General features: G+C 71.6%; 96 protein-coding genes, 1 tRNA gene, 1 other RNA gene and 2 pseudogenes (1 of these 100 cut by a window edge). 49 read left to right on the forward strand and 51 right to left on the reverse strand.

The window, feature by feature from the left end:
- Positions 1-395 precede the first annotated feature (395 nt).
- The 6 genes from CSC62_RS08925 (at position 396) to CSC62_RS08950 (ending at position 6,706) form a co-directional block, all read left to right on the forward strand.
- Entirely contained in the window at positions 396-1,571 is a 1,176-nt protein-coding gene (locus CSC62_RS08925) for a thiolase family protein (protein WP_162405840.1), read from the forward strand.
- A 122-nt stretch (positions 1,572-1,693) separates the two neighbouring features.
- Entirely contained in the window at positions 1,694-2,035 is a 342-nt protein-coding gene (locus tag CSC62_RS08930; RefSeq protein ID WP_162405841.1) for a hypothetical protein, read from the forward strand.
- Positions 2,036-2,235: 200 nt separating this feature from the next.
- Positions 2,236-2,643 (forward strand): hypothetical protein, encoded by a 408-nt coding sequence (locus CSC62_RS18175; RefSeq protein WP_162405842.1) that lies wholly within the window; start codon positions 2,236-2,238, stop codon positions 2,641-2,643.
- A 198-nt stretch (positions 2,644-2,841) separates the two neighbouring features.
- Positions 2,842-4,449, forward strand: a complete 1,608-nt coding sequence (locus tag CSC62_RS08940) for a carboxyl transferase domain-containing protein (protein ID WP_162405843.1) — start codon at positions 2,842-2,844, stop codon at positions 4,447-4,449.
- Between the two features lie 64 nt (positions 4,450-4,513).
- The gene (locus CSC62_RS08945; protein ID WP_162405844.1) at positions 4,514-5,290 is read left to right on the forward strand and encodes an SDR family NAD(P)-dependent oxidoreductase; all 777 of its coding nucleotides are present in this window, start codon (positions 4,514-4,516) and stop codon (positions 5,288-5,290) included.
- A gap of 93 nt (positions 5,291-5,383) precedes the next feature.
- Positions 5,384-6,706, forward strand: coding sequence for a family 8 glycosyl hydrolase (locus CSC62_RS08950; protein ID WP_162405845.1), 1,323 nt, complete (start codon positions 5,384-5,386; stop codon positions 6,704-6,706).
- Between the two features lie 2 nt (positions 6,707-6,708).
- Here CSC62_RS08950 and CSC62_RS08955 read toward each other — a convergent pair whose 3' ends face one another.
- Genes CSC62_RS08955 through CSC62_RS08965 form a run of 3 tightly spaced genes read right to left on the reverse strand, consistent with a single transcriptional unit; the run spans position 6,709 to position 9,090 of the window.
- Complete coding sequence (locus tag CSC62_RS08955) at positions 6,709-6,957, reverse strand: DUF6587 family protein (RefSeq protein ID WP_162405846.1); 249 nt, start codon at positions 6,955-6,957, stop codon at positions 6,709-6,711.
- A gap of 22 nt (positions 6,958-6,979) precedes the next feature.
- Entirely contained in the window at positions 6,980-8,839 is a 1,860-nt protein-coding gene (gene feoB, locus CSC62_RS08960) for a ferrous iron transporter B (RefSeq protein ID WP_162405847.1), read from the reverse strand.
- Positions 8,836-9,090 carry a FeoA family protein gene (locus tag CSC62_RS08965; RefSeq protein ID WP_211368964.1) on the reverse strand — a complete coding sequence of 85 codons (255 nt, stop codon included), beginning with the start codon at positions 9,088-9,090 and terminating at the stop codon, positions 8,836-8,838. The genes feoB and CSC62_RS08965 overlap by 4 nt, the downstream gene beginning before the upstream one ends.
- 163 nt (positions 9,091-9,253) lie before the next feature.
- Between CSC62_RS08965 and CSC62_RS08970 the strand changes: the two genes are divergently transcribed.
- The 4 genes from CSC62_RS08970 to CSC62_RS08985 are packed head-to-tail and all read left to right on the forward strand — an operon-like array spanning position 9,254 to position 15,554.
- Positions 9,254-10,051, forward strand: coding sequence for an enoyl-CoA hydratase-related protein (locus CSC62_RS08970; RefSeq protein ID WP_162405849.1), 798 nt, complete (start codon positions 9,254-9,256; stop codon positions 10,049-10,051).
- Positions 10,052-10,070: 19 nt separating this feature from the next.
- Positions 10,071-12,086 (forward strand): acetyl/propionyl/methylcrotonyl-CoA carboxylase subunit alpha, encoded by a 2,016-nt coding sequence (locus CSC62_RS08975; protein WP_162405933.1) that lies wholly within the window; start codon positions 10,071-10,073, stop codon positions 12,084-12,086.
- Positions 12,079-12,972, forward strand: coding sequence for a hydroxymethylglutaryl-CoA lyase (locus CSC62_RS08980; RefSeq protein ID WP_162405850.1), 894 nt, complete (start codon positions 12,079-12,081; stop codon positions 12,970-12,972). Before CSC62_RS08975 ends, CSC62_RS08980 begins: the two co-directional genes overlap by 8 nt.
- A complete protein-coding gene (locus tag CSC62_RS08985) occupies positions 12,969-15,554 on the forward strand; it encodes a sensor domain-containing protein (protein ID WP_162405851.1) in 2,586 nt (861 codons plus the stop codon). The genes CSC62_RS08980 and CSC62_RS08985 overlap by 4 nt, the downstream gene beginning before the upstream one ends.
- Before the next feature lie 97 nt (positions 15,555-15,651).
- On the opposite strand, the gene CSC62_RS08990 is transcribed toward CSC62_RS08985, so the two are convergent.
- Positions 15,652-16,347, reverse strand: coding sequence for an MOSC domain-containing protein (locus tag CSC62_RS08990; protein WP_162405852.1), 696 nt, complete (start codon positions 16,345-16,347; stop codon positions 15,652-15,654).
- 73 nt (positions 16,348-16,420) lie between these two features.
- A complete protein-coding gene (locus CSC62_RS08995) occupies positions 16,421-17,620 on the reverse strand; it encodes an aminotransferase-like domain-containing protein (RefSeq protein ID WP_162405853.1) in 1,200 nt (399 codons plus the stop codon).
- A 126-nt stretch (positions 17,621-17,746) separates the two neighbouring features.
- Here CSC62_RS08995 and CSC62_RS09000 point away from each other — a divergent pair, with 126 nt between their 5' ends.
- Entirely contained in the window at positions 17,747-17,947 is a 201-nt protein-coding gene (locus CSC62_RS09000) for a hypothetical protein (RefSeq protein ID WP_162405854.1), read from the forward strand.
- Between the two features lie 42 nt (positions 17,948-17,989).
- Here CSC62_RS09000 and CSC62_RS09005 read toward each other — a convergent pair whose 3' ends face one another.
- From CSC62_RS09005 to hrcA, 6 genes and pseudogenes are all read right to left on the reverse strand, one after another.
- A complete protein-coding gene (locus tag CSC62_RS09005) occupies positions 17,990-19,120 on the reverse strand; it encodes a prephenate dehydrogenase (protein WP_211368965.1) in 1,131 nt (376 codons plus the stop codon).
- A gap of 5 nt (positions 19,121-19,125) precedes the next feature.
- Positions 19,126-20,034, reverse strand: a complete 909-nt coding sequence (gene pdxY / locus CSC62_RS09010; protein WP_162405855.1) for a pyridoxal kinase — start codon at positions 20,032-20,034, stop codon at positions 19,126-19,128.
- A 210-nt stretch (positions 20,035-20,244) separates the two neighbouring features.
- Positions 20,245-21,372 (reverse strand): molecular chaperone DnaJ, encoded by a 1,128-nt coding sequence (dnaJ, locus tag CSC62_RS09015; protein ID WP_162405856.1) that lies wholly within the window; start codon positions 21,370-21,372, stop codon positions 20,245-20,247.
- Between the two features lie 138 nt (positions 21,373-21,510).
- A pseudogene (gene dnaK / locus CSC62_RS09020) lies at positions 21,511-23,439 on the reverse strand (molecular chaperone DnaK); the annotation flags it as partial.
- A gap of 106 nt (positions 23,440-23,545) precedes the next feature.
- Entirely contained in the window at positions 23,546-24,061 is a 516-nt protein-coding gene (grpE, locus tag CSC62_RS09025; protein WP_162405858.1) for a nucleotide exchange factor GrpE, read from the reverse strand.
- A 112-nt stretch (positions 24,062-24,173) separates the two neighbouring features.
- On the reverse strand, positions 24,174-25,244 hold the full coding sequence (gene hrcA, locus CSC62_RS09030) for a heat-inducible transcriptional repressor HrcA (protein WP_162405859.1): 1,071 nt from the start codon (positions 25,242-25,244) through the stop codon (positions 24,174-24,176).
- Between the two features lie 122 nt (positions 25,245-25,366).
- Here hrcA and recN point away from each other — a divergent pair, with 122 nt between their 5' ends.
- A complete protein-coding gene (gene recN / locus CSC62_RS09035; protein WP_162405860.1) occupies positions 25,367-27,097 on the forward strand; it encodes a DNA repair protein RecN in 1,731 nt (576 codons plus the stop codon).
- A 16-nt stretch (positions 27,098-27,113) separates the two neighbouring features.
- Here the strand turns inward: recN and fur are convergent, their stop codons facing one another.
- Positions 27,114-27,524 (reverse strand): ferric iron uptake transcriptional regulator, encoded by a 411-nt coding sequence (fur, locus tag CSC62_RS09040; RefSeq protein WP_162405861.1) that lies wholly within the window; start codon positions 27,522-27,524, stop codon positions 27,114-27,116.
- Between the two features lie 104 nt (positions 27,525-27,628).
- Between fur and CSC62_RS09045 the strand changes: the two genes are divergently transcribed.
- Positions 27,629-28,030, forward strand: a complete 402-nt coding sequence (locus tag CSC62_RS09045; RefSeq protein ID WP_162405862.1) for an outer membrane protein assembly factor BamE — start codon at positions 27,629-27,631, stop codon at positions 28,028-28,030.
- A 3-nt stretch (positions 28,031-28,033) separates the two neighbouring features.
- On the opposite strand, the gene CSC62_RS09050 is transcribed toward CSC62_RS09045, so the two are convergent.
- Both CSC62_RS09050 and CSC62_RS09055 read right to left on the reverse strand, forming a co-directional pair.
- Positions 28,034-28,309 (reverse strand): RnfH family protein, encoded by a 276-nt coding sequence (locus CSC62_RS09050; protein WP_162405863.1) that lies wholly within the window; start codon positions 28,307-28,309, stop codon positions 28,034-28,036.
- Positions 28,306-28,734, reverse strand: a complete 429-nt coding sequence (locus CSC62_RS09055) for a type II toxin-antitoxin system RatA family toxin (RefSeq protein ID WP_162405864.1) — start codon at positions 28,732-28,734, stop codon at positions 28,306-28,308. The genes CSC62_RS09050 and CSC62_RS09055 overlap by 4 nt, the downstream gene beginning before the upstream one ends.
- Before the next feature lie 49 nt (positions 28,735-28,783).
- On the opposite strand from CSC62_RS09055, the gene smpB reads away from it, so the two are divergent.
- Entirely contained in the window at positions 28,784-29,299 is a 516-nt protein-coding gene (smpB, locus tag CSC62_RS09060) for an SsrA-binding protein SmpB (protein ID WP_162405865.1), read from the forward strand.
- A 52-nt stretch (positions 29,300-29,351) separates the two neighbouring features.
- Here smpB and ssrA read toward each other — a convergent pair.
- Positions 29,352-29,706: a transfer-messenger RNA gene (gene ssrA, locus CSC62_RS09065) on the reverse strand.
- Between the two features lie 181 nt (positions 29,707-29,887).
- Here ssrA and CSC62_RS17780 point away from each other — a divergent pair.
- The 6 genes from CSC62_RS17780 (at position 29,888) to CSC62_RS09090 (ending at position 36,445) form a co-directional block, all read left to right on the forward strand.
- The gene (locus tag CSC62_RS17780) at positions 29,888-30,061 is read left to right on the forward strand and encodes a hypothetical protein (RefSeq protein ID WP_170298362.1); all 174 of its coding nucleotides are present in this window, start codon (positions 29,888-29,890) and stop codon (positions 30,059-30,061) included.
- Positions 30,062-30,153: 92 nt separating this feature from the next.
- Positions 30,154-30,558 (forward strand): hypothetical protein, encoded by a 405-nt coding sequence (locus CSC62_RS09070; RefSeq protein ID WP_162405866.1) that lies wholly within the window; start codon positions 30,154-30,156, stop codon positions 30,556-30,558.
- A gap of 51 nt (positions 30,559-30,609) precedes the next feature.
- Positions 30,610-31,887 (forward strand): TolC family protein, encoded by a 1,278-nt coding sequence (locus CSC62_RS09075; protein ID WP_162405867.1) that lies wholly within the window; start codon positions 30,610-30,612, stop codon positions 31,885-31,887.
- Positions 31,884-32,915, forward strand: a complete 1,032-nt coding sequence (locus CSC62_RS09080; protein ID WP_162405868.1) for an efflux RND transporter periplasmic adaptor subunit — start codon at positions 31,884-31,886, stop codon at positions 32,913-32,915. Before CSC62_RS09075 ends, CSC62_RS09080 begins: the two co-directional genes overlap by 4 nt.
- Positions 32,905-36,129 (forward strand): efflux RND transporter permease subunit, encoded by a 3,225-nt coding sequence (locus tag CSC62_RS09085; protein ID WP_162405869.1) that lies wholly within the window; start codon positions 32,905-32,907, stop codon positions 36,127-36,129. The genes CSC62_RS09080 and CSC62_RS09085 overlap by 11 nt, the downstream gene beginning before the upstream one ends.
- A gap of 79 nt (positions 36,130-36,208) precedes the next feature.
- A complete protein-coding gene (locus tag CSC62_RS09090; RefSeq protein WP_162405870.1) occupies positions 36,209-36,445 on the forward strand; it encodes a hypothetical protein in 237 nt (78 codons plus the stop codon).
- Between the two features lie 12 nt (positions 36,446-36,457).
- Here CSC62_RS09090 and CSC62_RS09095 read toward each other — a convergent pair whose 3' ends face one another.
- The 6 genes from CSC62_RS09095 to CSC62_RS09120 all read right to left on the reverse strand — a co-directional run bounded on the left by CSC62_RS09095 (position 36,458) and on the right by CSC62_RS09120 (position 44,724).
- A complete protein-coding gene (locus CSC62_RS09095) occupies positions 36,458-36,928 on the reverse strand; it encodes an MgtC/SapB family protein (RefSeq protein ID WP_162405871.1) in 471 nt (156 codons plus the stop codon).
- Between the two features lie 87 nt (positions 36,929-37,015).
- Positions 37,016-38,437 carry an efflux transporter outer membrane subunit gene (locus tag CSC62_RS09100; protein ID WP_162405872.1) on the reverse strand — a complete coding sequence of 474 codons (1,422 nt, stop codon included), beginning with the start codon at positions 38,435-38,437 and terminating at the stop codon, positions 37,016-37,018.
- Positions 38,431-39,180 (reverse strand): SDR family oxidoreductase, encoded by a 750-nt coding sequence (locus CSC62_RS09105; RefSeq protein WP_162405873.1) that lies wholly within the window; start codon positions 39,178-39,180, stop codon positions 38,431-38,433. The genes CSC62_RS09100 and CSC62_RS09105 overlap by 7 nt, the downstream gene beginning before the upstream one ends.
- 37 nt (positions 39,181-39,217) lie before the next feature.
- Complete coding sequence (locus tag CSC62_RS09110; protein ID WP_162405874.1) at positions 39,218-42,388, reverse strand: efflux RND transporter permease subunit; 3,171 nt, start codon at positions 42,386-42,388, stop codon at positions 39,218-39,220.
- A gap of 142 nt (positions 42,389-42,530) precedes the next feature.
- On the reverse strand, positions 42,531-43,751 hold the full coding sequence (locus tag CSC62_RS09115) for an efflux RND transporter periplasmic adaptor subunit (protein WP_162405935.1): 1,221 nt from the start codon (positions 43,749-43,751) through the stop codon (positions 42,531-42,533).
- A 160-nt stretch (positions 43,752-43,911) separates the two neighbouring features.
- On the reverse strand, positions 43,912-44,724 hold the full coding sequence (locus tag CSC62_RS09120; RefSeq protein ID WP_162405875.1) for an SDR family NAD(P)-dependent oxidoreductase: 813 nt from the start codon (positions 44,722-44,724) through the stop codon (positions 43,912-43,914).
- A gap of 360 nt (positions 44,725-45,084) precedes the next feature.
- Between CSC62_RS09120 and CSC62_RS09125 the strand changes: the two genes are divergently transcribed.
- The gene (locus CSC62_RS09125) at positions 45,085-46,128 is read left to right on the forward strand and encodes a LysR family transcriptional regulator (RefSeq protein ID WP_162405876.1); all 1,044 of its coding nucleotides are present in this window, start codon (positions 45,085-45,087) and stop codon (positions 46,126-46,128) included.
- A gap of 81 nt (positions 46,129-46,209) precedes the next feature.
- On the opposite strand, the gene CSC62_RS09130 is transcribed toward CSC62_RS09125, so the two are convergent.
- The 7 genes from CSC62_RS09130 to CSC62_RS09160 form a co-directional block, all read right to left on the reverse strand.
- On the reverse strand, positions 46,210-46,890 hold the full coding sequence (locus CSC62_RS09130; RefSeq protein ID WP_162405877.1) for a YiaD family glycine zipper/OmpA-like lipoprotein: 681 nt from the start codon (positions 46,888-46,890) through the stop codon (positions 46,210-46,212).
- A 136-nt stretch (positions 46,891-47,026) separates the two neighbouring features.
- A complete protein-coding gene (locus CSC62_RS09135; RefSeq protein WP_162405878.1) occupies positions 47,027-48,442 on the reverse strand; it encodes a replicative DNA helicase in 1,416 nt (471 codons plus the stop codon).
- A 216-nt stretch (positions 48,443-48,658) separates the two neighbouring features.
- The gene (rplI, locus tag CSC62_RS09140) at positions 48,659-49,108 is read right to left on the reverse strand and encodes a 50S ribosomal protein L9 (RefSeq protein ID WP_162405879.1); all 450 of its coding nucleotides are present in this window, start codon (positions 49,106-49,108) and stop codon (positions 48,659-48,661) included.
- A gap of 69 nt (positions 49,109-49,177) precedes the next feature.
- Positions 49,178-49,408, reverse strand: coding sequence for a 30S ribosomal protein S18 (rpsR, locus tag CSC62_RS09145; protein ID WP_052633502.1), 231 nt, complete (start codon positions 49,406-49,408; stop codon positions 49,178-49,180).
- Positions 49,409-49,431: 23 nt separating this feature from the next.
- Positions 49,432-49,860 carry a 30S ribosomal protein S6 gene (gene rpsF / locus CSC62_RS09150; protein ID WP_162405880.1) on the reverse strand — a complete coding sequence of 143 codons (429 nt, stop codon included), beginning with the start codon at positions 49,858-49,860 and terminating at the stop codon, positions 49,432-49,434.
- Between the two features lie 153 nt (positions 49,861-50,013).
- Positions 50,014-51,807 carry a DUF885 domain-containing protein gene (locus CSC62_RS09155; protein WP_162405881.1) on the reverse strand — a complete coding sequence of 598 codons (1,794 nt, stop codon included), beginning with the start codon at positions 51,805-51,807 and terminating at the stop codon, positions 50,014-50,016.
- 78 nt (positions 51,808-51,885) lie between these two features.
- Entirely contained in the window at positions 51,886-52,218 is a 333-nt protein-coding gene (locus CSC62_RS09160; protein ID WP_162405882.1) for a HesB/IscA family protein, read from the reverse strand.
- Positions 52,219-52,393: 175 nt separating this feature from the next.
- Between CSC62_RS09160 and asnS the strand changes: the two genes are divergently transcribed.
- The 12 genes from asnS (at position 52,394) to CSC62_RS09220 (ending at position 64,711) form a co-directional block, all read left to right on the forward strand.
- Positions 52,394-53,794, forward strand: a complete 1,401-nt coding sequence (gene asnS / locus CSC62_RS09165) for an asparagine--tRNA ligase (protein WP_162405883.1) — start codon at positions 52,394-52,396, stop codon at positions 53,792-53,794.
- 51 nt (positions 53,795-53,845) lie between these two features.
- Positions 53,846-54,151, forward strand: a complete 306-nt coding sequence (locus CSC62_RS09170; RefSeq protein ID WP_162405884.1) for a hypothetical protein — start codon at positions 53,846-53,848, stop codon at positions 54,149-54,151.
- On the forward strand, positions 54,148-54,474 hold the full coding sequence (locus tag CSC62_RS09175; RefSeq protein WP_162405885.1) for a hypothetical protein: 327 nt from the start codon (positions 54,148-54,150) through the stop codon (positions 54,472-54,474). The genes CSC62_RS09170 and CSC62_RS09175 overlap by 4 nt, the downstream gene beginning before the upstream one ends.
- Positions 54,475-54,488: 14 nt before the next feature.
- Complete coding sequence (locus CSC62_RS09180; protein WP_162405886.1) at positions 54,489-55,121, forward strand: FMN-binding negative transcriptional regulator; 633 nt, start codon at positions 54,489-54,491, stop codon at positions 55,119-55,121.
- 64 nt (positions 55,122-55,185) lie between these two features.
- Positions 55,186-55,851 (forward strand): carbonate dehydratase, encoded by a 666-nt coding sequence (gene can, locus CSC62_RS09185; protein WP_162405887.1) that lies wholly within the window; start codon positions 55,186-55,188, stop codon positions 55,849-55,851.
- 39 nt (positions 55,852-55,890) lie between these two features.
- Positions 55,891-56,454 carry a 3-hydroxyanthranilate 3,4-dioxygenase gene (locus tag CSC62_RS09190; protein ID WP_162405888.1) on the forward strand — a complete coding sequence of 188 codons (564 nt, stop codon included), beginning with the start codon at positions 55,891-55,893 and terminating at the stop codon, positions 56,452-56,454.
- Positions 56,455-56,485: 31 nt separating this feature from the next.
- A complete protein-coding gene (kynU, locus tag CSC62_RS09195; protein ID WP_162405889.1) occupies positions 56,486-57,754 on the forward strand; it encodes a kynureninase in 1,269 nt (422 codons plus the stop codon).
- Between the two features lie 7 nt (positions 57,755-57,761).
- Positions 57,762-59,135, forward strand: a complete 1,374-nt coding sequence (locus CSC62_RS09200; protein WP_162405890.1) for an FAD-dependent oxidoreductase — start codon at positions 57,762-57,764, stop codon at positions 59,133-59,135.
- Between the two features lie 7 nt (positions 59,136-59,142).
- A complete protein-coding gene (gene sbcB / locus CSC62_RS09205) occupies positions 59,143-60,582 on the forward strand; it encodes an exodeoxyribonuclease I (protein ID WP_162405891.1) in 1,440 nt (479 codons plus the stop codon).
- Positions 60,583-60,592: 10 nt separating this feature from the next.
- Positions 60,593-61,279, forward strand: coding sequence for a DUF2461 domain-containing protein (locus CSC62_RS09210; protein ID WP_162405892.1), 687 nt, complete (start codon positions 60,593-60,595; stop codon positions 61,277-61,279).
- A gap of 1 nt (position 61,280) precedes the next feature.
- Positions 61,281-61,877: a DUF2939 domain-containing protein gene (locus CSC62_RS09215; protein WP_162405893.1), complete on the forward strand. Its 597-nt coding sequence runs from the start codon at positions 61,281-61,283 to the stop codon at positions 61,875-61,877.
- A 188-nt stretch (positions 61,878-62,065) separates the two neighbouring features.
- Positions 62,066-64,711, forward strand: a complete 2,646-nt coding sequence (locus tag CSC62_RS09220) for an N-acetylmuramidase domain-containing protein (RefSeq protein ID WP_162405894.1) — start codon at positions 62,066-62,068, stop codon at positions 64,709-64,711.
- A gap of 82 nt (positions 64,712-64,793) precedes the next feature.
- On the opposite strand, the gene CSC62_RS09225 is transcribed toward CSC62_RS09220, so the two are convergent.
- The 5 genes from CSC62_RS09225 to CSC62_RS09245 form a co-directional block, all read right to left on the reverse strand.
- The gene (locus CSC62_RS09225) at positions 64,794-65,507 is read right to left on the reverse strand and encodes a hypothetical protein (protein ID WP_162405895.1); all 714 of its coding nucleotides are present in this window, start codon (positions 65,505-65,507) and stop codon (positions 64,794-64,796) included.
- 117 nt (positions 65,508-65,624) lie between these two features.
- Positions 65,625-65,894: a hypothetical protein gene (locus tag CSC62_RS09230; protein WP_162405896.1), complete on the reverse strand. Its 270-nt coding sequence runs from the start codon at positions 65,892-65,894 to the stop codon at positions 65,625-65,627.
- Positions 65,895-66,081: 187 nt separating this feature from the next.
- Positions 66,082-68,673: a bifunctional aconitate hydratase 2/2-methylisocitrate dehydratase gene (acnB, locus tag CSC62_RS09235; protein WP_162405897.1), complete on the reverse strand. Its 2,592-nt coding sequence runs from the start codon at positions 68,671-68,673 to the stop codon at positions 66,082-66,084.
- Positions 68,674-68,740: 67 nt separating this feature from the next.
- Positions 68,741-69,148 (reverse strand): type II toxin-antitoxin system VapC family toxin, encoded by a 408-nt coding sequence (locus CSC62_RS09240; RefSeq protein ID WP_162405898.1) that lies wholly within the window; start codon positions 69,146-69,148, stop codon positions 68,741-68,743.
- Entirely contained in the window at positions 69,145-69,441 is a 297-nt protein-coding gene (locus tag CSC62_RS09245) for an AbrB/MazE/SpoVT family DNA-binding domain-containing protein (RefSeq protein WP_162405899.1), read from the reverse strand. The genes CSC62_RS09240 and CSC62_RS09245 overlap by 4 nt, the downstream gene beginning before the upstream one ends.
- 239 nt (positions 69,442-69,680) lie before the next feature.
- Here CSC62_RS09245 and acnA point away from each other — a divergent pair, with 239 nt between their 5' ends.
- Entirely contained in the window at positions 69,681-72,434 is a 2,754-nt protein-coding gene (gene acnA, locus CSC62_RS09250; protein ID WP_162405900.1) for an aconitate hydratase AcnA, read from the forward strand.
- 474 nt (positions 72,435-72,908) lie between these two features.
- Here the strand turns inward: acnA and CSC62_RS09255 are convergent, their stop codons facing one another.
- Positions 72,909-73,313 (reverse strand): nuclear transport factor 2 family protein, encoded by a 405-nt coding sequence (locus CSC62_RS09255; RefSeq protein WP_246194314.1) that lies wholly within the window; start codon positions 73,311-73,313, stop codon positions 72,909-72,911.
- Positions 73,314-73,478: 165 nt separating this feature from the next.
- On the opposite strand from CSC62_RS09255, the gene CSC62_RS09260 reads away from it, so the two are divergent.
- Together CSC62_RS09260 and CSC62_RS09265 are read left to right on the forward strand one after the other, a co-directional pair.
- Positions 73,479-75,179, forward strand: a complete 1,701-nt coding sequence (locus CSC62_RS09260; RefSeq protein ID WP_162405902.1) for a long-chain fatty acid--CoA ligase — start codon at positions 73,479-73,481, stop codon at positions 75,177-75,179.
- 185 nt (positions 75,180-75,364) lie between these two features.
- Entirely contained in the window at positions 75,365-76,234 is an 870-nt protein-coding gene (locus CSC62_RS09265) for a crotonase/enoyl-CoA hydratase family protein (RefSeq protein WP_162405903.1), read from the forward strand.
- Positions 76,235-76,346: 112 nt separating this feature from the next.
- On the opposite strand, the gene CSC62_RS09270 is transcribed toward CSC62_RS09265, so the two are convergent.
- The 6 genes and pseudogenes from CSC62_RS09270 to CSC62_RS09295 form a co-directional block, all read right to left on the reverse strand.
- Positions 76,347-78,545 carry an ATP-binding protein gene (locus tag CSC62_RS09270; protein ID WP_162405904.1) on the reverse strand — a complete coding sequence of 733 codons (2,199 nt, stop codon included), beginning with the start codon at positions 78,543-78,545 and terminating at the stop codon, positions 76,347-76,349.
- Positions 78,538-79,608, reverse strand: a pseudogene (locus tag CSC62_RS09275) (HD-GYP domain-containing protein); the annotation flags it as partial. The gene CSC62_RS09270 and the pseudogene CSC62_RS09275, both read right to left, overlap by 8 nt.
- 212 nt (positions 79,609-79,820) lie before the next feature.
- A complete protein-coding gene (lysS, locus tag CSC62_RS09280) occupies positions 79,821-81,347 on the reverse strand; it encodes a lysine--tRNA ligase (RefSeq protein WP_162405906.1) in 1,527 nt (508 codons plus the stop codon).
- A 133-nt stretch (positions 81,348-81,480) separates the two neighbouring features.
- A protein-coding gene (gene prfB / locus CSC62_RS09285) for a peptide chain release factor 2 (protein WP_162405907.1) occupies positions 81,481-82,609 on the reverse strand; the annotation gives its coding sequence in 2 pieces (ribosomal slippage) (positions 81,481-82,533 and positions 82,535-82,609; 1,128 coding nt in all).
- Positions 82,610-82,668: 59 nt separating this feature from the next.
- A complete protein-coding gene (locus CSC62_RS09290; protein WP_246194318.1) occupies positions 82,669-84,450 on the reverse strand; it encodes a hypothetical protein in 1,782 nt (593 codons plus the stop codon).
- A 51-nt stretch (positions 84,451-84,501) separates the two neighbouring features.
- Positions 84,502-85,098: an NfuA family Fe-S biogenesis protein gene (locus tag CSC62_RS09295; protein WP_162405909.1), complete on the reverse strand. Its 597-nt coding sequence runs from the start codon at positions 85,096-85,098 to the stop codon at positions 84,502-84,504.
- 113 nt (positions 85,099-85,211) lie between these two features.
- Between CSC62_RS09295 and CSC62_RS09300 the strand changes: the two genes are divergently transcribed.
- From CSC62_RS09300 to zupT, 3 genes are read left to right on the forward strand one after another with little or no spacing between them, the layout of a single operon-like run.
- Positions 85,212-85,562, forward strand: a complete 351-nt coding sequence (locus CSC62_RS09300; RefSeq protein WP_162405910.1) for a 4a-hydroxytetrahydrobiopterin dehydratase — start codon at positions 85,212-85,214, stop codon at positions 85,560-85,562.
- Positions 85,559-85,981 (forward strand): energy transducer TonB, encoded by a 423-nt coding sequence (locus CSC62_RS09305; RefSeq protein WP_162405911.1) that lies wholly within the window; start codon positions 85,559-85,561, stop codon positions 85,979-85,981. The genes CSC62_RS09300 and CSC62_RS09305 overlap by 4 nt, the downstream gene beginning before the upstream one ends.
- A 51-nt stretch (positions 85,982-86,032) precedes the next feature.
- Positions 86,033-86,842, forward strand: a complete 810-nt coding sequence (gene zupT, locus CSC62_RS09310; RefSeq protein ID WP_162405912.1) for a zinc transporter ZupT — start codon at positions 86,033-86,035, stop codon at positions 86,840-86,842.
- Positions 86,843-86,860: 18 nt separating this feature from the next.
- On the opposite strand, the gene CSC62_RS09315 is transcribed toward zupT, so the two are convergent.
- Positions 86,861-87,823, reverse strand: coding sequence for an RluA family pseudouridine synthase (locus CSC62_RS09315; protein ID WP_162405913.1), 963 nt, complete (start codon positions 87,821-87,823; stop codon positions 86,861-86,863).
- A 422-nt stretch (positions 87,824-88,245) separates the two neighbouring features.
- Between CSC62_RS09315 and CSC62_RS09320 the strand changes: the two genes are divergently transcribed.
- Positions 88,246-91,386: an Rne/Rng family ribonuclease gene (locus tag CSC62_RS09320; protein ID WP_162405914.1), complete on the forward strand. Its 3,141-nt coding sequence runs from the start codon at positions 88,246-88,248 to the stop codon at positions 91,384-91,386.
- Between the two features lie 68 nt (positions 91,387-91,454).
- Here CSC62_RS09320 and CSC62_RS09325 read toward each other — a convergent pair whose 3' ends face one another.
- Entirely contained in the window at positions 91,455-92,102 is a 648-nt protein-coding gene (locus tag CSC62_RS09325) for a response regulator (RefSeq protein ID WP_162405915.1), read from the reverse strand.
- A 102-nt stretch (positions 92,103-92,204) separates the two neighbouring features.
- On the opposite strand from CSC62_RS09325, the gene CSC62_RS09330 reads away from it, so the two are divergent.
- On the forward strand, positions 92,205-93,113 hold the full coding sequence (locus CSC62_RS09330) for a M28 family metallopeptidase (protein ID WP_162405916.1): 909 nt from the start codon (positions 92,205-92,207) through the stop codon (positions 93,111-93,113).
- 45 nt (positions 93,114-93,158) lie between these two features.
- The gene (gene crcB / locus CSC62_RS09335; protein ID WP_162405917.1) at positions 93,159-93,539 is read left to right on the forward strand and encodes a fluoride efflux transporter CrcB; all 381 of its coding nucleotides are present in this window, start codon (positions 93,159-93,161) and stop codon (positions 93,537-93,539) included.
- A 2-nt stretch (positions 93,540-93,541) separates the two neighbouring features.
- Here crcB and CSC62_RS09340 read toward each other — a convergent pair.
- Together CSC62_RS09340 and CSC62_RS09345 are read right to left on the reverse strand one after the other, a co-directional pair.
- Positions 93,542-93,631, reverse strand: a tRNA-Ser gene (locus CSC62_RS09340).
- Between the two features lie 85 nt (positions 93,632-93,716).
- Positions 93,717-94,691, reverse strand: a complete 975-nt coding sequence (locus tag CSC62_RS09345) for a LysR family transcriptional regulator (protein ID WP_162405918.1) — start codon at positions 94,689-94,691, stop codon at positions 93,717-93,719.
- A 116-nt stretch (positions 94,692-94,807) separates the two neighbouring features.
- Here CSC62_RS09345 and CSC62_RS09350 point away from each other — a divergent pair, with 116 nt between their 5' ends.
- The gene (locus CSC62_RS09350) at positions 94,808-95,395 is read left to right on the forward strand and encodes an FMN-dependent NADH-azoreductase (RefSeq protein ID WP_162405919.1); all 588 of its coding nucleotides are present in this window, start codon (positions 94,808-94,810) and stop codon (positions 95,393-95,395) included.
- A 37-nt stretch (positions 95,396-95,432) separates the two neighbouring features.
- On the opposite strand, the gene CSC62_RS09355 is transcribed toward CSC62_RS09350, so the two are convergent.
- Both CSC62_RS09355 and CSC62_RS09360 read right to left on the reverse strand, forming a co-directional pair.
- On the reverse strand, positions 95,433-97,082 hold the full coding sequence (locus CSC62_RS09355; protein WP_162405920.1) for an acyl-CoA dehydrogenase family protein: 1,650 nt from the start codon (positions 97,080-97,082) through the stop codon (positions 95,433-95,435).
- 41 nt (positions 97,083-97,123) lie between these two features.
- Positions 97,124-99,190: a GGDEF/EAL domain-containing response regulator gene (locus CSC62_RS09360; RefSeq protein ID WP_162405921.1), complete on the reverse strand. Its 2,067-nt coding sequence runs from the start codon at positions 99,188-99,190 to the stop codon at positions 97,124-97,126.
- A gap of 184 nt (positions 99,191-99,374) precedes the next feature.
- On the opposite strand from CSC62_RS09360, the gene CSC62_RS09365 reads away from it, so the two are divergent.
- From CSC62_RS09365 to cspE, 6 genes are all read left to right on the forward strand, one after another.
- Entirely contained in the window at positions 99,375-99,887 is a 513-nt protein-coding gene (locus CSC62_RS09365) for a CYTH domain-containing protein (RefSeq protein WP_162405922.1), read from the forward strand.
- A gap of 45 nt (positions 99,888-99,932) precedes the next feature.
- On the forward strand, positions 99,933-100,631 hold the full coding sequence (locus CSC62_RS09370) for a DsbA family oxidoreductase (protein ID WP_162405923.1): 699 nt from the start codon (positions 99,933-99,935) through the stop codon (positions 100,629-100,631).
- A gap of 65 nt (positions 100,632-100,696) precedes the next feature.
- A complete protein-coding gene (gene nagZ / locus CSC62_RS09375) occupies positions 100,697-101,710 on the forward strand; it encodes a beta-N-acetylhexosaminidase (RefSeq protein ID WP_162405924.1) in 1,014 nt (337 codons plus the stop codon).
- Positions 101,711-101,766: 56 nt separating this feature from the next.
- Positions 101,767-102,351 carry a hypoxanthine-guanine phosphoribosyltransferase gene (locus tag CSC62_RS09380; RefSeq protein WP_162405925.1) on the forward strand — a complete coding sequence of 195 codons (585 nt, stop codon included), beginning with the start codon at positions 101,767-101,769 and terminating at the stop codon, positions 102,349-102,351.
- Positions 102,348-103,097, forward strand: a complete 750-nt coding sequence (locus CSC62_RS09385; RefSeq protein WP_211368966.1) for an S-methyl-5'-thioinosine phosphorylase — start codon at positions 102,348-102,350, stop codon at positions 103,095-103,097. Before CSC62_RS09380 ends, CSC62_RS09385 begins: the two co-directional genes overlap by 4 nt.
- Before the next feature lie 142 nt (positions 103,098-103,239).
- Positions 103,240-103,446: a transcription antiterminator/RNA stability regulator CspE gene (gene cspE / locus CSC62_RS09390; protein ID WP_162309646.1), complete on the forward strand. Its 207-nt coding sequence runs from the start codon at positions 103,240-103,242 to the stop codon at positions 103,444-103,446.
- A gap of 103 nt (positions 103,447-103,549) precedes the next feature.
- Here the strand turns inward: cspE and CSC62_RS09395 are convergent, their stop codons facing one another.
- The 5 genes from CSC62_RS09395 to CSC62_RS09415 form a co-directional block, all read right to left on the reverse strand.
- On the reverse strand, positions 103,550-108,502 hold the full coding sequence (locus CSC62_RS09395) for an alpha-2-macroglobulin family protein (protein WP_162405927.1): 4,953 nt from the start codon (positions 108,500-108,502) through the stop codon (positions 103,550-103,552).
- Between the two features lie 79 nt (positions 108,503-108,581).
- Positions 108,582-110,096, reverse strand: coding sequence for a sensor histidine kinase (locus CSC62_RS09400; RefSeq protein WP_162405928.1), 1,515 nt, complete (start codon positions 110,094-110,096; stop codon positions 108,582-108,584).
- A 4-nt stretch (positions 110,097-110,100) separates the two neighbouring features.
- On the reverse strand, positions 110,101-110,544 hold the full coding sequence (locus CSC62_RS09405) for a response regulator (protein ID WP_162405929.1): 444 nt from the start codon (positions 110,542-110,544) through the stop codon (positions 110,101-110,103).
- Complete coding sequence (locus tag CSC62_RS09410) at positions 110,541-112,370, reverse strand: sensor histidine kinase (RefSeq protein ID WP_425502004.1); 1,830 nt, start codon at positions 112,368-112,370, stop codon at positions 110,541-110,543. Before CSC62_RS09410 ends, CSC62_RS09405 begins: the two co-directional genes overlap by 4 nt.
- A gap of 427 nt (positions 112,371-112,797) precedes the next feature.
- On the reverse strand, positions 112,798-113,035 hold the 3' portion of the coding sequence (locus CSC62_RS09415; RefSeq protein WP_162405931.1) for a cyclic-phosphate processing receiver domain-containing protein. 68 nt of this gene lie beyond the right edge of the window; only the last 238 of its 306 coding nucleotides appear in the window; the start codon falls outside the window, past its right edge; its stop codon occupies positions 112,798-112,800.

Here is a 113,035-nt window from a genome sequence, read left to right on the forward strand (position 1 = left end):
TTCAGATGTGGTGATATCTGGATGTCCTGTGCCGGCACTCTGTGCTACTATGTCCTGGTTTTTTTTTTTTTAACGAAAAGGCCGGGTTACGGAGGGGGTCCCGGCGTCGTGGCCCGGAAGATTGTTAAAAGGGAAAGGGGGGGCCCGGCCCGCGGGCCGGGGTGGCCGCGACCGCGACCGCCAGCAAAGAGCGCACCAGGCGCCCGCCATGCCCTGCCCCATCGCCGAACACGTGCATCACTCCTCCCGTCTCCCATGCCTGCCGGCGCATGCCGGCATCGTCCCTGCCCGGTTTCTATACCGGATTCGCCTGCAACTGTCGCCTGTCCCTTGGGCGGTGGCGGGGTCCGCCGCCTGCCGGGATAATCGGGACTCTTTCCGCAGAGGTCGCCCCCATGTCCGACATCGTGATCGCCGCCGCCAAGCGCACCGCCATCGGTTCCTTCCTCGGCCAGTTCAACGGCGTGCCCACCCCGACCCTGGGCGCGGCCGCGATCTCCGCCGCGCTGGAGCAGTCGGGCATTCCCGCCGCCGACGTCTCCGAAGTGATCATGGGCTGCGTGCTGCCGGCCAACCTCGGCCAGGCCCCCGCCCGCCAGGCCGCCCTGGCCGCCGGGCTGCCGGCCGCCACCGGCGCCACCACCATCAACAAGGTCTGCGGCTCGGGCATGAAGGCGATCATGCTCGGCCATGACCTGATCAAGGCCGGCTCGGCCACCGTGGTCGTCGCCGGCGGCATGGAGTCGATGAGCAATGCCCCGCACCTGATCCCGAACTCGCGCACCGGCAACCGCTACGGCAGCTTCCAGGCGGTCGACCACATGGCCTGGGACGGCCTGACCAACCCCTACGACGGCCAGGCCATGGGCGTGTTCGCCGAGGCCACCGTGGCCAAGTACGGCTTCAGCCGCGAGGACCAGGACGCCTTCGCGATCGAGTCGGTCAAGCGCGCCCAGGCGGCGCAGGCCGACGGCGCCTTCGACGGCGAGATCGTCCCGGTCAAGGTCGCCACCCGCAAGGGCGAGGTCGAGTTCGCCAGCGACGAGCAGCCGGGCAAGTCCGACGTGTCCAAGATCCCGACCCTGAAGCCGGCGTTCAAGAAGGACGGCAGCGTCACCGCCGCCAGTTCCTCCTCGATCTCCGACGGCGCCGCCGCCACCGTGCTGCTGTCGGCCGACGAGGCCGCCCGCCGCGGGCTGCAGCCGCTGGCCCGGATCGTCGGCCACCAGACCTTCTCGCACCAGCCGGAATGGTTCACCACCGCGCCGGTCGGCGCGATCTCCACCCTGCTCGACAAGGTCGGCTGGAAGGCGGAGGACGTGGACCTGTTCGAGATCAACGAGGCCTTCGCCGTGGTGGCGATGGCGCCGATCAAGGAACTGGGCATCCCGCACGCCAAGGTCAACGTCAACGGCGGCGCCTGCGCCCTCGGCCACCCGATCGGCGCCTCGGGTGCGCGCCTGGTGGTGACCCTGGTCAACGCCCTGCGCAAGCGTGGCTTGAAGAAGGGCGTAGCCGCGCTGTGCATCGGCGGCGGCGAGGCTACCGCGATCGCGCTGGAAGTGCTGTAATCGTTTTTCACGGCCTTTCCACGAAAATGACCCGAGCCCGCTTGACAGTGGAAACGGGCTTGTCATCATGTTGCCGGCGCGCAACCGCGCGTTGCCCAAACTAACGACGAGGAATATCCAACATGAGCATCAACAAGCTGCTGATCGCCCTGGCCCTGGGTCTGGCCCTGGCCGCGTGCTCGAAGCAGGAGCAGGCCGCCGACGCCGCCGCTGCCGCTGACACCGCCGCCGCCGAGGCCCAGGCCGCCGCCGACTCGGCCGCTGCCGCTGGCGCCGCCACCGCCGACGCTGCCCAGGTCGCCGCCGACTCGGCCGCCGCTGCCGCCGACCCCGCCGCCGACGCCCCGGCCGCCCCCGCCGGCGCCGCCACCGACGCTGCTGCCGCCGCCGCCGCCGACACCGCCAAGGCTGCCGAGGACGTCGCCGAGCAGGCCAAGGACGCTGCCGAAGAAGCCAAGAAGTAATCTGGCTTGCGTTTCCGCGGTTTTCCGCGGGAACCGGAAAGGCCGTCGGGAAACCGGCGGCCTTTTTCTTTGGCGGGTTTCCCGGGGCAAGCGGGAACAGGGTTTTACCGGCATACGGGATTCACGGCGCGCTGAACCCCGTGCGGCCATGCTGCCGGCGTCCTTCCCCGGCATCCGCCGCCCGTCACCGGAGTCCCGCGATGAACCGCATCCTGCCCCTCCTGGCCACCGCCCTCGCCCTTGGCCTGACTGCCTGCAACCAGCCCGACCGCGACCAGGCGCGCGAAGAAACCGCGCGCGCCGCCGACCATGCCGCGGCCGCGGCCGATCACGCCGCCGCCGCCACCGAAACCGCCGCCGCCTCGGCGGTGGAGGCCGCGCGCGAGGCCGGCGCCGATGCCGAGGTCAAGGCCCAGGCCGCCGCCGCACGCAGCGAGCAGGCACTGGACGAAGCCGCCGTCGCCACCCGCGACGCGGCCGGCCGCGCCGCCGACGCGACCCGCGATGCCCCCGCCCGTGCAGCCGACGCCACCGCCGATGCTGCCGAGAAGGCCGCGATCCGCGCGCGCGCGGCGGCGAACGAGGCCGAGCGCAAGGCCCAGAACTGACACTCGGCCGCCTGTAGGAGCCGGTCTTGCCGGCGACCGCCATGGCTGGCGGATCGCTGGCAGGCGGTTCATGCATGGCGGTCGCCGGCAAGACCAGCTCCTACACAGTCACAGCGCATGCCGGTGCGTGCTGCGCTGCCAGAAGGCACCCGCGGTGGCCTGCCGTATGCTGGCCGCAACCGGTCACCTGTGCATCCGATGCCTGCCCTCAGCAGCCAGCTCGACACCCGCCCCCCCGATTTCGCCACCGCCGCCCAGCACCATCGCCAGCTCGCCGACGAACTGCCCCGCCGCCTGCAGCGCGCCGCGGCCGGCGGCGGCGACAAGGCCCGCCAGCGACACACCGAGCGCGGCAAGCTGCTGGCCCGCGACCGGATCGACGCCCTGCTCGATCCGGGCTCGCCGTTCCTGGAGATCGCACCGCTCGCCGCCGAGGATATGTACGAGGGCGCCGCGCCGGCGGCCGGGATCGTCTGCGGCATCGGCAGGGTCTGCGGCCAGGAGGTGGTGGTCGTGGCCAACGACGCCACGGTCAAGGGCGGCACCTACTTCCCGATGACGATCAAGAAGCACCTGCGCGCGCAGGAGATCGCCCGCGAGAACCGCCTGCCCTGCCTCTACCTGGTTGATTCCGGCGGCGCGTTCCTGCCGATGCAGGACGAGGTGTTCCCGGACCGCGAGCACTTCGGCCGGATCTTCTACAACCAGGCGCGGATGAGCGCGGAGAACATCCCCCAGATCGCGGTGGTGATGGGCAGCTGCACCGCCGGCGGCGCCTACGTGCCGGCGATGTGCGACGAGAGCGTGATCGTGCGCGGCCAGGGCACGATCTTCCTCGGCGGCCCGCCGCTGGTGAAGGCGGCCACCGGCGAGGTGGTCGATGCCGAGGCCCTGGGCGGCGCCGACGTGCACACCGCCGTCTCCGGGGTGGCCGACCACCTGGCCGAGGACGACGCCCATGCGCTGCAGATCGCGCGCGGCATCGTCGGCCACCTCAACCGCCGCAAGCCCATGCCGGTGGCGGTGCGCGCGCCGGTCGAGCCGCTGTACCCGGCCGAGGAGCTGTACGGGATCGTCCCACCCGACACCCGCCGCCCGTTCGACGTGCGCGAGGTGATCGCGCGGCTGGTGGACGGCAGCGAACTGGACGAGTTCAAGGCCCGCTACGGCAAGACCCTGGTCACCGGCTTCGCCCACCTGCACGGCTACCCGGTCGGGATCGTCGCCAACAACGGCATCCTGTTCTCCGAGAGCGCACTCAAGGGCGCCCACTTCATCGAGCTGTGCAACCAGCGCGGGATCCCGCTGGTGTTCCTGCAGAACATCACCGGCTTCATGGTCGGCCGCAAGTACGAGAACGCCGGCATCGCCAAGGACGGGGCCAAGATGGTCACCGCGGTGGCGTGCTCGAGCGTGCCCAAGTTCACCGTGGTCATCGGCGGCAGCTTCGGCGCCGGCAACTACGCCATGTGCGGCCGCGCCTACGGTGCCCGCTTCCTGTGGATGTGGCCGAACGCGCGGATCAGCGTGATGGGCGGCGAGCAGGCCGCAAGCGTGCTGGCCACCGTGCGCCGCGACGCGGTCGAGGCCGGCGGCGGCCAGTGGAGCGCGGAGGAGGAAGAGGCGTTCAAGGCGCCGGTGCGCGCGCAGTACGAGCACCAGGGCAGCCCGTGGTACGCGACGGCGCGGCTGTGGGACGACGGCATCATCGACCCGGCCGACACCCGCCGGGTGCTCGGCCTGGCGCTCTCGGCCTCGCTCAATGCCCCGGTCGAGCCGGCGCGCTTCGGCGTGTTCCGGATGTAGTACGGCGCGCAGGCGTCGTGATGGTAGTGGCGGTGGAATCGGCCTGCATCCGGAGGGGGGACGCATGGACCTGGAACTGGAAGGCAAGCGTTGCGTGGTCCTGGGCGGCAGCCGCGGCATCGGCCGGGCGATCGCGCTGGGACTGGCGGCCGAGGGCGCCGACGTGGCGGTCTGCGCCCGCGGCGCGGACGTGCGCGGCCGCAACGCTTTGCATGAGGTCGAGGGCGCCCTGCAGGCGCACGGGCGGCGGGTGCACGTGCGACCCTGCGACCTGGGCGACGCCGCGTCCATGGCCGCGTTCCTGGACGGCGTGCGCCAGGCCTTCGGCGGGGTCGACGTGCTGGTTCACAACGCCTCGGCGCTGGCGCTGGGGCCATCGCTGGCCGATTTCGAGGCCAGCCTGCAGCTGGACGTGCTGGCGGCCGCGCGCGCCTGCAGCCAGGTGATCCCGTGGATGAAGGCCGCCGGTGGCGGCAGCATCGTGCTGGTGGCCTCGATCTCCGGCCTGGAGGCTAGCCCGGGGCCCGACTTCGGCTACGCCTCGGCCAAGGCCGCGCTGATCGCCTACGCCAAGAAGCTGTCGATCTACCACGGCCCGGACCGGATCCGCGCCAACGCCATCGCCCCCGGTTCGGTCGAGTTCGAGGGCGGGCTGTGGGACCGGGTGCGGCGCCAGGACCCGCCGCGCTACGAGGCGGTGCGCGGCACCATCCCATGGGGCCGGATGGGCACGCTGCAGGAGATCGCCGACGTGGCCGTGTTCCTGGCTTCGCCGCGCAGCGGCTGGGTCACCGGCGCCTGCGTGCCGGTGGACGGCGGCCAGCACAAGGGCATGCGCTAGCGCCGGCCGCGGCCGGCGCGTTCCGTGCCGGTGCGCACGGCGGCGCGCGTCTGCTAGCGTGCCGGTCCTCGTTCCGCACGCTCCAGGATCCGCATGACCGCCCGCCGCCCGCTCCGCCACCTCGCCGCCCTGCTCTTGTTCGCGGTAGCCACCGCCTGCGCCCGCACGCCCGCGGAGCCGCCGCAGGCCGTGGATGCGCCGCGGGCCGCCACGGCGTCCGATGCCGGCGCGGTCGCCAGCGGCCGCTACCCCGACCTGTTCGCCGAGGCCGGCTACGCCGAGGCCGAGATCGACGCACGGGTCCAGGCCGCGTTCCAGCAGCTGTTCCGCGGCGACCCGGACGACCAGGCGGTCTACTACGAGGCCGGCAAGAACGAACACGGTCCGCTGGCCTACGTCCACGACGTCAACAGCGGCGACGTGCGCTCGGAGGGCATGTCCTACGGGATGATGATCGCGGTGCAGCTGGACCGGAAGCGCGAGTTCGACGCGATCTGGAACTGGTCCATGACCCACATGTACCAGGACGACCCGGCGCACCCGGCCTACGGCTACTTCGCCTGGTCGATGAAGACCGACGGCACCCCGAACGACGAGATGCCCGCGCCGGACGGCGAGGAATACTTCATCACCGCGCTGTACTTCGCCGCCGCGCGCTGGGGCGAGGGCGAAGGCATCTACGCCTACCGCGCCCAGGCCGACCGCCTGCTTGCCACCGTCCTGCACCGCGGACAGATCACCGGCGCCACCGTGACCAGCCCGAAGGCCACCGCCACCAACCTGTTCGACCTGGAGGCGAAGATGGTCCGCTTCACCCCGGACCTGCCCAACGCCGCGCACACCGACGCCTCCTACCACCTGCCGGCGTTCTACGAGGTCTGGGCCCGGGTCGGACCGCAGGCCGACCGCCGGTTCTGGAGCGAGGCCGCGCAGGTCAGCCGCGACTACTTCGCCGCCGCCGCGCATCCGCGGACCGCGCTGACGCCCGACTACGGCAACTTCGACGCCACGCCCTGGGCCGCGCCCTGGCGCCCGGAAGCGGTCGACTTCCGCTACGACGCCTGGCGCAGCGCGATGAACTGGTCGGTGGACTGGTCGTGGTGGCGCGCCGACCCGCGCCAGGTGGAACTGTCCAACCGGCTGCAGGCGTTCTTCCAAAGCCAGGGCATGGACGGATACGCCAGCCTCTACACCCTGGACGGCAAGCCGCTGGGCGGCGGCCAGACAACCGGGCTGGTGGCGATGAACGCGGTCGCTTCGCTGGCGGCCGACGATCCGCGGCGGCTGGAATTCGTGCGCGCCCTGTGGGCGCGGCCGGTGCCCGAGGGTCAGCACCGCTACTACGACGGCATGCTGTACCTGATGGCCCTGCTCCACTGCAGCGGCCGCTTCCGGGCGTGGCTGCCGGCCGGCTGAGCCTAGCGCTTCGGCTCCGGGCCGCAGTTGTCGCAGCCGCCGCAGGCGCCGGCGCTGCCCGCCGCCGGTGGGGCGATCCGGCGCGCCAGTCCGCGCATCCAGGCCGGGCGCCCCTCGCGCACCAGCGGCGCGGCGAGCGCCAGCCGCGCGCGCCGCAGGGTGCCTGGCAACTGCTTCTTCAGGAAGATCCACAGCGCGGCGGCGACCACCAGGCCGACCACCAGGTACTGCAGCCACAAAGGCAGGTCCATGGCGCCCGTCTCCATCCCGGCCTCAGCCCGCCCCCAGCCGCACCGCGACCTGGTAGGTCAGCAGCGACGCCAGGTAGGCCAGCGCGAACAGGTAGCCCGCGGCGACCGCCATGGTCCTCCACGAACCGGTCTCGCGCTTGATCGCCGCCCAGGTGGCGATGCACTGCGGCGCGTAGATGAACCACACCAGCAGGGACAGCCCGGTGGCCAGCGACCAGCCGTCCTGCAACAGGGGCGTCAGCGCCTGCGCCGCCGCGTCGTCGTCGGCCGCCGACAGCGCGTACACCGTGGCCAGCGAGGACACCGCCACTTCGCGCGCGGCCAGGCCCGGGATCAGGGCGATGCAGATCTGCCAGTTGAAGCCCAGCGGCGCGAACACCACCGCCAGCGCGTGGCCGATCCGCCCGGCCAGGCTGTAGTCGATCGCCGGCATCGTCGCGTCGGCAGGCGCGGCCGGGAACGACAGCAGGACCCACAGCAGCACGGTCAGGGCGAAGATGATCCCGCCCACGCGCTTGAGGAAGATCAGCGCCCGCTCCCACAGCCCGATCAGCAGGTCGCGCGGGTTGGGCAGGCGGTAGGACGGCAGCTCCAGCAGCAGCGGGTGCTCGCCCTTGTCGCGGCGCCACTTCTTCATCACCCACGACACCGCCAGCGCGCTGAGGATGCCGGCCATGTACAGCCCGAACAGGACCAGGCCCTGCAGGTTGAAGCCGCCCCAGACCTGGCGCGAGGGGATGAACGCGCCGATCAGCAGGGCGTACACCGGCAGCCGCGCCGAGCAGGTCATCAGCGGCGCGACCAGGATCGTGGCCAGGCGGTCGCGCGGGTCCTGGATGCTGCGGGTGGCCATGATCCCGGGGATCGCGCAGGCGAAGCTGGACAGCAAAGGGATGAACGAGCGCCCGGACAGGCCGGCGCCGGCCATCATCCGGTCCAGCAGGAACGCCGCGCGCGGCAGGTAGCCCGATTCCTCCAGCGCCAGGATGAAGGCGAACAGGACCAGGATCTGCGGCAGGAACACGATCACCCCGCCGAGGCCGGCGATGATCCCGTCCACCATCAGGCTGGCCAGCGGCCCCTCGGCCATGCGCGCGCCGACCCACTCGCCCAGAGCGCCGGTGCCGGCCTCGATCAGGTCCATCACCGGCGTGGCCCAGGCGTACACCGCCTGGAAGATCAGGAACATCACCACCGCCAGGGTCAGCAGCCCGAACACCGGGTGCAGCAGCCAGCGGTCCAGGGTGTCGTCGATCCGGGCGGTGCGGCTGGGCATGCGCACCGTCGCGGCCAGCAGGCGCCGGGTTTCGGCGTGCAGATCGGCGCCCGCCTCCAGCTGCACCGCCGGCAGGTGCAGGTGCGCGGCCAGCTGGTCGATGCGCTCGACCAGCGCGCGCGCGCCGTGGTGGCGCACCGCCACCGTTTCCACCACCGGCACGCCCAGTTCGCGCTCCAGCGCCTCGCGGTCGATGGCGATGCCGCGGCGGGCGGCGGCGTCGCTCATGTTCAGCGCCACCACCATCGGCTTGCCCATCTGCCGCACTTCCAGCACGAAGCGCAGGTGCAGACGCAGGTTGGTGGCGTCGACCACGCACACCAGTACGTCCGGCGCCGCCTCGCCCGGATAGAAGCCGCGGCACAGGTCGCGGGTGATCGCCTCGTCCAGGCTGGCCGGGTTGAGGCTGTAGGCGCCGGGCAGGTCCAGCACCGCGTAGCTGCGGCCGGAAGGCGACTGCAGCCGGCCTTCCTTGCGCTCGACGGTCACGCCGGCGTAGTTGGCGACCTTCTGCCGGCTGCCGGTGAGCTGATTGAACAGCGCGGTCTTGCCGCAGTTCGGGTTGCCCAGCAGGGCCAGGCGCAGCGGTTCGGCCTGGGCGTTCATGCCGCGGCCTCCGCGGCGACCGCCACCACCCGCACCCGCGCGGCCTCGGCCCGGCGCAGGGCGAAGCGGGTGTAGCCGACCTGGACCAGCAAAGGTTCGGCGCCGAACGGACCCCGGGCCACGACCTCCACCCGCTCGCCGGCGACGAAGCCCAGTTCGCGCAGGCGCCGGGCGATGGGGTCGTTGGGCTGGCTGTCGTCGACGGACTCGACGATAACGGGGGTGCGCGGCGGCAGCTCGGACAGCGTCACAGGAATACCGGTCATTCGAGAATTGTTCTCGATTCTATCACCGGCCCTACCCTCCACCGCCGCCGCGGCTACCCGTCGCCGGGGCCGGCGACGCCGCGCCGCGTCATGGCCGCCGTGCCCGGCGCCGCTATCATCGGGGCCTGCATCCACCCGGGAAGTACCGATGGCGGGACCGTTGTCGATCGAACGCGCAGGCGCGGTAGTGCGGCTGCGCATGGACCGTCCGCAGCTGCACAACGCCTTCGACCCGGGCCTGATCGCCGCCCTGACCGACGCCCTGCTGGCCGCTGGCGCCGACCCGCAGGTGCGGGTGGTGGTGCTGGAAGGCGAAGGCGCATCCTTCTCCGCCGGCGCCGACCTGCAGTGGATGCGCGGCATGGCCGCCGCCAGCGAGGCGGAGAACCGCGATGACGCGCTGTCCCTGGCGCGGCTGATGCGCACCCTGGACGAACTGCCCAGGCCGACCATCGCCCGGGTGCACGGCCCGGCCTTCGGCGGCGGCGTCGGCCTGGTGGCCTGCTGCGACATCGCCATCGGCACCCCGGCCGCGCGCTTCGGCCTGACCGAGAGCCGCCTGGGCCTGTTGCCGGCGGTGATCTCGCCCTACGTGATCGCGGCGATCGGCCCGCGCCAGTCGCGGCGCTGGTTCGCCAGCGGCGAGCACTTCGACGCGGCCACCGCCGAGCGCATCGGCCTGCTACACGCGGTGGTTCCGGCCGAGGGGCTGGACGTGGCGGTGCAGCGCCAGGTCGAGCTGCTGCTCGCGGCCGCGCCGCTGGCCGCCGCCTCGGCCAAGGCGCTGGTGCGGCGGGTGGCGGCCGGCGGCGACGGCGCCGTACTGGATGCCGACAACGCCGCCCTGATCGCCGCCCTGCGGGTCTCGCCCGAGGGCCAGGAAGGCCTGGCGGCCTTCCTCGGCAAGCGCGCGCCGGCCTGGGCCGCGCCCCGCCAGCCGGAGTAAGCCAGTGTCCACCAGCCCGATGTTCGACAAGATCCTGATCGCCAACCGCGGCGAGATCGCCTGCCGCGTCATCCGCACCTGTCGGCGGCTGGGCATCGCCACCGTGGCGGTGTATTCGGAGGCCGACGCCGGCGCCCTGCACGTGCGCCTGGCCGACGAGGCCCACTGCATCGGCGGCCCGGCCCCGGCCGACAGCTACCTGCGCGGCGAGGCGGTGATCGCCGCGGCCCTGCGCAGCGGCGCCCGGGCCATCCATCCCGGCTACGGCTTCCTGTCCGAGAACGCCGACTTCGCCGAGGCGGTGGCCGCCGCCGGGCTGGTATTCATCGGCCCGAGCGCCGAATCGATGCGGAAGATGGGCAGCAAGGCCGGGGCCAAGCAGCTGATGGCGGCCGCCGGGGTGCCGGTGGTGCCCGGCTACAACGGCGAGGACCAGTCGCCGCAGACCCTCGCCCGCGAGGCCGCGCGCACCGGTTTCCCGCTGATGATCAAGGCCGCCCACGGCGGCGGCGGCAAGGGCATGCGCGTGGTCCACCGCCTGGAGGACTTCGGCCCGGCGCTGGAGAGCTGCCAGCGCGAGGCGCGCAACGCCTTCGGCCGCGACCGGGTCCTGCTGGAGCGCTACGTCGCTTCGCCGCGGCACATCGAGATCCAGGTGTTCGGCGACGCCCACGGCGGCGCGATCCACCTCAACGAGCGCGAATGCTCGGCCCAGCGCCGCTACCAGAAGGTGCTGGAGGAATCGCCCTCGCCCTTCCTCACCCCGGCGCTGCGCGCGGCCATGGGCCAGGCCGCGGTCGCCGCCGCGCGCGCGATCGGCTACGTCAACGCCGGCACGGTCGAGTTCATCGTCGACCCGGACGGCGGCTTCTACTTCATGGAGATCAACACCCGGCTGCAGGTCGAGCATCCGGTGACCGAGATGGTCACCGGCCTGGACCTGGTCGAATGGCAGCTGCGGGTCGCCGCCGGGCAGCCGTTGCCGCTGGCCCAGGACGCGATCCCGCAGGACGGCCACGCGATCGAGGTGCGGCTGTACGCCGAGGATCCGGACAGCGGCTTCCTGCCCGCCTCCGGCACCCTGCGCGCGCTCGAGCTTCCGCCGCCCTCGGACCGGGTGCGGATCGACGCCGGCGTGGAGGCCGGCGACGCGGTCACCGTGTTCTACGACCCGATGATCGCCAAGCTCATCGTCCACGACGCCGACCGCGCCTCCGCGCTGGCGCGCCTGCGCCAGGCCCTGGCGCAGTGCCACGTCGCCGGGCCGAAGACCAACCTGGCCTTCCTCGAGGCCCTGGCCCGGCATCCGGCAGTGGTCGAGGGCCGGATCGACACCGGCTACCTGGACCGGCACCTGGAGCAGTTCCTGGCCGGCGTCGCGGACGTGCCGGGCGAGCACCTGGCCGCGGCAGCGGTGGCGCTTCTGCTGCGCGGGCAGGAGGCCGAACGCGCGGCCGCGGCCACCGGCACCGACCCGCACTCGCCCTGGGCGCGTGGCGACGGCTGGCGTCTGCACGGCCGCGCCCCGCGCCGGCTGCGGCTGCAGGCCGGCGGCCAGGACCACGAGGTGCTGGCCAGCGGCCACGGCGGCGACTGGCAGCTGGCGGTCGGCGACCGCGTCCATGCGGTTTCGGCCGCGCGGCTGGCCGGAGATGCGCTCGAACTGCGTATCGACGGTCAGGGCCGGCGGATGACGGCCTTCTTCGACGAGGATCGGCTGGAGCTGCACGATGGCCACCGGCGCCTGCCCCTGCGCCTGTTGCCGCCGGCGAGCCGGGCCGGCGCGGCGGCCGGCGGCGGCGATGGCCGGGTCCGGGCGCCGATGCCGGGACGGATCGTGCTGGTCCGGGTCGCGGCCGGCGACGTGGTGACGGCGGGAACGGAGCTGCTGGTGATGGAGGCGATGAAGATGGAACTGGCGGTCAAGGCCTCGTGCGACGGCGTGGTGGCCGAGCTGCGCGCGGTCGCCGGCGAGTTCGTCGAGGCCGACGCGGTGCTGGCGCGGGTCGCCGCGGAGGCGCGCACCGATGGCTGACTTCGTCCGCATCGTCGAGGTCGGCCCGCGCGACGGCCTGCAGAACGAGAAGGCTATGGTCGCCACCGCCGACAAGATCGAGCTGGTGGACCTGCTCTCGGCCACCGGCCTGCGCACGGTCGAGGCGACCAGCTTCGTCAGCCCGAAATGGGTGCCGCAGCTGGCCGACGCGGCCGAGCTGATGGCCGGCATCTCCCGGCGTCCCGGGGTGGCCTATCCGGTGCTGGTGCCCAACGAGCAGGGTTATGCGCGCGCCCGCGACGCCGGCGCCGACGAGGTCGCGGTGTTCACCGCCGCCTCCGAGGCCTTCACCCGCAAGAACATCAACGCGTCCATCGACGAGTCGATCGAGCGCTTCGCCCCGGTCCTGGCCCGCGCCCGCGCCGACGGCGTGCGCGTGCGCGGCTACGTCTCCACCGTGCTCGGCTGCCCCTACCAGGGGCAGGTGCCGCTGGCCGACGTGGTCCGGGTGGCGCGGCGGCTGCACGCGATGGGCTGCTACGAGGTCTCGCTGGGCGACACCATCGGCGTCGGCACCCCGCGCAAGGCGCGGGAGATGCTGCTGGCGGTGGCCGCCGAGGTGCCGATGACGGCGCTGGCCGTGCACTTCCACGACACCTTCGGCCAGGCCCTGGCCAACGTCGCCGCCTGCATCGAGGCCGGGGTGCGGGTCGCCGACTCGGCCGTGGCCGGCACCGGCGGCTGCCCGTACGCCAAGGGCGCCAGCGGCAACGTCGCCAGCGAGGACCTGGCGTATATGCTGCAGGGCATGGGCATCGACACCGGCATCGACCTGGAGGCGCTGGCCGCGACCGGCCGCTGGCTGGCGCAGCGCCTGGGGCGGGCGACCGGCAGCAAGGTCGGACAGGCGCTGGCGGCCGCATGAACGCCGCCGGCCACGCCGCCCTGGACGCCACGCACGACGTGGACCCGGAGGCGGTGCTGGCCGCACTGGAGGCCGCGCTCGCCATCGAGGCGGCGCATCCGCCACACCCGCTCCCGGCCCGCGCCCGCGAGCTGCTGCGCCAGGCCCGCGACGCCCTGCACCAGGCCCTGGCCGAGGGCGAATCGGCGCGGCTGCGCTACCACGCCCTGTTCGACGCGGTGCCCGACCCGGTCAGCATCCTCAGCGAGAGCGGGATCGTCCTGGACCTCAACCGGGCCGGGATCCGCGCCTACGGCCGCGCCCGCGGCGACATCGTCGGCCAGCCGATCGAGACCCTCAACCCGGACCTGCCGCCGGACCACCTCAAGCCGGTATGGGAGACCCTCAACCGCGGCGAGACCTACGTCATCGAGGTCACCAACATGCGCGGCGACGGCAGCCGCTTCCCGGTGGAGGTGCACTCGGCCGGCTTCGTGCACGCCGGCCGGCCCTGCATCGTGGCCGTGGCCCGCGACCTGAGCGGGCGCTGGCAGGCCGAGTCGCGCTACCGGCTCTTGCTGGAATCGATCGACAAGGGCGTGGTCCTGCTCGACCGCGATCTGGCCCTGGTCACCGCCAACCCGGCCGCGCACCGGATCCTGGGCTTCGACCAGGACCTGGCCGAGCGCGCCGGCCTGGAGCACTGGGTCATCGTCGACGAGCACGGCCGTCCGCTGCCGCCGGACCAGTGGCCGGCGGCGCACTCGCTGCGCAGCGGCCAGATCGTGCCCAGTACCACGATCGGCATGCACCACCTGCCCAGCGACCGCATGCTGTGGCTGTCGGCCACCACCGTGCCGGTGTTCTCCTCCGGGCGCGACCAGGCCGACCACGTGTTCGTGCTGTTCAGCGACATCACCGAACTCAAGCGCGACAGCGCCCTGTTCGACCGCGCCCAGTCGCTGGCCCACATCGGCGGCTGGGAATGGGATCGCGGCCGCCGCCAGCTGTACCTGACCGAGGAGACCCGGCGGATCGTCGACCTGGGCGCGGAGGCGCCGGACATGGATGCCCTGCTGGCGCACCTGCGCGGCGAGGACCGGCGGCGGCTGGAGGCGGCGCTGGAACAGGCGCTGGAGCGCCACGCCAGCTTCGACCTGGAGCTGCAGGGCCAGCGCGGCGACGGCCGGGTGTTCTGGATCCGGATCATCGGCGAGGTCGAGCCGGGCAACCACGCCTCCACCCGGGTCGCCGGCACCCTGCAGGACATCACCGAGCGCAAGCAGGCAGAGGAGACGTTGCGGGTGCAGGCGCGCACCGACCCGCTGACCACGATCATGAACCGCGACGCCATCCTCGGCGAGCTGGAAGCACGCCTGGAGGAACCTGCGCACGCGCAGGTGGCGGTGCTGTACATCGACCTGGACCGGTTCAAGACCGTCAACGACGTGCTCGGCCACGGCGCCGGCGACGAGCTGCTGGTGCGCACCGCGCAGAGGATCGCGCTGGCGATCGGCACCGAGGGCCTGCTGGCGCGCTTCGGCGGCGACGAGTTCCTGGTGGTGTGCGACGCCGGCTCCGATCCCGGCCAGGCGCCGAAGCTGGCCGAGGCGATCCTGGCGGCGCTGGCGCGGCCGTTCCGCTTCGGCGAGGAGGAGTTCTCGATCAGCGCCAGCATCGGCATTGCCTATGCGCCCGGCGACGGCCAGCGGCCGCAGCAGCTGATCCAGAACGCCGACATCGCCATGTACGACTGCAAGCGCCGCAGCCGCAACGCCTGGCAAGTGTTCAGCCCCGACATGGCGCAGAAGCAGCAGGACCGGCTGCTGATCGAGACCCAGCTGCGGCGCGCCCTGGACAACGGCGAGTTCCGCCTGGCCTACCAGCCGCAGGTCGACCTGCGCCACGGCACCGTGGTCGCGGCCGAGGCGCTGATCCGCTGGCAGAGCCACCAGCTGGGCGAGCTGCGCCCGGACCTGTTCATCGGCCATGCCGAGACCACCGGCGACATCGTCCGGATCGGCGACTGGGTGTTGCGCGAGGCCTGCCGCCAGGCGCGCGAGTGGCAACAGCAGGGCCTGGGCGTGGTCCGGGTGGCGATCAACGTCTCCTACCGCCAGTTCGTGGCCGAGGACCTGGCCGAGAAGGTGCGCGAGACCCTGGCCGAGTTCGGCCTGCCCGGCTCGGCGCTGGAGCTGGAGTTCACCGAGCGGGTGCTGATCGAGGACGCGCCGGCGACCCTGCGCACCTTCGCCGAGCTGCGGCAGATGGGCGTGGTCCTGACCATCGACGACTTCGGCGAGGGCTACAGCGCGCTGAACTACCTGCGCCGGCTGCCGATCCACGGGCTGAAGCTGAGCCAGCTGTTCGTCGAGGGCGTGCCGGGCAACCGCTCGGACGTGGCGGTGTGCGAGGCGGTCAGCGGGATCGCCCGCAGCCTCGGCCTGGGCCTGGTCGCCGAAGGCGTGGAATCGGAGGCGCAGAGGCGCTTCCTGCTGGAGCTGGGGGTGCCGGTGGGCCAGGGCTTTTTGTTCGCGCCCGGACTGCCGCCGGACGAGTTCGCGCGCAGGCTGGGCGCGGCGGTGCGGCGCGCGCCCTTGTAGGAGCCGGTCTTGCCGGCGACCACCATGGCGGATGCGTCTGCGTGAAACCGGTCGCCAGCGATCCGTCCGCCTCCACGGTCGCCGGCAAGACCGGCTCCTACAGGGGCCCGCCCAGCCGCGACGCCCAGCTCTCGGTGCCGCCCTGCTCCAGCCGCCGCTCGAACACCGCGCGCCAGGACGGCACCAGCGGCAGCTCCAGGGCCGCGGCCAGTTCGCCGCGGTCGAGCGTGCGCCGGTACAGCAGTTCGGCCAGCCGCGGCAGGGGCCAGTGCGGGTGCGGGCGCTCCAGCAGTTCCAGCGTGTCGCCGGCCTGCACCGCACCCGGCGCGAGCACCCGGTAGTACCAGCCGCTGCGGCCGCTGTCCTGGACCCGGCGGGCCATGTCGGCGATGCCGAAGCGGTCCGACAGCTTCCAGCACGGCTGCCGCCCCTGCGAGACCTCCACCAGGGCAGTGCCCAGGCGCAGGCGGTCGCCCAGGCACAGGTCGGCCTCGCTCACCCCGGTGGTGCTGAGGTTCTCGCCGAACGCGCCGGGCATGGCGAACAGAGGGTGTGCACCGATCTCCTCCGCCCAGGTGGCGTAGTGCTCGCGCGGATAGTGATGGATCGCCTTGTCCGGCCCGCCGTGGACCCGGCGGTCGCCCTGCTCGTCGCCGGCCAGGCCTTCGACGCCGACCTCCACCGCGCCGGCGACCGCGACCTTGGCGATCGCGCTGCGGCTGCCGGGACGGGTGTAGTCGACCGCCCGGCCGGTGAGCACCGCCTCGATCCGGGCCAGCACGCGCGGGCTCACCGATGAACCCGCGAATGCAAGGCGGCCGCCCGGTCCAGTGACGCGAGCGGCCGCATCGTCGTCACGCCCGGACTCAGGCCGACGCCGGCAACGCGGCGATCTCGGCCTTGAGCAGCTCGCCCAGGATCTTCACCCCGGCGTCGATCTTCTCGCCCGGCACGGTGACGAAGGACAGGCGCAGGGTGTTCGTCCTCGGCTCGGTGGCGTAGAACGGCGCGCCCGGCACGAAGGCCACGTTGCGCTCCACCGCCTTGGCCAGCAGGGCGCCGCTGTCGATGCCCTCCGGCAGCTCGACCCAGATGAACATGCCGCCCTCGGGGCGGTTCCACTTCACCTGCGCCGGGAACTCGCGCTCCAGCGCCGCCAGCATGTGCTCGCACTGCTGGCCGTAGAGCGTGCGGATCGTGGGGATGTGGCGGTCGATGAAGCCGTCCTGGACGGTCTCGTACACGATCCTCTGCGAGAACGAGGGCGTGTGCAGGTCGGCGGCCTGCTTGGCCTGGACCATCTTGCCCAGCACCTCCTCCGGCGCCACCACATAGCCCAGGCGCAGGCCCGGGGCCAGTACCTTGGAGAACGAGCCCATGTAGATGACCCCGTCCGGGTTCATCGACAGAAGGCTGGGCAGCGCCTCGCCGCCGTAGGACAGCTCGCCGTAGGGATCGTCCTCGACCAGCGGCACGCCGGCCTGCGCGGCCAGGGCGACCAGGGCCTTGCGCCGCTCCAGGCTCATGCGCCGGCCGGTGGGGTTCTGGAAGTTGGGCAGGCAGTACAGGAAGCGCGCGCCGGCCAGCTGCTCGGGGGTGAGCGCGTCGGTGACGATGCCGTGCCCGTCGCTGGGCAGCGAGGCGAACTGCGGCTCGAACAGCGAGAACGCCTGCAGCGCGCCGAGGTAGCTCGGGGTCTCGACCAGGACCTTGCTGCCCTCGTCGATCAGGACCTTGCCCAGCAGGTCCAGGCCCTGCTGCGAACCGGTGGTGACCAGCACCCGCGAGGCCGGGATGGTGACCCCGTCGCGGCTCAGGCGTGCGGCGATCCATTCGCGCAGGGGCGTCAGGCCCTCGGTCGGGCCGTATTGCAGGGCCGCCTGCGGCGCCTCGCGCAGGACCCTGTCGGTGGCCTCGCGCATGCGCTCGACCGGGAAGGTGGCCGGCGACGGCAGGCCGCCGGCGAAGGAGATGACCTCGGGACGCTCGGTGACCTTGAGGATTTCGCGGATGGCCGAACTGGTGAGTCCCCGGGCGCGCCGGGACAGGGTGTATTGGGTGCTCATGGCCCGCATTGTAGCGGCCCGGCCACGCCGCCGTATGGAACGTTCACGGACCGGCGACGCGGACTTAAGCAACCGGGCGAATAATCGGCGCTACCGCGCCCCGGCGCATCGGACCAGGAGGCCGCCATGTCCTTCCGCCAGTTCCCCGCCACCGGCAACGACGGCAATCCCTACATCATCATCGAATTCCGCGACGGCCAGGCCGCGACCACGGACGACACCGGCGAACCCTCCCTGCGCTACGAACTGGCCGACGGCCAGCGCCTGCAGCGCCGCGAGAACCGCTTCGCCAACGCCGATGGCACCTTGGTGCTGACCGCGGACTGAGGTCCCGCGCAGCGGCCTGCGCTCGGCCCACGGCCCGGTCGCTCAGGGCTGCTCCAGCACCCGGCCCACGCCGCTGCGGTCGATCGCCGCGGCGGCGGCGCGCAGCGCGGCCACGTCCACGCCCGGGTCGAAGCCGATCCGGAAGTGGATCTCGCCGGCCGGGGTGCGCGAGGAGTGGATCGAGGACAGGCTGACGCCGTGCTCCTCGAACACGTGCAGCAGGGCGCGCAGGGAGCCGGCCCGGTCCTCGGGCAGGTGCACGCTCAGGCGCCGGGTCTCGGTCAGGTCGGCCAGCAGGTAGCCGACCCGCTCGAAGGTGTAGCTGCCGTCGGCCACCGCGGTCTCGCCCCAGGCCTGGCGGTTGGCGGACAGGTAGTGCTCGCGGAACTCGGCGCGGGCCGCGTCGTCGCCCCGCTCCACCAGCGCCTGCAGGCGGCCGATCTCGGCGCCCAGGCGCGCCAGCACCTCGGCGGTGTGCGGGTTGCCGAACTGGATGTCCTCGTAGATCTCCGGGTTCAGCGACAGGATCCGGGCGATCACCGCGGTGTCCATCTCGAAGCCGATCGAGCGGTACGGCATCAGCGCCGGCGGCTGGCCCAGTTCGGCGGCGAAGCTGCGCAAAACCCCCGCCTGGCCCAGGTGGGCGGCATGCACCATCGCCTGGACCAGGGCCATCACCCGGTCGTGGTGGTCGGGCGTGGTCCGCACGTATTCGCCCTGCAGGGCGTCCAGTAGGGTCTGCAGCCAGGGCCGCCACGCGTCCAGGCGCTGCTCGCAGACCACCACCACCCGGCCCTTGAGGGTCGGGGTCTTCAGCGGCGCGGTCATCGGGTGCAGGCCCACGACCTCGGCCTGCGAGGCCAGCATCGCGTCCACCGGCGCCTGCTTGAGCGAGGTGATGTCCAGCCACAGCCGGCCGCGCTCGCGCCCGCCGGAACGGGCCACGTATTCGGCGATCAGGTCCGAGGTCTGCCGGATCGGGGTGGCGAACACCAGCACCCGGGCCTGCTCGAGCAGGCGTTCGGGCGGGTCGCTGGCCGGGTCGGCCGGATCGTGGCCGAGCACCTCCAGGCCCATGCGCTGCTCGAAGAAGCGCCGCAGCCAGCGGCCGTAGGCCCCGTCGCTGCCGACCAGGCCAACCACCGGCCGGGCGTCGTCGGCCACCGCGCGCAAAGCGTTCACCAGGCCACCGCCGGGAAGCGCGCCGCGCCTTCGGCCAGGGCCGCGGCGGGCGCGGCCTGCACGTCCAGTTCCTCCCAGCCGTTGGCCAGGGTCGATTCCAGCGCGGCGTGGACGCCGGCCAGGGCGCGCTCGGCGGCGCGCGCCGGCGTCTGCCCGCGCAGCAGGAAGGTCGCCAGCAGGGCGGTCAGCACGTCGCCGGTGCCGGCCACGTCGACGTCCAGGCGCGGCGACTGCAGCCGCCAGGCGCCCTCGTGGCCGACCAGCAGGGTGACCAGGCCGTCGCCCTCGCCCACCACGCTGTGCGCCAGTACCCATTGCGGGCCGCGCGCCAGCAGGGCGCGCGCGGCGGCCAGGGCGTCGGCCTCGAGCAGCGCGGGCTGGCCGCTCAGGCGTTCCAGTTCGAAGGCGTTGGGCGTGACCATCCACGCCAGCGGCAACAGGCGCTGCGCGAACACCGCTTCCAGCCCCGGCTCGACGTAGGCGCCGGTGTGGGTGTCGCCGATCACCGGATCGAGCAGGTAGCGCGGCGCGGTGCCGGCGGCGTGGTTGCGTTCCAGCCAGGCGGCGAAGGCCTCGCCATTGGCAACGCTGCCGAAGTAGCCGGACACCAGGAGCGGCGCGCGCGCGGTGACGCCGCGCTCGTCCAGGCCCTGCAGCAGTTCGGCCAGCCAGTCCGAGGGCAGCACCCGGCCGCGCAAGGTCGGATAGAAGGGCGTGTTGCTGAGCAGGGTGGTCGGCACCTCGGCCACGCGCACGCCGAGCATGCGCAAAACCGGCACCGCGGCGCTGTTGCCGGCGTAGCCGTAGGCCAGTTGCGACTGCACCGACACCAGGTCCACCGGCGAGGGTCCGTCGGGCCGGTTGCGGCGTTCGTGGACCAGGTGGCTTTCCAGCGTGTCGCTCATCGAATCGTTCGTGGTGCGGGGCCACGCATGCTAGCGCGTCGCTTCATGCGCGGCGCGCAGCGTTTCAGCTGCAACGGAAATAGGCTGATTCCCCCGCGATATTTGCGGGTCGCGGCATGACTGGCATATACGCGACGATGGATGCGCGCGAAACGATGGGCGCGTGGATCGCGGCGTGGAGCCGTCGTCGCGGAAAAGTGGCCTGATGCCTCAGGACGAGGTCATCCGGTCCCAGAACGACTTGACCCCGTCGAGGAAGGTGGCCGAACGCGGCGAATGCCGGCGGCCCTCTTCGCCGGTGAAGGTGGCCTCGAACTTCTCCAGCAGCTCGCGCTGCTCGGCAGTGAGGTTGACCGGAGTCTCCACCACCACCCGGCAGTACAGGTCGCCCGGGGTGCGGCTGCGCACCGACTTGACGCCCTTGCCGCGCAGGCGGAACACCTTGCCGCCCTGGGTCTCGGCCGGGATGCGGATCTCGGCCTCGCCGTCGAGCGTGGGCACGCTGACCGAGTCGCCGAGCGCGGCCTGGGAGATGCGGATCGGCACGTCGCAGTGCAGGTCGTCGCCGTCGCGGCGGAAGATCGCGTGCTCGCGCACCCGCACTTCCACGTACAGGTCGCCCGGCGGGGTACCCGGCGGACCGGCCTCGCCCTCGCCGGTCAGGCGGATGCGGTCGCCGCTGTCCACCCCGGCGGGGATCTTCACCGACAGGACCTTCTCGTCCTCGATCCGGCCGGCGCCGTGGCACTCCTTGCAGGGATTGCGGATCGCCTGGCCGCGGCCGCCGCATTCCGGGCAGGCCTGCTGCATGGTGAAGATGCCGCGCTGGAAACGCACCTGGCCGCGGCCGTGGCAAGTGCCGCAGGTCTCGACCTTGCCGTCCTCCGAGCCGCTGCCCTTGCAGTGGCCGCACTCGGACAGGGTCGGGATCTCGATCCGCTTGTCGACCCCGGCGACCGCCTCCTCCAGGTCCAGCTCCATCACGTAGCCGATGTCGGCGCCGCGGCGCGCGGCACGGCCACCGCCGGCGGCACCGCCGAAGATCGTGCCGAAGATGTCGCCGAAGATGTCGCCCATGTCCGGGGCCGGGCCGCCGCCACCGCCCATGCCGTGCTCGAACGCGGCATGGCCGTGGGCGTCGTAGGCACGGCGCTTGCCCGGATCGGACAGCACCTCGTAGGCCTCCTTGCACTCCTTGAACGCGGCCTCGGCCGCGGCGTCGCCCGGATTGCGGTCCGGGTGGTGCTTCATCGCGCAGCGGCGATAGGCCTTCTTCAGCTCGTCGTCGCCGGCGTTGCGGGCAACGCCCAGCACTTCGTAGTAGTCGCGCTTGCTCATCGGTCGTTCCGGGCGTGCCGCTGGCCGCCTTGCCGGGCCGGGCGGCCCGTTTCATGGGACAGCCCGCGCCGCCGCCTTGCGGGGCGGCGCGGGCTGCGGTCGGGGCGCCGGTGGCGGCGCCCTGCCAGTTCTAGCGGCTTACTTCTTGTCGTCCTTGACCTCGGTGAACTCGGCGTCGACCACGTCGTCCTGGGCGCCGGCGCCCGGGGACGGGCCGGCACCGGCGTCGCCGCCCGGCTGCTGGCCGGCCGCGGCCGCCGCGTACAGCGACTGCCCGGCCTCCTCCAGCGCCTTGGCCTTGGCCTCGATCTGGGCCTTGTCGTCGCCCTTGAGCGCGGTTTCCAGGTCGGCGATGGCGCCTTCCACCCGGCCGATCACGTCGCCCGGCACCTTCTCGCCGTGCTCGGTGATCGCGCCGCGGGTCGCGTGGATCAGGCCGTCGGCCTGGTTGCGGGCCTGGACCAGGTCATGGAACTTCTTGTCCTCCTCGCGGTGGGCCTCGGCGTCGGCCACCATCCGCGCGATCTCCTCCTCGGACAGGCCCGAGCCGGCCTTGATCTCGACCTTCTGCTCCTTGCCGGTCTTCTTGTCCTTGGCGGTGACGTGGACGATGCCGTTGGCGTCGATGTCGAAGCTCACCTCCACCTGCGGCAGGCCGCGCGGGGCCGGCTCGATCCCGGTCAGGTCGAACTTGGCCAGCGACTTGTTGAAGCGGGCCTGCTCGCGCTCGCCCTGGAGCACGTGCACGGTCACCGCGGACTGGTTGTCCTCGGCGGTGGAGAACACCTGCGAGGCCTTGGTCGGCACCGTGGTGTTCTTCTCGATGATCTTGGTCATCACCCCGCCCAGGGTCTCGATGCCCAGGCTCAGCGGGGTCACGTCCAGCAGCAGCACGTCCTTGACGTCGCCGGCCAGCACCCCGCCCTGCACCGCCGCGCCCAGGGCCACGGCCTCGTCCGGGTTGACGTCCTTGCGCGGCTCCTTGCCGAAGAACTCGGCCACCGCCGCCTGCACCTTGGGCATGCGGGTCTGCCCGCCGACCAGGATCACCTCGCCGATGTCGCTGGCGCGCAGGCCGGCATCCTTCAGCGCGATCCGGCACGGCTCGATGGTCTTCTTCACCAGGTCGTCCACCAGCGCTTCGAGCTTGGCCCGGGTCAGCTTGATGGTCAGGTGCTTCGGGCCCGACGCGTCGGCGGTGATGTACGGCAGGTTGACCTCGGTCTGCTGCGCGCTGGACAGCTCGATCTTGGCGCGCTCGGCCGCGTCCTTCAGGCGCTGCAGGGCCAGCGGGTCCTTGCGCAGGTCGATGCCCTGGTCCTTCTGGAACTCCTCGACCAGGTAGTCGATCACGCGCGCGTCGAAGTCCTCGCCGCCCAGGAAGGTGTCGCCGTTGGTGGCCAGCACCTCGAACTGCTTCTCGCCGTCGACCGAGGCGATCTCGATGATCGACACGTCGAAGGTGCCGCCGCCCAGGTCGTACACGACGATCTTGCGGTCGCCGCCGTTCTTGTCCAGGCCGTAGGCCAGGGCCGCGGCGGTGGGCTCGTTGATGATGCGCTTGACGTCCAGGCCGGCGATCCGGCCGGCGTCCTTGGTCGCCTGGCGCTGGCTGTCGTTGAAGTAGGCCGGGACGGTGATCACCGCCTCGGTCACGCTCTCGCCGAGGAAGGCCTCGGCGGTCTTCTTCATCTTCTCCAGGACCTTGGCCGAGATCTCCTGCGGGGCCATCTTGCGGCCCTCGGAGGTGACCACCCAGGCGTCGCCGTTGTCGTGGGCGGCGATCGCGTACGGCACCAGGCCCAGGTCCTTCTGCACCTCGGCGTCGGTGAACTTGCGGCCGATCAGGCGCTTGACCGCGTAGAAGGTGTTCTTCGGGTTGGTCACCGCCTGGCGCTTGGCCGGCGCGCCGACCAGGACCTCGCCGTCCTTGGTGTAGGCGACGATCGAGGGCGTGGTGCGGTCGCCCTCGGCGTTCTCGATCACGCGGGCCTTGCCGCCGTCCATGATCGCCACGCAGGAATTGGTGGTGCCCAGGTCGATGCCGATGATCTTGCTCATAGTGTGGGTGCTCCCTCGGGAATGTGGTGGGCCGCTGACGGCCGGCCTTGATCGCTAGATAGGGGTGCGCGGGCGCCGTTCAAGAGGGCGTCTCAGCGCTGAAGAGAAGGATTCAGTCCTGGCGCGCGACCACGACCAGGGCCGGGCGCAGCAGCCGCTCATTCAGCAGGTAGCCCTTCTGGAACACCTGCAGCACGGTGCCCGGCGCGGCCTGGCCCGGGTCGGCCTGGCTGATGGCCTGGTGGTGATCGGGATTGAACGGCTGGCCGGCCGGATCGACCACGGCCAGGCCGTTGTCGGCGGCGACCTTGAGCAGCTGGCGGTAGGTCAGTTCCATGCCTTCCTTGAGCGGGCCGCTCTGCTCGACCGCGGCGGCCAGGCCGGCGTCGAGGCTGTCGAACACCGGCAGCAGTTCGCCCAGCAGGCGCTCGTTGGCGAACTTGCGGGCCTGCTCGACGTCGCGGGCCACGCGCTTGCGCTGGTTCTCCAGGTCGGCGCGCTCGCGCAGGGAATCCATCCGCAGCTGCTCGATCTCCGAATGCAGGGCGGCGATCTCGTCGCGCAGCTGCGCCTCGAGGCTGGCCTCGGCGGACTCGTGGGCGTGGGATGGGGTCTCGTTCTGGGTCATGCGAATCGGCTCCGTGGCGGCGCTCCCGGCCGCCCATCACGGCCCAATGGGGGCCGGACCGGGCCTATTCAAGGGCGGTCACGGCATCGGGCCGCCGGGCCGGCGGCGCGCCTCAGGGTCCGGTGCGCTCGCCCGGCGGCTGCAACGCCGCGCCGAGCACGTCGGCCGCGGCCTGGACCACCGGGATCACCCGGTCGTAGGCCATCCGGCTGGGGCCGATCACCCCCAGCACCCCCAGCACCTGGCCGCCGGCGCCGTACGGGGCGGTGACCAGGGACATGCCCTCCAGCGGCGCCAGCCCGGTCTCCTCGCCGATGAAGATCCGCACCCCGGGCGCGCGCTGGGTGCGTTCGAGCAGCTGCAGGATCTCGCGCTTGCGGGCGAAGGCCTCGAACAGCTCGCGCAGCCGCTCCACGTCGGACAGGTCCTGCAGGCCCATCAGCCGGGTCTGCCCGGCCAGGACCATGTCGTCGCCGGGCGGCTCCAGCGCCTGCTCGGCCAGCTCCACCGACTGCGCCAGCAGCTGCTCCATCTCGTCGCGGGCCTGGCGCAGCTCGTGCAGCAGGGTGGCCCGGATCTGCGCCAGCGGGCGGCCGGCGCAGTGGGTGTTGAGGTAGTTGGCGACCTTCTCCAGCTCGGCCGGCTCGAACGCCCTTTGCGGTTCGACCACCCGGTTCTGGACCTCGCCGTCGGCGAACACCACGATCGCCAGCACCCGGCGCCCGCCCAGCGGCACGAAGTCGATCTGGCGGAAGGCGAACTGGCCGCGCCGCGGCGCCCCGACCACGCCGACGAAGTGGGTCATCGCCGACAGCAGCTCGGAGGCGTTGCCCAGCAGGGCCTGGGTGCCGGCGCCGGCGGTCAGCTCGGCGCGCAGGCGGGCGACCTCGCGCTCGCCCAGCGAGCGCACCTGCAGCAGGCTGTCGACGAACACCCGGTAGCCCTGCGCGGTCGGTACCCGCCCAGCCGAGGTGTGCGGCGAGCTGAGCAGGCCGACCTCCTCCAGCTCGGCCAGGATGTTGCGGATCGTGGCCGGGCTGACGTCCAGACCCGAATGCCGGGCCAGGGTCTGCGAGCCGACCGGCTCGCCGTCGTGGATGTAGCGGCCGATCAGGGTGCGCAGCAGCTGGCGGGCGCGGGGGTCCAGCGGGACGGTCGGCGGCGGCGTGGCGGGCGCGGTCATGGCGAATAGATAGCGGCCGGCCGGCCGCGCCGCAAGCGGGGCTCCTTCCCTACCCCGTCGCGCGGCGTGCGACTACGGCCCCGCAGCATCCATGCGTGCCACCGCCCCCTACAATACCGGCCATGCTGACCCATCTCGCCCTCAAGGATTTCGCCGTCGTCCGCGCCACCGAGCTGGAGTTCGGCCCCGGCATGACCGTGATCTCCGGCGAGACCGGCGCCGGCAAGTCCTTGCTGGTCGATGCCCTGGGCTTCCTTTCCGGCCTGCGCGCCGACAGCGGCGTGGTCCGCCACGGCAGCGAGCGGGCCGAGCTGTCGGCCGACTTCGACCTGTCCGGCAACCCACCCGCCCGCGCCTGGCTGGCCGGCAACGAGCTGGACGAGGACGACGGCCAGTGCCAGCTGCGCCGGGTGATCCGCGCCGACGGCGGCTCCCGCGCCTGGATCAACGGCCGCCCGGTGACCCTGGCTCAGCTGACGGAACTGGCCGGGCTGCTGGTGGAGATCCACGGCCAGCACGAGCACCAGTCCCTGCTTTCCCGCCCCAGCCAGCTGGCCCTGCTCGACGCCCACGCTCGTAACGAGCCGCAACGCGACGCGGTGCGCACCGCCGCGGCGGCCTGGCAGGCCCTGCTGGCCGAGCGCGAGCGGCTGCTGGCCCAGGGCGACGTCTCCGACCGGATCGGCTGGCTGGAACACCAGCTGGGCGAGCTGGAGAAGGAAGACCTCGACCCGGCCGCGCTGGAGGCCCTGGACGCCGCCCACCGCCGCCAGGCCAATGCCGCCGGCCTGATCGCCGCCTGCGACGAGGCCGTGGCCCGGCTCGGCGGCGAGGACGGCCCCTCGCTGGACCGCCTGCTGCAGCAGGCCCGCGCCGGCCTGGCCCGGGCCGCCGAGCACGAGCCGCGCCTGGCCGAGGCCGACGGCCTGCTGGAAGGCGCCAGCCTGCAGGTCGCCGAGGCCCTGGCCCTGGTCGGCCGGATCCGCGACGATCTGGAACTGGACCCGGACCGCTTCGAGGAACTGGAACGCCGCCTGGGCCGGGTCCACGACCTGGCCCGCAAGCACCGCCTGGCCCCGGCCGAACTGGCCGGCCACCGCGACGGCATCGCCGCCGAGCTGGAAACCCTGCGCAGCGCCGGCGAGCGCCTGGACCGGCTGGATGGCGAACTCGCCGCCGCCACCACCTCCTGGCGCGAAGCCGCGGCGGCCCTGACCGCCAGCCGCCAGGCCGCCGGCCAGGCCCTGGCCGAGGCGACCACGGTGCTGATCGCCGAACTGGGCATGGGCGGCGGCCGCTTCCTGGTCGAGCTGGAACCGCACGAGCAGGAACGCCCCGATCCCAACGGCGCCGAGCGGGTGGAGTTCATGGTCGCGGCCAACGCCGGCCAGCCGCCGCGGCCTTTGCGCAAGGTCGCCTCCGGCGGCGAACTGTCGCGCATCTCGCTGGCCATCGAGGTCGCCGCGCTCGGCTCGGACGCGGTGCCGACCATGGTCTTCGACGAGGTGGACTCGGGCATCGGCGGCGCGGTGGCGCAGATCGTCGGCCGCAAGCTGCGCGCGCTCGGCCGCGCCCGCCAGGTGCTGTGCGTGACCCACCTGCCGCAGGTCGCCGCCCAGGGCCACGCCCACTACCGGGTCAGCAAGGCCCCGGTGGACGGCATGACCCGCAGCGAGGTCGCGCGCCTGGACGCGCGCGCGCGCGAGGAGGAGTTGGCGCGCATGCTCGGCGGCGTGGAAGTGGGCCCGGAGGCGCATGCGGCCGCGCGCCGGCTGCTCGAGGAAGCGGTGCAGGCGGACGTCCCGGCATCGCCGCGTCCGTCCAGGAAACAGGCCGCCGCCGGCGCGGCCTGAGGGCGTCGCGGGCGTCTCAGCGCCCGCGCTTCTTGCGCACGTACAGCACCAGCGAGTGCTCTTCCAGCTCGTAGCCGTGCTTGGCCGCGATCTCGCGCTGCAGCTTCTCGATCTCCGCGCTCTCGAACTCGATGATCTTGCCGGTGTCCACGTCGACCATGTGGTCGTGGTGGCCGCCACGGTCCAGTTCGTACATCGCCTGGCCGCCCTCGAAGTTGTGCTTGATCACCAGGCCGGCGGCCTCGAACTGGGTCAGCACCCGGTACACCGTGGCCAGGCCGATCTCGTCGCCCTTGTCGAGCAGGCGGCGGTAGATGTCCTCGGCGGTGAGGTGGTGCTGGGGTTGCTTCTCTTCCAGCAGCTCGAGGATGCGCATGCGCGGGTGGGTGACCTTCAGGCCGACGCGGCGCAGATCGTTCGACTCCATGGCATCTCCTCCATTCACTGCCGGTTTACCGCCAGCCGCCCGGGTCGGCTGCGCAGGCGCGCCGGGAGTGTATCATCGGCCCAACTTCGTCCCGCGTGCCCGCAATGCCCAGCTTCCGCCTGCTGCTGATCGCTCCCCTTTCGCTCGCCCTCGCCGGCTGCGGCATCCTCTACAAGCAGCCGATCTACCAGGGCAACCTGATGGAGAAGGAAGCGGTCGACCAGCTGCGCCCGGGCCTGAGCAAGCAACAGGTCGCCGGCCTGCTCGGCACGCCCTCGATCGCCGACCCGTTCCACGCCCAGCGCTGGGACTACTCGGCCAGTCAGCGCACCAACCGCCGCGGCGACGTCGAGATCAAGACCCTGACCCTGCACTTCGAGAACGACAGCCTGGCCCGCTGGGAAGGCGACTACTTCCCGGAACAGGACGAACAGCTGGCCCGCAACTCGCTGCGCCAGTTCGGCCCGAACCTGGTCAAGGAAAAGGACAAGCGCGGCGGCCGCTGAGGCTCAGCGCCGTCCCCCATCGCCGGCGGCCGCACGCCGCCGCCGCGCCTCCTTCGGATCGGCCTGCAATGGCCTGAGCAGTTCCACCCGGTCGCCGTCGTGCAGCCGGGTGCCCGCGTCGGCGGCCACGCCGAACACCGCGTAGCCGGCCACCTCCGCCTCGTGGCCCAGCCCGGCCAGGCGCACCGCCTCGCCCACCGTCGCGCCCTCGCCCAGTTCCAGCGTCCGCAGCTCGAAGCGGTGCGGCCAGGCGATCACCACCTGCACCCGGATGCTCATCCGCCGCGGTCGGCCACGCGCACGAAGTCGTCGACCATGCGGTCGGCCAGGCCCTGGAAGCCGAGCGCGAACACCGGCGCCAGCAGCCGCGAGGACGGCTCGAAGTCCAGGGTCAGGGTGACCTTGCAGGCGTCCTCGTCCAGCGCATGGAACTGCCAGAGCCCGTGCAGGCGCTTGAACGGCCCATCGCGCAGCTGCATGTCGATCCGGTGCGGGCGCTCGAGCAGGTTCTCGGTGGTGAACCAGGTGCGCAAAGAGCCCAGCCCCAGGTCCAGCCGCGCCAGCATCCGGCCCTCGTCCTGCTCCAGCACCTGGGCCTGCTCGCACCAGGAAAAGCGCCGCGGATAGGCGGCCACGTCGTTGACCAGGTCGAACATGCGGGCGGCCGAATGGCCGACCAGGGCACTGCGCTGGATGCTGGGCATTGATGCTGCGGAACGTCTGCGGACGCCCGAATTGGGCGACAATGGCGGGATGAGCAAGAAGCCGCCCCATGATAAGGCAAAGGCGAAAGCCAAGGCCGAACCGGCCAACCGCACCATCGCCCTGAACAAGCGCGCGCGCCACGAATACCACCTGGTCGAGCGCTTCGAGGCCGGCCTGGCCCTGCAGGGCTGGGAGGTCAAGTCGATCCGCGCCGGCCGCGCCAACCTCACCGACGGCTACGCCTACGTCCAGGACGGCGAGATCTACCTGATCGGCGCCCAGATCACCCCGCTGATCCAGGCCTCCACCCACGTCGTGGCCAACGACCGCCGCACCCGCAAGCTTCTGCTGCACCGGCACGAGATCGACAAGCTGATCGGCGGCGTCCAGCGCGACGGCTACACCCTGGTGCCCACGGCGATGTACTGGAGCAGGAACAAGGTCAAGCTCGAGATCGCCCTGGCCAAGGGCAAGCAGGAGCACGACAAGCGCGACACCGCCAAGGAGCGCGACTGGCAGCGCGAGAAGCAGCGGGCGATGCGCCGGCACAACAAGGACGCTTGAGCGGTCCGTTCGGCGCAAAAGAAAAGGCCCGGGGAAACCCGGGCCTTCGCATTGGTGGAGGTGGGCGGAGTTGAACCGCCGTCCGAAGGTACTCCATCTCCGGCACTACATGCTTAGCTCACCGTTGGTTCTCGTCCCTTGGCAGCACGGCGTGCTAAGCGCACCTCGGGACACGCCTGTTGAGTCTTGACCGGCGGCTGACAGGTAACCACCGCCGGAGCATCCCGTGATAATGACCCTACATCCACGAGCACGAGCACAAGTGGGTTCGGGGCTACGCCTTAAGCGGCGAGAGCGTAGTTGTCGTCGTTGGCAACTATGAGTTTGCCGCTGGATTAACGAGGAAAGCTGCCCCCTCGGCATGCGCCAGTCGATTTCGCAACCCCCGTCGAAACCAGGACACCCCCGGAAACTGCGGGCGAGGATCATCGCCAGACGGAAGCCAGTGTAGGGACGCGCCCTGGCCGCTTCAAGCCGCGTCCGCCGCGGCCCGCCCTCCCGTTCATCTGCCGCGGCGGCGCATACACGGGCTCCACGCCGGCGCCGGCAGCATCGGCCGCCAAGCCCACCACACCGCAGGAGCCGCAGATGTCCTTCGTCCTCTACCTAGCCGGCGTGGTCCTGCTGGCCTGCGGCCTGGCCTACGGCGCGCACCTGGCCGGGCTGGGACCGCAGTGGATCACCGTCGGGGTGGTGGTGGTCCTCGGCCTGGGCATCATCACCGCGGTGTCGCGGACCCGCAGCAAGGACCCGCCGGCCTGAGCCACTCCGCAGGGGCCTCCGCAGCCGGTATCGCACCGGCGAGCCACCGTCGGCTTTGCATCCCGCGCCTCCGCGCCGGTACCCTTGCGCGCATGCGCCGCCTGCGTGCCCTCGCACTGACCACACCCCTGCGCCTGCTGGTCGCGCTGCTGGTGCTGGGCCTGCTCGTGCGTCCGGTGCTCAGCGCGGTCGGCGAAGTGCACGAACTGGACCATGAAGGCGCGGCCAGCCACGCCCATGCGCCGGCCGCGGACGGACCGGCCGATGCCGGGCGCGCCGGCGACGGACACGCCGATGGCCCCGAACGCGGCGCCGCCGGCCTGCTGCATACCCTGCTGCACTTCGCCCATTGCTGCGGCCAGGTCCCGGCCCTGCCGAGCATGTCGTACGCGCCGGCGCTGGCCTGGACCACCGGAGTCGCACCCCTGCCCGCCGATCGCGGCCTGTTGCCCTCGGCCCCGGTCCTGAGCCCGTTCCGTCCCCCGATCTCCGCCTGACGACTCGCGGCCCGCGGCCGCCTTTCCTTTCGTCAAACCGGAGATTCCCGAATGTTCCTGCGATCCGCGGCGCGTGCCGCGCTGGTCGCGGCGTTGGCGTGGGCCCTGCCCGCGCACGCCGGCGACCGCCTCACCCTGGACGACGCCTTCGCCCGCGTCGCCCGCACCCATCCGGAGCTGCGCCTGTTCGGCCCGCGCAGCGACGAGCGCCTGGCCGAACTGGAGCAGGCTGCGCTGCGCCCGCCGCTGCGCGCCGGCCTGGAACTGGAGAACGCCTTGGGCAGCGGCGCCCTGCGCGGGGTCGACGGCGCCGAGCTGACCCTGTCGCTGGCCGGCGTGTTCGAGCGCGGCGGCAAGCTCGACGCGCGCCGCACCCTGGCCCAGCACCGGATCGATGCCCTGGCCAGCGAACGCGAGGCCGAGCGCCTGGACCTGCTGGCCGAGACCGCGCGCCGCTACCTGGCCGTGGCCGCGGCCGACGCCCGCATCGGCCTGGCCCGCGAGGACATCGCCCAGCGCCAGCGCACCGTCGGCGCCGCGCGCCAGCGGCTGCAGGCCGGCGCCTCGCCCGAGTCGGTGCTGCTGACCGCGCAGGCCGCCCTGGCCCGCGCCGAACTGGACGAAGCGCGCGCGGTGCAGGCCCGCGACGCAGCCCGTCAGCACCTGGCGGCCCTGTGGGGCGAACGCGCGCCGGACTTCGAGCTGGCCGACGCCGCCTTGCTGGAATTGCCGGAAATCGAGCCGGCGCCGCGGCTGGCCGCCTTGCTCGACGCCACCCCGGAGCTGGCCCGGTTCACCGATGCCCGGCGCATCGCCGAAGCCCGCCTGCAGCTGGCGCGCACTGCCGCCGCACCCGACCTGGACTGGCAGCTGGGCGTGCGCCGCCTGCAGGACGGTGGCGACACCGCGCTGGTCGCCGGCCTGTCCTGGCCCCTGGGCGGCGCGCGGCGCGCGCGCCCGGAGATCCGCGCGGCGGAGGCCGGCCTGGCCGCGCTGGAGATCGAACGCGAAGCCGGCGGCATCGCCTTGTACGCGACCCTGGTCGAGGCCCATGGCCGCTACGCCGGCGCACGCCTGGAAGTCCGGCGCCTGGGCGAGGACGTGTTGCCACGCCTGGCCCGCGCCGCCGACGCGGCCGCGCGCGCCTGGGGCGCCGGCGCCGCCAGCTACCTGGAATCGGCGCAGCTGCAAAGCGAGTACACCGCCGCACGCCAGCGTCGGCTCGAAGCCGCGCTGGAAGCCCACCGCGCCCTGATCGAACTGCAGCGCCTCACCGGCCAGCCGCTGCTGGCCGTCGGCCACGCGCCCGCACAAGGACCGACCCCATGATTACGTTCCGCCTCTTCCCCACCCCGGCCGCGACCGCGGCGCTGCTGGCCCTCCTCCTGGCCGGCTGTGGCGGAAACGCCGGTTCCGATGCCGGCCATGACGACCACGCCCCCGCCGCCAGCGGCCATGCCCACGACGGCGAGACCGACGGGAGCGACACGCACGACACGCACGGCGAGAGCGACGACGACCACGCACACGACCAGGCCGGCGATCGCACCACCATCCCCGCCGACGTCGCCGAGGCCTCCGGCATCCGCGTGGCCGCCGCCGGCCCGGGCACCATCGCGGACGAGCACGAGGTCCAGGGCCTGCTGACTCCGGTCGAGGGCCGCCTCGCCCACGTCGCCGCACGCTTCCCCGGCCCGGTGCGGCAGCTGCTGGCCAACGTCGGCGACCCGGTCCGCGCCGGCCAGGTCCTGGCCCGGGTGGAGAGCAACCAGAGCCTGACCGAGTACGCGGTCACCGCGCCGATCTCCGGGGTGGTCCTGGCGCGCAATGCCACGCCTGGCGCGATCGCCAGCGAGTCCATGCCGCTGTTCGAGATCGCCGACCTGTCCACGCTGTGGGTGGACCTGCACGTGTTCGGCGCGGACATGGACCACATCCGGCCCGGCGCCCCGGTCACCGTCACCCGGCTGGGCGATGGCGTCAGCACCGCCACCACCCTGGAGCGGGTGCTGCCCGGCACCGCCACCGCCAGCCAGAGCACCGTGGCCCGGGCCACGATCCGCAACGAGGACGGGCTGTGGCGCCCGGGATCGGCGGTCAGGGCGCGGATCACCGTGGCCCGGCAGCCGGCGCCGCTGGTGGTGCCGCTGGGCGCCCTGCAGACCCTGGAAGGACGCGAGGTGGCGTTCGTGCGCGAGGGCGAGGACTACGTCGCCCACCCGCTGGAACTGGGCCGGCGCGACGCGCAGCAGGTCCAGGTGCTGTCCGGGCTGGAGCCGGGCGACCTGGTGGTGGTCGAGCAGAGCTACCTGATCAAGGCCGACATCGGCAAGGCGGGGGCCGCGCATGAGCACTGACCCCATCGCCGCCTGGCCCGCCCCCACCCCGCCGCGCGGGGCGCTGGAACGGATCCTGCGCCTGGCCATCGCCCACCGCTGGCTGATGCTGGCGCTGACCCTGGCGCTGGTCGCGGTCGGCGGCTGGAGCTTCCGCCAGCTGCCGATCGACGTCACCCCGGACATCACCAACGTCCAGGTGCAGGTCAGTACCGCTGCGCCCGGTTACTCGCCGCTGGAGGCCGAGCAAAGGATCACCTTCCCGCTGGAGACCGCGCTGGCCGGCCTGCCCGGGCTGGACCACACCCGCTCGCTCTCACGCTACGGCCTGTCGCAGGTGACGGTGGTGTTCGACGACGGTACCGACCTGTACTTCGCCCGCCAGCAGGTGGCCGAGCGCATCGCCCAGGCCCGCGCCCAGCTGCCGCCGGAACTGGAACCGGAGATGGGGCCGATCGCCACCGGCATGGGCGAGATCTTCATGTACACCGTGCAGGCCGCGCCCGACGCGCGCAAGGCCGACGGCACGCCCTACACCGCCACCGACCTGCGCACCCTGCAGGACTGGGTGATCCGGCCGCAGCTGCGCCGGGTGCCCGGGGTGACCGAGGTCAACACCCAGGGCGGCTACGCCCGCCAGGTCCACATCACGCCGGACCCGGCGCGGCTGGTGGCGCTGGGCTTCACCTTCGACGACGTGGCCGCGGCGGTGGCGGCCAACAACCGCAATGTCGGCGCCGGCTACATCGAGCGCAACGGCCAGGAATTCCTGGTCCGCGCGCCCGGCCAGGTCGGCGGCCTGGACGACCTGCGCCAGGTGGTGCTGGACCGCCGCGACGGGGTGCCGATCCGGGTCGGCGACGTGGCCCAGGTCGGCGAAGGCCTGGAACTGCGCACCGGCGCGGCCACCCTGGACGGTGGGGAGGTGGTGCTAGGCACGGTGTTCATGCTGGCTGGCGCCAACAGCCGGCAGGTGGCACAGGCCGCCGCCGCGCGCCTGGCCGAGGCCAACCGCAGCCTGCCGGCGGGCGTGAGCGCCACCGCCGTCTACGACCGCACCGCCCTGGTCGACCGCACCATCCGCACCGTGGCCACCAACCTGGTCGAAGGCGCCCTGCTGGTGGTCGTGGTCCTGTTCGCCCTGCTCGGCAACTTCCGCGCCGCGCTGATCACCGCTGCGGTGATCCCGCTGGCGATGCTGTTCACCCTGGCCGGCATGGTCCGCGGCGGCGTGTCCGGCAACCTAATGAGCCTGGGCGCGCTGGACTTCGGCCTGATCGTGGACGGGGCGGTGATCATCATCGAGAACTGCCTGCGCCGCTTCGGCCAGCTGCAGCACGCGCTGGGCCGGGTGCTGGACGAGGAGGAGCGCCTGGACGCCACCGCGTCGGCCAGCGCCGAGGTGATTCGCCCCAGCCTGTTCGGCCTGGGCATCATCGCCGCGGTGTACCTGCCGGTATTCGCCCTCACCGGGGTGGAAGGACGGATGTTCCACCCGATGGCGATCACCGTGGTCCTGGCCCTGACCGGGGCGATGCTGCTGTCGCTGACCTTCGTGCCGGCGGCGATCGCCCTGTTCCTGCGCGGCCGGGTGGAGGAGAAGGACACCCGGCCGATGCAGTGGGCGCGACGCGGCTACCGCCCCGTGCTCGATCGGGCCCTGCGCCGGCGCACGCCGGTGCTGGCCGGCGCGGCCGTGCTGGTGGCCGCCTGCGGCCTGCTGGCCACGCGCCTGGGCAGCGAGTTCGTGCCCAGCCTGGACGAGGGCGACATCACCGTGCACGCGATGCGCATCCCCGGCACCAGCCTGGGTCAGGCGGTGGCGATGCAGGCCAGCCTGGAGAAGACCTTCGCCGCCTTCCCCGAGGTGGACCACGTGTTCAGCAAGATCGGCACCGGCGAGGTGGCCAGCGACCCGATGCCGCCCTCGGTCACCGACACCTTCCTGATCCTGCATCCGCGCGCGCGCTGGCCGGACCCGCGCAAACCCAAGGCCGCGCTGCTGGAAGAACTCGAAGCCGCCGCCCGGCGCCTGCCCGGCAACAACTACGAGTTCACCCAGCCGATCCAGATGCGGATGAACGAGCTGATCTCCGGCGTGCGCGCCGACGTGGCGGTCAAGGTCTACGGCGACGACCTGGAGACGCTGGCGCAGGTCGGCCGCCGGATCGAGGCGCTGGCCCGCACCCTGGACGGCGCTGCGGACGTGCGCATGGAACAGGCCGACGGCCTGCCGATGCTCACCGTGGTCCCCGACCGCGGCGCCCTCACCCGCTACGGCCTCAACCCCGGCGACGTCCAGGATCTGGTGGCGACGGCGGTCGGCGGCCGGGTCGCGGGGCAGCTGTTCGAGGGCGACCGCCGCTTCGACATCGTCGTGCGCCTGCCCGAGGCCCTGCGCCAGGATCCGGCCGCGCTGGCCGACCTGCCGGTGCCCCTGCCCGCCGGCGCCCATGCGGACGAGTCGGTGCGCGCAGCGTCCTGGACCAGCGGCGCGCCCACCACGGTGCCTTTGCGCGAGGTGGCGCGGATCGAGACCGTGCTCGGCCCCAACCAGGTCAACCGCGAGAACGGCAAGCGCCGGGTGGTGGTGACCGCCAACGTGCGCGGCCGCGACCTGGGCGGCTTCGTCGCCGAGCTGCAAAGGCGCGTGACCGCGGACGTGGCCCTGCCGGCCGGCTACTGGGTCGACTACGGCGGCACCTTCGAGCAGCTGATCTCGGCCGGCCGGCGCCTGGCGGTGGTGGTGCCGGTGACCCTGCTGCTGATCCTGGCGCTGCTGTACTGGGCGTTCGGCTCGGCGCGCGACGCCGCCATCGTCTTCACCGGGGTGCCGCTGGCGCTGACCGGCGGCGTGGTCGCGCTGGCCCTGCGCGGGATCCCGCTGTCGATCTCGGCCGGGGTGGGCTTCATCGCCCTGTCCGGGGTGGCGGTGCTCAACGGCCTGGTGATGATCGGCGCGATCCGGCGGCTTCGCGCCGAAGGCCAGGCGCTGGAGCCGGCGGTGCGCGAAGGCGCGCTGGGCCGGCTGCGGCCGGTGCTGATGACCGCGCTGGTGGCCTCGCTGGGCTTCCTGCCGATGGCGCTGAACGTGGGTCCCGGCTCGGAGGTGCAGAGACCGCTGGCCACGGTGGTGATCGGCGGGATCGTCTCCTCGACCTTGCTGACCCTGGTGGTGCTGCCGGTCCTGTACCGCTGGCTGCACGGACGGCGGCACGCGCCGGCGGCCGGATAACACCGTCGCGACGTCGCTGTCGCCATGCGTTCACGGCGCCGGCGCTGGAATGGGACGCTCCACCAACAGGAGCGTCCCCATGGCCCGTTGCGACGTGTGCGGCAACGACTACGACAAGGCCTTCCAGGTCGTCCAGGCCGACGGCAGCCGCGGCACCTACGATTCGTTCGAGTGCGCGATCCATGCGCTGGCGCCGGCCTGCGAGCACTGCGGCTGCCGGATCGTCGGCCACGGCGCCGAGCACGACGGCCGCTTCTTCTGCTGCGCGCACTGCGCCGGGCATGCGGGCGTGCAAGGGATCGAGGACCGGGTCTGAGCGCCACCGACGCTACTTCGGCGGCGCCCCGGCGTCGGCCGGCTTGCGCGACTCGAACCAGCGCAGGACCGTCAGCACCGCCAGGGTCAGCACGGTGATCGCCGCGGCCAGCAGATGGTACCGGAAGCCGACGGTGATGCCGATCGCCGCCACCGCCAGCAGCGAGGCGGCGGTGGTGATGCCTTCCACCCCGCGCCCGCCGCGGCGGGCGAAGATGGTGCCGGCGCCGATGAACGAGATCCCGGCCACCACCGCCTCGACCAGGCGCAAAGGATCGATCTGCAGGCCGCGGCCGGCGTAGTGCCCGTCCTCCAGCACCATCCGGCTCAGGCCCAGCAGCAGGGCCGCGGTGCCGGCCACCAGCATGTGGGTGCGGAAGCCGGCCGGGCGGTCCTTCAGTTCGCGCTCGAAGCCGATCGCGCCGCCCAGCGCCATCGCGTACAGCACCCCGGGCAGTATCCGCAGCTCTTCGATCCAGTCCATGCGCGCACGATGGCCGCGGCGCCGCCGATGCGCCGTGAAGACCCCGGCCGGCACGGCGTCGCCGGCCGGGACGTCGGGGCCGCGCGCTCAGCGCCGCGCCGGCAGCTCCGCCGCGGCGATGCCGCCGCCGGTGCCGGTCCCGGCCCCGCCCAGCGCCTTGTACACCGCCACCGCGGCGATGTTCACCGCCGCCTCGGCCTCGGCCAGGGCATCGTCGGCGGCCAGCTGGTTGCGCTGGGCGTCGAGCAGGACCAGGAAGTCGGACGCGCCCTCGCGGTAGCCGACCGCGGCCAGGCGCTCGGCCTCGGTCGCGGCCTGCGCTTGCGCAATGACTATTGCCAGCCGTTCCTGCCGGCGGGCGTAGCCCTGCAGCGAGTTCTCCGCGTCCTCCAGCGCCAGCAGCACCGCCTGCTCGTACTGGATCGCCGCGCCGTCGGCGCCGGCCTCGGCCGCGCGCAGGCGCGCGCGCACGCTGCCCAGGTCGAACGCGGCCCAGCCGATCGACGGCGCCACCGACCAGGCTTCGTTGCGCCCGGCCACCAGCGCGGAGAAGTCGCCGGACAGGAAACCGGCGAAACCGCGGATGCTGATCCGCGGGAACAGGTCCGCGGTGGCCACCCCGACCCGGGCGGTGGCGCCGGCCAGGCGGCGCTCGGCCGCGCGCACGTCGGGGCGGTTGCGCAGCAGCTCGCGGGTATCGCCCAAAGGCAGGGCGCGGGCATACGCCGGCGCCTCGCGCGGAACCAGCTGCGCGTCCAGCGCGCCCGGCTGCAGGCCGAGCAGGACCGCCAGCCGGTAGCGCGCGGCGGCCTCCTCGGCGCGCAGCAGGGGAATCTGCGCCTCGATCGCCTTCAGCCGCGCCTGGCTGCTGTAGACGTCCAGCGCGCTGCCGGCGCCGAGGTCCTGGCGGGTCTCGGTCAGGCGCTGGGTCTGGCCGAGGTTGGCCAGGGTGCGTTCGGCCACCGCGATCCGCTTCTGGGTGCCGCGCAGCAGGAAGTAGTGGCGCGCGACCTCGGCGGCCACGCTCACCTGCACGTCCTCCAGCCCTTCCTGCTCGGCCTGCAGGTCGGCACGCGCGGCCTCGGCGCCGCGGCGCAGGCGGCCGAACAGGTCCAGCTCCCAGGCCGCGTCGAAGCCCAGGCTCCAGCTCTCGTCGATGCCGCCGCCGGCCGCGTCCGGGGCGCGGCTGCGCTCGCCGTCGGCGGCGGCGGTCACGTGCGGCCACGGATCCAGCCGGCGCTCGCCGAACACCGCCCGCGCCGCCCGCACCCGGGTCATGGCCAGGCGCAGGTCGGCGTTGGCCAGCAGGGCGTCGGTGACCAGCCGGTCCAGCACCGGATCGTCGAACTGCCGCCACCACTGCGCCACCGGCGAGTCGGCAATGGTGCCGGGCGCCTGCGCGTTGCGCAGTTCCACCGGCGCCGGCGCGGCGGCGCGATAGTCCGGGCCGACCGCGCAGGCCGACAGCAGGGCCGCGGCCAGGGCCACGGAAAGCGGACGGATCACCATGGCAGCACCTGGTCGAAGTAGTAGTAGCCGCCGGTCGGCCCGTCGTTGCCGATCAGCGCGAGCCGCACGCTGGTGCGCGCGCCTTCCGGCACGGACAGCTCGCCATTCTGCTGGTCGCCGGACTTGTTCATGTCGGTCTGCACGTAGCCCGGGTGGATGGTGTTGACCTTGATCCCGGTGTCCTTCAGCTCGTGTGCCAGGTGCACGGTCCATGCGTTCACCGCGCTTTTGGAGACGTTGTAGGCCGGCACGCCCTTGAACTCGTAGATGAAGGACGCCGGGTTCTGGTGCTCGGAGATCGAGCCCAGCAGGCTGGACACGTTGACGATGCGGCCGGCCTCCGACCTGCGCAGCAGCGGCAGGAAGGCCTGGGTGGTCTCGATCAGGCCGAAGACGTTGGTGTCGAACGTGGTGCGCCAGGTCTGCAAAGACTGGCCCGACACGCCCTTGCCGGCGTCGTCGACGAGGATGCCCGCGTTGTTGACCAGGATGTCGAGCCTGCCGTGGCGCTGCTCGACCTCCCTGGCGGCCGCCGCAATGCTGGCCGGATCGGTGACGTCCAGCGCGATGGCCTCGACCGGCAGGCCCTGCGACTGCAGGTTGAGCGCGGCTTCCACCGCCTTGTCGCGGTTGCGGCCGGCCAGGAGCGTATGCACACCGGCTTCGGCGAGCTGGCGCACGGTCTCGCGGCCGATGCCGCGGGTGGCGCCGGTGACCAGGGCGATCTTCTGTGATGCGTTCATTGGGTTCGATTCCTCTTGCGGGACGAAGGTCGTGGGATCAGGCGTGCAGCGAGGCCGGGTCGGCCGCCGGCGCATGCGAGACCAGGGGACGGTTGGCCAGCTTGCGCAGGGCCACGTAGAACACGGGGGTCAGGAACAGGCCGAACAGGGTCACGCCGAGCATGCCGGCGAACACGGTGATGCCGGTGACCGAGCGCACCTCAGCGCCGGCGCCGGTGGACAGCACCAGCGGCACGGTGCCGGCGATGAACGCCACCGAGGTCATCACGATCGGGCGCAGGCGCAGGCGGCAGGCTTCCAGCGCCGACTCGACGATGCCCTTGCCCTGCAGCTCCAGCTCGCGGGCGAATTCCACGATCAGGATCGCGTTCTTGCAGGCCAGGCCCATCAGCACCACCAGCCCGACCTGGACGAACACGTTGTTGTCGCCGCCGGTCGCCCACACGCCCAGCAGGGCCGACAGCAGGGTCATCGGCACGATCAGGATCACCGCCAAAGGCAGGGTCCAGCTCTCGTACAGCGCGGCCAGGACCAGGAAGGCCAGCAGCACCGCCAGCGGGAACACCACCAGCGCGGCCCGGCCCTGGGTCGCCTGCTGGAAGCTCAGGTCGCTCCAGTCGATGCCCATGCCCGGCGGCAAAACCTGCTGCGCCAGTTCGGTGACCCTGGCCATCGCCTCGCCCGAGGACAGCACCCGCGGATCGGCGTCGCCGAGCAGGTCGGCGGCCGGGTAGCCGTTGAAGCGGATCACCGGGTCGGGGCCGTAGGTCTGGCGGATCTGCACCATCGAGCCGACCGGCACCATCTCCCCGGCGGCGTTGCGGGTGCGCAGGTTGGCGATGTCGGTGACCTCGTCGCGGAACGGCGCGTCGGCCTGTGCGATCACCTGCCAGGTGCGGCCGAACAGGTTGAAGTCGTTGACGTAGGCCGAGCCCAGGTAGGTCTGCAGGGTCTCGAACAGCCCGGTCAACGGCACGCCCTGGACCTTGGCCTTGACCCGGTCCACCTCGGCGTCCAGCTGCGGCACGTTGGCCTGGTAGCTGGAGATCGGGAAGCCCATGCCCGGTACCTGCGAGGCCGCGCCCTGGAAGGCCTGGACCGCGTTCTGCAGCTCGCCGTAGCCCAGCCGGGTGCGGTCCTCGACGAACAGCGACCAGCCCGAGCCATTGCCCAGGCCCTGGATCGCCGGCGGCATGAAGGCGAAGGTGAAGCCCTCCTCGATCGCCGAGAAGCGGGCGTTGAGCTCGGCGGTGATCGCCTCGGCGCTGGCGGTGCGCTCGCCGAACGGGGCCAGGGTGAAGAACACCACGCCGTTGTTCGGGGTGTTGGTGAACTGCAGCGGGTTCAGGCCCGGGAACGCGACCTCGTGGTCCACGCCCTCCACTTCCATGGCGATCGCCGCCATCTTCTTCAGCACCGCGTCGGTGCGCTCGATCGAGGCGCCCTCGGGCATCTTCACCCCGGCGATCACGTACAGCTTGTCCTGCACCGGGATGAAGCCGGCCGGCACCGCCTTGAACATCACCCCGGCGCCGACCAGCAGCAGGGCGTAGACCGCGAACACCGCGCCGCGGCGGCCGAGGATCCGGCCCACCGAGGTCTCGTAACGCTGCGAGCTGCGGCGGAAGAAGCGGTTGAACGGGCCGAACACCCAGCCGAACAGGCGCTCGATGCCGCGGCTCAGGCGGTCCTTCGGCGCACCGTGCGGCTGCAGCAGCTTGGCCGCCAAAGCCGGCGACAGGGTCAGCGAGTTGACCGCCGAGATCACCGTGGAGATGGCGATGGTCACCGCGAACTGCTGGTAGAACTGGCCGGTGACCCCGGTCAGGAACGCCATCGGTACGAACACCGCGCACAGCACGAGCGCGATCGCGATGATCGGCCCGCTGACCTCGCCCATCGCCAGGTGCGCCGCCTGCAGCGGGCTGGCGCCGGCCTCGATGTGGCGCTCCACGTTCTCCACCACCACGATCGCGTCGTCGACCACGATCCCGATCGCCAGGACCAGGCCGAACAGGGTCAGGGTGTTGATCGAATAGCCCAGCAGGTACAGCACCGCGAAGGTGCCCACCACCGACACCGGCACCGCCAGCAGAGGGATGATCGAGGCGCGCCAGGTCTGCAGGAACAGGATCACCACCAGTACCACCAGCAGGGTCGCCTCCAGCAGGGTGCTGATCACCGACTTGATCGAGTCGCGCACGAAGATGGTGGTGTCGTAGATCGACTGGATCTCCACCCCCGGCGGCAGGGTCTGGCGGATCTGCGCCATCTTGCCGACCACCGCGTCGCGGATCTCCAGGGCGTTGGCGCCCGGGGCCTGGAAGATGCCGATCGCCGCGGCGTTCTTGCCGTCCAGGCGCGCGCGCAGGGTGTAGTCGCCGGCGGCCAGCTCGATCCGGGCCACGTCGGCCAGGCGCACGACCTGGCCGTCGGCGCCGCTCTTGAGCACGATCCCGCCGAACTCCTCGACCGACTCCAGCCGGCCCTTGGCGTTGATCGGCAAAAGGAAGTCGCTGCCGGTGGGCATGGGCTCGGCGCCGAGCTGGCCTGCCGAGACCTGCACGTTCTGCTCGCGCACCGCGGCCAGCACGTCGCCGGCGGTCAGGCCGCGGGCGGCGACCTTGTCCGGGTCCAGCCACAGCCGCATGGCGTAGTCTCCGCCGCCGAACAGCTGGGCGTCGCCGACGCCGGGGATCCGCGCCAGCTCGTCCTTGACGTGCAGGCGCATGTAGTTGCGCAGGTACAGCGAGTCGTAGCGGCCGTCCTTGGAGGTCAGGTGGACCACCATCAGGAACACCGGCGACTGCTTCTGGGTTGTCACGCCCTGGCGGCGCACGTCCTCGGGCAGGCGCGCCTGGGCCTGGGCGACCCGGTTCTGCACCCGCACCGCGGCCTCGTCCGGGTCGGTGCCCGGGCGGAAGGTCACGGTCAGCTGCAGCACGCCGTCGGAGCCGGCCACCGACTTGAGGTACATCATGTCCTCGACGCCGTTGATCGCCTCCTCCAGCGGGGTGGCCACGGTCTCGGAGATGACCTTGGGATTGGCGCCGGGATAGACCGTGCGCACCACCACCGAGGGCGGCACCACGTCGGGATACTCGCCGACCGGCAGCAGGGGGATCGCGATCAGGCCGGCGGCGAAGATCACGATCGACAGCACCGCGGCGAAGATCGGCCGGTCGATGAAGAAGCGGGAGAAGTCCATGGGAATGTCCTGGATTTCGGGAAAGGAAGGACCCGCCCTCGCCCGTGCTGACCGGGAGAGGGAGAGGAGGAGGACGGGCCGGGAGCTTGGCGCCGCGCGTCCTGCGCGGCGCCGGGTTCAGTTCATCGGTGCATCGACGGGCTCATCGCGCGGCGACCGCGGCCGGAGCGGCTTCGGCGGCGCCCATGGCCACCGCGCGCGCCTGCACCGGCATGCCCGGGAAGAACACCTTCTGCACGCCGCTGACGATCACCTTGTCGCCGGCGGCCAGGCCCTGCTCGACCACCCGCAGCGACTGCGGGCCGGCCGGCCCTGCGGTCTCGACCAGGCGGCCGGGGACGATGTCGCGGCGCTGGGCCTTGCCCTCCTTGTCGACCACGAACACGTACTTGCGGTCCTGGTCGGTGAGCACGGCCTTGTCGTCCACCAGGGCGGCCTTGAAACGGCCGCTGCCCGGCAGCCGCACCCGCGCGTACAGGCCGGGGGTGAAGCGACGGTCGGCGTTGTCGAGCACCGCGCGGGCGCGGATGGTGCCGGTGCCGCGGTCGACCTGGTTGTCGAGGAAGTCGACCGTGCCGGCGTGCGGGAAGCCGCCCTCGTCGGCCAGCGCCACCTCCACCGGCAGGCGGCCGTCGCGCTCGCTGGCGCGCGCGCCGGTGCGGGCCAGCTCGGCGTAGCGCAGGAAGCTGCGCTCGTCGGCGTCGAAGTGGACGTGGACCTTGTCCAGCGAGACCACCGTGGTCAGCACGCTGGCCGCGTCGCCGGCCCCGACCAGGTTGCCGGTGGTGACCAGGGCGCGACCGGCGCGGCCGGCGATCGGCGCGCGCACCTGGGTCCATTCCAGGTCCAGGCGGGCTTGGTCGACCGCGGCCTGGGCCGCGGCCAGGTCGGCGCGGGCCTGGTCGGCGGCGGCGCGGCGCTGTTCGAAGGTCTCCACCGAGATCACCTTCTGCTCGGACAGGCGTCCGGCGCGCTCGGCCTCGCTGCGCGCCAGCCCGGCCTGGGCTCGGGCCCGGGCCAGCGCGGCCTCGGCCTGGGCCAGGGCGGCGCGGTAGCTGCGCGCGTCGATGGTGAACAACACATCGCCCTTGGCCACTTCCTGGCCCTCGCGGTAGTTCACCTTCTCGATGTAGCCGGACACGCGCGGGCGCAGGGCCACGCTCTCGACCGCCTCGATCCGGCCGCTGAACTCGTCCCACTGGCTGACCTCGCGCACCGGGACCTCGGCCACGCCGACCTGCGGCGGTGGCGGCATGCCTTCGCTGGCCTGGCCACTGCAGCCGGCCAGCACGGCCACGGCCAGGACGCTGGCGGCCAGCGGCGCCAGCAGGCGGCGCGGATGGGGGGATCGGATGGAATGCATGTTCATGGTAGGACCTCGTGGAAGCATTCGGAAAGGGGAAGGGAAAGCGGAAGCGAGGGGAAGGAATCTGTCGGGAGCGGACCGGCCAGTAGTGGGACCGGCGATGGCGATGTGGACGCGACCAGGACGCAGCTGACCACGCCGGCGTGACCGCGGGCTTTCATGCGGCCTGCCCGGCATCGTGGCCGGCCGGGTCGCGGCCGCAGGCGTCGCGCAGGGCATCGCCGTAATCCCAGGCCAGCATCCGCAAGGGCGGCGAAGCATCGCCGGGGCCGTACGGCACCACGCAGACCCCGCCGTCGCCCGCCTTGCCTTCGCGCGCCAGCAGGGACACCGCGGCACGGCCGACGCCCAGCACGCTCGGCCAGCCGGCGCAGGCGCGCGGCGCGTTCTCGGCGGTCCACACCGGGGCGTCGATCGACAGCATCTGCAGGCGCACGCCCAGGGCCGGCGCTTCCTCGTGCAGCACCTGGGCGAGCATCCGCGTGGCCGCGCCGGCGACCGAGGCATGGCCGTAGCCGGCCCAGCCGCAGCGCGCGTTCGGCCCGCCAACCAGCAGGTAGCGGCCGACCCGCGCCTGCGCCTGCAGCACCGGCAGCAGGTGGCGGGCGGCGGCCAGGTGCGGCAGCAGATCCTGGTCCAGGCTGCGGCGCAGGGTCGCGACCGGGCGATCGAGCAGGCGCGCGCTGCGGCGCGGGCCGGCAATGGCGTCCACCACCGCGCGCAGCGGCCGCGGCCTCCGCACGATCGCTTCGGCCAGGCGCGCCGCGCTGCGGTCGTCGGCGACCGAGCCGGCCAGGATCTCCAGGCCCGGCTCGTCGGCGTGCGCTTCGGCCAGTGCTTCCAGCTTCTGCTGGTCGCGGCCGACCGCCAGCACCGGGCTGCCGGCCTCGAGCAAGGCGGCGACCACGCCGCTGCCGACCCGGCCGCTGCCGCCCAGGACCAAGACCTCGGGGGCGAGCGTCCCGCTCACGGGATATTTCCTCCCGTGCACGGGATAATCCCGCCAGCGCAACCCTTTGCATGCGCCCGCGGCGCAGGCAGGGACACCCCGCCGCGCTGCAGCCGGCGCGGCACGGTGAACTCGCGGAAATGCCCGCGCGGCCTGCTTTCGCCGAGCCGCGGCAGGTGGAAGTCGTTGTCCTGGGAGGTCTCGCGAGCGCCCAGCAGGCGCCGCCAAAGTCCGATAATCGACACGGCCGGAATCCATCGAAGGGGAATGGGCGGCCACGTTACGCCCCGAATCCGGACTTGATTAGTCCCGATTAAAGGGAATAATCATCCCGCGACAGGGCCAATCCCCTCCGCCCTCCTCCCTCCAGGATCAGCTCCCATGCCACACGACCTCAACGACACCCTGGTCTTCGTCAAGGTGGTCGAACAGGGCAGCTTCATCGCCGCGGCCAAGTCGCTCGGCCTGCCCAAGACCACCGTCAGCCGCAAGGTGCAGGAGCTGGAGACGCGCCTGGGCGCGCAGCTGCTGCACCGGACCACCCGCCGCCTGGGCGTGACCGAGGCCGGCGGCGTCTACTACGAGCACTGCCAGCGCATCGCCCAGGAACTGGAGGAGGCCGAGAGCGCGGTCGGCCAGCTGCAGGGTGGCCCGCGCGGCTGGCTGCGCTTCACCGTGCCCTATTCGATCGGCATCTCGTGGATCTCGCCGCTGCTGGGCGAGTTCCATGCGCAGTACCCGGACCTGCGCCTGGACATGCACATGAGCAACGATCCGGTGGAGCTGATCGGCAGCGACTTCGACCTGGCCCTGCGCGTCGGCAACCTGCCCGACTCGACCCTGGTCGCGCGCCGCCTGGCCGGCTTCCGCACCCAGGTGTTCGCCAGCCCGCGCTACATCGAGCGCCACGGCGAGCCGCTGCATCCGGAGGAACTGCAACACCACCGCATCATCGCCGTACGCAAGCACTATCACGCCCATCCCAGCCGGATCACCTGGCCGCTCAGCGACGGCAGCCGCACGCTCGATTTCCCGATCAACCCGCTGATGGTGGCCAACGATCCCTCCGCCCTGATCGGCGCGGTTCTGTGCGGCGAAGGCCTGACCCTTGGCACCGACGTCGGCGCCAAGCCCTACGTCGAGGCCGGCGCCCTGCGCCGGGTACTGGCCGGCTGGACCGGGCCGGAGGTTGACCTGAGCGCGGTGTTCCCGCGCGGCCGGGTGATGTCGCCCAAGGTCCGCGCCTTCGTCGATTTCCTGGTCGAGCGGCTCAGCTCCAGCGCCGACTACATGATGGCGCACTGCCCCTCGTCGCTGTGCGGCGGCGTGCCGGACGGCGCCGCGGCGGACGCGGAAGCGGGCGCCGCCGGCGACGAGAGCACGCTGCGCGAAGGCAAGCGGATCCTGGAGCAGGTCGTGGCCTGAAGCGTTCCCTCCAGGGGCCGGAAAAAGAAGCGGGCCGCCTTCGCGGCCCGCTTGCTCATCACCGATGGTTGCGCCGCGGACTCAGGAGCGCACCGGCACCAGGGTGATCTCCACCCGGCGATTGGCGGCGCGGCCGGCCTCGGTGTCGTTGCTGGCGATCGGATGGCGCTTGCCGGCGCCGACGGTGATGAAGCGCTGCGGGTTCAGGCCCTGGGCGACCAGGTACTGGGTGACCGCGTTGGCGCGCTGCTCGGACAGGCGCTGGTTGACCTCGTCGCTGCCGACGCTGTCGGTATGGCCGGCGACCTCGACCACGGTCTGGTCGTATTCCTTCATCACCCCGGCCACGTTGTTGAGCACCGGGTAGAACTCCGGGGCGAGGTTGGAGCTGTTGAAGGCGAAGGTGATGTTGCCCGGCATGTTCAGGGTGATGTTGTCGCCCTGGCGGCTGACGTCCACGCCGCTGCCCTGCAGGCGCTCGCGCAGGGCCGCCTGCTGGCGGTCCTGGTAGTTGCCGATGGCGCCACCGGCCAGGCCGCCGACGCCGGCGCCGATCAGCGCGTGCTGGCGCCGCTCGACCGCGCTGTCGCCGGTCAGCAGGCCGGCGGCCACGCCCAGGCCTGCGCCGATCAGCGCGCCCTTGCTGGTCCGGTTCATCTGCTGCTGGCCGGTATAGGGGTCGGTGGTCTGGCAGCCGGCGGCCAGCGCGGCGACCAGGGCGGCGGTACCGATCAGGGTCAGGCTCTGCTTGCGGATCTTCATGGACACGCTCCTGTGCGGTGAAGGGTCCGCGCGCCCGGCAGGGCCGCGGATGGGCGGCATCCTACGGCAGCCATTGTGAGCGGCAGGTGTCCACGTGGACCGCGATCCGGCCATGCATGGGCCAGGCGGGCGCGCCCTACTCGAACACCCCGATCGCGTCGTTGGCCAGGTTGTCGAAGCGGGTGTACTCGCCGAAGAACTTCAGCTTCAGCGAACCGGTCGGGCCGCTGCGGTGCTTGCCGATGATGATCTCGGCCAGGCCCTTGTCCGGCGAGTTTTCCTTGTTGTAGTACTCGTCGCGGTAGATGAAGGTGATCATGTCCGCGTCCTGCTCGATCGCGCCCGACTCGCGCAGGTCGGCCATCACCGGGCGCTTGTCGGTGCGCGTCTCCAGCGAGCGGTTGAGCTGGGACAGGGCGATCACCGGCACGTTCAGCTCCTTGGCCAGGGCCTTGAGCGAGCGGCTGATCTCGGAGATCTCGGTGGCGCGGTTCTCGCTGTTGCCCGGCACCTGCATCAGCTGCAGGTAGTCGATCACCACCAGGCCCAGGCCGTGCTCGCGCTTGAGCCGGCGGCACTTGGAGCGCAGCACGTCCGGCGACAGGGCCGGGGTGTCGTCGATGAAGATCTTGGTTTCCTTGAGCATGCGGATGGCGCTGGTCACCCGGCTCCAGTCCTCGTCCTCCAGCTGGCCGGTGCGCAGGCGCTGGGCGTTGACCCGGCCGTTGGAGGAGATCAGGCGCAGGGCCAGCTGCGCGGCCGACATTTCCATCGAGAACACCGCCACCGCCTTCTTCGACTTGATCGCGGCGAACTCGGCGATGTTCAGGGCGAAGGTGGTCTTGCCCATCGCCGGGCGCGCGGCCAGGATGATCAGGTCGGTCGGCTGCAGGCCGGCGGTCATGTTGTCGAATTCGGTGTAGCCGGTCGGCAGGCCGGTGATGTTGCCGCCGCTCTCGAAGCGCTTCTGCAGCACCTCGAAGGCGTCGCGCAGGGCGGTGTTGAGCCCCGTGAAGTCGGTGCGGCCGCGGGCGCCGGCCTCGGCGATGGCGAACACGTCCTGCTCGGCCTTGGCCAGCAGCGCGGCGCTGTCGCGGCCTTCGGGCTGGAAGCCGTCGTTGACGATCTCGGTACCGACCTCGATCAGCTTCCGCAGGACCGCCTTGTCGCGCACGATCTCGGCGTAGGCGCGGATGTTGGCGGCCGAGGGCGTGGTGGTGGCCAGCTCGACCAGGTAGGCGCCACCGCCGATCTGCTCGGAGAAGCCCTGCGAGTCGAACCATTCGCCCAGGGTGACCGCGTCGAACGGCTGGTTCTTCTCGGCCAGCTCGCGGATGGCGCGGTAGATCAGCTGGTGGTCGCGGCGGTAGAAGTCGCGCTCCACCAGCACGTCGCCGACGGTGTCGTAGGCCTCCGGCGCCAGCATCAGGCCGCCGAGCACGGCCTGCTCGGCCTCGACCGAATGCGGCGGCACCCGCAGCTGGTCGATGCGGGCATCGCCGCGCTCCTGGCGGTCGCCTCGTTCGTTGCGGAAACCCGGGCGTGCGGACATCGGTGCGGTGGACTCCTGGCGGCTCCGCCGGGCCGGCGGCGGATCGCGGGTTGCAAGGTGGACAGCCGGAGCGGCCATCCTAGTCGGCCCGTCCCCCGGGGGGTTGCAGATAACCCTGTGCATAACCGGTGGGAATCTCACCGGCCGCGATGGCCGGCGCCCGGAAACACGAAGGGCGCCTCGCGGCGCCCTCCGGGTACTGCTTGCGCGGGCCGATCAGGCTTCCGGCTCGACCACGACCTTGACCGTGGTCTCGACGTCGGCGTGCAGGTGCACCAGGACGTCGAACTCGCCGACATGGCGGATCGGGCCTTCGCCCAGGATCACTTCGCTCTTCTCCAGCGGCAGGCCGGCGGCGGTGAAGGCCTCGGCGATGTCGCGCGGGCCGACCGAGCCGTACAGCTTGCCTTCGGTGGAGGCGTTGGCCTTCAGGGTGACGCTGGCGCCTTCCAGCTTGGCCAGGCGGCCCTGGGCGCCGTCCAGCAGCGACTTGGCCTTGGCCTCGTACTCGGCGCGCTTGGCCTCGAACTCGGCCAGGTTGGCGGCGGTGGCCGGCACGGCCTTGCCCTGCGGGACCAGGAAGTTGCGGCCGTAGCCCGGCTTCACGCTGACCTTGTCGCCCAGGTTGCCCAGGTTGGTGACCTTCTGCAGAAGGATCAGTTCCATCGTATTGCTCCTCTATCCGTTAGCGGCGCGCGTGGGCGCCGCAACGATCGCTGTCCGGATTGGACGGTATTAGACGTCGTGGTTGTCGGTGTACGGGATCAGGGCCAGGAAGCGGGCGCGCTTGATCGCGGTCGACAGCTGGCGCTGGTAGCGCGACTTGGTGCCGGTGACGCGGCTCGGGACGATCTTGCCGTTCTCGGTCAGGTACTGGCGCAGGGTGTTGAGATCCTTGTAATCGATCTCCTTGACGCCCTCGGCGGTGAACTTGCAGAACTTGCGGCGGCGGAAGAACTTGGACATGGGTGTGCTCCTGGAAGGGTCGATCAGGCGGCTTCGGCGTTGTCGCCGTCGGTGTCGGCGGCGGCAGTGGTGCCCTCGCCTTCCTCGTCACGGCGGCGGCGCTCGCCACGCTCGGGCTTGTCGCCCTTCTCGTCCTTGGTCTTCATGATCAGCGACTGCTCGGTGTCCGGGCCGTCGCGGCGGATGACCAGGTGGCGCAGGATCGCGTCGTTGAAGCGGAAGGTCTCGACCAGTTCGTCGATGGCGGCCTGGCCGACCTCGACGTTGAACAGCACGTAGTGGGCCTTGACCAGGTTCTGGATCGGGTAGGCCAGCTGGCGGCGGCCCCAGTCTTCCAGGCGGTGGATGGTGCCGCTGGCGTTCTCGATCAGCGACTTGTAGCGCTCGATCATCGCCGGCACCTGCTCGCTCTGGTCCGGGTGGACCAGGAACACGACTTCGTAATGACGCATGGTGTTTTCCTCGTGGATGCGGCCCTTGCGGGCCTGGCAGCCCCCCGTCGATCCGGCACGGACGCGGTGGGGCAAGGTCTCCCGGGCGCCTTGGCGGGCGCAGGGAGCCGGAAATTATGCCGGTTCAGGCACTTGGGTGCAAATGGACCCACCTCAGCCCTTGCCCGGCCCCCGCTTCCGCTCCGCGATCCAGGCCCGGATATGGGTCTCCAGGGTCTCCAGCGGCACCGAGCCGGTCTCCAGGACCGCGTCGTTGTAGTCGCGCAGGTCGAACGCCGGACCCAGTTCACGGGCCGCCTCCCCGCGCAGTTCGGAAATTTTCAGCTGACCGATCTTGTAGGCCAGGGCCTGGCCCGGCCAGGCGATGTAGCGGTCGATCTCGTTGACCACGTCCTGCTCGGTCTTGGGCGAGTTGTCCATGAAGTAGTCGATCGCCTGCTGCCGGCTCCAGCCCTTGGCATGCATGCCGGTGTCCACCACCAGCCGCACCGCCCGCCACATGTCGTAGGCCAGCTGGCCCACGCGGTCGTAGGGGTCCTCGTACAGGCCCATGTCGTAGCCCAGGCGCTCGGCGTACAGGCCCCAGCCCTCGCCGTAGGCGACGAAGTAGGCGGTGCGGCGGAACATCGGCAGGTCCGGCAGTTCGGCGCCGCGGGCGAACTGGAAGTGGTGGCCGGGCACGGCCTCGTGCAGGGACAAAGCCAGCATCTCCCACTTCGGCCGCACTTCCGGCCTGTACAGGTTGACGTAGTAGTAGCCGGGGCGGCTGCCGTCGACCGCGCCGGGCTGGTAGTAGGCGGTGGTGGTGTCGGCGGCGATGTTGTCCGGGATCGGGCGCACGCCGTAGGGCAGCCGCGGGAGGGTGCGGGCGATCTTCACCAGCTCCGGGTCGATCCGCTTGGACAGGGCCTGGTAGGCCTCCAGCAGCTCGGCCGGGGTGCGGTGGAAGAACTTCGGATCGGTGCGCAGGTGCCGGAAGAAGGCGTGCAGGTCGCCCTGGAAGCCGACCTCGGCGCGGACCTTCTCCATCTCGGCGCGGATCCGCGCCACTTCCTCCAGGCCGATCCGGTGGATCCGCTCGGCGTCCAGGTCGGTGGTGGTGTACCAGCCGGCGAGGAAGTCGTAGAAGGCCGACCCGTCGGGCAGGTCGGTGGCGGCGATGCTGTCCCGGGTCTTCGGCAGGTAGTCCTGCTCGAAGAAGCGGCCGAACTCGCGGTAGGCCGGCACCACCTGCCCGGCGATGGCCGCGCGCGCCTGCGCCCGCAGGGCCTCCTGCTCGGCCGCCGGGATCGCCTCGGGCATCTTCAGGAACGGCTTGTAGAACGGGCTGGCGGCCGGGTCGGCGACCAGCTGGCCGCGGATCTGCGCCGGCACCCTCTGCATCAGCACCTTCGGCGGCAGGCTGCCGGCCTCGATCCCGGCCCGCATGAGGGCGGTGGTCTGCTCCAGCAGCCGCGGCAGGGCCTGCAGCCGCGCGATCCAGTTGCGGTAGTCGGCGGCGGTGGCGAACGGCAGCAGCTCGGCGATGCCGTCGGCGGTCTGCACCCCGCCCTGGTGGCCCACCGGCTGCAGGTATTCGCGGAAGCGCTGGCGCGCCACCGCCCGCTCCTGCAGCCAGGCGAAGGTGTCGTAGTTCAGCTGGTCGGCCGGCGACAACGCGGCGCGGTCGATCCTGCGCAGCTCGGCCAGGGCCTGGCGGTCGGCGGCCTCGCGCCGGGCGACGGCGGCCAGGCTCATGTCGGTCCAGCGGTCGTCGTAGCGGTGGTCGCCCTGGTAGGCCGCGTTCTCCGGCGATTCGCGCAGTCCGCGTTCCCACTCGGCGTCGAACAGGCGGTGCAGCGCGCTGGCCGCGGCGCTGCGCGTCTCGGCCGCGGGCGCGGCGGCGGGTGCGGCGAACGCGGGGAAGCAGCAGGCCGCCAGGGCGGCGGCAAGGAGGGCGCGGCGCATCGGGACTCCGGACAGGGCGTGAAGCCGCCAGCCTAGCGCGGAGGGGGCCGGCGTGGTCGTGCCGGAGGTCCGGTGGCCTCAGCCCGGCCCGGTGGTGAAGCTCTCGCCGCAGCCGCACTCGGCCGTGGCGTTCGGGTTCCTGAAGACGAAGGTCTCGGTCAGACCCTGGCGGGCGAAGTCGATCTCGGTGCCGTCCACCAGCGGCAGGCTCTGGGCGTCGACGAAGATCCGCACCCCGTCCTGCTCGAACACCTCGTCGTCCTCGCGCCGGTCACGGGCCAGGTCGGCGGTGTGGCCCCAGCCCGAGCAGCCGGTGCGGGCCACGCCGAAGCGCAGGCCCAGCGCGGCCGGGTCGCTTCGCAGGAAGCGCTGCACGCGCTCCAGGGCGACGGGGGTGAGGGTGATGGCCATGGGCATGTCTCCAGCAGGTGCGCGGCGATTATAGGACGGAGCGCCGGCCGGGCCGCGGCTCCATTGCCGTTCCGGGTGGAATGCAGCGGCCCGCCGGCCTCGCGCCGGCAAGGCCGCAGCCGCTACACTTCCGCCTCTTTCACGATATCGGGCCCAGGCCAGAAGGATTCAAGCCATGACGGTGGTCAGCGTCGAACATGCGCTCGCGGGCAAGGTCGCCGCCGGCGGCGAGGTCACCGTCCGCGGCTGGGTGCGCACCCGGCGCGACTCCAAGGCCGGCCTTAGCTTCGTCAACGTCAGCGACGGCTCCTGCTTCGCCCCGATCCAGGTCGTGGCCCCGTCCACCCTGGCCAACTACGAATCGGAAGTGAAGCACCTGACCACCGGCTGCTCGGTGATCGCCACCGGCACCCTGGTGGCCTCGCAGGGCCAGGGCCAGAGCTTCGAGATCCAGGCCCAGGCGATCGAGGTGGTCGGCTGGGTCGAGGACCCGCTGACCTACCCGATGCAGCCCAAGCAGCACTCGCTGGAGTACCTGCGCGAGTTCGCCCACCTGCGCCCGCGCACCAACCTGTTCGGCGCGGTCACCCGGATCCGCCACTGCCTGGCCCAGGCCGTGCACCGCTTCTTCCACGAGCGCGGCTTCTACTGGATCAGCACCCCGATCATCACCACCTCCGACGCCGAGGGCGCCGGGCAGATGTTCCGGGTCTCGACCCTGGACCTGGCCAACCTGCCGCGCGGCAAGGACGGCGAGATCGACTTCGCGCGCGACTTCTTCGGCAAGGAGACCTTCCTCACCGTCTCCGGCCAGCTCAACGTCGAGGCCTACGCCCTGGCCCTGAGCAAGGTCTACACCTTCGGCCCGACCTTCCGCGCCGAGAACTCCAACACCACCCGGCACCTGGCCGAGTTCTGGATGATCGAGCCGGAGATCGCCTTCGCCGACCTGGCCGCCGACGCCGACCTGGCCGAGGATTTCCTCAAGTACCTGTTCCGCACGGTGCTGACTGAGCGCGCTGACGACATGGCCTTCATCGCCGAGCGGGTGCAGAAGGACGCGGTGACCAAGCTGGAGGCGTTCATCAACGCCCCGTTCGAGCGGATCGACTACAGCGATGCGATCACGCTGCTGCAGAAGTCCGGCAGGAAGTTCGACTTCCCGGTGGAATGGGGCCTGGACCTGCAGACCGAGCACGAACGCTGGCTGACCGAGGAGCACGTCGGCCGCCCGGTGGTGGTGATGAACTACCCCGAGCACATCAAGGCCTTCTACATGCGCCTCAACGACGACGGCCGCACCGTCGCGGCGATGGACGTGCTGGCCCCTGGCATCGGCGAGATCATCGGCGGCAGCCAGCGCGAGGAGCGGCTGGACGTGCTCGACGCGCGCATGGCCCAGTTCGGCCTCGATCCGGAGCATTACCAGTGGTACCGCGACTTCCGCCGCTACGGCGGGGTGCCGCACGCCGGCTTCGGCCTGGGCTTCGAGCGGCTGGTGGTCTACGTGTGCGGGCTGAGCAACATCCGCGACGCGATCGCCTACCCGCGCGCGCCGGGCAGCGCCGAGTTCTAGCATGCCAATCCCTCGCCAGAGCCCGCACATCCCTGTGCGGACTTTCCACCCATGATCCTGTTCTTCGCCCTGTGCTTCTTCGGCGTGGCCATCGCCGGCGCCACCGCGTTCGCGATCTTCTGGCCGCTGACCCTGGTCCACATCCGCGACCGCCACGCCGGCAGCGCGGCCGACTTCGGTTCCGGCGCCTTCCTCGATCCGGGCGCCCTGCGCTGGCTGCTGGGCGGCGGCTACCGCGCCCTCGGCGACCGCTCGCTGAGCGGGCTGGCCACCCCGGCACGGGTCGCGCTGACCACCCTCCTTCTCGGCCTGTCGCTGGCCGGCCTGCTGTGGCTGGCCGCGGAGCTCCTCGCATGAACGACCACCTGCCTTCCTTCGCCGACGCCCTGCCCACCTGGTGGATCGCCGTGCTCGGCCGCCCCCTGCACTGGGCGCGGCTGCGCGAGCGCGAGGGCGGCACCGCCGAGGTGCTCGACCACGAAGGCAACCTGCACGCCTACGACAGCCAGGACACCGCCCGCTCGATGCTGCTGGACGCCGGCTACGTCGAGTTCGACGGCATCGACGAGGACGACGCGCTGGAGCGCGGCTTCTCCCTGGACGAGGTCGCCCCGCCCCGCGCCGGCAGCGATGCCGAACTGGTCGGGCTGATGACGGTGAACCTCGGCCGCCGCTCCTGAAGGGTGCCGCGAGCATGTACACGCCCCGCGCCTTCGCCGAGGACGACCCGTACGCGCTGGACCGGCTGCTGGCCCGCGATCCGTTCGTCACCCTGGTCACCACCGGCGGCGACGGCCTGCCGTTCGCCTCGCACCTGCCGGTGCTGCATGCCCGCGACGGCGAGGGCCTGCTGCTGGAAGGCCACTGGGCTCGGCCCAACCCGCAGGCCGGCCATGCCGGGCCGGCACTGGCCATCGTCCACGGGCCGCACCACTACATCTCGCCGGAGTGGTATCCGGACAAGGGCGAAACGGCGCGGGTACCGACCTGGAACTACGCCGTCGCCCACCTCTACGGCGAACTGCAGCCTTTGCACGACGAAGACGCGCTGGCCTCGATCGTCGCCCGCCTCGGCGAGCGCTTCGAGTCCGCCGTCGGCGGCCGCTGGCACTACGACCACGACGACCCGCGCGAGCGCGCCCAGCTGCGCGGCATCGTCGGCTTCCGCTTCCGGGCCGCGCGGATCGAGCTGAAGTTCAAGCTCAACCAGAACCATCCCGCGGCCAATGTCCAGGGCGCCATCGATGGCCTGCGCGGCCTGGGCGGCGCAGACGCCGCGGAAGTGGCAGGGCTGATGGCCGAGCGCCTGGCCCGCCGCGAGCGCTGAAGCGGTCGCATACGCAACCTTCTGCGTGTCCCCGATGGAGGCTCGCGTCTGTGATAATGCGGCCATGGCCGACGAACTGAACGAACTGATCCGCCGCAACCACGCCTGGTCCGAGCGCATCCGCGCCGAGGATCCGGAGTTCTTCTCGCGGCTCTCCCAGCAGCAGGCGCCCGAATACCTGTGGATCGGCTGCTCCGATTCGCGGGTGCCGGCCAACCAGATCATCGACATGGCTCCGGGCGAGGTCTTCGTCCACCGCAACGTGGCCAACGTCGTGGTCCACACCGACCTCAACTGCCTGTCGGTGATCCAGTTCGCGGTGGACGTGCTCAAGGTCAAGCACGTGCTGGTGGTCGGCCATTACGGCTGCGGCGGCGTCTACGCCGGCCTGACCCGGCAGCGCCTGGGCCTGGTCGACAACTGGATCCGGCACGTCAGCGACGTGGCCGAGCGCCACACCGAATGCCTGCACGCGGCCGGCGGCACCGGCGTCCAGCACGCGCGCCTGTGCGAGCTCAACGTGCTCGAGCAGGTGGTCAACGTCTGCCAGACCACCATCGTCCGCGACGCCTGGGCGCGCGGCCAGGGACTGACCGTGCACGGTTGGGTCTACAGCCTGCGCGACGGCCGCGTCCACCACCTGGGTATGGACATCGATTCGATCGACTGCCTGGGTTCCAAGTACGAGGCCGCCCTCGCCCGGATCCAGCAGGACCGCGAGGAACGCTGACCCGCCGCACCGCGCGCGGCAAACACCGGAAAACCGCCCATGCTGCCCGCCCCGCTCAACCTGCAGGCCTGGATCGAGGAACACCGCCACCTGCTCAAGCCGCCGGTCGGCAACAAGTGCATCTACGCCGGCGACTTCATCGTGATGGTGGTCGGCGGCCCGAACGCGCGCACCGACTTCCACTGGGACGAGGGCCCGGAGTGGTTCTACCAGCTCGAGGGCGAGATGGTGCTGCGGGTGCAGGAGCATCCGGACGGCGGCCCTGGCGCGGTGCGCGACATTCCGATCCGCGCCGGCGAGATCTTCCTTTTGCCGCCGCGGGTGCCGCACTCGCCGCAGCGCATGCCCGGGGGCGTCGGCCTGGTGGTCGAGCGCCGGCGCCTGGCGCACGAGGACGACGGCCTGATCTGGTACTGCGAGCAGTGCAACCACAAGCTGTACGAGGAATTCTTCCACCTGCGCGACATCGAGCAGGACTTCCCGCCGGTGTTCGACCGCTTCTACGGCTCGGCGCAGCGCCGCACCTGCAGGCACTGCGGCCACCTCAACCCGCGCCCGGCCCGCTACGATCCACAGCCCGATACCCTGGCCGACATCACCTGAGCGCACCGCCCAGGCCGCACCCGCAGACGCCATGACCCAGGCCCGCACCCACGCCATCGCCCTGGACGCCGCCGATCCGCTGCGCCCATTCCGCAACGAGTTCCTGATCCCCAAGCACCGCGACCGCGAGCAGGTCTACTTCGTCGGCAATTCCCTGGGCCTGCAGCCGCGCGGCGCGCGCGCGCAGGTGCTGGAGGTGCTGGACAAGTGGGCCGGCGAGGCGGTCGAGGGCCACTTCAGCGGCGACACCGCCTGGATGCACTACCACGCCCTGGTGCGCGAGCCGCTGGCGCGGCTGGTCGGCGCGCAGCCGCAGGAAGTGGTGGCGATGAACACGCTGACGGTGAACCTGCACCTGATGCTGGCCAGCTTCTACCGCCCCACCCGCGAGCGCCCGGCGATCCTGCTCGAGGCCGGCGCCTTCCCCTCCGACCGCCACGCGGTGGAATCGCAGATCCGCCTGCATGGCTTCGACCCGGCCACCGACCTGGTCGAGGTTCAGCCGGACGAGCCAGCCGGCACGATCTCCATGGCCGCGATCGAACGCGCCATCGCCGAGCACGGCCCGCGCCTGGCGCTGGTGCTGTGGCCGGGCGTGCAGTACCGCACCGGCCAGGCCTTCGACCTCGCCCAGATCGCGCGCCTGGCCCACGCCCAGGGCGCGGTCGCCGGCTTCGACCTGGCCCATGCGGTCGGCAACCTGGCGCTGGACCTGCACGATGCCGATGCCGACTTCGCGGTGTGGTGCCACTACAAGTACGTCAACGCCGGGCCCGGTGCGGTAGCCGGCTGCTTCGTCCATGACCGCCACGCGCGCGCCGACCTGCCACGGCTGGCCGGATGGTGGGGCCACGAGGCCGCGACCCGGTTCCGGATGGCGCCCGAGTTCGTGCCGGCGGCCGGGGCCGAGGGCTGGCAGCTGTCCAACCCGCCGGTGCTGGCGCTGGCGCCGCTGCGCGCCTCGCTGGAGCAGTTCGACCGCGCCGGCGGCATGGCCGTGCTGCGGGCCAAGTCGGAGAAGCTGACCGGCTTCCTCGACCAGCTGGTGCGGGCGCGCCTGGCCGACACCCTGGAGATCGTCACCCCCGCCGAACCGGCGCGCCGCGGCGCCCAGCTCTCCCTGCGCGTGGCCGGCGGCCGCGAGCGTGGGCGCGAACTGTTCGATTACCTGCGCGACACCGGCATCCTCGGCGACTGGCGCGAACCGGACGTGATCCGGATCTCCCCGGCCCCGCTCTACAACCGCTACTCCGACGTGCTGCGCTTCGTCGAGGAAGTGGAGCACTGGCGTGGGGTCTGAACCGGGAATGGGCGCGCGCGAACTGACCCTGATCGGCGCCGGCCTGGCCGGATCCCTGCTGGCGGTGCTGCTGTCGCAGCGCGGCTGGAAGGTGACCGTGTACGAGCGCCGCGGCGATCCGCGGATCAAGGGCTACGAGTCCGGGCGCTCGATCAACCTGGCCCTGGCCGAGCGCGGCCGCCATGCCCTGCGCGCGGCCGGGGTCGAGGATGCGGTGATGCGCCAGGCGGTGATGATGCGCGGACGCATGATCCACGGCCTGGACGGCTCCCTGCAACTGCAGCGCTACGGCCGCGACGATTCGGAAGTGATCTGGTCGGTGCACCGCGCCGACCTCAACATCACCCTGCTGGAGGCGGCCGAGCGCGCCGGCGCGACCATCCACTTCCACCGCCGCCTGCACACGGTGGACTTCGACGCCGGCTACGCCCGCCTGATCGACGACCGCGACGACCAGCCGCACGACATCCGCTTCGCCACCCTGATCGGCAGCGACGGCGCCGGCTCGGCCCTGCGCGCGGAGATGGTGCGCAAGGCCGGCTTCGGCGAGCGCACCGAGTTCCTCGACCACTCCTACAAGGAACTGACCATCCCGCCCACCGCGGACGGCGGCTTCCGAATCGAGGCCAACGCCCTGCACATCTGGCCGCGCGGGCGCTACATGTGCATTGCCCTGCCCAACGACGAGGGCACCTTCACCGTCACCCTGTTCTTGCCGAACCAGGCCGCGCCGGGTTCCGGCGACCCCTGTTTCGCCAGCGTGCGCAGTGGCGCGGAAGTGCGCGCCCTGTTCGAGCGCGACTTCGCCGACGCCCTGCCGCTGATTCCCGACCTGGAGCGCGACTGGGAGCAGCACCCGCCCGGCCTGCTCGGCACCCTGTACCTGGATCGTTGGCACCTGGACGGGCGCGCGGTGTTGCTGGGCGACGCGGCGCACGCGATGGTGCCGTTCCACGGCCAGGGCATGAACTGCGCCTTCGAAGACTGCGTCGCCCTGGCCGACGCGATGGATGCGCACGTGGGACTGAAGGACGCCTTCGCCGCGTTCGAGGCCCGGCGCAAGCCCAATGCCGCGGCGATCCAGGCCATGGCCCTGGAGAACTACGTCGAGATGCGCGACCGGGTCGACGATCCGGACTTCCTGCTCCAGCGCGAGCTCGAACTGGCCCTGCAACAGCGCCACCCGAACCGCTTCGTCCCGCACTACACCATGGTCACCTTCATGCGTACGCCGTACGCGGTGGCGCTGGAGCGCAGCGAGATCCAGCGGGCGATCCTGGTCGCCGCCACCCGCGGCCGCCGCGACCTGGAGGGCCTGGACTGGGAAGCCCTGGCCCGAACCGTGCACGAGCAGTTGCCGGTGCTGGAAGGCGCGGGCTGAGGCGGACATGGCCGACAGCTTCCTGTTCTACGACCTGGAGACCTTCGGCGCCGATCCGCGCCGCAGCCGCATCGCCCAGTTCGCCGCGGTCCGTACCGACGCGCAGCTGAACCCGGTCGAAGAGCCAGTCAGCCTGTTCGTGCAGCCTGCCGAGGACCTCCTGCCCTCGCCGGTGGCCAGCCTGATCACCGGCATCACACCGCAGCAGGCATTGCGCGAGGGCGTGCGCGAGGCCGAGGCCGCCGCGCGGATCGTCGAGGAGATGGCCCGCCCCGGCACCTGCACCCTGGGCTACAACTCGCTGCGCTTCGACGACGAGTTCGTCCGCCACACCCTGTTCCGCAACTTCTTCGATCCCTACGAGCGCGAGTGGCGCGGCGGCAACTCGCGCTGGGACCTGCTCGACGTCCTGCGCCTGGCCCATGCCCTGCGCCCGGACGGGATCGAGTGGCCCAGACGCGAGGACGGCGCCACCTCGTTCCGGCTCGAGCACCTGGCCCTGGCCAACGGCGTGCGCCAGGGCGATGCCCACGAAGCCCTGTCGGACGTGTGGGCCACCGTCGGCCTGGCCCGGCTGCTGCGCCAGTCGCAGCCGCGGCTGTGGGAGTACGCGCTGAAGCTGCGCGACAAGCGCCACGCCGCCGGCCTGCTCGACACCTTCGCCATGCAGCCGGTGCTGCACGTCTCCCAGCGCTACCCGGCCAGCCGCCTGTGCGCTGCCGTGGTCCTGCCGCTGGCGGTGCATCCGACGGTGTCCAACCGGGTGATCGTGTTCGACCTGGACGGCGACGCGGACGCCCTGCTGGACCAGACCGCCGGCGAGATTGCCGACCGCCTCTACACCCCGGTGGCCGACCTGCCGCCGGGCGTGAGCCGGGTGCCGCTGAAGGAAGTGCACCTGAACCGCTCGCCGATGCTGGTGCCGTGGGCGCATCTGCGCGCGGCCGACTTCCAGCGCCTGGGCCTGGACGCCGACGCGCTGCAGGCGCGGGCCGAGCGCCTGCGCGCGCACGCGCCGGAACTGGCGGAGAAGGCGCGGCAGGTGTTCGCCGGCGGCCGCCAGGACGGCGAGGTCGACGTCGATGCTTCGGTCTACGCCGGCTTCTGCGGCGACGGCGACAAGCGCCTGTGCGCCCAGGTGCGCGCCACCGCGCCGGCGGAGCTGGGCACGCGCGCCTTCGACTTCCGCGACGGCCGCCTGCCCGAGCTGCTGTTCCGCTACCGCGCCCGCAACTGGCCGCAATTGCTGACGGCCGACGAACGCCAGCGCTGGGACGACTACCGCCGCCGGCGCCTGCTCGAGGACAGCGGCCTGTCCGAGTACACCTTCGCCGGCTACCACGCGCAGATCCAGGCCCTGCGCGCCACCCATGCCGGCGACGGCGCCAAACTGGTCCTGCTGGATAGGCTGGAGCAATGGGGCCGCGACCTGCAAGACCGACTGTGAGCACCCCGCCGTGAGCACCTACTTCAGCGACGCCAGCTTCAAGTTCCTGCGCGGGCTGGCCCGGCACAACGAGAAGGCCTGGTTCGAGGCCCACCGCGCCGACTACGAGGCGCACGTGCGCCAGCCGTTCCTGCGCCTGATCACCGACCTGCAGCCGGCGCTGGCCAGGATCAGCCCGCACTTCCGTTCCGATCCGCGCACCGTCGGCGGCTCGCTGTTTCGGATCCATCGCGACGCGCGGTTCTCCAACGACAAGTCGCCGTACAAGTCCTGGCAGGGCGCACGCCTGTTCCACGAGCGCCGGCGCGAGGTGGCCGCGCCCTCGTTCTACGTCCACCTGCAGCCGGGCGAGAGCTTCGTCGGCGCCGGCCTGTGGCATCCGGAGACCCACACCCAGCGCAAGGTGCGCCAGTTCATCTTCGACAACCCTGGCGCCTGGAAGAAGGCCGCGCACGATCCGAAGCTGCGCCGCCGCTTCGCCCTGGACGACAGCGAGGTACTGAGCCGCGCACCACGCGGATTCCCGGCCGAGTTCGAGTTCATCGACGACCTCAAGCACCGCAACTGGGCATTCCTGCGGCCGCTGGACGATGCCACCATGACCGGCCCGCGCCTGCGCGCCACGGTCGAGGCCGATCTGGTCACGCTGGCGCCGTTCGTCGATTATCTGTGCGCCGCCCTGGACCTGGAGTTCTGACATGGATCCGCGCCCTGCCCCGCCACGCCGCCCCCGCCGCCTGCGCTGGATCGTGGCCGGGACGGCGCTGCTCCTGCTCGCTCTGCTGGCCTGGATCGCCGCCGGCCCCTGGCTGGCGGTACGCGGGATCGAACGCGCGGTGGCCGCGCGCGACACCGCCGCGCTCGCGCGCCACGTCGATTTCCCGAAGCTGCGGGTGAACCTGAAGGCCCAGCTCGACGACCGCCTGGTCCGCGCCGCCGGCCCGGACGTGGCCGGCAACCTGTTCGGCGCGATCGCCCTGGCCGCGGCCGGCAGTGCCACCGGGATGGCGGTGGACACCCTGGCCACGCCCGCCGGGATCGCCGCCCTGCTCCAGGGCCATGTGGTCTGGCAGCGCGCCCAGGGCCGCACCGTGGACGGCGACGCCTGGGGCGACACCGCGCCGGCGCGGCCGCTGCACGAGGCGCGGCTGCGCTACGAATCGCTGTCGCGCTTCAGCGCCACGGTCCAGCACCCGGACGGGCGCAGCACCGTGTTCGTGCTGCAGCGCCAGGGCCTGCGCTGGAAGCTGGTGGACATCCGCCTGCCCGACGACCTGTCGTCCTGGCTGCGCTGAGCGCGCCGCGCCGGTCCGGCCGCGGCTACTGACCGCCGCACCGCGTCGGCTGCGTTGTTCCCGTTGTCCCGTGTCGTCGTCGGCACCGCGATCGGCCGAGGCGCCGGCGGCGACATCCCGTACTTGCACACCTGCAATGGAGAGCGGAAGGCATGGATACCGGATTCAGGCGCGAAACGACCGGGGCGATGTGGACGCAGCTTGCGGCACGCCTGCAGGTGGACTTGCCGGCGCTCAAGGCGGTGGCCGAGGTGGAGTCGGCCGGCCACGGCTTCCTGCCGGCACCGGACACCCGGCCCAAGGTGCTGTTCGAAGGCCATGTCTTCCACCGCCTCACCGCCGGCCGCTACGGCGCCAGCCACCCCAACCTCAGCTATCCGAAGTGGGACCGGCGCCAGTACTCCGGCCGCCTGGCCGGCGAATGGAAGCGCCTGGACAAGGCCGCCGCGCTGGACCCGGTGGCGGCGATGCAGTCGGCCAGCTGGGGCGCGTTCCAGATCATGGGCTTCAACTACGCCCTGTGCGGCTTCGACAGCGTCGGCCGCTTCGTCGAATGCCAGGCCTCCGGCGCCGACGGCCAGCTGGAAGCCTTCGCCAACCTGCTCGCGCGCCCCGGCTCGCCGCTGATCGCACCCTTGCGGCGGCACGACTGGGCCACGTTCGCCGCGCTCTACAACGGCAAGGACTACCGCCTCAACCGCTACGACGAGAAACTGGCCGCGGCCTACGCGCGCCATGCCGGAGGTCGCGTGGCCAGGACCGCACGCGGCGCTGGAAGCGAACGCGGGCGTGCGGCCGCCACACGCGCGCCCTCCCCGCGCAGCCTGGTCGCCCCCGGGCGGCCGCAGCCGGCGCCGCTGGAGATGCTGGAGCAGACCCGCACCGGAGCGACCCGCCGGCGCAACACCCGGGTGTTCAACGTGCGCCCGGACGCGGTCGACCTGCGCGACTGGGAGTACCAGCCGCCGGTGACCTCGGCCCCGCGCGATGTCTGCTATCCGCCCGACACCCGCCCGATCCTGGACCAGGGCCTGACCTGCGCCTGCACCGGCTATGCCCTGGCCACCGTGATCGAGTACCTGCTGGTGCGCGCGCAGAGGCACGTGGAGACGATCTCGCCGCACATGCTCTACAGCATGGCCCGGCGCTACGACGAATGGGCCGGCGCCGACGACGGCCCGGACGACGACACCGGCTCGTCCCTGCGCGGCGGGCTGAAGGGCTGGCTGCGGCACGGCGCCAGCAGCGCCCGGCTGTGGCCGAAGCCGCCGATGCCCGCGCCGCGGGCCGACGCCGGCGAGGACTGGTGGACCGACGCGATCAAGCGCCCGCTCGGCGCCTACTACCGGATCGATCCGCGCTCGCTGCGCGACATGCACGTGGCCATCGACCAGGTCGGCGCGCTGTACGCCAGCGCCTTCACCCATGGCGGCTGGGAGGAACTGCTGGCCGGGGCCGCGATGCCGCGGCCCGAGGATCCGGCCGACCTGCCGCTGATCCGCCGGGCCAAGGGCAGCCCCGACGGCGGCCACGCCTTCGCCATCGTCGGCTATACCCGCGAGGGCTTCGTCGTCCACAACTCCTGGGGGCCAGCCTGGGGCAAGGGCGGGCTGGCGGTGCTGCGCTACAGCGACTGGCTGGACAACGCGATGGACTGCTGGGTCGCGCAGCTGGGCGTGGTCACCGCCGAGCACGAGGCGATCGCCGACGCGACCACGCTGCGCACCGACGCCAGCCGCAAGGCGGTGGTGTCCGGCAACCCGATCCTGGCCGCGCACGAGCTGTCGCCGTTCATCATCAACATGGAGAACAACGGCCGCCTGAGCCAGCGCGGCCAGTTCCGCACCCAGCCGGCGGACGTGGACGCCTTGCTGCGGATCCACTTGGCCGAGGCCTGCCGCAAGTGGGGCATCCGGTCCAACCAGGCGGTGGACGTGGCGATCTACGCCCACGGCGGCCTCAACGACGAGGAAGCGGCGGCCGAGTCCGCGCGGCTGTGGGTGCCGCGGCTGTACGACGAGAAGATCTTCCCGGTGTTCCTGATGTGGGAGACCGGGGCGATCAAGACCATCGGCAACATGATCGAGGACCGGCTGGCGCCGGAGCAGGCCCGCGCCTCGGGTGCCTTGCAGAGGTTCAAGGAACAGTGGAAGGAATGGTGGAACCAGCGGATCGAGGGCATCGCCCGGCCGCTGGGCCGGCCGCTCTGGAACGAGATGAAGGAGAATGCGGCCAGGATCAGCAGCAACCCGGACTCGGGCGTGCGCATGCTGCTGGACCTGTACAAGGCCAACGCCGGGGCCTACGGGCTGCCGAAGCTGCGCCTGCACCTGGTCGGCCACTCGGCCGGCGCGATCCTGCATTCGCACCTGGGCGCGACCGCGATCGCGGCCGGATTCGACCTGCGCTCGGTCAGCCTGCTGGCGCCGGCGGTGCGGGTGGACGAGTTCGACCGGACCCTGGGCAAGGCGGCATTGAAGACAGGGACCAAGCTGCTGGTGGCGCATCTGACCGACGCGGCCGAGCGCGCCGACCCGACCTGCAAGCCCTACGGCCACTCGCTGCTGTACCTGGTGTCGCGCTCGTTCGAGGACCGCAAGGAGACGCCTTTGCTGGGGCTGGAACGCGACCTGGCGCCGGCGCGGGCGACGATGCCCTGGGGCGCGCAGATGATGGCGGTGGCGAGCCCGCAGTCGGACGTGGTGCGGCTGCCGAGCGCGACCTCCCCATTGGAGGGCGGTGGCAGCCGGCCGGCGGAGGCGACCACGCATGGCAGCCTGGACGACGATCCGGCTTTGCAGAGGCTGGTACTCGAGCTGATCCGGAAGGCGTGAGGCCTTTCTGTGGCGGGACGGCGACGTCCGAGCCGCCCGCGTAACTCACCTTCAGGTGGCGAGCGAAACGCCGACGCGCCCTTCAGCGGCGGGCCGACCGCACGCGTCTTCCATCCTTGCGTTGCGCAGTCGCGCGACTTTGCACGAACTCCGGGAAGGTCTCCGCCAGCGGCGCCGTGTCCGGCAAGATGTAGAACACCCCGCCCCGCTCGAACGTGGGACGGATGATCCGCTCGTAGAACTCGGGCGAGACGTTGATGCAGCCATGGGTGACGCGATTGTCGTCCGGCGCAGGCGATGCGAGGCGTTCGGCGCGCTTCTCGGCCGGCACGCCGGTAGCCGTGGGGTGGATGGAGACCGCGGAATCGTAGTCCACCCACAACACGCGCCCGGCGTCGATCGATGGGCCGAAACCGCCCACGAAGCGACCGGCAGGCGTCGTGCGATCACGGCCCGGAATTTCGCGGAGCGCGAGGCCGGCGACGCCGGGGGCCGTATGGTCGCCGCTCGCCGAGCCGAACAGCCCGGGGGCCGCGCCGCGGAGCCGGCCGTCGCCGCCGAACACCAGGATCTGTGCAGCGGCCTTGTCCATGACCGCGAACGGATAGCCCTGGTTGTCCCTGCTTGCGATGGCCCAGCCGGCGAGCTCGATCACCGTGTCGGACACTTCCTGGCCTTGCGGAAGCTGGTCGATGGCAGCCACCGCTTGCGCGGCGGCATCCTCGGCGCTGGCCGCGTCGAAACTCGCCAGCGCCAACACCAGCGCGCCGCACGCGGCCCGGATCGAAGGATGCATGCACATGCGCAGGGGACGGCTCCTCATAACGAAAACTGGCTCAAAGAGAGACCGGTGGCCAGCAGGGGCCACCGGGTCCCGGGTTCAAATCGTTCGTCGCAGATCGTGCAGGAACGATTAACCGCGCGGCGTGCGGCGCGGTGCCGCTTCAAGCTGGCGCACACGGCCTTCAATCTGGTCCAGCCGCTGGTTGGCCTGCTGCGCGGATTGATTGGCGGATTCGGCGCTCTGGGCCGCCCCCTGCACCCTCGTGTCGAGTTGATCGAGGCGCGAGTTGATCGTTGCGAACTCGTCGTCATAGGTGGCACAGCCGGAAAAGCCCAGGGTGACGACGATCGCCACGCCGAGCGTACGCGCCACCGCCCAATGCTGCTTGGTCAGATGCATTCCAACTCCTCCTTCGTCTGGGGTTTCGGGAATATAGCGGCCTTTTCGCCGGGGCCATCAGCCGCCTTCAGCTGGAGTTGGAATAGGTGGAGGGATTGTGAAGATGCGATAACCCATGGCGATTCCGCCGGTCCCAAAAGAAAAACGCCCGGCATTGCCGGGCGTTTTTTTGCTGCAGTACAGTGGATCAGGCCGCGACGGTCTTCGCCACGTCCTGGTATTCCTCGATCTGGTCGAAGTTCATGTAGCGGTAGATCTCCGCGCCCTTCTCGTTGATCACGCCGATATCGGCCATGTACTCGGCCTTGGTCGGGATCCGGCCCAGGCGCGAGCAGATCGCGGCCAGTTCCGCCGAGCCCAGGTAGACGTTGGAATTGCGGCCCAGGCGGTTGGGGAAGTTGCGGGTCGAGGTGGAGAACACGGTGGCGCCCTCGCGCACCTGGGCCTGGTTGCCCATGCACAGCGAGCAGCCCGGCATCTCCATGCGCGCGCCGGCGGTGCCGAAGGTGCCGTAGTGGCCTTCCTTGGTCAGCTCGCTGGCGTCCATCTTGGTCGGCGGCGCGACCCACAGGCGAGTCGGGATGTCGCGCTTGCCTTCAAGCAGCTTGGCGGCGGCGCGGAAGTGGCCGATGTTGGTCATGCACGAACCGATGAACACCTCGTCGATGGTCGCGCCGGCCACGTCGGACAGGGTCTTCACGTCGTCCGGGTCGTTCGGGCAGGCCACGATCGGCTCGTGCACGTCGGCCAGGTCGATCTCGATCACCGCGGCGTACTCGGCGTCGGCATCGGGTTCCAGCAGCTGCGGGTCGGCCAGCCACTCCTCCATCTTCCTGATCCGGCGCGCCAGCGAGCGCGGGTCCTGGTAGCCCTCGGCGATCATCCACTTCAGCAGGGTGATGTTGCTGTTGAGGTATTCGATGATCGGCTCCTTGTCCAGGCGCACGGTGCAGCCGGCGGCCGAGCGCTCGGCCGAGGCGTCGGACAGCTCGAACGCCTGCTCCACCTTCAGCTGCGGCAGGCCCTCGATCTCGAGGATGCGGCCGGAGAAGATGTTCTTCTTGCCCTGCTTGGCCACGGTCAGCAGGCCCTGCTTGATCGCGTACAGCGGGATCGCGTTGACCAGGTCGCGCAGGGTCACGCCCGGCTGCATCTGGCCCTTGAAGCGCACCAGCACACTCTCGGGCATGTCCAGCGGCATGACGCCGGTGGCGGCGGCGAAGGCGACCAGGCCCGAGCCGGCCGGGAACGAGATGCCCACCGGGAAGCGGGTGTGCGAATCGCCGCCGGTGCCGACGGTGTCGGGCAGCAGCATGCGGTTGAGCCAGCTGTGGATCACGCCATCGCCCGGACGCAGCGAGATGCCGCCGCGGGTGGAGATGAACTCCGGCAGGGTGTGGTGGGTCTTGACGTCCACCGGCTTGGGGTAGGCGGCGGTGTGGCAGAACGACTGCATCACCAGGTCGGCGGAGAAGCCCAGGCAGGCCAAGTCCTTCAGCTCGTCGCGGGTCATCGGCCCGGTGGTGTCCTGCGAACCGACCGAGGTCATCTTCGGCTCGCAGTAGGTGCCCGGGCGCACGCCCTGGCCCTCGGCCAGGCCGCAGGCGCGGCCGACCATCTTCTGCGCCAGCGAGAAGCCCTTGCCGGAATCGGCCGGCTGCTGCGGCAGGCGGAACAGGTCCGAGGCCGGCAGGCCCAGCGATTCGCGCGCCTTGGCGGTCAGGCCACGGCCGACGATCAGCGGGATGCGGCCGCCGGCGCGCACCTCGTCGAACAGCACTTCGGACTTGACCTGGAATTCGGCGATGACCTCGCCGTTCTTGATCGCCTTGCCGGCGTACGGCTGCAGCTCGACCACGTCGCCGTGCTCCATCTGCGACACGTCCAGCTCGATCGGCAGGGCGCCTGCGTCTTCCATGGTGTTGTAGAAGATCGGGGCGATCTTGGAGCCCAGGCAGACGCCGCCGAAGCGCTTGTTCGGGATGTAGGGGATGTCCTGCCCGGTGAACCACAGCACGCTGTTGGTCGCCGACTTGCGCGAGGAACCGGTGCCGACCACGTCGCCGACGTAGGCCACCAGGTGGCCCTTCTTCTTCAGGTCGAGGATCGCCTGCACCGGACCGCGCTTGCCGTCCTCTTCCGGCACGAACGGGGCGCCCTCGCGCTTGTTCTTCAGCATCGCCAGGGCGTGCAGCGGGATGTCCGGGCGGGTGGTGGCGTCGGGAGCCGGCGACAGGTCGTCGGTGTTGGTCTCGCCCGGCACCTTGAACACGGTGATGGTCAGGCTCTGCGGCACTTCCGGGCGGCTGGTGAACCACTCGGCGTCGGCCCAGCTGCGCAGCACGGCCTGGGCATTGGCATTGCCGGCCCTGGCCTTCTCCTCCACGTCGTGGAACTGGTCGAACACCAGCAGGGTGTTCTTCAGGCCGTCGGCGGCGATCGCCCCGACCTGGGCGTCGTCCAGCAGTTCGATCAGCGGATGGACGTTGTAGCCGCCGAGCATGGTGCCCAGCAGCTCGGTGGCGCGCTCGCGGCTGATCAGCGCGTTGGTTTCGCTGCCGAAGGCCAGCGCGGCCAAGTACGAGGCCTTGACCTTGGCCGCGTCGTCCACGCCCGCCGGCACGCGGTGGGTGATCAGCTCGACCAGGAACTGCGCCTCGCCGGCCGGCGGGTTCTTCAGCAGTTCGATCAGGTCGGCGGTCTGCTGCGCGGACAGCGGCAGCGGCGGGATCCCGAGCGCGGCGCGCTCTGCGGCGTGGTGGCGGTAGGCTTCCAACATGGGGGATTACTCCGGGAAAACGGCGGTGGTGTGCTTTGTCGTCCCCGCGCAGGCGGGGAGACGGTTTTCAGGTGGCCTTGGGCACGATGACCTTCAGGCCCTTGTAGTAGTCGCGGAAAAAACCGGCGTCGCGGGTGATCAGCGCGTCGCACTGCAGCAGTGCGTGCGCGCCGACGAGGAAATCGGCGACCACGCGCTCGCGCTTGCCGCCACGGGCGCGGAAGCGCTGACCCATGTGCCCGGCACGCATGGCCGCCGTCTCGGAAAGCGGTTCGTAGCGGATGCCCAGCGGCGACAGCATGTCCATGAGGTTGTCGGCGGTGTCGAGCATGGCCTGCACCTCGGCCACCACCGCCTCGCAGACGACCACGTCGTCATGCGCCAGCGCCTCGCCGATGCAGGCTTCCGACGATTCGGCGTAGGTGCTGTCCCCGATCAACAGGTCGATCAGGACATTGGAGTCGAGCGCGATCACGTGCGGTCGTCCGGCTTCCAGTCCGAAGGATCGCGCAGCACCTCGAACGGCTCCAGCGGATCGCCGGGCGCGCGTCCACGAATGGCGCGCATGGCCTCATCGGTGCTGGTGAATCCCTCCGCCAGCCTGAGACTGCCGCGCACCTTGCGCAGTGCCTCGCTCACGTCCTTGCGCAGGATGATGCGGCCGCCATCCAGTTCGACCTTGAGCACGCTGCCCTTGCTCAGGCCCAGCGCGTCGCGCACGGCCTTGGGCAGGGTGATCTGGCCACGCTCGGCGACGGTGGCTTCCATGGGAAGCTCCTCCACATGACGGGGTATGCGGCAATGATACATACCATCCCATGCATACTCAAACCGGCATGGCGATCCGGGCGGACAATGGCCCGGCCCGGTTCGCCGTCCCTGGCCGTCCGGGAACCTGCCACCAAGGGCGAATTGCCGCGACCACGGACCTGTCATCCAATCGGGCCGATAATGGCCTGAACCCTTCAGCCGCCGGGACTGGCGGCCCAGCCACAGGAGCCTCGCCCATGCGCGATTCCTTCGCCACCCGCAACCGCCTGGACCTGGGCGGCAAGAGCTACAGCTACGCCAGCCTGCCCAGGCTCGGCCAGCGCTTCGACCTGAGCCGCCTGCCCTACTCGATGAAGATCCTGCTGGAGAACCTGCTCCGGCACGAGGACGGGGTCACCGTCCTGCCCGCCCATATCGAGGCGGTCGCGCGCTGGGACCCGAAGGCCGAACCGGACACCGAGATCGCCTTCATGCCCGCGCGCGTGGTGCTGCAGGACTTCACCGGCGTGCCCTGCGTGGTCGACCTGGCGGCGATGCGCGACGCGGTGGTCCGGCTGGGCGGCCAGGCCGACCAGATCAATCCGCTGATCCCCTCCGAGCTGGTGATCGACCATTCGGTCCAGGTGGACGTGTTCGGCACCCCGACCGCACTGGACCTCAACGGCAAGATCGAGTTCGAGCGCAACCGCGAGCGCTACGCCTTCCTGCGCTGGGGCCAGAAGGCCTTCGACGGCTTCAAGGTGGTGCCGCCCAACACCGGCATCGTCCACCAGGTGAACCTGGAGAACCTGGCCCGGGTGGTGATGACCGCAGAGAAGGACGGCGAGAGCTGGGCCTACCCGGACACCGTGTTCGGCACCGACTCGCACACCACCATGATCAACGGCATCGGCGTGCTGGGCTGGGGTGTGGGTGGGATCGAGGCCGAGGCGGCGATGCTCGGCCAGCCGTCCTCGATGCTGATCCCGCAGGTGGTCGGCTTCAAGCTCAGCGGCCGGCTGCCCGAGGGCGCCACCGCCACCGACCTGGTCCTGACCGTGACCCAGATGCTGCGCAAGCACGGGGTGGTCGGCAAGTTCGTCGAGTTCTACGGCGACGGCCTGCAGCACCTGCCGCTGGCCGACCGCGCCACCATCGGCAACATGGCGCCCGAGTACGGCGCCACCTGCGGCATCTTCCCGATCGACAGCGAGTCCCTGAATTATCTGCGCCTGTCCGGCCGCAGCGAGGAGCAGATCGCGCTGGTCGAGGCCTACGCCAAGGCCCAGGGCCTGTGGCACGAGCCCGGCAGTCCGCACGCGCAATACAGCAGCACTCTGGAACTGGACATGGGCGAGGTGAAGCCTTCGCTGGCCGGGCCCAAGCGCCCGCAGGACCGGGTCCTGCTGGGCGACATGATGGCCAACTACCGCGAGAACGTCGCCCTGCTCACCGCCGGCCGCGACAAGCGCAGCACCGAGGTGGCCGACTTCATCGCCGAAGGCGGCAACGCCGCGGTCGGCAACGACGCTTTGCAGAAGGGCGTGGCCCACATCGAGATCGACGGTGCCCCGGTCAAGCTGCGCGACGGCGCGGTGGTGATCGCCGCGATCACCTCGTGCACCAACACCTCCAACCCTGCGGTGATGGTCGCCGCCGGCCTGCTGGCGCGCAACGCCGCCGCGCGCGGCCTCAACCGCCAGCCCTGGGTGAAGACCTCGCTCGGCCCGGGTTCACGCGTGGTCACCGACTACCTGGACAAGGCCGGGCTGCTGAAGGAACTGGAGAAGGTCGGCTTCTACATCGTCGGTTACGGCTGCACCACCTGCATCGGCAACTCCGGGCCTTTGCCGCAGGAAGTCAGCGCCGGGATCGCCGCCGGCGACCTGGTGGTGACCTCGGTGCTGTCGGGCAACCGCAACTTCGAGGGCCGCGTGCATCCCGAAGTGAAGATGAACTACCTGGCCTCGCCGCCGCTGGTGGTGGCCTACGCCCTGGCCGGCACCACCGACATCGACCTGACCACCGAGCCGCTGGGCCTGGGCCATGACGGGCGGCCGGTGTTCCTCCGTGACATCTGGCCGAGCAGCAAGGAGATCGGCGACGTGATCGCCGCCACCATCGGCCCGGAAATGTTCAAGCAGAACTACGCCGACGTGTTCAAGGGCGACAGCCGCTGGAACACGATCGAATCGCCCGACGGCGGCCTGTACGCCTGGGACGCGGACTCGACCTACATCAAGAACCCGCCCTACTTCGACGGCATCACGATGGCGGTCGGCAACATCGCCGACATCCACGGCGCGCGGGTGCTGGGACTGTTCGGCGACTCGATCACCACCGACCACATCTCCCCGGCCGGCAACATCAAGAAGGATTCGCCCGCCGGGCGCTTCCTGCAGTCGCGCGGGGTGCAGCCGGCCGACTTCAACAGCTACGGCAGCCGCCGCGGCAACGACGACGTCATGGTCCGCGGGACCTTCGCCAACATCCGGATCAAGAACCTGTTCTTCGGCGGCGAGGAAGGCGGCAACACCCTGTACTTCGGCGCGCAGCCCGCGGAGAAGATGTCGATCTACGACGCGGCTATGCGCTACAAGGGCGAAGGCACGCCCTTGCTGGTGATCGCCGGCAAGGAGTATGGCACCGGTTCCTCGCGCGACTGGGCGGCCAAGGGCACCAACCTGCTGGGGGTCAAGGCGGTGATCGCCGAGAGCTTCGAGCGCATCCACCGCTCCAACCTGGTTGGCATGGGCGTGCTGCCCCTGCAGTTCAAGGACGGCCAGAACGCGCAGTCGCTGGGGCTGGACGGCACCGAGGTGTTCGACATCGCCGGCCTGGCCGACGGCGCCAGCAAGACCGCGCAGGTCACCGCGCGCAAGGCCGACGGCACGGTGGTGGCGTTCGAGCTGCACGTGCTACTGCTGACGCCGAAGGAAGTGGAGTACTTCCGCCACGGCGGCCTGCTGCAGTACGTGCTGCGCCAGCTGGCCGCGAGGAAGGCGGCGTAACCGCCGGAACGGGCGGAAGCCCCGCCCCGCCCAAGGCGCGGGGCGTTCGCCACGACCGCGCGGCAGTGCCGCGCAAGCGGCCGTAGCTCACCCACCACGGCGGCCTGCTGCAGTACGTGCTGCGCCAGCTGGCCGCGAGGAAGGCGGCGTAACCTCCGGAACGGGCGGAAGCCCCGCCCCGCCCAAGGCGCGGGGCGTTCGCCACGACCGCGCGGCAGTGCCGCGCAAGCGGCCGTAGCTCACCCACCACGGCGGCCTGCTGCAGTACGTGCTGCGCCAGCTGGCCGCGAGGAAGGCGGCGTAACCTCCGGAACGGGCGGAAGCCCCGCCCCGCCCAAGGCGCGGGGCGTTCGCCACGACCGCGCGGCAGTGCCGCGCAAGCGGCCGTAGCTCACCCACCACGGCGGCCTGCTGCAGTACGTGCTGCGCCAGCTGGCCGCGAGGAAAGCGGCGTAGCTTCCGGGTGGATCCGGCTCAGCGCGGCTTCCAGTCGGCGTAGTACAGCCGCCACTGGCCGTCCTCGTCGCGCCAGCCGGTGGTCACCTCCCAGGCATTTGCGCGCTCGGGCAGGAAGCGGCCGTGGCCGCCGGTGGCCACGGCGCTGAAGCGCACCGTGGCCCGGTCGCCCTGCAGCCGGACGTCGGCCGGACCCAAGGTCAAGCCGACGCTGGCGTTTGCCAGCAGCTGCGCGCGCACCACCTGCTGCAACGCAGCACGATCGATGCCGCCATTGCCGCTGAAATCGGCGGCCACTCCGTCCATGAAATCGCCGGCACGGCGCTCCTCCAGCGCCGCCTGCATCGCGCCCAACTGCTCGCGCAGCCGCTGTTCCGGCGGGGTCCGCGCGCAGGCCGCGAGCAGCGCCAACAGCACCAGCACACCCCACCCTGCCCACCCTCTGCCCGTGCGTCTGTCCGCTTCGGTTTCCATGCGCTTCGCCTTTTCCATCCGGAACGGTATGCTCGCATCCGCGCTGCAGCCAAGCCCATCCGCCGCCTGCAGCCCGGGATGCACATAAAGAACACCACCTCGGAGGGAGGCGCAATGAGTCCGGATCGTCCTTGGCTGCAGAGCTATCCGAAAGGCGTGCCCGCCACGATCGACCCCGACGAATACCGCTCCGTCGCCGCCGTGTTCGCGGCCTCGGCCTCGCGCTATGGCGACCGCCCGGCCTACCGCAACTTCGGCAAGGAACTGACCTACGCCCAGGTCGACGCGCTGAGCGCGCAGTTCGCCGCCTACCTGCTGGGCGAGCTGGGCCTGAAGAAGGGCGACCGCGTCGCCCTGATGATGCCCAACTGCCTGCAGTACCCGATCGCCACCTTCGGCATCCTGCGCGCCGGCCTGACCGTGGTGAACGTCAACCCGCTGTACACCGCCCGCGAGCTCAAGCACCAGCTGGTCGACGCCGGCGCGGCGGCGATCGTGGTGGTCGACAACTTCGGCCACACCGTGCAGGAAGTGCTGGCCGACACCCCGCTCAAGCAGGTGATCACCACCGGCCTGGGCGACATGATCGGCTTCCCCAAGGGAGCGATCGTCAACTTCGTGCTCAAGTACATCAAGAAGATGGTGCCGGACTACGACATCCCCGGCGCGGTCCGCTTCCGCGAAGCGCTGGCCGCCGGCAAGCGCCATCCGCTGCCGCAGGTGGACATCGACCCGGGCGACATCGCCTTCCTGCAGTACACCGGCGGCACCACCGGCGTGGCCAAGGGCGCGATGCTGACCCATCGCAACCTGGTGGCGAACATGCAGCAGGCCTCGGCCTGGCTGGGCGCCAACGACCTCAAGCGCGGCGAGGAGGTGATCATCACCGCCCTGCCGCTGTACCACATCTTCGCGTTGACCGCGAACGGCCTGGTCTTCATGGAGCTGGGCGGGCTCAACCACCTGATCACCAACCCGCGCGACATGCCCGGCTTCGTCAAGGAGCTCAAGGGCACCCGCTTCACCGCGATCACCGGGGTCAACACCCTGTTCAACGGCCTGCTCAACACCCCCGGTTTCGGCGAGGTGGACTTCTCCTCGCTCAAGGTCACCCTGGGCGGCGGCATGGCGGTGCAGCGCGCGGTGGCCGAGCGCTGGAAGGAAGTGACCGGGGTGACCCTGGTCGAGGCCTACGGCCTGACCGAGACCTCGCCGGCGGTATGCATCAACCCGCTGGACCTGCAGGCGTTCAACGGCGCCATCGGCCTGCCAATTCCTTCAACCGACGTCTGCTTCAAGGACGACGACGGCAACCTGGTGCCGGCCGGCGAAGTCGGCGAGCTGTGCGTCAAGGGCCCGCAGGTGATGAAGGGCTACTGGCAGAAGCCGGAGGAGACGGCCAAGGTGATCGACGCCGACGGCTGGCTGCACACCGGCGACATGGCCCGGATCGACGCCCAGGGCTTCGTCTACATCGTCGACCGCAAGAAGGACATGATCCTGGTCTCGGGCTTCAACGTGTATCCGAACGAGGTCGAGGACGTGGTCGCGGCGATGCCGGGCGTGCTCGAGGTGGCCGCGGTCGGCATACCGGACGAGCGCTCGGGCGAGGCGGTGAAGCTGTTCGTGGTCAAGAAGGACCCCTCGCTCACCGCCGAGCAGGTCAAGGCCTACTGCCGGGAGACGCTGACCGGCTACAAGCAGCCGCGCCAGATCGAATTCCGGACCGAGCTGCCGAAGAGCAACGTCGGCAAGATCCTGCGCAAGGAACTACGCGACGCCCCGGCCAAGGCGGCGGCCGAACCGGCGCACTGAGGCAGCGGCACCCAAGGGGATTCCCGCCAGCTCCGGGATCCCCTGGTGCGGGATCGGCAGCCGCAACGCACGGCCGGCGCCCTGCCGGCCACGTGCCTTTAATTCTCCGTTCAGGTGTAGCATCGCCCGGGCCACCCTAGCCCGCTGCTCCCTGCCGGCGGGCTCCTTGCCCCCGGAGAATCACGATGAGCACGATCGAACCGCTGCAGCGCGTCCACCACTACCCCACCATCCGCGTCCAGACCCCAGCCGACGGCAGCGCCCACTGGCTGTACATGCACGCCGACGCCGGCCAGGGCATCCGCCCGTGCTGCCGCTTCGAGATGCTGGAGGACATGTGGAGCTACATGAGCTCCATCACCCTGCGCGAATCCCAGCGCAGCCCCGGGCGCCTGCGTCACTTCGTGCTGGCCTCGGCCGCCCAGGCCTACAACCTCGGCGGCGACCTGGAGCTGTTCATGCGCCTGATCCGCGAGGGCAACCGCGAGCGCCTGCTGGCCTACGCCCGGCGCTGCGTGGAAGGCGTGCACCACGTCCACACCGGCTTCGGCGGCGACATCCACACCGTGGCCCTGATCCAGGGCGACGCCCTGGGCGGCGGCCTGGAGATGGCCCTGGCCTGCCACACCATCGTCGCCGAGGAAGGCGCGGGCATGGGCCTGCCGGAAGTGCTGTTCGGGCTGTTCCCGGGCATGGGCGCGTACTCGTTCCTGTGCAAGCGGGTCAGCGCGCGCCAGGCCGAGAAGATGATCCTCAGCGGCGAGATCTACAGCAGCGAGGAGATGTACCGGCTCGGCGTGGTCGACGTGCTGGTGCCCAAGGGCCAGGGCGAACGCGCGGTCCAGGACCTGATCCGCCAGCACCAGCGCGCGCCGCACTCGCACCTGGCGATGAACGCCGTGCGCCGGATCGGCCAGCCGGTCAGCTACGACGAACTGATGGGCATCACCGAGGTCTGGGTCGACACCGCGCTGGCGCTGGGCGACAAGGCGCTGCGGACGATGGAGCGGATCGTGCGCGCCCAGACCCGCAGGGCCAGCGCCGACGCCGCCTGATCTCTGCCGCGAGGTCCCAGTACCGGACCAGGGATGGCACACAGGGGGGATGATCGGGCCCGGCAGGATGCCGGGCCTTTGTTTTTGCGGCGGCGGATAGCCGCGGCCGTTCTCAGCTCTCGCCGTCGCGCACGTCTTCGATGCCGCGCAGGCGCACCGCCAGCGCTTCCCGGCCCTGGGTCAGGGCGGCATTGAGCAGGGCGATGCGCTGGCGCCATTCGTTGCGCACCTGCCAATCGGGCAGGCGCATCAGGTCGCTGCCCTGCTCGGCCACCCGCACCAGGCCCATGTTCGCGGCCACGCCCTTGATCGCGTGCGCATGGTCGCGCAGGCGCGCCCAGTCGGCGGATTCGCCGGCATGGCTCATCGCCCCGATGCAGCCGTCGGCGTCGGCCAGGCAGTGGGCGACGAACTCGCGCTCGAATTCGATGCCCATGCCCATCGCCGCCAGTTCGTCCAGCACCGAGGTGTCGAGCACGCCGTCGGCGACCGCCGCCTCGACCGCGGCCGGCCGCGACGCCAGCGCCGCGCCGCGACGGCCGCGCTGGGCGGCGATGTCGGCCAGCACCTCGAGCAGGCGCCCGGCCGCCACCGGCTTGGCCAGGAAGGCGTAGGCCCCGGCCTGCTCGCAGCGCTGGATCGATTCGGGGGTGACGTCGGCGCTGAGCACCACCACCGGCGTGCGCGCGCCGGCGCTGCCGGCCTGCATCACCCGCAGCTGGCGCAGCAGGTCCAGGCCGCTGACCCCGGGCATGTGCAGGTCCACGACCACCGCGTCGTACTCGGCGGCGGCCAGCGCGTCGAGCACCTCCTCGCCGCCGCCCACGCTGGTCACCCGGTGCCCGGCCTTCTGCAACAGCCTCTGCAGGACCATGCGGTTGGCCTCGTAGTCGTCGGCCACCAGCAGCTGCATGCTGCGCACCCGCGCGCGGTGGCGCAGGAACGGGTCGGCGAAGGCGATCACGTTGTCGCCGCCATCCGCGGCCTCGCCGGCCGCCGTGGTCGCGGCCTGGTCGAACGCCGGCGTGCGCCGCGGCGGCGCCGGCGTGGCGAACGGGACCTCGACCCAGAACCTGCTGCCGCGCTCGGCCGTGCTCTCGAACCCGATCCGCCCGCCCATGGCCTCGGCCAGGCCCTTGGCGATGGTCGTCCCCAGGCCGGTACCGCCGTAGCGCCGGGCCAGGCTGCCGTCGGCCTGCTCGAACGCGTCGAACAGCCGCTCGCGCATGGCCTCGGGCACGCCGATGCCGGTATCGGTGACGCTGAAGCGCAGGCGCACGCGCGGATCGTCGGCCGCGGCCGGCAACTGCACCACGTCGACCCGGACCCGGCCCTGGTCGGTGAACTTGACCGCGTTGCCGACCAGGTTCAGCAGCACCTGGCGCAGGTGGCCGGCGTCGCCGCGCACCAGCTCGGGCACCTGCTCGTCGATCACCACCAGGTAGTCCAGCTTCTTGGCCCGGGCCTGCGGCTGCAGGATCAGGCCGATCCCGGCCAGCAGCTCGCGCGGCGAAAAATCCTCCAGGTCCAGCTTGAGCTTGCCGGCCTCGATCGCCGAGATGTCGAGCACATCCTCCACCAGCGCCAGCAGGCTGCGGCTGGAGGCCTGGATGGTGCGCACGCATTCGCGCTGCTCGTCGTCCAGGCGGGTGGTGGCCAGCAGTTCGGACATCCCGGCCAGGCCGTTGAGCGGAGTCCGGAACTCGTGGCTCATGTTGGCCAGGAAGCGGCTCTTGGCCTCGCTGGCGCGGCGCGCCTCCTCGGTGGCGCGGGTCAGCTGCCGCAGCAGGCTCGACAGGTACAAGGGCACCGCGGCCAGGCCGGCGAGCAGGCCCAGCCCCAGGCCGCGGACCGCCGGCTGGGCCCAGTACTCGGTCAGCGCCAGCACCGTGCCGAAGCTGGCCAGGGCCATGGCCACCGCCAGCAGCAGGTAGCGGTTGCCGTAGCGCAGGCCGTTGCCGACCGTCACCCACATGATCACCACGTAGATCCAGGCCAGCGGCTCGCCCATCCGGATCATGCCGGCGGCCATCAGCCCGTAGTCGGCCAGCATGCCCACCGCCCGGCGCCCGTCGGAGCGCGCCGGATGCGCCAGCAATGCAGCGAAGATGCCCAGGCTCAGGCCCAGTCCGGTGAGCACGATCGCCAGCACGTCGCGGTACTGGTCGGCATCCAGGCCCGCCCGCGAGGACGGCAGCAGCACGTAGCCCAGGATCAGCACGATCAGCGCGATCCGCACCAGCGCCTGGCCGTGCTCGCTGTCCGGCCGGTGCGACAGGCGTGCCTTCAGCCAGGCGATGGGCTCAGGCATGGCCGACGGCTCCCGGGCGCGCCGATGCGGTCGAGCACTGCTCGCAGATCTGCAGCAGGCGCTCGCGCCCGCGCATCAGCGCGTCCACGCAATGCGGATCGAACAGGCGCCCGCGCTGGGCGTAGAGCCAGGCCAGGGCCGCGTCGATCGTCCAGGCCTCCTTGTAGGGCCGCGGCGAGATCAGCGCGTCGAACACGTCGGCCACCGCCACGATCCGCGCCTCCAGCGGGATCGCCTCGCCGGCCAGGCCGTCGGGATAACCGCTGCCGTCGTAGCGCTCGTGGTGGCGCAGGGCGATCAGCGCGCCGACCTGGATGAAGCGGTTCTGGCTGCCGGCCAGCAGCTCGTAGCCGATCCGCGGATGCCGGCGCATGACCGCCATCTCGTCCTCTTCCAGCTTGCCCGGCTTCATCAGCACCGCGTCGGGGATGGCGATCTTGCCCATGTCGTGCAAGGGTGCGGCCATCTCGATGATGCGCACGTCGTCTTCCGCCAGGCCCAGGCCCTCGGCGATCAGCCCGGCCACCCGCGACATCCGCTCCAGGAAGGCGCTGGTGCCCGCGTCCCGGAACTCGATCGCCCGCGCCAGCCGCGACAGGGTCTCGCGCTCGCGCTCCTCGACCTCGTGCATGCTCGACAGCAGCCTCTGCTCGAGCGACAGCGCCCTCTGCTTGACCGTCTCGGTCTGCTGCCGCAGCTGCAGAAGGTTGTGGCAGCGGGCGCGCAGCTCGCGCGGACGGACCGGCTTGACCAGGAAATCGATCACCCCGGCTTCCAGCGCCGCCTGGCGCACCGGCTCGTCGCCGACCACGGTGATCAGCACGATCGGGATGTCGCGGTGCTTGGGCATGCGCCGGAAACGGCGGGCGAACTCCAGCCCGTCCATGCCCGGCATCCGGTAGTCCAGCAGCAGGAGGTCGGTGGGGTTGTCGTCGCACCAGGCCAGGGCCTGGCGGGCGTCGCCGAAGTCGTGCACGGCCAGTTCCGAGGCGATGTCCTCGATAATGTGGCGCAGCATCGTGCGCGCCGATGCCTGGTCGTCGACGATGACGATGTCCAAGTCCCTGTCCGCCCCGCTCCGTCCCGCCTGAGCGGCGGAGAATAACGCGGTATTGGCCGTGCCCGCATCCATGGTCGCCCCCCGCCATGCGACGGCGGCGGGCATGAGGCCGCCGCCGGCTGGCCCTGGGAAACACGCAGGAAGCGTGCCAGGGAGGTCAAGCCAGGCTGCGACAGACCATCGCAGTGGGCCCGACCCGCCCCGGCCCGCGGGCCTCAGCCGGCCTGCTCGGGCCGCATGTACGGGAACAGCAGCACGTCGCGGATCGAGGTGCTGCCGGTCAGCAGCATCACCAGGCGGTCGATGCCGATGCCCAGGCCGCCGGTCGGGGCCATGCCGTATTCCAGCGCGCGGATGTAGTCGGCGTCGTAGTGCATGGCCTCGTCGTCGCCGCCCTCCTTGGCCTCGACCTGAGCCTGGAAGCGCGCGGCCTGGTCCTCGGGGTCGTTCAGCTCGGAGAAGCCGTTGGCGATCTCCTTGCCGTTGATGAACAGCTCGAAGCGGTCGGTGTAGCCGGCCTCGGTGTCGGAGGCGCGGGCCAGCGGCGAGACCTCGACCGGATGGTCGGTGATGAAGGTCGGCTGGACCAGGGTGTGCTCGACCGTGGCCTCGAAGATCTCCAGCAAAAGCTTGCCCCAGCCGTACGACGGCTTGACCCTGATCTTCAGCCGCTCGCAGTGGCGCCAGAGCGCCTCGCGGTCGGTGCAGTCGGCCGCCGAGATCTCCGGGTTGTGGTGGCGCACCGCCTCGTCCATGCGCCAGCGACGGAACCTCGGGCCCAGGTCGATCGCCTGCCCCTCCCACTCCACCTGGGTGGTGCCCAGCACCGACGCCGCGGTGTCGCGGATAACGTTCTCGGTCAGGTCCATGACCTCGTGGTAGGTGGCGTAGGCCTCGTACAGCTCCAGCATCGTGAACTCGGGGTTGTGCCGGGTCGACACCCCCTCGTTGCGGAAGTTGCGGTTGATCTCGTAGACCCGCTCCAGGCCGCCGACCACCAGCCGCTTGAGGTACAGCTCCGGCGCCACCCGCAGGTACAGCTGCAGGTCCAGCGCGTTGTGGTGGGTGACGAAGGGCTTCGCCGTGGCGCCGCCGGGGATGTAGTGCATCATCGGCGTCTCCACTTCCAGGAAGCGGCGGGTGTCCAGCCACTCGCGGATCGCGCGGATGATCTTCGAGCGCTTGACGAACACCTCGCGCGCCTCGGGGGTGACGATCAGGTCGACGTAGCGCTGGCGGTAGCGCTGCTCCACGTCGCTCAGGCCGTGCCACTTGTCCGGCAGCGGCCGCAAGGACTTGGTCAGCAGTCGCAACGAGGTCGCCTTGACCGACAGCTCGCCGGTGCGGGTGCGGGTCAGCCCGCCCTCGACCGCGACGATGTCGCCCACGTCGAACGACTTGAACGCCTCGTAGGCCTCGCCCAGCACACTGCCCTGCAGGAACAGCTGGATCTTCCCCGACTCGTCCATCACCTGGGCGAAGCTGGCCTTGCCCATCACCCGCTTGGCCATCAGCCGGCCGGCGACCGCCACGGTGCGCGGCAGGGCTTCCAGCGCCTCGGCGGTCCAGGCTTCCGCGTCGGCGAACTCGGCCTGCAGGTCGCCGGCGTAGTCGGCGCGCTTGAAGTCGTTGGGGAAGGCCACGCCCTGGGTGCGCAGGGCGGCGAGCTTGGCGCGGCGCTCGGCGATCAGGTGGTTCTCGTCGACCGGGGCGGACGGGGCGGTGTCGGTGGGCTGGGTCATGGTGTCGATCGGATGCCGGAAGGTCGTATTCCAGGGAAGCAGGGGCCCGGCATCCGCATCGCGGCACCGGGCATCTCGTCGGGGGAGGATACGGACGCGGTGCCTGGCGTGGGGGCCTTGCGGCCCCGACGCGTCAAGCCGCGTCGGACCGTTTGGCGCCAGCCTCCAGGCCGGCCTTGAGGCTGGCCTCGACGAACTCGTCCAGGTCGCCGTCGAGTACCTTCTGGGTGTCGCTGCGCTCGATCCCGGTGCGCAGGTCCTTGATCCGGCTCTGGTCGAGCACGTAGTTGCGGATCTGGCTGCCCCAGCCGATGTCGGACTTGGTCGCCTCGACCGCGTCGCGCTCGGCATTGCGCTTCTGGATCTCCAGCTCGTAGAGCTTGGCCGCCAGCATCTTCATCGCGTTGTCGCGGTTCTGGTGCTGGCTGCGGCCGGTCTGGCAGGCGACCACTATCCCGGTCGGCACGTGGGTGATGCGCACCGCCGACTCGGTCTTGTTCACGTGCTGGCCGCCGGCACCCGAGGAGCGGTACACGTCGGTCTTCAGGTCGGCCGGATTGATCTCGATGTCGATGTTGTCGTCGACCTCGGGCGAGACGAACACCGAGGTGAAACTGGTGTGGCGGCGGTTGTCCGAATCGAACGGCGACTTGCGCACCAGCCGGTGCACGCCGGTCTCGGTCTTCAGCCAGCCGTAGGCGAAGTCGCCTTCCACCCGCAGGGTAGCCGACTTGATCCCGGCGACGTCGCCGCCGCTGGCCTCCATCAGCTCGGTCTTCCAGCCGCGCGACTCGCACCAGCGCAGGTACATGCGCAAAAGGATCTCGGCCCAGTCCTGGGCCTCGGTGCCGCCGGCGCCGGCCTGGATGTCGACGAAGGCGTTGGAGGCGTCCATCTTGCCGGAGAACATGCGCTGGAATTCCAGCGATTCGATGTGCTTCTCGAAGCGGTCGCCGTCGGCGACCACCGCCAGCGCGGTGTCCTCGTCCTGCTCGCTCTCGGCCAGCTCCAGCAGTTCGGTCGAGCCTTCCAGGCCTTCCAGCACCGAGGCGATGCCGCCGACGGTCTTCTCCAGCAAAGAGCGCTCGCGGCCCAGGCCCTGGGCGCGTTCGGGATCGTCCCAGACGTTGGGCAGCTCCAGTTCGCGGTTTACTTCTTCCAGACGCTCCTTCTTGGCGTCGTAGTCAAAGATACCCCCGGAGCGAGACCACCCGACCGGTGAGGTCGGCGATGCGCTGGCGGACGGGATTGAGCTCGATCATGGCGGGGGCGGAGGCAGGAAAAACGGCCGCAGATTCTAGCAGGATGGCCGGGTGCCGCCCTAGCCGCCGTCCTGCGGGGCCGGGGCGCTGCCGTTGTCTTCCTGCAGCTCCTGCTTGAACGGGATGTCCGGCGGCGGGCGCCCCTGCGCCGGCTGCTCGTTCATGTTGTCGTTGCTGATGCCGCAGCCGCCGCCCAGCTGCAGCAGCGAAACCACGCAGTTGAGCTTGCGGCCGTTGCCGCCCGGGATCGGGATCGCCACCGACTTGATGCCCTTGCGCACCCATTCGGCCAGAAGGGACTCGTTCGGCACCCAGTAGCGGTCGAAGCTGGTGGCCTGGTAGTCGCTGGGCGGCCGCTTGAGCCAGGTGCCGGACTGGTCGAAGCGCTCGCGGGTCCAGCTGTCGTTGTCGCCGCCCGGCGCGCCGCGGTCGGCGACGCCTTCGCCCGGACCTTCGCCGGGCCCCTGTCCCGGCCCCCGGCCCTCGCCCTGGCCGGGTCCCTCGCCCTGGCCCGGCAGGCGCACCCGGCCTTGGCCGTCGAACAGCCCCGGCGCCGAACCGCCCGGCCGGGCCTGGCCTTCGCGGGCCTGGCCCCAGTCGTCGCCGGCCAGCGCACGCTCCCAGCCATCGCCCGGCGCGGGTCGCGCGGCCGCAGCGGCGCTCGCCGCTCCCGGTGCACGCGATTCGCGTGCCGCCGTGCCCGGACTGCCGGCCGGCGCCGCGGCCCGGGCTTGGCCTGCGGATGCAGAGGATGGCGACGCCGCAGCGGGCGCCGGGACCGGCGAGGGAGCAGGCGACGGCATCGCCACCTCGCGCTGGCGCACATTGCCTTCGGGCGCGCGCCGCAACTGCGGATCCACCACCGGCGCGCGCACCGCCGTGGCCTGCCGCAGCTCGGGCAAGGGTTCGTCGACCTCGCGCTGGCGCAGTTGCGGTTCGGCCGGTCGCGGCACCGCCACGTCGATCTCCCGCGCCCGCGGCGAAGGCACCGTTGGCGCCTCCACCACCGCTACCTCGCGCGGCCGGACCTGGAGCTCGGCCGGTCGCCGCGGCTGGACCTCGCGCAGGGTCGGCGGCGGCAGCACGTAGTCGATCGTGGGCTGCTCGACCTCGGTCACCTGGACGGGCTGCTCCGCGGCGGGCGCCTCCACGGGCCGCTCGACCGGCTGCGGCACCTCGCGTTCGGCGACCTGGGCCTCCACGGGCTCCGGCATGGCCGGCAGCGTAGCCGGCAGTTCCGGCATCGTCACGGGGGGGGCCGCCAGCTCCTCGGCCACCGCCTCGGCCGGCGCGGTCGCGGACGAGGCTGGGGCCGACGGTTCGGCCACGGCCGCGGCCTGCGCGGTGGCTTCATCGGCCGTCGCCGCCGCCGACGGGTCGCCGCTCGCGGCCGGCGTGCCCGGATCGCCACGACCGACGAAGCCGATCCCGATCCGCTCGCCACCACCGCCGGCCTCGGGCGGGTCCGGCGGCGGCAGCGACTGCATCCAGGCCATCCACGCCAGCAGGGCCAGGAACAGCAGGTGCAGGATGAACGTGCCCAGGCGCGAGACCCAGCGCATGGGACGCTCCTCGCGCGGCGCCGGCCACCAGCTCTGGCGGAACAGGGCCAGGAATGCCTGCCCCGGCGAAAGCTCCTCGCCCCGCGCCGGCGGCACCGGGCCGCGCTGCGCCAGCAAGGTCTCGATCTCGGCCGCGCGCGCATGCGGCCGCGCCGGCAGCCGCGGCAGCGACTTCATCCACAGGGCCCAGCCGTACGGCAGGCCGGTGGCGCGCTCGACCAGCATGCGCGCGCCGTAACGCGCGTTGAGCGCCGCGACGATCTCGGCGGCCCGCGTCACCGGCAAGCCACCACGAGGCCTGTCTGCGCCGGGCGCATGCGGGAGGCCGGCCTAGGCTGCGTTGCCGCGCGGCATGTAGGGCGCCGCACCGCTATCGTGGTCGGTGGCGTCGCGCACCGCGGTCACGCCGGGCACGCGCGCGATCAGGGTCTTCTCGATGCCCTGCTTGAGGGTGACGTCGGCCATGCCGCAGCCGTGGCAGCCGCCGCCGAAACGCAGCAGGACCACGCCCTCGGCCGACACCTCCTGGACCGTGGCACGGCCGCCGTGCGAGGCCAGCTGCGGGTTGACCTCGTTGTCCATCACCCAGCGCACGCGCTCGACCAAAGAGGCCGAATCGGCCGGGGCCTCGCCCTTGATCTTCGGCGCGCGGATGGTCAGCTGTGCGCCGGTGCCCTGGTAGACGTAGTCGATCTCGGCGCCGTCCAGCCAGGCCACGCTGTCGGCGGCCACGTACAGGGTGAAGCCTTCGCAGTCCACCGCCCACTCGTCGCCGGCCAGTTCGGCCGGCTCGGCGAATTCCAGCCGCGCATCGGCCTGCGGAGTACCCGGATGCACGGCGCTCAGGCGCACGCCCAGGCCGGGGACGGCCTCGCGTTCGATCAGCTTGCGGAAGTGGGCCTGCGCGGTGTCTGAGATGTTGATCATGCGGGTATTCTAGCCCCGACCCGGTGAGCGTCCGCAGCCGATCCGCCACGGCCGCCACGGCCGTTCAGTCGCGGCCCGCTCACGTCTCCCCGAGCCGATGGAGGACCGCCGCCATGACCGACCTGATCCCGCTCGCCCGGGCGCACTGCCTGCCCCGCCGCGGCCACGAGCACCGGCTCGGCCAGGCCCGGGTGGCCGAACTGCTGCCGCAGGTCCCCGGCTGGGAGCTGGCCGAGGAAGGCCGCGCCCTGGTCCGCACCTTCCGCTTCGAGGACTACCACCGCACCCTGGCCTTCGTGAACGCCCTGGCCTGGATCGCCCACCGCGAGGACCACCACCCCGACCTGGGCGTGCACTACGACCGCTGCGTGGTCCGCTTCTCGACCCACGACGTCGGCGGCCTGAGCGAGAACGACTTCATCTGCGCGGCCAAGGCCGCCGCCCTCCTGGAGGAACGCGCATGAACCGCCATTCCGTACCGCCGCTGGCCGCCCTCGCCGCCGTCCTGTCGCTGGCCGCCTGCGGCGGGCAGGCCCCGCCCGCGCCGCCGGCGCAGCCCCCGACCGAGGTCGCCGCACTGGACACCCCGCCGCCGCAATACCCCATCGCGCTGGCCTGCGCCGGAGTCGGCGGCCAGAGCGTGCTCAAGGTCGAGGTCGGCCCGGCCGGCAGCCCGACCCGGATCGACCTGGTCCGCGGCAGCGGCAGCGACGACCTGGACCGGCTGGCGCGCGAGGCCGTGCAGGGCTGGAAGTTCAAGCCAGCCACCCGCGGCGGCCAGCCGGCGGCCCAGACCATCCAGGTGCCGGTGAGCTTCACCGTGCCGCAGGTGCGCCCGGACGAATGCTTCGCCCTGGACGCCGGCCGCGCGCCGACGCAGTGACCTCCCTGTCCATCCCGCAGGATCCGCCCCTCCAAGGAAGGCCATCGCCGCATGCTTGACGCTTCGACCTCCTACGTCCTCGTCGCCCTGGCGGTGACCCTGGCCGCCGGCCTGGCCACCGGCCTGGGCAGCCTGCTGGTGATCTTCGCCAAGGGTCCCAACCCGCGCCTGCTCGCCTTCGGCCTGGCCTTCGCCGGCGGCGCGATGGTGTACGTGTCGCTGTCGGAGATCCTCAACAAGTCGATCGCCTCGTTCACCGTGGCCTACGGGGCGAAGATGGGCTTCACCTGCGCCACCCTCGCCTTCCTGGGCGGGATGGTGGCGATCATGCTGATCGACCGGCTTGTCCCCAACCCGCACGACAGCCTGACCACCGACGATCCGGACCTGCGCGAGCACAACCGCGACTACATCCGCCGGGTCGGGCTGATGACCGCGGTGGCGATCACCGCGCACAACTTCCCCGAGGGCCTGGCCACGTTCTTCGCCACCCTGGAAAGCCCGGCGGTGGGACTGCCGCTGGCGTTCGCCATCGCCATCCACAACATCCCCGAGGGCATCGCCATCGCGGTGCCGGTCTACTACGCCACCGGCAGCAAGACCTACGCCTTCATCGCCAGCCTGCTGTCGGGCCTGGCCGAGCCGGTGGGCGCGGCGATCGGCTACGGGCTGCTGTCGAGCGTGCTGTCGGAGGCGGTGTTCGGGGCGGTGTTCGGGGTGATCGCCGGGGTGATGGTGTTCCTGGCCATCGACGAACTGCTACCGGCGGCCAAGCGTTACGCCAAGGGCCACGAGACGGTCTACGGCCTGGTCAGCGGCATGGGCGTGCTGGCGGTGAGCCTGGTGCTGTTCAAGTGGTGAGGCCGCCGGCCGAGACGGTCAGTCCAGCCGGTCCAGCACCTCGCGCAGTTCCGGGGCCAGCGGGGCGTTGAGGGTGTAGGCCGTGCGCCCGTCGTCGAGGGTGAACTCCAGCGACGCAGCGTGCAGGAACAGCCGCCGCAGGCCCGCCTTGTCGCGCAGCCGCCGGTTGGCTTCCGGATCGCCGTACTTGTCGTCCCCAGCCACCGCATGGCCGATGTGCTGCGCATGCACCCGGATCTGGTGGGTGCGGCCGGTCTCGATCCGCACCTCGCAATAGGACTGCCCGCCGCGCCGCTCCAGCAGCCGGAAATGGCTCAGCGACGGCTTGCCGTCATGGTTGACCTGCACGTGCCGCTCCCCGCCCTGGCGCAGGCCCACGTGCAGGGGCGCATCCACGCTCATCGTCCCGTCCGGCATCCGCCCGGTCAGCAGGGTCAGGTAGCGCTTGCGGATGCCGCCGCCCGCCCCGCCTTCGCGCATGAGCGCCTGCAGCTCGGCCAGGGCCGAGCGCTTCTTGGCCACCACCAGCACCCCCGAGGTGTCCCGGTCCAGGCGATGGGCCAGCTCCAGGGTCTGGCCCGGACGCAAGGCCCGCAGGGTCTCGATCGCGCCGAAGGAGATGCCGCTGCCGCCATGGCTGGCCACCCCGGAAGGCTTGTCCAGCACCAGCAGGCGTGCGTCCTCGAACACGATCGCCGCCTCGATCCGCTGCAGCAGCCCCGGCGCCGGGGTGCCGCGCTCGGCCTCCCCTTCCAGCCGTACGGGCGGGATCCGGACCTCGTCGCCGCCCGCCAGCTTGCGCTCGGCCTTGGCCCGGCCGCCGTTCACGCGGACCTGGCCGCTGCGCACCAGCTTGTAGACCAGGCTGCGCGGGGCGCCCTTGAGCTGGCCGAGCAGGAAGTTGTCCAGGCGCTGGCCATCGCGGTCGTCCGGCACCTTCACGGTGCGGGCGCCGGCCCGGCTGGGGGCGGTATCGGTCATCGGCGACTATCTGTTAGACTCGGGGGGTCATGTAAGGGTTTGATTCCGCTGGAAGAAGCTGCAGGGCCGAAAGCCCGGGCTTCCCGCGATCCCGGTACAGCACGCGACCACCGCCCCCGGGGCGGCCATGTTAGCGGCTTGCCGGCAGGCCCGGCCATGGCCCGGTGGGTCAGAGCACCGGTAGCTGAACATGTCCCGCGTGGCGTCCGCGCCGCCGGCCCGCTGTACCCATAGGCAATACAACAAGCGCTCCCGCGGCCCGCCGTGGTGTTGCAGCGCTGGAAACCAGGATCCGCCCGGACGCGCCATGCGCGAGGGGCGGCGAAGCCCGCCTGCCGCCTCCGGCCCCCGCCGCGAAGCAAGGCGGGATTCCAGTCGGCCAACGCCCGGCGTTCCGCGCGGTAGAGCGCAAGGAACGCACCATGAAGCGAATGCTGATCAACGCCACGCAGGCCGAAGAGCTGCGCGTGGCCATCGTCGACGGCCAGAACCTGTACGACATCGACATCGAACAGCCGTCCAAGGAACAGAAGAAGTCCAACATCTACAAGGGCCGCATCACCCGGCTCGAACCCTCGCTGGAGGCCGCCTTCGTCGAGTACGGCGCCGAGCGCCACGGCTTCCTGCCGCTGAAGGAAATCTCCCGCGACTACTTCCAGGCCGGGGTCGACCCGAACAAGGCCGGCATCCGCGAGCTGCTGCGCGAGGGCCAGGAAGTGGTGGTCCAGATCGACAAGGACGAGCGCGGCAACAAGGGCGCGGCCCTGACCACGTTCATCTCCCTGGCCGGCCGCTACATGGTGCTGATGCCCAATTCGCCGACCGCCGGCGGGGTCTCGCGCCGAATCGAGGGCGAGGACCGGGCCGAGCTCAAGCGCGCCATGGACGCGCTGAACATCCCCGACGACATGGGCGTGATCATCCGCACCGCCGGCGTCGGCCGCGACGCCGAAGAGCTGCAGTGGGACCTGGACTACCTGCTGGCCGCCTGGCGCGCGATCGCCGAGGCCGCGCTGAGCAAGCCGGCCCCGTTCCTGATCTACCAGGAAAGCCGGCTGATCATCCGCGCCCTGCGCGACTACCTGCGCGCCGACATCGGCGAGATCCTGGTCGACACCGAGGAGATGTACAACGACGCGCGCGAGTTCATGTCGCAGGTGATGCCGCAGAGCCTGCGCAAGCTCAAGCACTACACCGACGACATCCCGCTGTTCAACCGCTTCCAGATCGAGTCGCAGATCGAGAACGCCTACGAGCGCACCATCCGCCTGCCCTCCGGCGGCGCCCTGGTGATCGACCAGACCGAGGCCCTGACCGCGATCGACGTCAACTCCGCACGCGCCACCAAGGGCGGTGACATCGAGGAGACCGCGTTCCACACCAACCTGGAGGCGGCCGAGGAAGTGGCCCGCCAGCTGCGCCTGCGCGACCTCGGCGGCCTGGTGGTGATCGACTTCATCGACATGTCCTCGACCAAGCACCAGCGCGCGGTCGAGGACCGCCTGCAGGGCGCGCTCAAGTACGACCGCGCCCGGGTCCAGCTGGGCCGGATCTCGCGCTTCGGCCTGATGGAGATGAGCCGCCAGCGCCTGCGCGCCAGCCTGGGCGAATCCAGCCAGATCGTCTGCCCGCGCTGCGAGGGCCACGGCCGCATGCGCAGCGTGGAATCGCTGTCGCTGTCGATCATCCGCGTCGCCGAGGAGCACGCGATGAAGGAGAACACCGGGCAGGTGCTGGTCCAGGCCCCGGTGGAGATCGCCAACTTCCTGCTCAACGAGAAGCGCAGCGCGCTGCGCGAGATCGAGACCCGCCACGACGCGCCGATAATTATTGTGGCCGACGAGCAGTTGCATACCCCGCACTACGAAGTCACCCGCCTGCGCGAGAACGAGCTGGGCGAGGAAAGCGGCAAGCCCAGCTACCAGCGCGGCACCCCGCGCAAGCTGCCGGTGCACGCACTGACCAAGGCCCAGCTCAACATCCCGCCGCCGCCGGCGGTGACCCGCGTGGCCCCGCCGCGCCCGGCCCCGGTGCGCGAGGAACGCGAGGAAGCGCCGGCTGCGGTCGCCGCGCCCGCCCCGGCGCCGCGCGCGACGGTCGCGGCTCCGGCCTCCGGCGGCGTGGTCGGCTTCCTCAAGCGGCTGTTCGGCGCGGCCGAGGCCACGCCGGCCGCCGCGCCCGAGCGCAGCGAGAACAACAACCGCGGCAACCGCCAGGAGCGTCGCCGCGACGGTCGTGACGGCCGCAGCGAGGGCCAGGCCGGCCAGGGCGGCCGCGGCCAGCAGCAGAAGCAGCGTGGCCAGGGCAAGGGCGGCGAGCAGAAGCCGCAGCAGCCCAGGCAGGAACGCCAGGAGCGCCAGCAGCCGCAGAAGGGCGAGAAGAGCGAGAAGGGCATCCAGCAGCAGGGCCAGCCCCAGGCCGGCAAGGCCTCGCAGCCCACGCAGAAACAGCAGAACCCGAACCGCCAGCCAAGGCCGGCCCAGCAGGTCGAGGCCGGCGCCGAAGCCGCGCAGAACCGCCAGCCGTCCCAGCGGCCGCGTGGCGAGGAACCGGTGAAGGCCCCGGCCGCCGCCGAAACCGCGGCCACGAGCCCGATTGCCGCCACCGCTGCGGTCGCTACCGCCGCCACGCCGGTGCTCGCCGATGCCGTCCCCGCACCCGCCGACACCGCGGTCGATCCGGCCCTGGTCGCGGCTGCCGCCGTGACCGACGGTGAAGCCGCAGCCGGCGACGAAGCCGCCACCGAAGGCGGTAGCCGCCGCCGTCGTGGCCGTCGCGGCGGCCGCCGCCGCCGCCGCGGGGGCGAGGGTGCCGGCGTGCTGGGCGAGAACGGCCAGGACGAGGCCGGCGACGCGCTGGACGCACTCGACGCCGCGGACGACGACTCCGACGGCACCGAGGCGACCGACGCCGGCCAGCCGGCGGCCACGATCAGCACCGCCGGCCAGCCGGAGTTCGATTTCGACGACATCGCGCCGGCGCCGACTCCTGCGCCTGCCGCGGTCGCGGCCGCCACGGACTCAGCACCGGTCGAGGTCGCAGCAGCGAATCCGCCGACCGCCACCGAAGCGGTGACCGATGCCGCCAGCACGGAACCCGTGCTGCCGGAAACCCAGGCGGTCCAGGCCGCGGAAGTCCCGGCCCCGGCCGGGACGGTGGTCGAAGCCGAGACGCAGCCGGTCGAACCGACCCCGGCACCTGCCGCCGCCGCGGTCGCAGCCGCCGAACCGGTCGACCCGGCGCCGCTGGCCTCCCCGGCCGACGCCGCCGCGCTGGCCACGGCCAGCGAGGACAGCCCCTCCGTGCCGCCGGCAGCGGAGGCGTCCGAGCCTGCCACGCCAGCCGGGGAGTCCCCGGCCAGCGCCGCTCCGGCCCCGGTGTTCACCACCGCCGGCCTGTTCGATGCCTTGCCGCCCGCCGGCCCGATCGGCGCGACGACCGCATCGGCCGAAGCCGAGGTCCCGGTCGCAGCCGACAATGCCGTTGCCGCGGCACCGGAGCAGGCACCGGCCAGCAAGGACGAAACCGAAGAAGGCGACGACGTCCCGCGTCCGGCCGCCTGACGCACCGCCGGCTCCCGCGCGTCATGCGCGGGAGCCCGGCCCGGCCTTGCGCCACCCTGCCCCTGCGGCTACAGCGAACTTCCCGGATCCATCAGCCCGTAGCGGGTCGCCAGCCGCGCCAGGGCGATGCTGTCCTGCACCCCGATCTTCTCGAACAGCCGCGACTTGTGGGTGTTGACGGTCTTGGCGCTCAGGCTCAGGCGCTTGGCGATCGCGTCCTGGCGCAGGCCCTGCACCAGCAGCATCGCCACCTCCAGCTCGCGCGGCGAAAGCAGGTCGAACGGCGACTGCTCGCCATCCACGCTGGCCAGGGCCATGTTCTGGGCGATGCTGCTGCCGAGATAGCGCTTGCCGTGGGCGACGTCGCGCACCGCGCGCAACAGCTCGCGCGCATCGCCGCCCTTGCCGACGTAGCCGCCGGCGCCCACGTCGAGCAGGCGCTTGGGCAAGGGCCCGTCCTCGAGCACCGACACGATCACCACCCGCCCCGGCAGCCCGCTGCGGACGATGCGTTCGGTCACCTCCAGCCCGCTGATGCCGGGCAGGTGCAGGTCGCACAGGATCACGTCGGGCTGCAGCCTGCGGATCTGCGGCAAGGCATCCTCGCCGCTCTCGGCTTCGCCGACGATCTCGATGTCGGTCTCCGCCGACAGGATCATGCGCAGGCCGGTCCTGACCAGCGCATGGTCGTCCACCAGAAAAACGCGGATGGTCATGCCGCTCCCTCGGTATGGCCTTCACGCCCAGCCTATCGCCGCCCCTGCCGCCGGGCAAGCGAGGAATCGGGGATACTCCGGCCTCGTTTCCGGGGAAACTCCATGACACCGATTTCCATACTCCGCCCGCGCCTGGCGCCGGCCCTGCTGCTGGGCGCGGCGCTGTTCGCCATCTCCACCCAGGCACCCGCGCGCGCCGATGCACCGCCCGCCGATGTTGCCGCCGCCTGGCAGTCCCAGGTCGAGCGCGTGAGCGCAGGCACCGACACCGCCGCGCGCGCGGCGGCGATCACCGCACGCCTGGACCAGCTGGGGCTGCCTTGGCAGGAAGAAGCCTTCGAACACGATGGCAAGCACGGCCGCAACCTGCTGGTCGACCTCGGCGGCCCGCAGGACGCGCCTTTGCTGCTGATCGGCGCGCACTACGACCGGGTCGAGGTCGGCCACGGTGCCACCGACAACGCCTCCGGGGTGGCCGCGGTGCTGGAACTGGCGCAGGCCCTGAAGGCGCGGCCGCTGCCCGGCCACCGGGTGAGGCTGGCGTTCTGGGACCTTGAGGAACACGGCCTGCTCGGCTCGCGCGCCTGGGTCGCCGCACCCGGGCAGGAGAAGCCGGCTTTGTACGTGAACTTCGACGTGTTCGGCTGGGGCGACACCCTGTGGATGATGGCGCCCGACGGCCAGGCCGCGCTGGTGGACGCAGTGCGCGCGGCCAGCGCACTCGAGCGCATCGGCTTCAGTCCCGGCGAGAAGTATCCGCCGACCGACCACCTGGCCTTCCTGCGCGCTGGCTGGCCGGCGGTGTCGTTCTCGCTGGTCGGCGGCGAGGAGATCGACGGCATCCTGCAGGTGTTCGCCGGGCAGAAGCCCGAGCCGGCGCCGAAGGTGATGCGGGTCATCCACAGCCCCGGCGACGACGCCAGCCAGCTCGATCCGGGCAACATCGCCGCCGCGCTGCGCGTCCTGGAGGCCGGGCTGCGCGCCTGGGACGCCGCGCCCGCGAATCGATGAGCCCGCGCACACGCTAACCTTGCGCATCGGACAAGGGGCTGCGCCATGTGGAAACCGATCCTCGCCATCGCCGTCGGCTCGACCGCCGGCGGCCTGCTGCGCTGGGGCCTGGGCCTGCGCTTCAACGCCCTGCTGGCGAACCTGCCGCTGGGCACCCTGTGCTCGAACCTGATCGCCGGCTACGTGATCGGGGTCGCCATCGCCTGGTTCGCGCAGGTCCCGGGCCTGGCCCCGGAGTGGCGGCTGCTGATCATCACCGGCTTCTGCGGCGGGCTGTCTACCTTCTCCACCTTCTCGGCCGAGGTGGTCGCCCTGCTCCAGCGCAACCAGCCCGGCTGGGCGGCGACGGTGATCGCGGTGCACGTGGCCGGCTCGGTGCTGGCGACGCTGGCGGGGATCGCGACCTGTCACTGGTTGCGTGGGTGAGGTGGCGGAGAGAGTGGGATTCGAACCCACGGTAGTGTCGCCACTACGCCGGTTTTCAAGACCGGTGCCTTAAACCGCTCGGCCATCTCTCCGTTGTACTTGCCTCCGATGCTTGCGCATCGGTGCCGGTCCTGCGCCTGCGCCGGCGCGGGATTGTCGCACGCCGTATCGCGCGCTTCAGCCGGCCTCGGCCGCTTCGGCCACCGCCGCGCCCTTCTTGCCGCCGCAGTTGCCGCAGTCCAGGCGCGAGGATTCGATCTGCGCGGGCAGGTGCTCGGCGAGGAAGTCGATGAACACCCGCACCGCCGGCAGCAGGCCGCGGCGCGAGGCGAACACCGCATGGCAGATGCCCTGAGGCAGCGACCATTCCGGCAGCACCACCTCCAGCTCTCCCTTGCGCACGGCCTCGGCGCACACGGTCTCCGGCAGCATGGTGATGCCGAAGCCGTCCTTGACCATCGACTGCAGTAACGGGAAGTCGAAACCGGCCACACGCGGCTGCAGGTCAACCCGGCGGACCTCGCCGCCGGGGCCGTGCAGCTCCCAGCGCTGGTGGGCCTCGTCCTCGTGGATGCTCAGGGTCAGGTGCGAAGCCAGGTCGGACGGATCCCGCGGCCGGCCGGCGCGGTCCAGGTACCTCGGGCTGGCCACCAGCAGCTCCTGGATCTGGCCGAAGCTGCGCATCACCAGACTGCCGTCGTCGTCCAGCCGCGCGCGCACGCGCAGGGCCACGTCGAAGCCTTCGTTGATCAGGTCGACCCGGCGGTTGCCGACGTGCAGCTGCAGCCGCACCTTCGGGTACTGCTCGAGGAACTTCGGCAGCAGCCGCGGCAACTGCTGCTGGGCCAGAGCCACCGGCACGCTGACCCGGACCACGCCGCGCGGCTCGGCGCTGAGCCGGTCCACCACCTCGCGCGCGGCCTGGGCCTCGGTGAGCATGGTCTGGGCGTGGCGGTAGACGCTCATGCCCACGTCGGTGACCGCGAAGCGTCGGGTCGAGCGCTGCAGCAGGCGCACGCCCAGGTCGGTCTCCAGCTGGCTGATGCGGCGGCTCAGGCGCGACTTCGGGATCCCCAGGGCGCGCTCGGCGGCGGCAAAGCCGCCGTGTTCGACCACCATGGCGAAGTAATAGAGGTCGTTCAGGTCCTGCATGGCGATATTTCCACTAGCGGAACGGATGGTGGCATAGAACCACCTTTATTCCACATTTGCAACAACAGATAGTGTTCCCGCCGCGGCAATGCCGCCCATGCAACGAGGAACACCCCATGAAACTGCTGCACATTGACTCCAGCGCGCTGGGCCAGAATTCGGTGACCCGCGAACTGACCGCCGCCATCGTCGCACAGTGGTCGGCCGCCCGCCCCGACCTGCAGGTCGAATACCGCGACCTGGACCGCGACCCCTTGCCGCACCTGGACGGTGCCGGCCTGGCCAAGGCCGACCCGGCCCGGGCAGAACAGGACGAGGCCGTGCTGAACCAGTTCCTGGAGGCCGACGTCGTGGTGGTCGGCGCGCCGATGTACAACTTCTCCATCCCCTCCACGCTCAAGGCCTGGATCGACCGGATCGCGGTGGCCGGGCGCACCTTCCGCTACACCGAGACCGGCCCGCAGGGCCTGGCCGGCGGCAAGAAGGTGATCGTGGCCAGCGGCCGCGGCGGTCTCTACACCGGTTCGCCGGCCGACTTCCAGGAGCCCTACCTGCGCCAAGTGTTTGCGTTCCTGGGCATCGAGGAAGTGGAGTTCGTGCGCGCCGAAGGCGTGGCATTCTCGCCGCAGCACCGGGCCGATGCGATCGCGGCGGCCAAGGCCTCGATCCCGGAACCGGCGGCATCGCTGCGCCAGGCGGCATAGGCGCAGCACACTGCCGGGCGGCGGTGCGCGCCGGCGCTTATAGGGACAGCGCGCGGGCGAGGATGGCGGCGAAATCCAGGTCGGCCGGCAGGGTGCCCATCGCCATGCCGTGCTCGCCGCCCAGGCGGCTGCGCAGGAAGGCCTCCGTCAGCGGACTGCCCGCCGCCTGCAGGATCGAACCCTGCAGCAGCAGCGCCACCCGCTCCACCAGCTGCCGCGCCTGCGGCTCCAGCGTCTCGACCGCCGCCAGCTGCCTCTGCAGCCGCTCCGCTTCCTGGGCAAGCAGGGGATGCCGCTGCGCCGCCTGCTCCAGCACCGTGCGCAGGGCCTGCGCCGCGGCCGGCTCGCGCACCAGCGCGCGCAGCACGTCCAGGCACTGGATGTTGCCGCTGCCCTCCCAGATCGAGTTCAGCGGCGCCTGCCGGTACAACCGCGGCAGCACCGACTCCTCGACGTAGCCGGCACCGCCCAGGCACTCCTGCGCCTCGTTGACCAGCGCCGGCGCGCGCCGGCACAGCCAGTACTTGCCGATCGCGGTGGCGATCCGGGCGAAGGCCGCCGCCTGCGGATCGTCCGCGGCCGCGTCCACCGCCGCGGCCACGTGCAGCGCCAGCGCGGTGGCGGCCTCCGACTCGACCGCCAGGTCGGCCAGCACGTTGGCCATCAGCGGCTGCTCCACCAGCCGGCGGCCGAAGGCGACGCGATGGCGCGCATGGTGCAGGGCCTGGGCGAAGGCCATGCGCGCTTCCGCCGCCGCCCCGAGCATGCAGTCCAGGCGGGTCAGCATCACCATCTCCAGGATGGTCGCCACCCCGCGCCCCTCCCCACCCACTGGCCAGGCCTGCGCGCCGCAGAACTCGACCTCGCTGGAGGCGTTGGACCAGTCGCCCAGCTTGTCCTTCAGCCGCATTAAGCGGAACGCGTTCTTCGTTCCGTCGTTCAGCCGCCGTGGCATCAGGAAACAGGTGAGTCCACCCGGCGCCTGGGCCAGCACCAGGAAGCCGTCGGACATCGGCGCCGAGAAGAACCACTTGTGCCCGACCAACGCATATCCCTCGCCGCCGGGCATCGGCGTGGCCGTGGTCGCGTTGCTGCGCACGTCCGAGCCGCCCTGCTTCTCGGTCATGCCCATGCCCACGGTGATCCCGGCCTTGCCGGCGATGGCCACGTCGCGCGGGTCGTAGTGCGGGGCGGCGGCCTTGTCGGCCCATTCGCGCAGGGCCGGCTCGCGCCGCAGCACCGGCACCGCGGCGTGGGTCATGGTCAGCGGGCAGCTGGTGCCGGCCTCGGCCTGGTCGTGCAGGTAGCTGAGCGCGGCGCGGGCCACGTGCGCGCCGGGTTCCGGCGCGTGCCAGGACAGGCCGGCCACGCCGTGCGCCTTGGCCGCCTCCAGCAGCCGGTGGTAGGCCGGATGGAACTCGACCGTGTCGATCCTCCGGCCATGGCGATCGTGCGTGCGCAGGCGCGGCCGGTCGCGGTTGGCGTCGAAGCCCAGCCGGTACAGTTCGTCTCCGGCCAGGCGCGCATAGGCCTGCAACTGCGCTTCGTGGCCGCCTGCGCCGCCACGGGCGACCGCCTCGCGCAGGGCCGCGTCGTCGGCCCACAGGTCGCGCGGCTCGAACGGCGGCGGCACGTTGCCGACCGCATGGGTCTCGAACGGCGGAAGCGGCGGCGGCACGGACTGCATCGGCGTTCCTCCCGGGGCCGCGCCGCCCTGGCCGGCGGCGCTCAGCCGAAGTCGAAGTTCATCGCCGCGCCCACCGGCGCGACGAAGTCGCCGGACACGTAGTCGACCCCGGCGCTGAACAGCTGGCTCATCGCCTGGGCGTCGCCGACGTCGGCGGCCAGGGTGGTGATGCCTTCCTTCTGCGCCCGCGCGGTGATCTCGCGGACCTTGTCCTGGGCTTCGCCCGGCCTGCCGATCTCGTCGGTCAGGTCCGGATCGATCTTGACGAAGGCCGGGGTGAAGTGGGCGAGAAGCTGGAACGAATCCAGTCCCGAGCCGAACTGCTCCAGCCCCACCCGGCAGCCCAGCGGCGCCACCGCGGCCAGGAACTGCTGGGCGCTGCGCAGGTGGGTGAACACCTTGGCCTCGGTCGCCTCCAGCCACAGCCGCTCGCCGGGCACGCCCTGCGCGGCCAGCTCGCCGCGGATCAGCGCCACCATCGCCGGGTTGGCGAACGAGGCCGGGCTGATCCGCACCAGCATCCGGGTCTGGCGGCCGGCGCGCTCGCGCTCGGCCAGGGTCGCGATCGCCTGGCGCACCACCCACAGGTCGATGTCGCCCAGCAGCCCGTGCTCCTCGGCGATGCCGAGGAAGCCGGACGGAGTGACCAGCTCGCCGTTGTTGTCCACCCGCAGGTGGGCCTCGTACAGCTCGCCCGGCTCGCCCTGCAGGTTCAGCACCGGCCGGTAGTGCAGGACGAAGCCCTCGCCGGCCAGCGCCTCGCGGATCCGCGCCACCCAGCGGGCGATGCGCTCTTCCTCGGCGCGGTCGGCCGCGCCCGGGTCGAACACCTGCGCGGTATTGCCGCCCAGCTCGATCGCCGCGTGCAGGCAGGAATTGGCCCGCGCCAGGATCTGCGGCACGCTGGCGATCTTCTCGCCCACCTGGACCCCGCCGATGCTGGCGGTCACCGCCAGCGAACGCTCGCCGACGCTGAACACGTGGGTGGCGAAGGCCTCGCGCAGGGCCTCGGCCGCGGCCTTGGTGCGGGCGTGGTTGCCTTCCAGCAGGAGGGCGAAGCTGTGCTCGCCGAAGCGCGCGGCCTTGACGTCTGCCTCGACCGTGGCGCGCACGCGCGCGGCCAGCGCGGCGACCAGGGCGTCGGCCGAATCCAGGCCGATGTCCGGCAAAAGCCGCGCGTAGTGGTCCGGCTCGACCAGCAGGAAGCCGTACTGGCCGCCGTCGCGGCCGACCTGGGCGACCGCGCCCTCGAGCAGGTGCATGAAGGTCGGGCGGTTGAGCAGGCCGGTGACCTGGTCGCGCTGGCGCAGTTCCTCGACCTCGCGCGCCAGCTCCGGGTCCAGCTCCTCGCGGCGGCGGAACACCACCTGCACGCAGGGCTCGCCCTCGTAGGTGGCGGTGGCGAACTCCATCTTCGCCGGGAAGGTGCTGCCGTCGACGTGGCGCGCCTCCATCAGGTATTCCGGCGGCGGCGGCTCGCCCTTGGACAGCGACTTGAGCAGGGCCTTGAAACCGTCGATGTGCTGCGGCCCGACCAGGTCCAGCAGGGACATGCCCTCCACGTCCTCGAACTCCTCGAACCCGAACATCTCCAGGTAAGCGTCGTTGGCGCGGATGTGCATGCCTTCGTGGATGTAGGCGATCGGGTCGCGCGAGGAGGCGATCAGCGAATCGCAGCGGCGCTCGGTCTCGCGCAGCTGGGCCTCCAGCCGGCGCAGGCCGCGGCGCGCGTCCAGGTCGGACCATTCGCGGCGCACGGTCTCCAGCAGGTGCTCGGAGCGGTGCTTGAGCACCAGCGCCCGCGCTCCGCCGCCGAGGCTGGCCAGCACCGCGGCCTCGTCGATCCGGTCCACCAGCAGCAGCAGCGGCAGGTCCTTGCCGCTGGCGGCGACCTGGGTGCGCACCTGCTCCAGCGGCATCGCCGCCGAGTCGGCGGCCACCACCAGATCGACCGGCTGGCTGGCGACCATCTGCGCCAGTTCGGCCGCGCTGGCCGGGCGCAGAGGGCGCACGGCGATGCCGCCGTTGCGCAGGGTGCTGACGATCGCTTCGGCGTCCTCCACCCGGTCATCGACGATGAGCAGGCGGATTGCGGAGTCTTTCTGCATGCAGGGGACCAGGGGATGCGTGGGCGGCGCCGGCGCCGGGGGAAGCGCCAGGAACAGCGGGTTTAATACACGATGGCCGCAGAAGCGTCCATGATGCGTTGCGCGAAGCCGGACTTTCGTCGGCAAAGCCGCCGCGGCAGCCGCCCGGTCTACCATGGGCTTCCCCGGGCGACGGCGAAGCGGCATGGGCATCGAGATCGAGCGCAAGTTCACCGTCGCCGGCCCCGGCTGGCGGGCCGCGGCCGAACGGGTCCAGGCGATGGCCCAGGGCTATCTCAACGGCCTGGACGCGGTCGAAAGCGGCGCGCAGAAGGCCTCGGTCCGGGTCCGGATCGAGGGCCAGGCCGCCTTCCTCAACCTCAAGTCGCGGCAACTGGGCCATACCCGCCAGGAATTCGACTACCCGATCCCCGTGGAGGACGCGCGCCAGCTGCTGGCGCTGTGCGTCGGCGGCCGGATCGAGAAGCGCCGGCACTACGTCCGCCACCAGGGCCACCTGTGGGAGGTGGACGAGTTCCTCGGCGACAACGGTGGGCTGGTGGTGGCGGAGATCGAGCTGGATTCGGCCGACGAGGCCTTCGCCCGCCCCGACTGGCTCGGCGTCGAGGTCACCGACCAGCCGCGCTACTACAACCTGGCCCTCGCCGCGCGGCCCTATTCGCAGTGGAGCGCCGGGGAGCGCGACTCCCGCTTGTAGGAACCGACCCTTGCCCCTCGTCCCGCCGCCCCCATCTGGATCACCATGAGAGTCGACATCTGGTCCGACGTGGTCTGCCCCTGGTGCTGGATCGGCAAGCACCGCTTCCAGCGCGGGGTGGAACTGCTCGGCGCCGACGCGCCGGCGCTGGAAATCCACTGGCACGCCTTCCAGCTCGACCCGGACGCCGGCCAGGAGCCGGTGCCGTTGCGCGACGCCTACGCCGCCAAGTTCGGCGGCCCGGAGCGCACCGCGCAGATCCTGGCACAGACCCAGGCCACCGCCCGCGCCGAGGGCCTGCCGATGGACTTCGACCGCGGCCAGGTGCGGGTGACCACCCTGCCCGCGCACCGGCTGATGTGGCTGGCCGCGCGCGAAGGCGACGCGCAGGCGGTACAGGCCGTCGGCGAGGCGCTGTTCCGCGCCCACTTCGCCGAAGGCCGCAACCTGGCCGATCCGCGGACCCTGGCCGACGCCGGCGCCGCTGGTGGCCTGGAGGCGGCACGGATCGAGGCGATGCTGGCCTCGGACGAAGGCCTGGCCGAGGTCCGCGCCCAGATCGGGCAGGCCCGCGCCCTGGGCATCACCGCGGTGCCGACCTTCGTCATCGACGGCCGCTACGCGGTCCAGGGCGGGCAGGCGCCGGAGGTGTTCGCCCAGGCTTTGCGCAAGGCCGCGGCCGGGCACGGTCCGGCGCCCGCCGCGGGCGATGCGGGCTGCGGTCCGGACGGCTGCGCGGTGTAACCCGCTCCGGCCGCATCTGCGACAATGCCGGCAACGCGCATTCCCGCGCCCAGGAGTTTCACCGCATGCTCGTGATCGGCGTCGCCGGCACCGAACTGACCGCGCAGGAGCGCGACTGGCTGCAGCACGACGCCGTCGCCGGCGTGATCCTGTTCAAGCGCAACTTCGCCTCGCGCGCCCAGGTGGCCGAGCTGTCGGCCGCGATCCGCGCCGCCGCGCCGCGACCGCAGCTGGTCTGCGTGGACCAGGAAGGCGGCCGGGTCCAGCGCTTCCGCGACGGCTACAGCGCGCTGCCGCCGCTGTGCGGCTTCGGCGAGCTGTACGCGCGCGACCGCGAGGCCGCCCTGGCCCTGGCCGAGGAGCACGCCTGGCTGATGGCCAGCGAAGTCCGCGCCAGCGGCGTGGACCTGAGCTTTGCCCCGGTGGTGGACCTGGCCCGCGGCAACCGCGCCATCGGCGACCGCGCCTTCAGCGACGACCCGCAGGTGGTGGCCGAGTTCACCCGCGCCTACGTGCGCGGCATGCACGGCGTGGGCATGGCCGCCACCCTCAAGCACTTCCCCGGCCACGGCACCGTGCTCGAGGACACCCATTTCGACGACGCGGTCGATCCGCGCCCGCTGGAGGTGCTGCGCGCGCAGGACCTGGTCCCGTTCGCCGCCGGCATCGAGGCCGGCGCCGACGCGGTGATGATGGCGCACGTGGCCTATCCGGCGGTGGCACCGGAGCCTGCGGGCTATTCGCCTTTCTGGATCCAGACCGTGCTGCGCGGCGAGCCTTCCAAAGGCGGCATGGGTTTCCGCGGCGTGGTCTTCTCCGACGACATCGGCATGGCCGCCGCGTTCTCGGCCGGCGGGATCAAGGCCCGGGTCGACGCCCACCTGGATGCCGGCTGCGACGTGGTTCTGGTCTGCCATCCCGAGCTGGTCGAGGAGTCGCTGCGCGCGGTCGAAGGCCGCGCACTCGACACCGCCGCCCTGCTCGGCCTGATCGGCCGCGGCGCGCTGGGCTGGGACGGCCTGCTGGCCGACGCCCGCTACGGCGCCGCGCAGTCGCGCCTGCCCCCGGCCGCGGCCTGAGCGCCGCCGCCGCATTCCCGCGTTCCCGCATTCTTCCTTCCGGTAGCCTTTCCCCGATGTCCAGCCTGCTGATCTCCGAAGTCCTCGCCAAGTCCGACCTGCTGGTCGGCCGCCCCGCCATCGACGCCGCCATCGCCCGCATGGCCGACGAGATCGCCCGCGACTACATCGGCGACGTCCCCGCCGACCGCCTCGGCGACAGCTTCGTGCCGGTGTTCCTGACGGTGATGCACGGCGGCCTGCCGTTCGCCGGCCAGCTGTCGCTGGAACTGGGGGCGCGCGGCCTGGACCTGCAGTTCGACTACCTGCACGCCACCCGCTACCGCGGCCAGAACCAGGGCGGCGAGCTGGTCTGGAAGCACCGCCCGGCCACCTCTTTGTACGGCCGCCGGGTGCTGATCGCCGACGACATCCTCGACGAGGGCCACACCCTGGCCGAGGTGCGCCGCTGGTGCATCGAGCAGGGCGCCACCGACGTGCGCATCGCCGCGCTGACGATCAAGGACCACGACCGCTGCGTGGACGGCGTGCGCGCCGACTACGTCGGGGTGAGCGTGCCGGACCGCTACGTGTTCGGCTTCGGCATGGACTACCACGAGCAGGGCCGCAACCTGCCGGCGATCTACGCGCTGAAGGACTGAGCGGCATGGACATCGCCCTGGCCGTGATCGGCGGCACCGGCGTCTACCGCCTGGCCGCGCTGGAGAACGTGGAGAGCCGCCACTTCGACACGCCCTACGGCGCGCCGTCCGGACCTCTTCGGATCGGCCGCCTGGGCGAGGCCAGGGTCGCCTTCCTCGCCCGCCATGGCGAAGGCCACGCCCTGCCGCCGCACCGGGTCAACTACCGCGCCAACCTGCACGCGCTCAAGCAGGCCGGCGTGCGCCGGGTGCTGGCGCTCAACACCGTCGGCGGCATCACCGAAGCCTACGGCCCGCGCGTGCTGGCCTGCCCCGACCAGCTGATCGACTACACCTGGGGCCGCGAATCGAGCTTCTGGGACGGCGAAGGCGAGGCCCTGCACGTGGATTTCGGCCATCCCTACAGCCCGATCTTCCGGCACAAGGTGCTGGCCGCGGCCCGGGTCACCGGCGCGCGCGTGGTCGACGGCGGCTGCTACGGCGCCACCCAGGGCCCGCGCCTGGAAACCAACGCCGAGATCGCACGCATGCGCCGCGACGGCTGCGACCTGGTTGGCATGACCGGCATGCCCGAGGCCGGGCTGGCGCGCGAACTGGGGCTGGACTACGCCTGCCTGGCGATCGTGGCCAACTGGGCCGCCGGCTGCGGCGACGCCGCCGAGATCACCCTGGCCGAAGTCCTGGAGAACGTGGCCGCCGCCTCCGCCGGCCTGCCGGAACTGGTGGCCGAACTGGCCCGCGGCTGACGTATTCCCGGGAGCCGGTCACGGGTTAGCGGTATCTCGCGCAACCAAGCCGCATCCCCGATTGTCAGCCGCGCCACGGCTTTGCATACTCGCGGCGCGGCGGCCGCCGCATCTCCATCACACGCAAGGACTACGCAGCATCATGGCCAACGGTACCGTCAAGTGGTTCAACGACGCCAAGGGATTTGGCTTCATCTCGCCGGAAGACGGCAGCGCGGACGTGTTCGCGCACTTCTCCGCGATCAACTCGAAGGGCTTCCGTTCCCTCAAGGAAGGCCAGCGGGTGAGCTACGAGGTGACCCAGGGTCCGAAGGGCGCGCAGGCTTCCAACATCACTCCGCTCGACTGATCCGGCCGGAGCAGTCGATCCAGGAACCCCGCCGCGAGGCGGGGTTTTTTTTCGCCCGTCATCGGCTTCCTCCCGCGGGAGGAAGCCGGACGGTCGGATCCGGTCAGGGCTGGACCACCGTGACCGTCGCCGGGCGCGAGACGCCGGTGCCGCGCAGGGTCGGCTGGTACATGTCCTCGGCCTGCGGCGGCGGTACCACGTAGGTGCCCGGGGTCACCGCGCGCACCAGGTAGAACAGGCGCGCGGTGCGGCCGGCATCCAGCGCCAGCGCCGCCACATAGCGGTCGTCGCGGTATTGCTCGTGGCGGATCTCGGCCTCGCCGCCGCGCTCGGACAGGGTCACGCCCTCGACCTGCACGCCCTCCCACTGGCTGCCGTCGCCGAGGTTGAGGTTCTCCGCCTCCAGCCCGGCCGGCAACAGGTCGGTGACCAGGGCGTCGGGCATCGAAGCCTCGGCCTGCACCGTCAGGCGCACCACCAGCGCCTGGCCTTCCTTGAGGCTGCCGCCCTTCCACGGCTTGCCGTCGGGCAGGAACCAGTCGCGCACGACCCCGACCCGGCGCTTGTCCTCGGCCGGCGGCTGGCGCGGGATCCCGGCGACCTCGATGCTGGCGTAGTACGGCCCGCCCTGCGCCTCGAAGCGCGCCCCGCGCAGCAAGGCGGCGTGGTCCAGGCTGCGGGCGAAGGCGGCAGCCGGCTCCAGCGCCTGCACCGCGCCGCCCTCGCCGTAGCGGCCGGCGACCTTGCGCCCGTCGCCCGCCTCCAAGGTCCGGCCCAGCCGCGCCAGCGCCATCTGCTCCTGGGTGCTCAGCCACAGCTGGCCGCTGCCCGCGTCGCGGCGCGACTGCAGGGCGCGCGCCAGGTCGACCGCGCGCGCGTCGTATCTGGCATCGGCCCGGCCGCGCTCGTGCAGCAGGGCGATCATCAGCGCGCCATCCCGGACCGTGCTGCTGTAGTCGCCCAGGTACGGCGGGCGCTTGTCCGGATCGCGGGCGAAGCCCTCGGCGATCGCCGCCGCGCCGCGCTTGGCGTCGCCCTGCATCGCCAGGGCCAGGCCCAGCTGGACCAGCGGCAGGCCGGTCAGGCTCTGGCCCTTCTCCTGGTCGTACAGCGCGCGCAGGGTGCCCAGGGGGGCGCGCTCGACCCGTGCCAGGACATAGCCGGCATAGGCGCGGTTGGCGAAACGCAGGTGCTCGCGGTGGTCGCGGCCGTAGAACTGGGCGCCGCCGGAGAGCAGGTCCTCCGAGAGCCGGTCCAGGGCCTTCTGCAAAACGCCCTCGGGCACGGCGAAGCCGGCCTCGCGCGCATCCAGCAGGAAGTCGGCGATGTACGGGGTCAGCGCCGGCTCGGTGTCGCCGCCGTCGCCGCCCCACATCGAGAAGTGGCCGCTGCCGGACTGCATCGCCGCCAGCCGCCCCAGCGCGCCCTCCATCCGCGCCCGGCGGGCAGCCGCGTCCAGCCCGGGCACGCCGAGCCGGCGCGCGGTATCGGCATCCATCAGCAGGGCGGCGTAGCCCTTGCTGGTGGTCTGCTCGGCGCAGCCGTAGGGATAGTCGAGCAGCCCCTGCAGGGCGCTGGCGAAGGGGATCGGCGGGCTGGCGGTGATCCGCAGGCGCAGGTCCACCGTTTCGGCGATCAGGCCTTCGGCCATGGCGGCATCCAGCGCCAGCGACGCGCCGTCCTCCAGCACCCGGGTCTGGACCCGGACCACGCCCGGCCAGGCCGCGCGCACCGGCAGCTCGTAGCGGCGGTCCACCGCGTAGCCGCCGCCGTCCACCCGCACCCGCACCTTGCCCACCGCGTGGCCCGGCAGGGCGCTGAGCGGGAACTCGAGGGTGGCCTTGGCCTGGTCGTCCAGGCGCAGGCGGCGCTCGCCCTCGGCCACCGCCAGCGGACCCTCGCCGTCCACCCGGACCCGGAACTCGCCGGCCTTGCCGCTGAAGTTCTGCACGTCCAGGCTGACCGTGCCGCGGTCGCCCGGGGCCATCACCCGCGGCATCCCGGCCTCGGCCACCACCGGCGCGCGCACCAGCACCTCGCCATCGCGCTTGCCATAGCGCTCGTCGGCATAGACCAGGGCCGAGACCCGCAGGGTGCCGTTGAAGTCCGGCACCGCCAGCTTCACCCGGGCGTTGCCCTGCGCGTCCAGCTGCACCGGGCCGGAGAACAGGTCCACGGTCTGCACCCGCGCGGTCGGCCGCCGCGCCTGCGGCAAGGCCTCCAGGGCCATGTCGCCGCCGAAGCGCAGCCGCGCCTGACCGCCGGCGAAGCTCTCGATCACCCGGCCGTAGACGTCGTAGGCGTCGGTGGCCAGGCGGCGCTGGGCGAAGAAGTGCGCGGCCGCGTCCGGGACCGGGAAGCGGGTGATGTTGAGGATGCCCACGTCCACCGCCGAGACGGTGACGTGCGCGGCCTGCCCGGCCAGCTGCGGCGCGCTGACGGTGACCGGCAGGTCCTTTTGCGGGCGCATCTGCGCCGGCAGCTTCAGGCCGACGGCGACGGTGCGTTCGGCGCGCCGCATCGGCACGTGGGCCACGCCGACCGCGCGCGCCGGGGTCACCTGCGAGCTGGCCGAGCCGCCGCGGAACACCAGCGCGGTCACGTACACGTCGTGCCGCTCCCAGTCGGCGGTCACCGGGATCTCGAAGGTCTGCGCGGCCTTGCCGTCCTGGCCGCGCAGCTCGATCTCGTGCACGTACAGCAGCCGGTCGCTCTCCACCAGCAGCACGCCCTTGCCGGCGTGCGGGGGCGTCACCGTGACCTTCAGGGTCTCGCCGGCGCGGTAGCCGGTGCGGTCCAGGGCCAGCTTGACCTTGTCCGGGCGCGCGTCCGCGCCGCGGTTGTCGTCGCCCCAGCTCCAGCCGGCACGGAACGGATAGCGCATGGTCAGGCCGGTGGCCGGGTCGAGCACGTCGACCCGGTATTCGCCCCATTCCACCGGGAAGTCAAAGCGGGCGGCGGTGGCGCCGGCATCGACGGTGCGGGTCTCCACGTTCTCGAAGCGCGAGGTGAAGTCGTAGTCCCAGCCGCTGCCGTCGTCGTGGCGCCAGTGGTAGTCGCGCAGCTCGCGCACCAGGGTGACCTTCAGCCCCTTGGCCGGCTGCGGCTTGCCCTGCGCGTCCACCCGCACCAGCTCGAAACGGGCGTTGGCGTTGGCATCGGCGCCGTCTTCCTCGTCGAACAGCGGGCGCACGCCGACCAGCGCCGGCGCCGGCCACAGCACCCTTTGCAGGCTGCGGTTGACCGGGCGGCCGCCGCTCTCGTGGACGCTGCCGGCCACGCGCACCCGCACGGGGGTGGCGGCCTTGGCGGCCTCCTCCGGCAGGGGCAGTTCGGCGACGATCCGTCCCTTGGGATCGAACTCGGTGTCGAGCGCGTCGCGCGGGTCGGTCGGCAGCTGCACCGTCGGATCGCCGAAGGAATAGCCGGGCAGTCCGTCCAGCGGCTGCCGCGCCACCGCCAGGGCCAGGGTCGCGGTGAAGCGGTTGCCGGCCGCCGGCGCGCCGTAGAGGTAGGCGGCGTCGGCCTGCAGCTTCAGCGCCTGGCCGGGCGCGAGCGTGTCCTGCCCCGGCGCGGACAGGTCCAGCTTCAGCCGCTCGGGCAGGAATTCCTCGATCCGCAGGCTCATGCCCTGGACCGCATCCTTGCCGGCCGGGTCGGTGCGGAATTCCACCTGCCAGCGCCCGGTCGGGGCATCGGCCGGGATCGCCTGCTCGAAGGCGTAGTAACCCTGCGCCCCTGGCTGCAGCCGGGTCTCGCGGAACACCCGGCCGTCGGGCTGCTTCAGCCGCAGGAACAGCGGCTGGGCCGCGCCTTGGTCCTTTCCACCCGCCGGCGCCGGCAAGGGCCTGCCGTCGCCATCGCGCAGCAGGGCGCTGATCCGCACCGTCTCGCCCGGCCGGTACAGGTCGCGGCCGGACCAGGCGAACACGTCGAACCCGGCCTGGGCGCGGCCGCTCACCGCGAACTCGGACAGGTCCAGAGCCGGCTGGTTGAACGGCAGCAGGGACACGTCCTTGCCGCGCCGGGCCACCAGCACCTGGCCGGCGTCCAGGGTGTAGTCCAGCAGGGCGTTGCCGTTGCCGTCGGTGGCCGACTTCAGCAGGGCCTCGCCCTTGGCGTCCAGTACCTTCAGCTCCACGCCCTTCAGCGCCGCGCCGTCGTGCAGCGAGGCCGCATGCACGTACAGGCTGTCGCGGTAGGCGCGCGCATGCAGGCCGATGTCGCTGACGCTGAAGAACGCGGTGTCGTACTGGTCGGAGAACTGGCCGACCCGGCGCAGCACCGCGAAGTACAGGCCCGGCTGCTGCAACTGGGCGATGTCCTGCACCGGCAGGTAGTTGAGCACCCGCTCGTTGCGCTCGCCGCCGAGCACGAAGCGGTTGAGGTAGACCGGCTCGGCCAGCTCGCGCAGGGGCGCCTGGCCGCTGTAGTCGCGGTCCAGCTCCCAGCCGCCGCGGCGGCCGCCGCGCTGGAACTGGGCGAAGAAGCGCGGCAGCTCCGCGTCGCGCACGCGCAGGAATTCCACGTCCACTTCCGGCACGTTGACCGACACCACCGGCAGGCCGCGGCTCTCGCGCGCCGGCAGCACGCTGCCCTGCGAGGCGAAGCCGGCCACCGGGTCCAGCTCGCCGGTGTGCACGGTCTTCTTCAGCGGTGCGGAGAGCCGGCTGCCGTCGGCGGCCAGCAGCCCGGCGGCGACGGTCACGACGTAGTCGCGCGCCGGCTCGACGTAGGGATAGCGCAGGGTCTTGCCGTCGTCGGACAGCGACCAGCCGCTGCCCTCGCGCCCGGCAGGCTCGACCTGGATCAGCGCGTCGAAGTCCTGGGTGCCGACCAGAGGCCGCGAGAATTCCAGGGCGATGGCCAGCCTGCCGTCGGCCTGGTCGGGCCAGGCGCGGACCAGAGCGAAACCAGTGACTTCCTCGCGCTTGGCCTGCAGCTTCTCGCCGCCGACCTCGGGCAGCTGGCCGCCGGGATCGCGCCCGCAGCCCGCCAGCAGGGCCAGCACCGCCAGCACCGCCAGCACCGCCAGCAGCCACAGCATCGGCCGCATTCCACCCCGACCGCGTCCGCCCTTCCCTGCCGTCCGCATGCGCCTGCGCTCCCTGTCCGGATCGGAAGGAAGTATAGGCTCAGTCCGCCCTGCGCCCGGCCAGGGCGGCGGCCACCGCCTCGAACAGGCGGTGCATGTCCAGCGGCCGCGGCAGCCTTTGCAGCGGCAGCGACGCCGGCACCAGCGCCGGGTCGAACGGCGACTCCGGATCCTCGATCACGATCGCCGGGCCGGCATAGCCGGACTCGTGCATGGTCGAAAGCAGGGCCTCGGCCGGGAACAGGGAGATGCCGCTGTCGACGACCACCGCGTCCGGGGCGCCGGCCTCGGCCCAGGCGCGCAAAGCCGCGGCGCCGTCGGCCGCCAGTTCGGTCCGGTAACCCTGGCTGGTCAGGGCATTGCCGACCAGCGACAGCCGCGCGCCCTCGCGGAACACCAGCAACAGGCGCTCGCCGTGGCCCACGGCCGCCGCCTGGCGCTGGACCTCGGCCTCTTCCTCCTCGACCGGCAAGGGCAGCCACAGTTCGAAGCAGGTGCCCTGCCCCGGCGTGCTCGCCACCTCGATCCGGCCGCCCATGCCCTCGACGATGCGCCGGCAGGACACCAGGCCCAGGCCGGTGCCGTTGGCCTTGGTGGTGAAGAACGGGGTGAACAGCTGGGCCAGGATCTGCGGATCCATGCCGTTGCCGGTGTCGGCCACCCGCAGCCGGACCTGGCCGTCGACCGCGTCGGCGCTCAGCTCCAGCCGGCCGCCGTCGGGCATGGCCTGGATCGCGTTGAGCGAGAGATTGAGCAGGCACTGCTGCATCTCGGTGTAGTTGCCCTCCACTCCCAGCTCGGGGTCGGACAGGCTCACCTGCAGCTGGACCTGGCGCGGCATGCTGCCCTTGAGCAGCAGCTGCACCGCGTGGAACAGGTCGGCCAGGCGGAAGTGCTCGCTGGCCCGGCGCGAGCCGCGCACGAACGACAGCATCGACTCGGCCATCTCGTGGCCGCGGCGGCCGCACTCGGCCACCACCGAGGCCAGCTGGTGCAGGCGCGGATCGTCGCTGCGCTGGGCGATCAGGTCGGGCACGATCAGCAGGGGCTGGAGGATGTTGCGCAGGTCGTGGCTCAGGCCGGCGGCGAGCAGGGACAGGCTTTCCAGCCGCTGGCTGCGCATCAGCTCCTGTTCGACCCGCTGGCGCTCGGCCTCGATCTTGGCCTCGCGCAGGGCCCGCTCCACCGCTACCGGCAAGCGCGCACTGCTGTGCTTGAGGATGTAGTCGCTGGCGCCCTCGCGCAAAGCCGCCACCGCCACGTCCTCGCCGATGGTGCCGGAGACGAAGATGAAGGGGATGACGTGCGAATGCTCGCGGACGATCGCCAGGGCCTCGTGCCCGGAGAACCCCGGCATGCTCAGGTCCGACAGCACGATGTCGGGCCGGAAGGCCTGCAGCGCCTGGCGCAGCCCGGCCGCGTCCTCCACCCGCAGGAAGTCGGCATTGAGGTGCGCGTCCTCCAGCTGGAACTGGATCAGCTCCGCGTCCTCGGCCGAATCCTCGACGAACAGGACCCGGACCTTGGCGTCCTGGCTGATGGCGCGCAGCGGCATCGGCTCAGCCTTCGCCGTTGGCCGTGGTGTTGATCACCGCCCAGAACTTGCCGAGCGTCTTCACCGCGCCGAAGAACTGGTCGACGTCCACCGGCTTGACCACGTAGGCGTTCACGCCCAGGTCCCAGCTGCGGGCCAGGTCGCTCTCCTCGCGCGAGGACGACAGGATCACCACCGGCAGGCGCCGGTACTGCTCGCTCGAGCGCAGCCTCTGCAGCACCTCCAGCCCGTCCATGCGCGGCATCTTGATGTCCAGCAGGAGCACCGCCGGCTCCTCGTCCGGGCGGTCGGCGAAGCGGCCCTTGCGCTCCAGGTATTCCATCGCCTCCACCCCGTCCTCGACGTGGACGATCGGGTTGGCCAGGTTCGCTTCGCGCAGGGCGTCGATCGCCATCTCGGCGTCGGCGGGGCTGTCTTCGGCCAGCAGGATGGTGCGGATGGCGCTCATGCGTTCAGGCTTCCTTGGTGGATGACGGCGTCCTGCGACGGCGGCAGGACGAAATGGAACGTGGCGCCCCGGTCGGGCTCGGACTCGGCCCAGATGCGGCCGCCGTGGCGGGCCAGCACCCGGCGCACGCTGGCCAGGCCGATGCCCGTGCCCGGGTAGTCGCTGGCCTTGTGCAGGCGCTGGAACACGCCGAACAGCTTGCCGGCGTAGTCCATGTCGAAGCCCACGCCGTTGTCGCGGACGGTGAAATGGTGGCCGCCGTCGTCGGTCGGCTGGTGCGAGACCTCGACCACCGCCGGCTCGCGCCGGGCCGAATACTTGACCGCGTTGCCCAGCAGGTTCAGCCAGAGCTGGCGCATCATGTTCTCGTCCGCCACCAGGATCGGCAGCGGCGCGATCTTCCATTCGATCCGGTGCGCCGTCACCCCGGCCTCCTCGGCGTCGGTGGCGCGGTTGGCATCCAGCACGGCGCGGGTTTCCTCCACCAGCGACTGCATGTCCACCGCCTGCAGCTTCAGCGCGCTGCGGCCCAGGCGGGAATAGACCAGCAGGTCGTCGATCAGGGTCGACATCCGCCGTGCGGAACCTCCGATCACCTCCAGGTAATGCCGTCCCCGTTCGTCCAGCTGCTCACCCAGGTGGCGCGAGAGCTTGTCGGCGAATCCTGCCACATGCCGCAACGGCGCACGCAGGTCGTGGGACACCGAGTAGCTGAACGCTTCAAGTTCGCGGTTGACCTCGGTCACCTGTTCGACCTTGCCCTCCAGCTGCCGGTTGAGGTCGGCGATCCTTTGCTGGGCGGCCTTCTGCGCGCTGATGTCGCTGACGGTCATCAGCACCACCTCGTCGTCGCGGTCGGGCAGCTGCATGCGCCGGGCGTTGATCAGCATGGTCCGGCTCTGGCCGTCGGCGGTGCGCTGCAGGTGCTCGTAGTCCCACAGCTCGCGGCCGCGGGTGAGCACGTCGGACAGGCGCTGGCGGATCACCGGGTCGCGCCAGGCGCCGGTCCCGATCTCCTCCAGCCTGGCATGCGGCCCGGCCGGGGTTTCCTCGCCGGCATAGAGCTCGTCGAAGGCGGCGTTCTGCATCAGCACCCGCTGCGCCGAATCCAGCAGCACGATCGGCTCGCGCACGGTCTGGACCACCGCCAGCGCGCGTTCGCTGGCGCGGCGCAGCTCGGTTTCCGAGCCGCTGCGGCGCTGTTCCATCCGGTACAGCAGGTAGATCACCCCGCCCATCAGCGCCAGCTGGCCCAGCAGCGCGGCCAGGCTCAGCCAGCGCACCCGAGACCTCTGCACGTCGGCATAGGCCGCGCGCTCGGCCAGCAGGGACTGCTCGTTGCCGAGGAAGTCCTCGAACAGGTCGCGCACCTGGTAGCGGCCGTACAGCTCGTCGACCAGGTCCGCGCGCCTGGCCGGCTCCACGCCCATGGCCAGGCGCCGGGCCACGTCCACCCGACGCTCGATCAGGGTCTGCAGGCGACCGATCAGGACCTGCTGCCCGGGATTATCCCGGCTCATCCGGGTCAGCGCCTGCAACTGCGGGTCGACCCGGGCGATGGTCGCTTCCAGCCGCTCCTGCAGCCGCGACGTGCCGGCGCCGGTGGCGAGCGCCAGGCCGAGCGAGTCGATCTCGCGGATCAGCGCCTCAAGGCGGTGGGTAGCCGCCTCCACCTCGTGGGTATGACGGACCCAGCGATCCGCCTCTTGGCTGTTGGACGACCAAAGCCGGACCAGCAGGTAAGGCACCAGCAGGATCAGGAGCACCGCCGAGATCAGCAACGGCAGGCGCCAGCGGACATAGGAAGTGGTGACGCTGTCCTGCAAGGACGCACGCTCCGTAGGTGAGGCCATGGGCCGGGACCGGATGATGATGCCTGCGCCGGCGGTGCCTTGTCAGCCCGTTCCGCCGCGGCGGCAGCAGGGCCCGGAAACGGCGAAGGGCCGGCTGCGGAGCCGGCCCTTCGTGCGCGATCTGGTGGGCGGTGCAGGGATCGAACCTGCGACCCTTGCCGTGTGAACCCGGCCAAACCACTTCCAACCCATTGAATCAACACACAATTCAAGGCCGGCGGGATTGCCTAAGCCCCTGCTCCATAAGGAACAATTGCACCTTACCACACCTCGTGGGAACTACCAGGACCTGAGAGGAATTTCGGCGCAGTGGTGCGTTCTTGGTGCGTCCTGCAACGCCAATCGCAACGAATGCGAGCGCAACGTTCGCCCTCCTGAAAGACGTTGCGAGGGTGAGATCCTAGCCGCCCACCTGCATGCCGGAAAGCCGGGCAATGGCCGCTATCCCCGCCTCCATCCGGTCACGCGCGGACGGGTTGGCAGAGTGCACGCGAATCACCGGTGGATTGAAGCCGCGCAGGGCCACGGCCTCCTCGATCCAGGCAATCACGTCGTATCCGGTACCACGCCGGTCATCCCCCAGGTCATGATCAAGGCTGATCTCGGTGACCTGCCCTCCCTCCAGGAGCGAAACGGCC

This window comes from Pseudoxanthomonas jiangsuensis, assembly GCF_010093185.1.
In the GTDB taxonomy this organism is placed as follows: Bacteria; Pseudomonadota; Gammaproteobacteria; order Xanthomonadales; family Xanthomonadaceae; genus Pseudoxanthomonas; species Pseudoxanthomonas jiangsuensis.

Bases quoted from the DNA above. Each gene is read 5' to 3' on its own strand.
- CSC62_RS09400 (WP_162405928.1), bottom strand. From the start codon at position 110,096: ATGCCGCTGCGCGCCATCAGCCAGGACGCCAAGGTCCGGGTCCTGTTC.
- CSC62_RS08980 (WP_162405850.1), top strand. From the start codon at position 12,079: ATGGCTGACTTCGTCCGCATCGTCGAGGTCGGCCCGCGCGACGGCCTG.
- CSC62_RS08970 (WP_162405849.1), top strand. From the start codon at position 9,254: ATGGCGGGACCGTTGTCGATCGAACGCGCAGGCGCGGTAGTGCGGCTG.
- CSC62_RS09325 (WP_162405915.1), bottom strand. From the start codon at position 92,102: ATGACCATCCGCGTTTTTCTGGTGGACGACCATGCGCTGGTCAGGACC.
- CSC62_RS09045 (WP_162405862.1), top strand. From the start codon at position 27,629: ATGCCCAGCTTCCGCCTGCTGCTGATCGCTCCCCTTTCGCTCGCCCTC.
- rplI (WP_162405879.1), bottom strand. From the start codon at position 49,108: ATGGAACTGATCCTTCTGCAGAAGGTCACCAACCTGGGCAACCTGGGC.
- CSC62_RS09090 (WP_162405870.1), top strand. From the start codon at position 36,209: ATGGCCCGTTGCGACGTGTGCGGCAACGACTACGACAAGGCCTTCCAG.
- recN (WP_162405860.1), top strand. From the start codon at position 25,367: ATGCTGACCCATCTCGCCCTCAAGGATTTCGCCGTCGTCCGCGCCACC.
- asnS (WP_162405883.1), top strand. From the start codon at position 52,394: ATGACGGTGGTCAGCGTCGAACATGCGCTCGCGGGCAAGGTCGCCGCC.
- CSC62_RS09190 (WP_162405888.1), top strand. From the start codon at position 55,891: ATGCTGCCCGCCCCGCTCAACCTGCAGGCCTGGATCGAGGAACACCGC.
- CSC62_RS09370 (WP_162405923.1), top strand. From the start codon at position 99,933: ATGAGAGTCGACATCTGGTCCGACGTGGTCTGCCCCTGGTGCTGGATC.
- CSC62_RS09160 (WP_162405882.1), bottom strand. From the start codon at position 52,218: ATGGCCATCACCCTCACCCCCGTCGCCCTGGAGCGCGTGCAGCGCTTC.
- CSC62_RS09100 (WP_162405872.1), bottom strand. From the start codon at position 38,437: ATGGTGATCCGTCCGCTTTCCGTGGCCCTGGCCGCGGCCCTGCTGTCG.
- CSC62_RS09115 (WP_162405935.1), bottom strand. From the start codon at position 43,751: ATGCATTCCATCCGATCCCCCCATCCGCGCCGCCTGCTGGCGCCGCTG.
- CSC62_RS09175 (WP_162405885.1), top strand. From the start codon at position 54,148: ATGAACGACCACCTGCCTTCCTTCGCCGACGCCCTGCCCACCTGGTGG.
- smpB (WP_162405865.1), top strand. From the start codon at position 28,784: ATGAGCAAGAAGCCGCCCCATGATAAGGCAAAGGCGAAAGCCAAGGCC.
- kynU (WP_162405889.1), top strand. From the start codon at position 56,486: ATGACCCAGGCCCGCACCCACGCCATCGCCCTGGACGCCGCCGATCCG.
- cspE (WP_162309646.1), top strand. From the start codon at position 103,240: ATGGCCAACGGTACCGTCAAGTGGTTCAACGACGCCAAGGGATTTGGC.
- pdxY (WP_162405855.1), bottom strand. From the start codon at position 20,034: ATGAGCGACACGCTGGAAAGCCACCTGGTCCACGAACGCCGCAACCGG.
- CSC62_RS09350 (WP_162405919.1), top strand. From the start codon at position 94,808: ATGAAACTGCTGCACATTGACTCCAGCGCGCTGGGCCAGAATTCGGTG.
- CSC62_RS09170 (WP_162405884.1), top strand. From the start codon at position 53,846: ATGATCCTGTTCTTCGCCCTGTGCTTCTTCGGCGTGGCCATCGCCGGC.
- CSC62_RS08930 (WP_162405841.1), top strand. From the start codon at position 1,694: ATGAGCATCAACAAGCTGCTGATCGCCCTGGCCCTGGGTCTGGCCCTG.
- CSC62_RS09110 (WP_162405874.1), bottom strand. From the start codon at position 42,388: ATGGACTTCTCCCGCTTCTTCATCGACCGGCCGATCTTCGCCGCGGTG.
- hrcA (WP_162405859.1), bottom strand. From the start codon at position 25,244: ATGACCGCGCCCGCCACGCCGCCGCCGACCGTCCCGCTGGACCCCCGC.
- crcB (WP_162405917.1), top strand. From the start codon at position 93,159: ATGTGGAAACCGATCCTCGCCATCGCCGTCGGCTCGACCGCCGGCGGC.
- can (WP_162405887.1), top strand. From the start codon at position 55,186: ATGGCCGACGAACTGAACGAACTGATCCGCCGCAACCACGCCTGGTCC.
- CSC62_RS08940 (WP_162405843.1), top strand. From the start codon at position 2,842: ATGCCTGCCCTCAGCAGCCAGCTCGACACCCGCCCCCCCGATTTCGCC.
- grpE (WP_162405858.1), bottom strand. From the start codon at position 24,061: ATGACCCAGAACGAGACCCCATCCCACGCCCACGAGTCCGCCGAGGCC.
- CSC62_RS09105 (WP_162405873.1), bottom strand. From the start codon at position 39,180: ATGAACGCATCACAGAAGATCGCCCTGGTCACCGGCGCCACCCGCGGC.
- CSC62_RS09320 (WP_162405914.1), top strand. From the start codon at position 88,246: ATGAAGCGAATGCTGATCAACGCCACGCAGGCCGAAGAGCTGCGCGTG.
- CSC62_RS09270 (WP_162405904.1), bottom strand. From the start codon at position 78,545: ATGCCTGAGCCCATCGCCTGGCTGAAGGCACGCCTGTCGCACCGGCCG.
- CSC62_RS09305 (WP_162405911.1), top strand. From the start codon at position 85,559: ATGAACCGCCATTCCGTACCGCCGCTGGCCGCCCTCGCCGCCGTCCTG.
- CSC62_RS09230 (WP_162405896.1), bottom strand. From the start codon at position 65,894: ATGCATCTGACCAAGCAGCATTGGGCGGTGGCGCGTACGCTCGGCGTG.
- CSC62_RS09345 (WP_162405918.1), bottom strand. From the start codon at position 94,691: ATGCAGGACCTGAACGACCTCTATTACTTCGCCATGGTGGTCGAACAC.
- CSC62_RS09220 (WP_162405894.1), top strand. From the start codon at position 62,066: ATGTGGACGCAGCTTGCGGCACGCCTGCAGGTGGACTTGCCGGCGCTC.
- CSC62_RS18175 (WP_162405842.1), top strand. From the start codon at position 2,236: ATGAACCGCATCCTGCCCCTCCTGGCCACCGCCCTCGCCCTTGGCCTG.
- CSC62_RS08925 (WP_162405840.1), top strand. From the start codon at position 396: ATGTCCGACATCGTGATCGCCGCCGCCAAGCGCACCGCCATCGGTTCC.
- CSC62_RS09055 (WP_162405864.1), bottom strand. From the start codon at position 28,734: ATGCCCAGCATCCAGCGCAGTGCCCTGGTCGGCCATTCGGCCGCCCGC.
- CSC62_RS08995 (WP_162405853.1), bottom strand. From the start codon at position 17,620: ATGAGCACCCAATACACCCTGTCCCGGCGCGCCCGGGGACTCACCAGT.
- CSC62_RS09300 (WP_162405910.1), top strand. From the start codon at position 85,212: ATGACCGACCTGATCCCGCTCGCCCGGGCGCACTGCCTGCCCCGCCGC.
- CSC62_RS09265 (WP_162405903.1), top strand. From the start codon at position 75,365: ATGAGCACGATCGAACCGCTGCAGCGCGTCCACCACTACCCCACCATC.
- zupT (WP_162405912.1), top strand. From the start codon at position 86,033: ATGCTTGACGCTTCGACCTCCTACGTCCTCGTCGCCCTGGCGGTGACC.
- CSC62_RS17780 (WP_170298362.1), top strand. From the start codon at position 29,888: ATGTCCTTCGTCCTCTACCTAGCCGGCGTGGTCCTGCTGGCCTGCGGC.
- CSC62_RS09070 (WP_162405866.1), top strand. From the start codon at position 30,154: ATGCGCCGCCTGCGTGCCCTCGCACTGACCACACCCCTGCGCCTGCTG.
- CSC62_RS09050 (WP_162405863.1), bottom strand. From the start codon at position 28,309: ATGAGCATCCGGGTGCAGGTGGTGATCGCCTGGCCGCACCGCTTCGAG.
- CSC62_RS09380 (WP_162405925.1), top strand. From the start codon at position 101,767: ATGTCCAGCCTGCTGATCTCCGAAGTCCTCGCCAAGTCCGACCTGCTG.
- CSC62_RS09245 (WP_162405899.1), bottom strand. From the start codon at position 69,441: ATGGAAGCCACCGTCGCCGAGCGTGGCCAGATCACCCTGCCCAAGGCC.
- CSC62_RS09080 (WP_162405868.1), top strand. From the start codon at position 31,884: ATGATTACGTTCCGCCTCTTCCCCACCCCGGCCGCGACCGCGGCGCTG.
- CSC62_RS08985 (WP_162405851.1), top strand. From the start codon at position 12,969: ATGAACGCCGCCGGCCACGCCGCCCTGGACGCCACGCACGACGTGGAC.
- feoB (WP_162405847.1), bottom strand. From the start codon at position 8,839: ATGAACGCCCAGGCCGAACCGCTGCGCCTGGCCCTGCTGGGCAACCCG.
- sbcB (WP_162405891.1), top strand. From the start codon at position 59,143: ATGGCCGACAGCTTCCTGTTCTACGACCTGGAGACCTTCGGCGCCGAT.
- CSC62_RS08950 (WP_162405845.1), top strand. From the start codon at position 5,384: ATGACCGCCCGCCGCCCGCTCCGCCACCTCGCCGCCCTGCTCTTGTTC.
- lysS (WP_162405906.1), bottom strand. From the start codon at position 81,347: ATGACCCAGCCCACCGACACCGCCCCGTCCGCCCCGGTCGACGAGAAC.
- acnB (WP_162405897.1), bottom strand. From the start codon at position 68,673: ATGTTGGAAGCCTACCGCCACCACGCCGCAGAGCGCGCCGCGCTCGGG.
- acnA (WP_162405900.1), top strand. From the start codon at position 69,681: ATGCGCGATTCCTTCGCCACCCGCAACCGCCTGGACCTGGGCGGCAAG.
- CSC62_RS09085 (WP_162405869.1), top strand. From the start codon at position 32,905: ATGAGCACTGACCCCATCGCCGCCTGGCCCGCCCCCACCCCGCCGCGC.
- rpsR (WP_052633502.1), bottom strand. From the start codon at position 49,408: ATGTCCAAGTTCTTCCGCCGCCGCAAGTTCTGCAAGTTCACCGCCGAG.
- dnaJ (WP_162405856.1), bottom strand. From the start codon at position 21,372: ATGAGCAAGCGCGACTACTACGAAGTGCTGGGCGTTGCCCGCAACGCC.
- CSC62_RS08945 (WP_162405844.1), top strand. From the start codon at position 4,514: ATGGACCTGGAACTGGAAGGCAAGCGTTGCGTGGTCCTGGGCGGCAGC.
- CSC62_RS09330 (WP_162405916.1), top strand. From the start codon at position 92,205: ATGACACCGATTTCCATACTCCGCCCGCGCCTGGCGCCGGCCCTGCTG.
- CSC62_RS09200 (WP_162405890.1), top strand. From the start codon at position 57,762: ATGGGCGCGCGCGAACTGACCCTGATCGGCGCCGGCCTGGCCGGATCC.
- CSC62_RS09180 (WP_162405886.1), top strand. From the start codon at position 54,489: ATGTACACGCCCCGCGCCTTCGCCGAGGACGACCCGTACGCGCTGGAC.
- CSC62_RS09130 (WP_162405877.1), bottom strand. From the start codon at position 46,890: ATGAAGATCCGCAAGCAGAGCCTGACCCTGATCGGTACCGCCGCCCTG.
- CSC62_RS09315 (WP_162405913.1), bottom strand. From the start codon at position 87,823: ATGACCGATACCGCCCCCAGCCGGGCCGGCGCCCGCACCGTGAAGGTG.
- CSC62_RS09155 (WP_162405881.1), bottom strand. From the start codon at position 51,807: ATGCGCCGCGCCCTCCTTGCCGCCGCCCTGGCGGCCTGCTGCTTCCCC.
- fur (WP_162405861.1), bottom strand. From the start codon at position 27,524: ATGGAGTCGAACGATCTGCGCCGCGTCGGCCTGAAGGTCACCCACCCG.
- CSC62_RS09365 (WP_162405922.1), top strand. From the start codon at position 99,375: ATGGGCATCGAGATCGAGCGCAAGTTCACCGTCGCCGGCCCCGGCTGG.
- CSC62_RS09095 (WP_162405871.1), bottom strand. From the start codon at position 36,928: ATGGACTGGATCGAAGAGCTGCGGATACTGCCCGGGGTGCTGTACGCG.
- rpsF (WP_162405880.1), bottom strand. From the start codon at position 49,860: ATGCGTCATTACGAAGTCGTGTTCCTGGTCCACCCGGACCAGAGCGAG.
- CSC62_RS09135 (WP_162405878.1), bottom strand. From the start codon at position 48,442: ATGTCCGCACGCCCGGGTTTCCGCAACGAACGAGGCGACCGCCAGGAG.
- CSC62_RS09295 (WP_162405909.1), bottom strand. From the start codon at position 85,098: ATGATCAACATCTCAGACACCGCGCAGGCCCACTTCCGCAAGCTGATC.
- CSC62_RS09405 (WP_162405929.1), bottom strand. From the start codon at position 110,544: ATGAGCGCCATCCGCACCATCCTGCTGGCCGAAGACAGCCCCGCCGAC.
- CSC62_RS09260 (WP_162405902.1), top strand. From the start codon at position 73,479: ATGAGTCCGGATCGTCCTTGGCTGCAGAGCTATCCGAAAGGCGTGCCC.
- CSC62_RS08975 (WP_162405933.1), top strand. From the start codon at position 10,071: ATGTTCGACAAGATCCTGATCGCCAACCGCGGCGAGATCGCCTGCCGC.
- CSC62_RS09395 (WP_162405927.1), bottom strand. From the start codon at position 108,502: ATGCGGCCGATGCTGTGGCTGCTGGCGGTGCTGGCGGTGCTGGCGGTG.
- CSC62_RS09225 (WP_162405895.1), bottom strand. From the start codon at position 65,507: ATGCATCCTTCGATCCGGGCCGCGTGCGGCGCGCTGGTGTTGGCGCTG.
- nagZ (WP_162405924.1), top strand. From the start codon at position 100,697: ATGCTCGTGATCGGCGTCGCCGGCACCGAACTGACCGCGCAGGAGCGC.
- CSC62_RS09360 (WP_162405921.1), bottom strand. From the start codon at position 99,190: ATGCAGAAAGACTCCGCAATCCGCCTGCTCATCGTCGATGACCGGGTG.
- CSC62_RS09215 (WP_162405893.1), top strand. From the start codon at position 61,281: ATGGATCCGCGCCCTGCCCCGCCACGCCGCCCCCGCCGCCTGCGCTGG.
- CSC62_RS09075 (WP_162405867.1), top strand. From the start codon at position 30,610: ATGTTCCTGCGATCCGCGGCGCGTGCCGCGCTGGTCGCGGCGTTGGCG.
- CSC62_RS09355 (WP_162405920.1), bottom strand. From the start codon at position 97,082: ATGCAGTCCGTGCCGCCGCCGCTTCCGCCGTTCGAGACCCATGCGGTC.
- CSC62_RS09000 (WP_162405854.1), top strand. From the start codon at position 17,747: ATGTCCTTCCGCCAGTTCCCCGCCACCGGCAACGACGGCAATCCCTAC.
- CSC62_RS08955 (WP_162405846.1), bottom strand. From the start codon at position 6,957: ATGGACCTGCCTTTGTGGCTGCAGTACCTGGTGGTCGGCCTGGTGGTC.
- CSC62_RS09125 (WP_162405876.1), top strand. From the start codon at position 45,085: ATGCCACACGACCTCAACGACACCCTGGTCTTCGTCAAGGTGGTCGAA.